Here is a 113120-nt window from a genome sequence, read left to right as displayed (position 1 = left end):
GGGCGAGCCTCCTACCCCTCATCCGCGAGGACGAGCCACTGCTCCTCGGTCTCCTCGCGTTCGGCCCGGACCGACTTCAACTCCGCGTCGAGCTCGAGCAGCTTCTCGTGGTCGGTGGCGTGCGCGGCCATCAGCTCGTGCAACTCCGCCTCGCGGCCGCCGAGCTTCTCGATGCGCCGTTCCAGCCGGTCGAGCTCCTTCTTCGCCTGCCAGGAGTTCTTCGCGGGCTTCGGCTCCGCCGCGGCCCGTACGGGCCGGGGCTCCGGCTCCGCCCGTCGCCGCCGGTCGAGGTACTCGTCGACCCCGCCGGGCAGCAGCGCCAGCCGTCCGTCACCGAGCAGCGCGACCACGTGGTCGCTGACCCGCTCCAGGAAGTACCGGTCGTGGCTGACCAGCACGAGCGACCCGGGCCACCCGTCCAGCAGGTCCTCCAGCTCGGTCAGCGTCTCGATGTCGAGGTCGTTGGTCGGCTCGTCGAGCAGGAGGACGTTCGGCTCGGCCATGAGAAGGCGCAGCAGTTGCAGGCGCCGCCGCTCGCCACCGGACAGGTCGCCCACCGGAGTCCACTGCGCGTCGCCGCGGAAACCGAACCGCTCCAGCATCTGGCTCGCCGAGAACTCCCGCTTCCCGAGGCTGATGCGGCGCTTGATCTCTTCGACCGACTCCAGGACCCGGCGCGCCGGGTCCAGCTCGCCGAGCTCCTGCGACAGGTGCGCGAGCTGCACCGTCTTGCCGCGGATCACCCGCCCGGCGGACGGCGCGACCGTCCCCTCCAGCAGCCGCAGCAGCGTCGTCTTCCCGCTGCCGTTGACGCCGACCACCCCGACCCGGTCCCCGGGCCCGAGCTGCCATGTCAGGCGCTCGAAGAGAGTACGGTCACCGACGCGCACGGTGACGTCCTCGACGTCGTACACCGTCTTGCCGAGCCGCGCCGTCGCGAACCGTACGAGCTCGACGGTGTCACGGGCCGGCGGCTCGTCGGCGATCAGGGCGTTCGCGGCGTCCACGCGGAACTTCGGCTTGGACGTCCGCGCCTGCGGCCCCCGGCGCAGCCACGCCAGCTCCTTGCGGAGGAGGTTCCGCCGCTTCTCCTCGGTGGAGGCGGCGATGCGGGCCCGCTCCGCCTTGGCGAGGACGTACGCCGAGTACCCGCCCTCGTAGCGGTGCACCTGCCCGTCGGCCACCTCCCACGTCCGGTCGGTCACCTCGTCCAGGAACCACCGGTCGTGGGTGACGACGATGAGCGTACGGTCCTTCAGGTGCCCGGCCAGCCAGGCGATCGCCTCGATGTCCAGGTGGTTGGTGGGCTCGTCCAGGACGAGCAGGTCGGTCTCCGGGACGAGCAACCGGGCAAGCGCCACACGCCGCCGCTCCCCACCCGACATGCCCCGAATCGGGGTGTCCAGGGAGACGCCGGGCAGCAGCCCCGCCAGGATGTCCCGGGCCCGGGCGTCACCCGCCCACTCGTGCTCGGCCCGATCGCCGAACACGACGGACCGCACGGTCGCCCCGTCGGGGAACTCGTCCCGCTGGGTGAGGAACCCCAGCCGCAGCCCACGGGTATGCGTCACACGCCCACTGTCGGGCTCGATACGGCCGGCGAGCAGCGAGACCAGCGTGCTCTTCCCCCCGCCGTTCCGGCCGACCACACCGATCCGGTCCCCGGCGGACACGCCGAGGGAGACATCATCGAGCAGCGGAACCGGCCCGTACGCCTTGCCCAGGCCTTCAACATTGATCAGATTCACGACCCCACCAAGGTTAGTGGCTCCCCCGCACCCCACCCGCCGCGCGTCCGCGGGTGGCCGCTCGTAGATCAGCCGGCCCCAGCACCGGCCGTGCAAACGGAATGATCACCGACCGAACCCACTCGCACACAAACTCGCTCCTTGCGCCCTCCCTTCCAGGGACAACGCGCACCAAGCATCGACTTTGTGTGCAGACGGGCGCCGCACGGGTAAGCCAGACGAGTCCTCCGGCGGTCCACCAGCCGCAGTGACCGACCTCGCCGCCCAGGTCTCAATCTCCCTTCGATACCGAACGCCGGGCAGAACGACGTTCCGCCTCGCCCGACCAAGGTGGTAATCGACATAGTCGATCAGGTGCCGTCGGCGTTGGGGGGCCTGTCACCGCGCCTTCCGCCTGAGGAAGAAGAAGATCAGCGCACCAAGGAGGCTGGCACTCGACGCAAGCCGCATAAAGGGGTGCCAAACTTCCGCAAGCATGAGCGCGATTCCCGCTACAGCCCAGAGTGCGCCGACCACCAGCCTCCAGCGCGGGGCGGGGACTGCCCTATCCGCACCCCATCGGCCCCTGACGAGGAGGATCGCCACACCGCACATGACCAACGACACGCCTACGACCGAGTAGGCGACTACGAGTAGTATCCGGCCGGTGGTCTCGCTAGAGGCAATGACCATCATTACCACCTACCCATCTTTCCGAAGGGCAGATATTTTAGTTCGCACAAAGAACCAGAAGACAAAAGCAATAAAAGCCGGGATGTAGAACTCTCTCCAGATAATCCTCAAGAAAAAGCAAGCGCCCATAGAAAGATACGCTAGAGCCGCAAGATAGCGAAGGCCGCCTATCGATTGATCGCCAGCCCTATACCTCGCCTTCAAAAAGGCCAACAAACCCAGTAGCACAAAGGGCAGTACCCACAACTACATAAAAGATAAGCATAGCGATCGCCAATCCGTCGGGCTGTCATTACTATCATCACTTCATTAACGAAGCCGACAGTATCAGTGACGACCATAGCAGTACCTGCTATAGGGCAATGGAATCAATGGCATCGTCTCGGTAGCGGACAGCGTCACCGTCCCGCTCACGACAGCCCCCGCATCTTTCAATACAGATGCCGCCCAATGGCTTCGCTCAACTCAATCGAGTACCTGCGGGTCGCTGCTTCCGCCAGGTTGTGACCTTCTAGTCGATCGCAGGCGTCGGCCATTGCCGAGAATCAGCACCTTCGTAAAAAACGGAGACCACAACATTCCGGAAGCGTACACAGACGTAGCTACCGCCAATGTCATAACTTCTTTCCGCGCCGCCGATCAGCAGCGACCACCGGGTGGGGCGACCACTCGACTTCGCCTCATCCACATATGGTTCGGCTGATGTAGTCAATGGATCACACCGCCAGATCCTGTCAGGACCTTGTTGATCCGACAGCATCATGCAGAAGTGTGCTCGTACTCCTCAGCATGCTTCTTTATTCGGGACTGCACAACAAGCAAAGGTACCGCCAACGGCGAGGCGAAGACAGCAGCCCACTTCCAGGCTACACCGACAGCGAAAACACACGAAGCTACGATCAGTAGGCCACCCATCGAACGCTTGAGATGAATCGGCGTAGTAGGTCGACCCGTGAACTTAGGCCAACGACGCACGTTAGCGATCAGCATCACACCCCCCAGAAGGGTGATCGCTGCGCCGATAACGTAAATCACATCTGCGACCAGATACAGTAGATCGAGACTGTCCACTACCACGCCCATCCGATAAGCCCGCCGACCACCGTACCGATACCATTACCGACCGCGTTACCCGTCGCCGCACCCGCGGGGACAGTCACTTCGGCGAATGGCCCACCGAGGAGACCGACTACAGCACCAACGCCAAAACCGATACCTCCCCCGACAGTGGCACCGATTCCTGCCCCGGCCGCTGCATGCGCCCACGACCCGTGCTTCGGCTGGAGATTCCTGAAACGTTTATCCAAGTCGACCAGATGGGACCCTAGAGATTTCTCCTCATTCTGCGACAGCAAGTTCTTATGATTGTTCCGATAGTTCGCTAGGCCAGCCGAGAGCAGCTTGTATTCCGACGAGAGCTTCTTGGCGGCAACTTGCCGGGCTTTCTCCGCGGCGGCCAATGCCTGACTACGACACTGGTTGAAGTCCTGGAGAAAACTTTGCACTTCTGGCATCGATGTTCCATTCGGAAACTGCATGTTTCCCGATCGATCGATAGTTACATGACCAGCAGCAACTCCTTTCTCCGCCTGCTTTTCAAGCCACGACTCAATCTTAGCGAGATTGAGCGCAAGATTGTCGACGATCTCGCCGATCGAGGTTGCACGTTGAGACAGCCAGTTTATATCGTTCAGCTCTTGGCTGAACGCGGTCTTAAATTCACTTACAGCTGACCCTGGATACACGGGATCGCCGCTCTCGCGAACCAACCGGTCGACAGCATTCCGTAGGTCAGCAACGGGCCCCGCACTGTTTTCCGCGAAGTTGAATATGACTTGAGATAGCCCCGACAGACCTTGAATATCACCACCGACCCAGCTAGAAGCAATAGTCGGCAAAGGCGACGAACTTCTAGACACCTCAGAACCTCACAGCATCAATAGCTCGGCGGCGGAGTCGCTTTGGTCAAATAGTCAAAGATATTACCTTCCGCCTCCTGATAGTTGCGTCGAGCATAATCCAGCTTGTAAGCATGAGCACTTATAGCTTGAGCAAGCACCACATGCATCTCATAGAAAGCATCGAGGGTTACACTGAGCGTTTTGTCGATCGTAGGGTTCCCGCCCGAAGGACAGACTAGCTGGGTCATTAGGTTGGCATAAGCCTGTCCTTGCCGTGAGAACTCGGCTGACGTCCTTGCCAGATCGTTGAAAACGACCTCGTAGCCGCCGCTCACGAACTTCCCCTCCTCCAGGCCGCCACTCGGTCAGCCGTCCATCTTTCAGCGCTTTCTTGGACTACCGGGTTCACCACCACGCGCACCTGGGATTGTGATACCTGAATCAAGAGCTCAAGGACCGGCATCCTCTCCCGTGGCTGCCACTCTCCGAGCTGCTCGACAAGGAATTGTTCCTCGGTGAAGACAGGCAGCACCCCGGTTCCATCGGCGAGCGCTCGCAGCTCGAACTGAACCTCCCGAGGACCGACCGCTTCAGATGGCTTGCTCGGAAGGGTGGGCACGTATACCCAGGCGACATCCTCGGTCAACTTCTTTCGGGCTTCGTAAGCGCCGCGTCCCGCTGGGTCGGTCATCGGTGAAGATCTGGGATTTGTTGTCGGGGCCGATAGTGAACTATGGTCTGGAGAACCCATCCTCACCCTTTATTTACTCCGTGTATCGAACACATTCTTATGTGGCTTCCTGTCGCCGGTAGAAGCAGCCCTAGCCACGTTGACTCGCCGGCGCCGGAGGAAACCGCCGACTACGAGCATCACGACAATGGCACCGGCTGCGGTGAGGGAGATGACGACAAGCCTCTTTCGCGCATGACCTGATTCCGCCGAAGTCCGCGTGACTGAGGATTTCGGTATCGGCCGGGCCACTGCAGCCGAATGAGATGCCTGCCACTTGTCGAACGCGTCAAAAACGGGGTTTGGCGCGTTCGGTGGAACGGGATAGCGCTGTGGGTTCATCGCAGCGGTGATCTGAAGCGCGCCATAACCCGTTTGTTCGTTCCACTTCGAAGTACCCAACGGACGAGCTGTGCCGATGAGCCGTTGCACCACAGTGCGTGCCGACATTCCCGGGTTTCGTGATCGTATCAGCGCTACCGCACCCGACGTCAGAGCCGTAGCTATACTCGTTCCCCAGCTCTTCGGATAGTAGAGCCCATCTTTCCCAATCGTGGCGCCGATACCTGGCGCAGATAGGGCGACATACGACTGCCTCTCGGTGCCGACATAGGGCTGTAGATGTTTGTCGAACGCACCGACCGCCAGCACTCCCGCGCAAGAAGCAGGCATCATTGGCGGATTCGTGCTTGCACCGAAGTTTCCCGCGCCCGCAACTACGACCACGTCATGCTGAAGCGCGTAGAACACGGCATCCTGCACGCTTTGTTCACAATGGCCGGGCAAGCGGGATGAGTCGATGGCAAGCGAAATGCTTATTACCTTAGCGCCGTGATCGACGCCGTATCTGATGCCGTCTGCATAGGCTTTGAAGAGGATGTCGATGCGGTCACCGAGTTGTTCTGCTCCGTGGATGGGAAGCACTTTCGCATCTGGGGCGATGCCGACATAACCGGTCGTCCCGCCGCCTTGGGCGGCAATAAGTGCCGCCATCGCGGTTCCGTGACCGGCATCCCAATCGAAATCCTTCCGACCATCGCTGTCATGCCCCGTTGTGTCAGCTCCCGGAAGAACTACTCCGCTCAACTCGGGCAGCTTAGCGTTGACCCCAGTATCAACGACGGCGACCGTGACACCGGCACCCGTGGTTGTCGGCCAGACATCGCTCTGAATCCCCCAGGCGGAGAACCACCATTGATCTTCAAGTGGCCGGGGCAGGGCGTTAGCGCTCGTCGCCGGCAGCACCGCAGCGACGGCGGTGACGAGACCAACGGCGATACGCCAAACAATCTTCACTGATCTTCCTCGAAATACCAAGGAGAGTCTTTTCTGACCGACTCGGCTCGTTCCTGTTCGGAACTCGTCGGGTCCTCGAGTCCCTGTTGCAAATCCTCCCCGCTATCCTCAAGGCTCAACTCGTGAAGGAGCCGATCAAGATCGTCGCTATCACTGGACAGATCGATCTGGACGATTTCCGCTGTTTCGTCGCCGGCAGGCGCTGATTCGTCTCTGGCTTCCGTGGCACCGATGAGGTGGGAGCCTGCCTCAATGCCCCCGGTCCATGTGTCCTCATCTTCGGTGAGCCACGTCGTACGCTCACGTTCGCGGTCACGGCGATCGCCTGCCGCTCCGCCCGCAGGGCTCATCACACCGGTCTGGCTCGCAGCTCTCGCCTCGGCGGTCTGAGCCTCTTCTGCCGCGCTCGCCGCGGCGCCGCTAACAGCCCTGCGGCTCCCATCTGGTCCCCAACGGTTACTCCCCGGGCTGAGGATCCCAGCTGCATCTGGCAACACCACACCGCTCACCCTGGAGCCAGGAGTTCCGAGATCTGCGCCAGTCATCCTCGCGCCACCTGAATCGCTCGGTAGGAGGCCGGTCCCACCGCCGGGCATCTGGGTCTCCAGACCGGAAGGTGGCGCTCCCGCCAGCTGCGTATCTGAATCGTTGAGCCCCGACGCTAGCTGACCATTCCCTGGAAGACGATGAGACCTTCCGGGCTCGCCGCTCTGAACCTTCGGCGCATGTCCGCCGACATGCGGTGTTCTGCCATCTACAGCAGGGCCTCCCGCAGGGTTCCCTCCACCGGAAGTTCTCCCTGTTGGCTTTCGAACTCCAGCAGGTGAAGAGTGACCGTCGACCGGAGCACCCGGCGGAAGCACGGTGCTGACGTCCGTGGGCAGCGCAGCCCACGCCTGATAGATGCGTTCATTCGCGCCGGTCATCCAACTCCGCGCTTCGGCCAGATCCTTGGATGGAGGCTTCTTGTCCTTGTACCAGGCCAGGTTCGATCCATGGTTCTCGATCGCGGACCCGAACTCTTGCGCGGTTCGATGGAGGGTCGCGGATGAGGACCAGATCTCCCGCAGCGCGGACTGTGCGACGGCGGCGTCTGTTCCGCCCCACGCCTCATGGAGTAGGTCACGGACCGTGACCATATCGCTTGTGACCTTTTCGTACGCTGAAGCGAACCTTTTATAGTTCCGGCCGGCCGCGGTGACATGGTTAGGAGCCGTCAGCTTCAGGAGCTTGTCGATGTCCGCCGGATCGTTGTATCCCCCGGGCGTTCCGGAAGGAGCGCCGGCACGCATGGGGAACGTAGAGTCGTCGGTCATCTCAGCGCCTCCCATCCGGGTTCAAGGAATTGGCCACAGGCGACTGGGAATCGGGCGGTGCGGATGTCGTGGACGGGTCATGACTGATCACGCTGCCGCCGGGCGCGACATTCAAGCGCTTGTCCAGTGCGGCGATCCGGCGCGCGAGGTTGGCCTCGTTCGCATCATGGACGTTCGCGGCTTGGTGCAGCTTGTGGATCTCGCCCAGCAGAGCGTGCAGGATGCGGCTGTGCTGCTCGGCGAGGGCGTGGTGCCCGGCTTGGACGCTCGGCTGGAACCCCAACGCGGCGTCCCATGTGCCGAAGGCCCTCAGGTCGGGGAGTTTCAGGTGCTCGCTCGCGTTGAGGAGGTCTTCGAGGTGAGCCTCGAGCCGCTTGGCGACCGCCCTGATCTTGGACGTGTCCACCCGTAGCCTGCCCGGGTCGTCGATGCCCGGCCAGTCGTTGTACGTCTTGCGCGGAGCCGAGTTCGCGTTCACCGGCGGCATCGGTCTTCGCCTCCTCGCATGCGAGCACCCCGTCCATGCACTGCTCCAGCAGAGGTATCGATGCGGCGGTCGACCGTCATCGCGCCTTCCCCTGCGTGCCCCGTTGATCCCCGAAACGTCCTAAAACTTTACGGATCCTGACAACGAAGGTCCAGGCCATCTGGCCTGCGGTTTACTGAGCCGTGACGATTCGGCATTAGGGACGGGCGTTCTCACCACCCGCCCCTGACCGAAACCGAGAACTACAGGAGGGTGACGCCGGGGACCGGGCCGGAGGCGGGGCGGACGGCGGCGAAGCGGCCTGACTCGTTGAGCGCTGCGGCGAGTTCGGCGCTGTGGGCCAGAGAGGCGGCGAGGAAGGCACACGTGGGGCCGGAGCCGGACACCAGGGCGCCGAGGGCACCCGCGGCGCGGCCGGCCCGCAGCGCGTCGCGGAGGGACGGGCGGAGGCTGAGGGCCGCGGGCTGCAGGTCGTTGTGCAGGGCCCGGCCGAGGGCCTCGGCATCGCCGGTCTTCAAGGCGGCCATCAGGTCGTCCGACACCTGAGGCCACACGCTGTCCTGCTCCCCCGCGGCACGCAGGCGGTCACATTCGGCATACACCGCGGGTGTGGACAGGCCACCGTCGGCGTACCCGAAGACCCAGTGGAACTCCCCCGTCACCTCGACCGCGGTCAGCCGCTCGCCCCGGCCCAGGCCGACGGCGGTGCCGCCGAGCAGGGCGAAGGGAACGTCGCTGCCGAGCCGGGCGGCGAGTTCGAGCAGTGTCTCGCGGTCGAGCCGGGCCTCCCACAGGACGTCGCAGGCCAGTAGGGCGGCGGCCGCGTCGGCGCTGCCGCCGGCCATGCCGCCCGCGACGGGGATGTCCTTGCGGATGTGCAGCGCGACGTCCGGGCGCCTGCCGAGGTGCTCGGCCAGCAGGGCGGCGGCGCGGGCGGCGAGGTTGTCGGGACCGGTCGGCACGGTCGCCGGGCCGTCGACCGTGACGCTGAGGGCGTCGGCGGGGGTGGCGGTCACCTCGTCGAACAGGGAGACGGCGTGGAAGACGTTGACGAGGTCGTGGTAGCCGTCGTCGCGGACGGGGCCGACGCTCAACTGGAGGTTCACCTTGGCGGGGGCGCGCACGGTCACAGTGGTCACGGTCAACCGATCGTAGGCGACGCGGGCCGGTGTTCGGCGATGCGGGTGAAGGCGGTGACGTCGAGGGACTCGCCGCGGGCCGTCGGGTCGACTCCGGCGGCCCGGAGTGCCTCCTCCGCCGCGGGGGCCGAACCGGCCCAGCCTGCCAGGGCCGCGCGGAGCGTCTTGCGGCGCTGGGCGAACGCGGCGTCGATGACGGCGAACACGTCCTCGCGCGGGACCGCGCTCGTCGGGGGCTCGCGGCGAGTGAAGGCGACGAGGCCGGAGTCGACGTTCGGCGCGGGCCAGAACACCGCGCGGCCGACGTTCCCGGCGCGGCGAGCCTTGGCGTACCAGGCCATCTTCACCGACGGCACGCCGTACACCTTGCCGCCGGGGCCGGCGGTGAGGCGGTCGGCGACCTCGGCCTGCACCATGACCATCCCGTGCCGGATGGACGGGAACGTTCCGAGCAGGTGCAGGACGACGGGTACCGCGACGTTGTAAGGGAGGTTCGCGACGAGCGCGGTCGGCGGCGGGCCGGGCAGTTCGGTGACCCGCAGGGCGTCGTCGGGCACGACGTCGAGTCGGCCGGCGAGGTCGGGGGCGCGTTCGGCGACGGTCTCGGGCAGCCGCTGTGCGAGAACCGGATCGACCTCGACGGCCACGACGCGGCTCGCGGCGGGCAGCAGGGCCAGGGTCAGCGAGCCCAGGCCGGGACCGACCTCCAGGACGACGTCGTCCGATCCGACGTCGGCGTCGCGGACGATGCGGCGCACGGTGTTGGCGTCGATGACGAAGTTCTGTCCGAGGGTCTTGGTCGGCCGCAGTCCCAGGCCGCCGGCCAGCGCGCGGACGTCCGCCGGCCCGAGAAGTCGTTCACCCACACGCACAGTCTTCCGTACGCCGACGGCAGCCCTGCCACCGTCCCGTGACCACTGACGGTCGCTGCCTTCATCCGGCAGCGCAGCGATCGCCGGCAATCAGGCGTGTAGCGCCCGCTGGGCGTCCATGACGAAGCGCCGCGCCTGGGCCATGTCCTTGCGCGCTCGCTCGAGGTCGATCACCTCGGCGCCGGGCACCGTCAGAGCCGCTCGGCGAATGAACGACGACAGGCTCAGGCCGGCCGCGTCGGCTGCCTGCTCCGATCGCCCACCGGCGTTATACGTGAAGGGAACTGCGAGCTTCCTAGACGTCGAATGTATGACCAGCGAGCGTGATCATTCAGCTACTTCCAGTAATCGCTCTCACCAAGGGCCGAAGACGCGTTCGCCGTTGGCGGCGATGGCGGTGCACAGTTCGCCCAGGTCGACGCCCTTGGTCTCGCTCAGGCAGCGGACGGTGAGGGGGACGAGGTACGGGGCGTTGGGCTTGCCGCGGTGCGGCACCGGGGTCAGGTAGGGGGCGTCGGTCTCGACGAGGATGAGGTCGAGGGGCGCGACGGCCGCCGCCTCCCGCAGGGTCGCGGCGTTCTTGAACGTGACGTTGCCCGCGAAGCTCATGTAGTAGCCGTGGTCGGCGCAGACCTTGGCCATCTCCCGGTCGCCGGAGAAGCAGTGGAAGACGACCTTGTCCGGCGGGCCCTCCTCCTCGAGGATGCGCAGCACGTCGTCGTGGGCGTCCCGGTCGTGGATGACGAGGGCCTTGCCGGTGCGCTTGGCGATGTCGATGTGGGCGCGGAACGAGCGCTGCTGGTCCTCGACCGAGGCCCAGTCGCGGTAGTAGTCCAGGCCGGTCTCGCCGACGGCCCGTACGTCCGGGAGCGCGGCGAGTTTCGCGATGTCGGCGAGGACGTCCGCGGTGGCGTCGCCCGAGTCGTTCGGGTGGATCGCCACCGCGGCGTACACGTCGTCGTACGTCCCGGCCGCGTCGGCGGCGTGCTGGGAGGAGGCGAGGTCGTAGCCCACGGTCACGGCCCGGCGGATGCCCACCGAGTGGGCGGCGGCGAGCACCTCTGTGATCGGCACCTCGAGGATGTCGAGGTGACAGTGGCTGTCGAACACCTCGACGGGCAACGGCTCGGGCAACGGCGGGAAGGCCGCGCCGCGGAACCCGTTCGACGTGTTCTCCGGTCCCTCACTCATACGCGTTCCCTGCCCGGTGTCGCGGCCGGGTGTGAGCCGGTCTCAGGACTGCTCCAGCCGGGCCAGCTCCTCGTCCACGACCGAGGTGTCGAGCTTGGCGAACAGCGGCGTCGGCGGGGCCAGTGGCGTGCCGGCGGCGATCGGGCGCGACTCCCAGCGGGCCTCGGTGTCGTAGGACCCGGTGAGGACCGGGTAGTCGGGGCCGCCGTCCTCGGAGACCTCGCGGATCTCCGGGGCGCCGCTCCACTCGCCCTGGCCACCGAGCATCCGGTGGACCTTCTCCGAGGACTGCGGCAGGAACGGCGTGAGCAGCGACTTGGCGTCGTCGACGAGCTGCAGCGCGACGTGCAGGATCGTCTTCATCCGCTCCGGGTCGTCGTTCTTGAGCTTCCAGGGCGCCTGCTCGGAGAGGTACTTGTTGGCCTCGGCGACGGTGCGCATGGCCTCGTTCGCGGCGTTCTTGAATCGCGAGCGCGACAGCTCGGCGCCGACCGCGTCGAACGCCTTGCGCGAGCGCTGCAGGATGTCCCGGTCGAGGTCGGTGAGCTCACCGGCCGCCGGGATCTCCCCGATGTTCTTGGCCGCGAAGGAGATCGAGCGGTTGACCAGGTTGCCCCAGGTGGCGACGAGCTCGTCGTTGTTACGGCGGACGAACTCGGACCAGGTGAAATCGGTGTCCTGGTTCTCCGGGCCGGCGACCGCGATGTAGTAGCGCAGCGCGTCCACGTCGTACCGCTCGAGGAAGTCGCGGACGTAGATGACGACCTGACGGGAGGAGGAGAACTTCTTGCCCTCCATCGTCAGGAACTCGGAGGAGACCACCTCGGTCGGCAGGTTCAGCCGCCCGAGGGAACCGGCCGTGCCGCCCTTGTCGCCCGCGCCGTTGTAGCCGAGCAGCATGGCCGGCCAGATTTCGGCGTGGAAGACGATGTTGTCCTTGCCCATGAAGTAGTACGTCTCGGCGTCCGGGTTCTGCCACCAGGCCCGCCAGGCGTCGGGGTCGCCGCTGCGCTTCGCCCACTCCACGGAGGCCGACAGGTAGCCGACGACCGCGTCGAACCAGACGTACAGCCGCTTGTCGGGCCGGTCGACCCAGCCGGGCAGCGGTACGGGCACGCCCCAGTCGAGGTCGCGGCTGATCGGCCGGGGCTGCATGTCGTCGAGGAGGTTGCGGGTGAACTTGTAGACGTTCGGCCGCCAGAGGCCCTCTTTGCCCTGCAGCCACGAGCCGAGGGACTCGGAGAACGCGGGCAGGTCGAGGAAGAAGTGCTCGGTCTCGATGAACTTCGGCGTCTCACCGTTGATGCGGCTCCGCGGGTTGATCAGGTCGATCGGGTCGAGCTGGTTGCCGCAATTGTCGCACTGGTCGCCGCGCGCCCCGTCGTAGCCGCAGATCGGGCAGGTGCCCTCGATGTAGCGGTCGGGGAGGGTGCGGCCCGTGGACGGGGAGATCGCGCCCATCGTCTTCTTCGTGAAGACGTAGCCGTTGTCGTACAGGCCCTTGAAGATCTCCTGGGCGACGGCGTAGTGGTTGCGCGTCGTCGTCCGGGTGAACAGGTCGTACGACATGCCGAGGCCGTGCAGGTCCTGGGCGATCACCTGGTTGTAGCGGTCGGCCAGCTCGCGGGCCGACACGCCCTCCTTGTCGGCCTGCACCTGGATGGGGGTGCCGTGCTCGTCGGTGCCGCTCACCATCAGGACCTTGTTGCCCGCCATCCGCTGGTAGCGGCTGAACATGTCGGCGGGCAGCGCGAAGCCGGAGACGTGCCCGATGTGGCGGGGCCCGTTGGCGTACGGCCAGGCGGGCGCGGTCAGGATGTGACGGCTGGACATGTGCTTAGCCTACGGGCCTCCCGCCGATGACTCATTCCGATATCACCTTTCCGGCGAGATCACCATGCCGTGTCCGGCTCTTCGTCGTCGAGTGCGTGGGTGTCATCCCCGGGATGCAGATCGGCCTCCGCGCCGAGGAGGACGGCGATGAGGTCGGCGATCGTGCACCGGATCCGCCGCCACCGTCCTTCCTTGGCCGGGAGCGGCACCGCGCTCGCTCGTACGTCAGCCACGGGCGGGGACGCCGAGGCGGTCCGTCCAGCCCGACCCGGTGAGCAGCGTGATGCTCGAGGGGGTGTGCGCCACGGCGCCGCCGACGACGTCGTACTTTTCCGAGCCCAGGATCTTCGCCGTCCTCCGGTCGATGATCACGTGGACCTCGACCTGCCGAGGTTTCCGGTCCTGGCCGATGGCCACACGCCGGGTGGCCAGGGCGACTCCGGGACGGCCGAGCCGGTCGCGGACCCCGCCGGCCACCCGGACGCCCGGCTGGGCGGCGAACAGCCGGTACGCGGCCGCGCGGGTGGCCGGTGTGACCGGGGCGTCGATGATGTTCTCCGCCATCTCACAGATGTAGGCGGACAGGGTGTTCCGCTGCGTCGCCGGCTGCGCCTTCCAGTCCTTCTCGATCAGCGCCTTCAGCCCGTTGGGTGTGGTCGGCAGTTTCGACAGGTCCTTCGCCTGCGTGCCCCTTGGCCCGAGCTCCAGGAACGGGTCATCGCGCAGGTGGGAGTCGCTCGAATACGGCTTCATGTCCGTGAGCGAGGGCGAGCCGGCCCGCTTCCACGCCGCCTCGTCGGCGGGTGACGCGAAGCTGGTCGTGAGGTCCTTGTCCACGGTGCGGGTGGTGTCCCCCTGCCGGTACGGGACCCAGTTCTCCCACGTGATGCTCACGAACGCCGTGAACGGGTAGTAGGGGCCTCGCCTCGGCATCCCGTTCGCGCTGCCGCCCTTCGGCATGCGCCCGCCACCGGGTTGTCTGGCCCGGTCGATGACCTGGGTTCGCGTGTACCAGAACCGGCCGTGGACCGGTGCCGGTTCCTTGGCGACGGTCTCGGCGGCGGTCAGCAGCACGGTCTTCGCGTCGAGCGTCCGGGGCACCGCCGTGCCGGGCTCGGCCTTATGGCCGGACTCGTGGCCGGACCGGTGGCCGGACACCGCGCCCGGTACGACCGCGGTGCCGAGCGCCACGACCGCGGCGGCGCCGGCGAGGAGGAGCACCGGGCGGCGGTTCCGGACCGGAAGCGCCCGGCGGTCGGACCGGGCGGGCTCGCGGGCGGTGGCGAGCGTGCGGGACAGGTCGGTGTCACGGCGACGCCGGTAGCCGTCCTCGGCCATCGCGTCGAGGTGCGCCCGGAGGTCGTGCGTCGGGTCGGCGGTGCGGGTCATGGCGTCTCCTGCGTTCTCACGCGTACGTTTTATCGGGTCTTCTCATTGATCAGTGCCATTCGGCCGGGAGCCGTGGGGCGGCCTCGGGCGGGCGCCGCGGCCGTGACCTTGGCCAGTCGTTTGCGCGCCCGATGCAGTCGCACGGTGAAGGTGGCGGCCGTGCAGCCGAGGACCCGGGCGGCCTGCCGGGGCGTGAGGCCGTATCCCGTCGCCAGTACCAGAGCCTCGACGTCCCTCTCGCCCAGCTCGGCCAGCAGCGCCTTCGCCGCGTCGCGTTCCACGACCTGCTCGGCGACGTCGGCGCCGGTCGGCCGGTCCGTGGAGAGCGCCGCCGACAGCCGGTCGGTGAGCACCCTCCTCCGCCGGCCGGAGTCGTACTGCTTGAGCGCCAGGTTCCGCGCGACTCCGAGCAGCCACGGCAGCGGCGGGTCGGGCAGGTCGTCGAGGCGCCGCCACGCGATCAGGAACACCTCGCTGACGAGGTCCTCGGCGGCCCCCTGTTCGGCGCGCAGCAGCGCGTAGCCCAGGACGTTCCGGTAGTACCGGTCGTACAGGGCGGTGAATCTTTCGGCGGGGTCGTTCACTCCTGCCGTCCTCCCGTCGGTTCAGGGTCGGTCGGGAGTAGTCCCTCCGGGCGGACGGCGGATTACACGCCGGGAAGCCTGTGCGGCCACGTGCGGACGTGGGAGCGCATGAGAAAGGCCCCGGCGGTCGCCGGGGCCTTTCGTCGGGGTCTGAGGTCAGGCGGTCTTGTCGGCCGTGCCCTCGGTGCTCGCGCCGGCCTCCGCCGGCACGACCTCGGCCGGCTCCGCCTCGGCCGCGTCGTCGGCGTCCGCGTTCTCCCGCGGGCCCGCTGGGGCCTCGGCGTCGCGGCTCTCGCTCCGTACCTTGTCCGCCGCGGCCTCGACCACGTCGGTGGCCTCGTCGACCACGTCGGTCACAGGCGGGTGGGAGCGGCGGCGGATCGCCAGGATGCTCACGAACAGCGACGCGAAGATCATCTGGAAGCTCATGATCAGCGCGGTGGCCGACGGCACGACGATGCGCAGCGCGTCCCGGGGGTCGAGTTCACCGAAGCTGTGCCCCTGCCAGTGCGCCAGCGAGGCGACGAGCCCGACGAGACCGGCGAGCGCGAGCAGCCCGCCGACGACCAGACCGCGTTCCAGGCTCCAGTTGTCGATGACGCGCTGCACCCGCTTGTCATGGGGAAGGAAGCCCTCCTCCATGGCGTACACCTTGGTGAGCAACGCGAAGAGCACGGCTTGGAAGCCGATCACCACCGCCGCCGAGGCTCCGACGAGGGTGTCGACGTCGAACGCGACGTCACCGACGCGGATCGGCCCGGTGGCCAGGGCGACGCCCGCGATGAGCCCGACCGCCATCATGAGCAGGCCGGGGATCAGGAACAGCCAGCGCGGGCTGTACAGGCACAGGAAGCGCAGGTGGCGCCAGCCGTCGCGCCAGGTGCTGAGGTGCGGCGGGCGCGACCGGCCGTCGGGCGACAGGGTCGTCGGGACCTCGCGGATGTCGTACCCGGCGAGGGTGGAGCGGACCACCATCTCGCTGGCGAACTCCATGCCGCCGGTCTGCAGTTCCAGCCGCAGGATCGAGTCGCGCCGGAACGCCCGCAGCCCGCAGTGGAAGTCACCGATCTTGCTGCCGAAGAACAGCCGGCCGACGAAGCTCAGCACCGGGTTGCCGAGGTACCGGTGCAGCGGCGGCATGGCGCCGGAGGCGATGCCGCCCTTGAAGCGGTTGCCCATGACGAGGTCGGCGCCGTCCCGCAGCTGTTCGAGGAACGGCAGCAGGGCGGTGAAGTCGTAGGAGTCGTCGGCGTCGCCCATCACGATGTACGTGCCGCGGGCAGCGCGGATGCCCCCCATCAGGGCATTGCCGTACCCCTTCGCAGACACCGGGACGACACGGGCGCCCGCGTCACGGGCGAGCTGCCGGCTGCCGTCCGTACTGCCGTTGTCGGCGATGATGACCTCGCCGTCGACACCGTGCTCGGCGAAGAAGCCGAGGGCCTTGCGAACACAGGTCTCGACGGTCTCAGCCTCGTTCAAGCACGGCATCACCACGGAGAGTTCCACGTCGTGTCCTCCATCACCCCATCGCACTGGCTTGGGGGCTTTTCGACTAACCTCGTCGTGTTCCGACAAGAGGCGCGTGTTATCCATGATGCCTGCCGACGAGCGACCGCGTGTTGCAAAGTCGCAACCTTTAACTCCACCTGGAGCACGGATGCGACGGCAGGCTGGGGATATCAGGATAGGGGCTGTGCGGTCCAGGAAGGTCGGTCCGGACTTGACGAACGCCGGAGAGCGGGGCGGGTCCACCGTCGTGACCAATACGCGTTCCGACGAGGAATCGCAGGTCACGACGGTTGACGAGAATGTGACGGAAAAGACGCCGGCCGCCGGTGGTTCCGGGCTGCGGGCGGTCGTGCGGCGGCACAAGATGTTCACGGTGGTGCTCGCGATCGGCGCGCTCCTCCGGCTGATCGCCGTCCTGGGGTACCGGCCGGCGTCCTGGTTCAACGACTCGTTCGACTACCTGCACGTCGCGATGGCGCCGTACCCGCACCCGATCCGCCCGGACGGCTACTCCTTCCTGCTGTGGATCCTGAAGCCCGTCCACAGCTTCATGCTGATCGCGACGATCCAGCATCTGATGGGGCTGGCGTCGGCGGTGATGATCTACGCGTTGCTGCGCAAGCGGTTCGGCCTGCCGGGATGGGGGGCGAGCCTGGCGACCTTCCCCGTCCTGTACGACGGCTACCAGATCCAGCTCGAGCACCTGATCCTGTCCGACACGATGTTCGGCTTCCTGCTCGTGTCGATCGTCACACTGCTGCTGTGGCACGGCCGGGACCTCACCTGGAAGACCGGCGCCCTCGCGGGGCTCCTCCTGGGGCTGGCCACGCTGACCCGTTCGGTCGGCACGCCGGTCCTGCTCGCGGTGATCGTCTATTTCCTGCTGCGGCGGATCAAGTGGCGTGTGATCGTGGCCACCGTCGCGGTGTGCGCGCTCCCCCTCGCCGCCTACGCCGGCTGGTTCTGGTCGTACTACGGCAAGCCGGGCATGACCATGAGCAGCGGTGTCTTCCTGTACGCCCGGGTGTCGGCCTTCGCGGACTGTAACAAGATCAAACCACCGGTGACCGAGTACGCCCTGTGCAAGAACAACAAGACCTCGCACACGCCGCTCGTCTTCTCCCAGGACGCGATCTGGAACCGCAACTCCCCGTTCCATCGCATTCCGGATCAGCGCTTCACCGACGACCAGAATCGGGTCGCGAGCGACTTCGCCAAGCGGGCGATCATGGCTCAGCCCCTCGACTATCTGCAAGTCGTCGGAAAGGACTTCCTGTTCACGTTCCGGTGGAAGCGCACCGTCTTCCCGGACCGCGCGACGTACGACATGTACCAGTTCAGTAAGAAGTCCGCCGCGCTGCCGACCTGGCGGATGAGCAGGGACCGCACGGCCGCGTCCGAGGCCCACGCGTACGAGCAGGGGAACGCCCGGACGAGGATCGTCGACCCGTGGGCCACGACGATCCGCACCTACCAGCGGTTCGCGCACCTGCCCGGCACGCTGCTGGGCGGCATCCTCATCGTCGGCCTGGCCGGGCTGATTCCGCTGTGGCGGCGGTGGGGCGGGGCGGCGCTGCTGCCGTGGATCACCGCGACCGGACTGCTCCTCGTGCCGCCGGCCACCGCCGAGTTCGACTACCGCTACGTCCTGCCGACCGTGCCGCTGGCCTGCATGGCCGCGGCGATCACCTTCTCCGGCGAGCCGCGCCGGAAGCTGGCCCGGCTGGCCCGGTCGGTGCGGCGCCGGGGCGCCGCGGCGGACGAGGAGAGCACCTCGTCGTCGTCCGGCGACGCCCTGCCGGCGTAGGGCGCGCCCCCGGGCCCGTGTGGGCCCGGAGACGCGCCCGGTGGCCGATCAGTAGGCGTGGAGCCTGCGGCACTTGAAGATCATTTCTAGCTCGGCGTGACGGTGGGGCGGGACGGCCTGGCTCCGCGGCCGGCCCGGCGGGAGGATCTTGACGTCGTACGTCCCGCAGGACGGGCAGTAGAGCTCCGCCCACGGAGAGGTGCAGCGGTGACCGTCGCGGCGGTAGTAGACGACCTCGCCGCCGTGTCCGTCGGCGCAGTGGCCGACCTCGAATTCCACGTGCCATTCGAGCAGGCAGGCCAGGCATTCGTAGGTCCACGTCTCAGGCGAGATCATGGAGTCGTGCATCGGCGTCACCCCCGGGGGAATCGGCGTACTCGCGTGGAATACGCACTCCCGTCATTTTTCCCGCCAAGTGGCGCCTTGGCAGGAGACACCGACGCAAAGTTCAGTTCAAATAAGGGTCAATGATCTGCTTTGTAGGCAATGACCGCGTCATAGAGCTCTCTTTTGGGAACTCCGTGCTCGCGCGCCACATCGCCGATCGCCTGCTTGCGCGGCGTGCCCTCCCCGACCCGGCGCTCCACCTCCACCGCGAGGTCCCCCACGTCCACCTGGCCCGCCACCTCCGGAGCCCCGGCGACGACCAGCGTGATCTCCCCCCGCACCCCACCGGCGGCCCAGCCCGCCAGCTCGCCCAGCGGGCCGCGACGCACCTCCTCGTACGTCTTGGTCAGCTCGCGGCAGACGGCGGCCCGGCGGTCGGCCCCCAGCGCCGCCGCCATCGCCTCCAGGGTCGCCGCCAGCCGGTGCGGCGCCTCGAAGAACACCATCGTGCGCGGCTCCCCGGCGAGGGCGCGCAGCCGCGCGGCGCGCTCCCCGCCCTTACGGGGCAGGAACCCCTCGAAGCAGAACCGGTCACTGGGCAACCCGGAGATCACGAGCGCCGTCGTCACCGCCGACGGGCCCGGCAGCACGGTCACCGGCACCTCCGCCTCCACCGCCGCCGTCACCAGGCGGTACCCGGGGTCGGAGACCCCCGGCAGGCCCGCGTCCGTGATCACCAGCACGTCGCGGCCCGCGCGCAGCTCGTCGAGGAGCTCGGCCGCCCTGGCCCGCTCGTTCGCGTCGTAGTACGAGACGACCCGCGCGGACGGGGAGACGCCCAGGTCGGCGGCCAGCCGCCGCAGGCGCCGCGTGTCCTCCGCGGCGATGATGTCCGCCTCGACCAGCGCCGTGCGCAACCGCGCCGACGCGTCCTCGACCCGTCCGATCGGTGCGGCGGCCAGTGTCAGCGTTCCCGTGTTCTCCACGCCTCCATCTTCGACGGTCCCGGGCGTCGTTGGCCCCGGCGGGCCGCTCGCCGGCGCCGAATACGTCGCCTCGGAACGTTTCTGACGGTGAAGTGCACGAGCGTCTCGGCTTCCGCCCGTACGATGTCGGAGTGGTGGCGATGACAGGAATCGAACCCGAGACCCGGCCCGACCAGGGAAGAAGACCACCGTCGTTGCGTCAGTGGCTCACACCGGGCATCCCCGGCAGCAGACTCATGGGGTGGGTCGGCCCCCTGCTCGTGACCCTGTTCGCCGGCGTCCTGCGCTTCTGGCACCTGAGCAGGCCCAGAGCCATCATCTTCGACGAGACGTACTACGCCAAGGACTCGTACGCGCTGTTGAAGTTCGGTTACGAGCACAACACCGTCAAGGACGCCGACAAGCTCCTGCTCCAGCATCCGCAGAATCTCCACATCTGGGCGGACGGCGGGAGTTTCATCGCGCACCCGCCCGCCGGGAAGTGGCTGATCGCCATCGGCGAGTCGCTCTTCGGCATGACGCCGTTCGGCTGGCGTTTCTCGGCCGCCCTGGTCGGCACCCTGTCGGTGCTGATCCTGGCGCGCGTCGCGCGGCGGATGACCCGGTCGAACCTCCTCGGCACGGCGGCCGGTCTCCTGCTCGCGCTGGACGGCATGCACCTGGTCACCAGCCGGACCGCGATCCTCGACGTCTTCGTGATGTTCTGGGTCCTGGCCGGGTTCGCCTGCATCGTCATCGACCGGGACGTCTCACGCGCCAGGCTCGCCCGCAAGATCGCCGAACGCGGCGACGACGACGGCCTCGGCCCGTTCGTCATGCACTGGTGGCTCATCCCGGCCGGCCTCTGCCTGGGCACGGCCACCGCCACGAAGTGGACGGGTCTGTACTACATCGCGGCCTTCGGGGTCCTGGTCCTCCTCTGGTCGATGGGCGCCCGGCGGGCCGCCGGGGTGCGCCGCCCGTACGCCGGCGCGTTCGCCTTCGAGGCCCTGCCGGCCTTCCTGTCCATGGTGGTCCTCAGCGTGGTCACCTACGTCGCCTGGTGGAGCGGCTGGATCTTCAACTCCGGCGGCTGGGGCCGCGGCCGCGTCGCCGCGAATCCGGTGACCGCGTTCTTCCAGGCGATGCCCCGGCTGTGGGACTACCACCGGCAGATGTTCCACTTCCACACCACGCTCTCGGCCCACCACCCGTACCAGTCCTGGCCGTGGAACTGGCTCGTCCTCAAGCGGCCGGTCTCGTTCTTCTACACCCAGCCGTCCGGCTGTGGCGCCGCCACCTGCTCGCGCGAGGTCCTCGACATCGGCACCCCCGCCATCTGGTGGGTCTCCATCCTCACGATGCTGATCGTGGCCGCCTGGTGGCTGGTGCAGCGTGACTGGCGCGCGGGCGTCACCGTCCTGGGCTTTCTCGCCGGCTGGGTGCCGTGGTTCTACTACGGGCTGAACCACCGCACGATGTTCCTGTTCTACGCCACGCCGATGCTGCCGTTCATGGTGCTGTCCATCGTCCTGGCGCTCGGCCTGCTCATCGGCCCGGCGACCGCGCCCCCGGCCCGCCGGGTGTTCGGCTCGGCGATCGCCGGAGCGTACGTCCTGACCGTGCTGGCCAACTTCTACTACTTCTATCCGGTGCTGACCGGGCACGTCATGTCATACGACTCCTGGCACGCCCGCATGTGGCTGGTCTCATGGATCTGAAGCCCCGGACGCGGGTCTGGCGCGATGGCCGGCTGGAGAAGGAGAACTTCCCCGCCGATCAGATCAGCGACTACCTCGCCGAACCCGACACCGTCGTCTGGCTCGACCTGTGCGCCCCCGACAGCGACGGCCTGGCCCTCATCAGCGACGAGCTGGGCCTGTCGCCGCTCGCGGTCGAGGACGCCGTCAGCGGTCACGAACGCCCCAAGCTCGACCGGTACGACGGCCACCTGTTCCTCAACGCCTACTCCGTGCGCCTCAGCGACGACGGCACCCAGGTGGACAAGCACGAGATCTCGGCGTTCATCACCGACCGGGCCCTCGTCACCGTGCGCATGGACGAGGGCTTCGACCTCGACGGGCTGCTCAAACGCTGGGACGGCTCCCCCGACCTCGCCGAGTACGGCGTCGCCTACCTCCTGCACGGCCTGCTCGACCTGATCGTCGACGGGCACTTCGAGGCGGTCCAGGCCCTCGACGACAAGATCGACGACCTGGAGGAGGACCTGTTCGCGGACCACCTCCCCGCCACCCAGCAGCGGATGTACCGCCTGCGCAAGAGCCTGGCCCTGCTGCGCCGGGTCGTGCTCCCGATGCGGGAGGTCGTCAACACGCTCCTGCGCCGCGACCTCAAGGTCGTCCCGGCCCCCATGGGCCCGTACTTCCAGGACGTCTACGACCACGTGCTGCGCGCCACCGAATGGACCGACAGCCTGCGGGACACCGTGACGAGCCTCCAGGAGACGCGCATCGCCCTCCAGGGCAACCACCTGAACCTCGTGATGAAGAAGCTCACCGGCTGGGCCGCCGTCATCGCCGTGCCCACCGCCATCACCGGCTTCTACGGCGAGAACGTCCCGTACCCGGGCTTCGGCAAGCACTGGGGCTTCGTGTCGAGCATCGTCGTGCTCCTCGTCACCGGCGTCGCCCTCTACGCCGTCTTCCGCAAACGCGACTGGCTCTGAGCCCCTCAGAGCCGGTCGATCTCCGTGAGGTCGATGTCGATGTCGAAGGGGACGGTCAGCTTCAGCCGATCGTGGTAGATCCCCGTCAGCGCGTATGCCATCGTCGCCACGTCCAGCTCGTACACGCAGACGGTCGACCGTCCCTCGCTGTCCTCCACACGCCAGAAATGCGGGATCCCCGCCTCCGCGTACAACTGCGGCTTGCGCTTGCGGTCGCGTGCTTCGGAGTCGGGAGACACCACCTCGACGGCCAGGATGATGTCGGCAGGCCGGAAGTCGGTCTGCCGACGACCTTCGATGGCCTCTGCGCGAACCACCAGCACATCCGGCTCGGGGCGCTGCCTCGGGTCGAGAGTCACCGTCATCTCGCGACGCACCCGAACACTCGAGGGCGCGGTTCGACGAAGTCCGTTCACGAGGACACCCATCGTTAGCTCGTGGAAGCTGGCCTGGGGGGACACGAAGACCAGACTGCCATCGATCAACTCTGTGTGAGGAGGCAACTCCGGAATGCGATCGAGATCCTCTGCTCGGAAGCCTCCCTCCGGAGGGATGTACCACGGACGCTTCTGCGGCGTGTCAGGCATGTCGGTCATCGGCGCCACCGTCATCTGATGTCCTCCGCAGAGACTGCCTCCAAGAAAGCCTGCCAATGACCACGCTACCAAGATTCACTCTGCGGTGACCAAGGTTCGACGCTGTGTGAGGCCGGATGGGTCGGTGTTGGCGCCGCAGCAGATGAGGGCGAGGCGCTCGCCGGGCTCGGGGCGGTAGGCGCCGGTGAGCAGGGCGGCGTACGCGGCGGCGGTGCCGTGCTCCAGGACCAGGTGGTAACGCCGCCACAGCTCACGCCGGGCGGTGACGATGTCCTCGTCGGCCACCAGGACGGATCTCACGCCGGTGCGGCGGGCGACACCGAAGGCGATGTCGCCGGCCCGGCGGGCGCCGAGGGAGTCTGCCGCCACCCCGGAGACCCCCACGTCGACCGGCTCACCGGCCGCGAGGGCGTCGTGCAGGGCCGGGCAGCCGTACGGCTCGACGGCGACGACACGGGACCGGCCCTCCAGCGCGGCGGCGATGCCGGCCATCAGCCCGCCGCCGCCGACCGCGACCAGCACGGTGTCGACCCCGCCGGTCTGCTCCTCGAGTTCGAGTGCCAGGGTGCCCTGGCCCGCGCAGATCTCGGGCTGGTCGTACGCGTGGCAGAACAGCGCCCCGGTGTCGGCCACGCGCTTGATCGCACTCTCGTACGCCTCGGCGTACTCGCGGCCCACCTGAACGACGGAGGCGCCCAGGGCCTTCAACCCGGCCACCTTGACGGCGGGCGCGGTCTCCGGGACGTGGACCTCCGCGGGGACGCCCAGCTCCCGGGCCGCGTACGCGACGGCGAGCCCGGCGTTGCCGCCCGACGCCGCCACCACGCCCGCGTCGGGCAGGCCGTCCTGCTCGGCGGCCGCGAGAATCCGGTTGAACGCCCCACGCGCCTTGAACGATCCGGTGTGCTGCAGCTGCTCCAGCTTGAACCACCGCTCACCGTCGTCGAACACCGGAGTCGTACGGACCCGGGAGCCGATGCGGGCCCGGGCCGCTGCCACGTCGCTGCGAGAGATCACGCATCCACCGTACGGCCTTCTCCTGGAGAGACTTCCGGGCCGCCCACCTTGTCGCGGGGAACGGCCGGTGTGCGTCGCGGCGGTTGCGGGAAGGGGATGGAAACGGTGAATCGATTGATAACGATTGAGGCGCGAGCCCTTATGAGAAAGGCCGCAACACGGGATCCTGGGGCCGTGACGGGCCCTCCGAAGAGCCGGAGCACAGCCGAACGAGTGGCCGCACAATTGGCGACCTGGCCCGGGCTGGCCACCGATCGCCCGTCGTGCGGCGTCGGCCGCGGTTTCGCGTTCCGTGGCACCCAGATCCTTCATCTGCACACCGGGGACGAGGCCGATCTGCGACTCACCCGGTCGTTCATCGACCGGCTCGACCAGGTGCTTGCCGAGTCCGGGCAGATCGTCGTCCGTCCGGGCGACGACTGGGTGACCGTTCGCCTGGACACCGACACCGCGGGCTCGTTGCTCATCAGCCTGACGAGCCTGGCCATCCAGGCCGCGCACCACGGGACCTCCCCTGGTCTCCCCTGTACCCGGGAGGGCGAGCGCCCCGTGGACACGGAGCGTTCCGCCGACCCCGGGCCGGTCGAACGCGGCGAGGGGACATTAGCGGTTGAGGCGTCGGAACGTTCCCTGCCCCGGACGCTGCGCCTGGTGCGACCACTCCGCCAGCGGTAGACGACGGCCGTGATCGGGCGGGCGGAACAGGCACTTCCCCGCTCCGGGCGGCGATCGTTCGGGAAGGGTCCCTAGGATCGGCTTGTGACGCGGGAACGCATCCTGGTGGTGGAGGACGATGCCATCATCGGGTCCGAATTGCTGAAGGCACTGTCCGCCAGTGGATACGAAGCGGGCCTGGCGACGACCGGGGCGGACGCGCTGGCCGACGTAGGCGCGCATCCACCGGACCTCATCCTGCTGGATCTCGGTCTGCCGGACATCGAGGGCGTCGAGCTGTGCCGGCGGCTGCGGGCGGAGCTCCCCCTGACCGTCGTCGTCGTGCTCACCGCCCGGACCGAGGAGTTCGAGGTGGTCGTCGCGCTCGACGCGGGCGCGGACGACTACCTGACCAAGCCGTTCCGGCTGACCGAACTCGTCGCGCGGATCCGTGCCCACCTGCGTCGTCGTGCCGCCGAGCCGGGCGACCGCGTGATCAGCGTGGGGCCGCTTCGGCTGGATCTGCCGGCGCGGCGCGTCCACGTCGCCGGCAGCGAGGTGGTGCTGCGGCCGAAGGAGTTCGATCTGCTGGCGGCGCTGGTGACGCGGGCCGGTGAGGTCGTGACCCGGGAGCAGCTGATGGACGAGGTCTGGGACGAGAACTGGTTCGGGCCGACGAAGACGCTCGACGTGCATGTCTCGACGCTGCGCCGCAAGCTCGGGCCGCACGGGCGGATCACCACGCTGCGCGGGCGCGGCTACCGGTACGAACGCGAGGCGGCCGCGGAGGCGTGAGGGGCCGCGTGGCGTCGACCGGCGCCACGGGTCCGTACGGCTCACCTCTGAGCGACGCCGCGGGTCCGTACGGCTCCGGGCGGCGGCGTTCGCCCGGATCGCTCGTCAGTCGGCGGCGCGGTAGTCGCTCGTGGGCAGGAGCAGGCTGAAGACCGGGGGTGAGGGCCGCCGCAGGACCAGGCGGCCCCCCTCGGCCTCGGCGAGGGAGCGCGCGAGGGCGAGACCGATCCCGTGCCCGTCCGCGGGGCCGCGGAAGACGTCGGCACCGTCGGGGATCCCCGGGCCCTCGTCGCTCACCTCGATGGCCAGGCCCTGACCGACGTCGATCGCGGAGACGGTGATGGGCGCCTTGCCGTGGGTGACGGCGTTGTCGACGAGAACGTTGACGATCTGGCGTACGGCCGAGAGCGAGGCGCGTACCTCGGGCAGGCCCGGCTCGATGCGCACCGTGACGTCCGTGCGGGTGCGGATCTCCCTGAGCAGCGCGGAGACGTTGAGCACTCCGCGGTCGGCCGGGCTGCCGCGCGAGAGGCGTACGAGATCGTCGATGATCTCTTGGAGGTGCTCGCCGCGCTCGATCGCCGTACGGATGACCGCTCGCGGGTCCTCCCCCGCCAGGCCCGACTCCAGGCCCAGGAGCAGCCCGGTCAGCGGCGTGCGCAGTTGGTGGGAGACGTGAGCGCTGAACGCGCGCTCGCGTTCGAGCAGGTCGCCGAGGCGCCGGGCCGTCGCCTCCAGGGCCCGGCTCGCGGCGTCCGCCTCGCGGACGCCGACGGACCGTGCGCGGATGCTGAAGTCGCCGCTGCCGAGCGCCTGGGCGTCCCGCGTCAGGCCTTCGAGCGGTGCGGCCAGCCGGCCCGCCTGGCGCCGCGCCACCACGGCGGCGAGCCCGACGACGAGGACGGCGAGCGCGACCATGAGCAGCCAGGCGCGTTCGGTACGGCCGCTGATGTGCTTGTAAGGGGTCGCGACCCGGACGACGGCGACGATGTTCTCGTCGGAGGGCACCGGCGCGGACACGGCCAGCAGGCCGTTCTCCACCGCCTCGTGGACCCGGCCGTCGCCGGCGGCCCCCGCGACGGGCGAGTTGCGCGGGCCGCGACCGGTGACACGGTCGCCGTCGAGGTCGTAGATGCCCACGCTGAGGTGCCGGGACATGCCGGTGGGCAACGTCACCGGCTTGGGACGCCGCGCGATCGTGTCGGGCACCGCGGCCGAGATCCGGGTCGCGTCGCGTTCGAGCGACTTGATCGCCTCGTCCCGGTACAGCCGCTGGAGCGCGATCGCCAGTGGGATCGCGAACAGCACGACCGCGAGGGCGGCCACGCCGACGATCGCCACGAGCACGCGCCTGCGCAGCGGGGGGATGCGGGTCATTCGCTCATTGTGCATCGCGAACCCTGATGACCTGGCCGTCCTGGCCGGGCGCCGGGACGGGGCCTCAGCCGCAGGCGTTCTTGAGGGAGACCGAGCCGTTCGAGGCCGTCGACTTCGTCTTCCGGCGCTTCTTGGCGGTCGTGGTCGGGCTGGGTTCGGCCTTCGACGGGTTCACACTCGCGGCGATGGCCTTGTTCGTCACCCGGCGCATCACCTGGATGATGGTCGCGTCCGCCCGCCGGTCGGTGTGGAAGCCGGCGATCTTGTAGGGGCTGAACGTCAGGCTGGTGATGTCCGCGCCGTGCTTGACGGTGCCGGACAGCTTCACCAGGGCGGGGAGCAACGCGGACGGGATGTTCGTCGAGATCGTGTTCGTCGCGGCCTGGGCCAGCTTCTCGAAGTGGGTGACGACCTTCTGCGGGTTGGCCTGTTCGGCGATGTCCTTGAGCAGGCACTTCTGCCGGTCCATGCGGTGGAAGTCGTCGTCGGCGTGCCGGGTGCGGCCGTACCACAACGCCTGCTCCCCGTTGAGGTGATGCTTGCCGGGGTAGAGGTAGCCGGTCGGCGGCTTGAGGACCCGGCCGTCGGGGGTGATCTCTCCGCCGATCGGCAGACCGGGCAACTTCGGGTTCGCCGGCTTCTCGACGCGCACGTCGACGCCGCCCATGGCGTTGACGATGTCCTTGAACCCGGCCAGGTTGACCATCACGTAATAGTCGATCTTGAGGCCCAGGAGGTTCCCGATCACCTCTTCGAGCAGGTGGGGTCCGCGCTGGCCCTTCTTGTAACGCGGCTCCAGCTCGGGGTGGTGCTCGCCATAGAGGTAGAGCTCGTTGAGGAGTCCGCGGTCCCGGCCCACCACCCCGGGACCGGGCTCTCCCTGGTAGCCGTTCGGGAAGCGCGACTGCATCCGGGGCGGCATGTCCATCCCGTACAGGCCCCGCGGGATGCTCAGCATGACGGTGTTGCCGGTCTTGGTGTCGATGCTGGCGACCGTCATGCTGTCGGTACGGATGCCCTTGCGGTCCCTGCCACCGTCACCGCCTAGCAGCAGCACGTTGACCCGCGGCATGTTCTTCCAGGGATCCGCCGCGTTGACCTTCGGGCCGGAGTGGTCGTCGCCGGGAAAGATCTTCGACAGAGTGTCACGAAGCACATAGGTGGCGTTCGCCGCGTACACGAACGGCGTGCAGATCAGCAGCGACAGCACCACGACCAGGGTCGTCGACGCCACCCGCATCGCCGCCGGCAGCCCCGCCGGCCGCACCACCTGGTACGACCGGATCACCACCGAGGCCCACACCAGCGCGAGCGCCAGCAGGACGGCGATGAAGACGTTCAACCAGGTGCCCTGCACGACCAGCTGTTTCAGTCTGTCCTGGAACACCAGCCCCAGCGTCGCCGCGCCGCCCACCAGCAGCACGAGGACGCCCATGAGGGTGAACCCGGCCCCGCGGCGACCGGCCGCCACGTGGGCCGCCCCCCATACGAACGTGGAGGCCAGCGTCAGTCCCAACGCCCGCCACAGGCCGCCGACCGGAACGGACCGGTGCCCTCTCCCCTGACCCGGCGCCATGCGTCTCCTGCCTTCGTCGCGGACGCCGCTCCGCGCCGCCCGGCCGGGCCTCCGCCGAGCAGCGGCGGCACCCGGTGTCGGATGCGACGGCGGTCACGAGCCGACCCGAGGTCGGTGACGCACCTCAGGGCTCGGCTCGCCGGATCAGCCGCAGACGTTCTTCAGGGAGACCGCACCCGAGCCGGAGGACGTGGCCGTCGCACTGGGTGAGACGCGCGAAGTCTTCCTTTTGTTCGTTTTGGCGGTGGCGCTGACCGTCGCCGTGGGCTTGCTCTGCTGCGGGTTGTCGCTCTGCGCGATGGCCCTGGCCGCCGCCCTCCGCATGATCAGGACGTTCGGCTCGTAGACGTGGAAGCCGGGGATCTTGGCCGGGTTGTACGGGAGGCTGTGGATGTCGGCGCCGTTCTTCACGGTGCCGGACAGCTTCACGAGCGCCGGGAGCAGCGCCGACGGGATGTTCGTGTAGATCGTGTTGGTCGCCGCCTTGGCGAGCTTCTCGAAGTGGGTGACGACCTTCTGCGGGTCGGCCTGCTGAGCGATGTCTCTCATGAGGCACTTCTGCCGGTCCATGCGGTGGAAGTCGTCGTCCGCGTGCCGGCTGCGGCCGTACCACAGGGCCTGCTCGCCGGTCAGGTGGCGGGTGCCCGGCATGAGGTAGCCGGACGGCGGGATGCCGCGCTCCGGCTCACCGCCGATCGGCAGCTTCTTCTCGATGTGGACCGTTACCCCGCCCATGGCGTTCACGATGTCCTTGAACCCGGACAGGTTCACGAGCACGTAGTAGTGGATCTTTATGTTGAGGAGGTAGCCGATGACCTCTTCGAGCAGGTGCGGGCCGCGCTGGGACGCCTTCTTGTACTTCGGCAGCAGCTCGGGGTGCCGCTGTGCCTCGATGTAGAGCTCGTTGAGCAGCCCCTGGTCGCCCGGGTCCCCGGTGTAGCCCTGCGGCCACCTCGACCGCAGGCGCGGCGGCAGCTGGAACTTCTGCAGCTGCCGGGGCAGGCTCAGCAGGACCGTGTCGCCGGTCTTGGTGTTGATGCTGGCGACCGTCATGCTGTCGGTACGGATGCCGGTGCGGTCCTTGCCACCGTCACCGCCCAGCAGCAGCACGTTGACCCGCGGCATGCCCTTCCAGGGGTCGGAGGCGTTCACCTTCTGGCCGGAGGTGTCGTCACCGGGGAAGATCTTCGCCAGGGTGTCACGCAGCACATAGGTGGTGTTCGCCGCGTACACGAACGGCGTGCAGATCAGCAGCGACAGCACCACGACCAGGGTCGTCGACGCCACCCGCATCGCCGTCGGCAGCCCCGCCGGCCGCACCACCTGGTACGACCGGATGATGATCGCCGCCCAGGCCAGCGCCAGCACCAGGATCGCCACGGTGATGACGTTCAGCCACGTGCCCTGCACCGCGATCTGCTTCAGCTTCTCCTGAAACGCCAGTCCCAGCGTCGCCGCGCCGCCCAACAGCAGCGCGAGGACGCCCATGAGGGTGAACCCGGCCGCGCGGCGACCGGCCGCCACGTGGGCCACCCCCCACACGACCGCGGAGGCCAGCGTCAAGCCCAACGCCCGCCACAGACCGGCGACGGGAACCGGCTCACGCCCCCCAACCTGCCGTGCCATGAAGTCTCCTGATCCTCTGCTCGCGAGCGCAGCCCCGCTCCGGGCGCGCATCCCCGATGGGGACGTGCGGCCGCGCCGACCGGTTTGCAAAGTGATGGTTCAGATGCGGTCAGTAACCATTGGCATTGACTGCTGGATCGTACCCGACCTGTGACCCTACCTGGCCCGATAGCACGGTAAAGCACACTGGCCCCAATTATCCCGCATTTGGGGAAAGCTCACGAAACACCACGTGAATGGCGTATATCCGTTACGAGCTAGCCACCGCAGGCGGCCGTCAGCGAGATGGCCTTGTCCTTGGCCCGTGCCTTGGGGGAAGCGCCACCGGACGCGTCCGCACCGGCGCTCGGGGCCGCCGAGTCACCAGGAGACGCCCCCGCGCTCGCCCCACCCGAGGCTCCCGCGGACCCCGCCGGATCCGGGCTGTCCATCCCGGCCGGCGACGCCGCGGGAGCGGGCGTACCGGAGGGCTGCGCGGAGGCGCTCACGCCACCGGACGCCTCCGGCGTGGGCGACGCGCTCGCCGAGCGCTCCTCACTGGCCTCGATCGCGGCGGCGGCGGCGCGCCGCATCACCTGCAGGTCCGGCCGGTAGACGTGGAACTGCGGCGGAACGAACATCAGGCTGCTGATCTGCGCGCCGTGCTTCATCGTCTCGGAGAGCGTGATGAGGGCGGGCAGCAACTCGGCCGGGATGTTGGTGGAGATCGTCTTCTTCGCCGCGCGCGCGAGCTGCTGGAACCGGGTCAGCACCCGCTGCGGGTCGGCCTGCTCGGCGATCGCCTTCATCAGGCACTTCTGCCGCCCCATCCGGGTGAAGTCGTCACTCGCCGTCCGCGACCGCCCGTACCAGAGCGCCTCCTTGCCGCTCAGCTCCCGGTCACCGGCCTTGAGCACCCCGGTCGGCGCGCTGCCGTCCTCCGGGCCGCCGAACGGGATGTCACCGGCGATGTGCACCTTGACCCCGCCCATCGCGTCGACAATGTCCGCGAAACCGAACAGGTTGACGAGGATGTAATAGTCGATGGGCTGGCCGATGAGGTACGAGATCTCCTCACGGACCAGCTCCGGCCCGCGCCGGCCCTTGTCGAAGCCCGGCACGAGCGAATGGTCGTCCTCCGCGTCCTGGAACAGCTCGTTCAGCAGGCCCTGATCACCCGGCGCGCCCACACCGGTGAAGCCGTCCGGCCACCGGGACCGCAGCCGGGGGACGACCGGGAAGTGCTGGAGGTTCCGGGGCAGGCTGATCAGCACCGTGTCCCCGGTGTGCGTGTCGACGCTCGCCACCGTCATGCTGTCCGTACGGACGCCGATCCGGTCACCGGCCCCGTCCCCGCCCAGCAGGAGGATGTTGACCCGCGGCTTGTCCTTCCACGGGTCCTCCACGTTCACCGGCTGCGGCCGCGCCTGGTCGCCGTGGAAGATCGTGCCGATCGTGTCCCGCAGGGTGTAGGTGCTGCGCGCGGCCCAGACGAGCGGCGAGCACACTCCGACGGCGAGCACGAGGACCATCCCGCCCGCGAGGATCCGCGCGGTCCGGGCCATCCCGGTGGGGCGGACCACCTGATAGGAGCGGACCACCACACCGGCCCACAGGAGCGCGAGGGCCAGGATGCCGCCGGTGATGCCCGCGAGCCAGTCGCGCTGCACCGCGATCTGCTTGAGGTCATGCTGGTACCGCAGGGCCACGAACACTCCCCCGCCGACCAGGATCGCGAACAATGCCATCAGCAGGATCCCGGCGACGCGGCGCCCGGCCCACAGGTGCGCGATGCCCCAGACCACCGCGGACGCGACCGTCAGCCCGAGCGCGTGCAGAAGATTGCGCCCGGACCTGCCGCCCACCTCACGCGAAGCGTTCTCGCCTCCGGAGTCCGCCTCGGCACCGCCGTCGCCGTCCCCGTCGCCGTCCCCGGCATCGGCATCGGCATCGGCATCGGCATCGGCATCGGCAGGAGCCTTATCACCGGACGCGTCGTCAGAGACGTCCGCGTCCTCCGCGTCGGCCACGCCGTCCGTCGTCCCGGCGTCACCGTCCTGACCGGCGTCCGCGTCGGGGTCGGACGGCGCACCGGCGGGACCGACGGTGGCGGCGGTATCGGATGCCGGCTCGGCGCCCTCAGGCCCGGCACCCTCAGGCTCGGCGTCGCCGGTCACGGGGGCGTCCGCGTCGGACGCGGCGGTGCCGTCCGTGGCGTCATCCGCCGCGGTTCCGGTCACCGCGCCGGGCGTCGCGGCGCCTCGCCGGGGGGCGGCCGCGGCCTGGACTACGGAGACGCCGTCGCCGGCCAGCGCGCCGCGCCGGCCGTCCTTCCCAACCGCGGGGCTCTTCTCTTGGGTACGCCCTCCGGCGTCGCCCTCGCCGTCCTGGGCCGGGGAGTCGCCCCCCGTTTCACCGTCGGCGGCTTCGTCGCGGCCGTCGGAGACGCCGTCCACCGCGCCTTGTCCCATATGCACTCCTGTGTTCCGGCCGCCAGCCTAGATCATTGGGCGGACACTCAGTCGGCCCGCCGTACGGCCGGTGGAACACGGACAGCCGTACGACCAGGGTGCGAACGATCACCTTTTCGGCAACGAACGACACCAGCAAAGAATCCCTTAATGCCCGAAATGGACCGAATGAAGCCGTTATAGCCCCATGGCGACTTCGTCCGGACTTGTAGATCACCGGCGAGAGCCCAAGGATCCCAGTGCCGGAGGCATCCGGCGAGCGCCGCCGGACGGCGGTGGGTCAGTGTCCCGCCAAGGCTTCCCCCCTCACCGTGCCCGGGCAGGGCGGGAAAACGTCACGGCTGTTCGTACGGCGACGGCATCGAGCGAGCGCGACCAGGCACGCATGCCCGCGAGGAGGCCGGTTCCCGGAGTCACCGGGAACCGGCGGATCGCCTCAGGAGTTCCACGCCTTGGCGAACTCCGCCAGGTTGATGCGCCCGTCGCCGTCATCGTCGGCGTGGGCGAAGATCGAGTTGATCTCATCGCCGCTGACGGCCTCGTGGCGGCGGGTCATGGCGAGTTTGAACTCCATCGCCGTGATGTACCCGTCGCCGTCGTAGTCGATCTCCTTGAACGTCCGCACGACCTCGTCGTCCACCAGTGCCTCCTGTCGGCCCGTACGTCTCCGGCAGCGGTCACCGTAAGGCCCGGACCCCGCCCCGCGCGACATCCTTGCCCGGACCGGCTCGCCCGGGGACCGGCCACCGGCGGACGGCCGCGTGGGCCGGCACCGGCTCGGCGAGTTCGACGCCGGCGCGGCTCGGCGGGTCCATCTCCGCCCCGCGAGGGACATTTTGCCTGCTCACAGCGCCGATCATCCGATTTGTTGGATATTATCCGCTTTCTGCCGTTGTACGTAACTTTGTCACGATCTTTGGACGATGTGGCGGGACGGAGATACCGATGTCCTTGACCGAGGCCCTACGGACGGGTGCTCCGCAGGCGTTCGGCGCGCTCTATGACGAGTACGCCGAGCCGCTCTACGCCTACTGCTACGTCATGGTCGGCGTCGAAGCGGGCGACGCCCTGCACGATGTCTTCCTCACCGTCGCCCGCGACCCGGACGCCGTTCCCGATGACGACGCGCGGCTCCCCGTGTGGCTGCACTCGCTCGCCCGAGCCCAGTGCGTACGGCGCGGCGCCCTCCTCCGCGGCGTCGCGACGACCACCTCGACCGACCCGCTGCGCCGCGCGCTGGCCCTCCTGAGCCCCGGGCACCGCGAGATCCTCGCGCTGACGAACGCTCTCGACCCCGAGCAGACCGCCCAGGTCCTCGGTGTGACGCGGGACGCCGCCGAGACACTGGCGTGGGACGCGCGGCAGCGCCTGGAAGAGGCCGCCGCCGTCGTACGGGGCGAGGAGACGCCGAACTCCGCCATGCTCGCCCCGCTCAGTGGAGAGGCGCTGCACCGGCTGGTGACGCTCGGCTACGAGCCTCCATCAGGGCAACGCGACCGGATACTGGCCTCATGCGCTGCGGCCGCGCCGCCGGCGACAGGGTTCACTGCCGCCGCAGCACCCCCGCTCGATGGCTCCCCTGAGTCGGCCGATGACGCCACCCGGCAGATCCCGGCGATCTCCCCGGACCAGACGGCCACCACCCCCCTGGTTCGGCCCGGCGGAACCTCCGCGAACACGCGACCGGACCAGTCCGTGCCCGGCGAGCCCGCGCCTGCCGAATCCGGGCTTCCAGCGGCCGAACTCGCCGGCTCGGGCGCGGCGGCCTGGGAGGCCATCGACGCGGCGTGGGCCGAGGACGCGAGCACCGGTGAGCAGCCGCCCGGGCGCGGTTCGCACGCCAAGCCGAAGAGGTCATCGAGCGGCCGGCTCCTCCCGGTCGTGGCCCTGGTGGCCTGCGTCGCCGCGGCGACGGGCACGGCGTTCGCGCTGACCGGCTCCCACCACACGCACGACACCAGCGCCGTCGTTCACCAGAGCGCCCGGCCGACCCCTCCGGCCCCGTCACCTTCCTCGACGGACCCGGCGTCCCCCTCACCGACGGCGGCCACGTCGCACGCGAGCCCGTCGCCCACACCGGCCCGTACCGCGCCCACGACCGCGAAACCTCGACGGACCACCGCCCCGGCGCGCGGCTCGACGTCATCGACCCCGGCGTCACCCACCAAGACGACCCCGACGGCCCGACCCACCTCACCGCCCACGTCGACCGCACCGGCTGAATCGTCCCCGGCCGCGACGCCGACCCCGTCCGCCGAGCCGAGCTCACCCGCTCGACCGACCCCGACCGCCGAGCCGAGCTCACCCGCTCGACCGACCCCGACCGCCGAGCCGAGCAAGACGCCCAAGCCCAGCAAGACGGCCAAGCCGAGCGGAACGGCCGCGCCCAGCAAGACCGTCCGGTCGCCCCATACGCCAAAGGCCACTCGCACTGCCGAATCGCCTCACAGACCGAAAGCGACCCACACCGTCAGGCCCACGAGGCCGGCCACGTCCGCGGACCGGCCGACACACAGGCCGAAACCGCATCGCACCACTACGTCAGGGGACGGGTCCACGGGCGGTCGCGGGAGTGACAGCCGTCGAGGGGCTGATCAGACATGCCACGGTGTCTCCGATTGTTCACAGCCCTTCCCCTGGCACATCGGAAACGCTCAGCCCAAGCATCTCCCCCAGCACCCGGAGGGCTCCGGTTCCGGTCGGGGTGGCCGGGGTCAGGGCGGTCAAAGCCTCCCCCGATCCCCCTACGGTCCCGGTTCCGGTTTCGCGCAAGGTGACCGCAGCTTCCCCCAGCGCTCCAACGGTCTCGATCCTGGTTTCGGTCAGAGGGGCCAGGGCGGTTCCCAGGGGTTCAGCGGTCCTCCGTTCGCTCAGCGTCCCCGAGGGTGAGAACGGCCGCGGGGCGGAGCGAAGAAGCCGTTAACTGGATATCCACTCGAGAAGTGCCTGTCGGGCCAGTCGTTCAGCCCCTTCTACGAGCACTTCCCCCGGGCCTGGCGGGAGCGAATGCGCGCGCGATTCTTCCTCTGGCCTTGCCGTACGGCCGATCGTGCGGACGGCGATCTCAGGTAGGAGCGGAGAGGCGGGCGAGACGGGCCGGATCGGGCCAGCGGACGTCGTACACCCAGCCGAACCGCTCGAACATCCAGATGACACGAGCCGAGATGTCGATCTGGCCGGGCCGTACGCCGTGCCGGGCGCACGTCGGGTCGGCATGGTGCAGGTTGTGCCACGACTCGCCCATGCTGAGGATCGCCAGCGGCCAGACGTTGGCCGACCGGTCCCGGGCCGTGAACGGGCGTTCCCCGATCATGTGGCAAATCGAGTTGATCGACCAGGTGACGTGGTGCAGGAACGCCATGCGGACCAGCCCGGCCCAGAAGAACGCCGTCAGCGCCCCCCACCATGACCAGGTGATCAGGCCGCCGAGGAGCGCCGGTCCCGCGAGCGTCACCAGCGTGCAGAGCCCGAACAGGCGATTCACGACGCGCATGTCGCGGTCGGCGAGGAGATCGGGCACGAACCGCTCCTGGTTGGTCAGGTCACGTTCGAAGAGCCAGCCCATGTGCGCGTGCCAGAAACCCCGCACGATCGCGACCGGTGAGGTGCCGAAGAGCCAGGGTGAGTGCGGGTCGCCCTCGCGGTCGGAGAACGCGTGATGCCTCCGGTGATCAGCGACCCAGTGCAGGACCGGCCCCTGTACCGCCATGCTGCCGACGACCGCGAGGACGATCCGCATCGTGCGACCGGCCTTGAACGATCCGTGCGTGAGATAGCGGTGGTAACCCACTGTGACGCCCAGACAGGTGACCACGTACCACGCCGCCGCGAGTACGAGGTCGACCACGCTCAGCCCCCACCCCCACGCGGCGGCGACGGCGCCGGCCAGCGCGAACATGGGCAGGATCACGAACGCGTACACCGAGATGTGCGCGGAGAGCCGGCGCCTGCCGGCGAGCAGGGGTTTCGGGCCTCGCGGTGGAAGCGGCGGGGCAGGTCGATCGCTGATGCTGGACACGGGACACCTCCGATTAAGGGAAATGCCCGCTCCCCCGGCGATAATTACGGATATCCCGCTGATCCGCGGCGGCAACCCGGTACCGGGCGTTGAGGGGAAGGGGTCGTCCGCGCCAGGTGGCCGCGCTGACGCGGGTTCGCACAGCGAGGATCCTCGGACGCCATGCGTAACGGTCTCAAGAGGCGCAAGAAGCGGCCTGTTTCGCACAGGTTGCTGTACTTCGCTGCCGTCCGAGATTGAAGAAGGCCGGTTCCGTGATCGGAACCGGCCTTCAACCTGGGTGGAGCTGAGGGGATTTGAACCCCTGACCCCCTCGATGCGAACGAGGTGCGCTACCGGACTGCGCTACAGCCCCAAGGACGCTGTAAGGCTAGCAAACATTCGGCACTTCTCGCGCATCGGTTGCCCGGTGTTCCGGGTCACAGCAGGTCAGGCACGGTACGAGCAGCATCGTCGTCGCCGAACCGGGGCCCGCCGGCCGGCAGAAGGTCAGGCTGGTGGACGTGGGCCCGGCGTGGCGTGGCGGAACCGGTGGAAAGGGCGTCAGTCGCCGACGGCGCGTTGGTCGGTGTACTGGTCGTACACCTGCTCCTCCGGCCGCTCCGGCATCGAGATGATCTCGGCGGACCGCTGGGCGGCCTCGCGGGCGAGGCGGGCCTCCTCTTCCGCGCGGGCGCGGCGGTCCGCCTCGATGGCGCGCATCCGGGCGAGGTGGCGGGCGCGGCGTTCGGCGTCCATCCTGACGGCGGAGCGCAGCAGCGTGAGGTGGCCGACGAGCAGCACGGCCGGGGGCGCGGTGAACCACCACGGCGTGACGCCGGCGACGACGACGGCGACGGCCGTCAACTGGAGGAGGATGAGGCCGACGGTGCGGCGGCGGCGCCGGGCGATCACGGCGGCACGGCTCGCGCGCCGGTGGGCGGCGCGGCGCGCCGCCTGGGCCGGGACGACGGCCGCGGGGACCACGTCGTCCTCGAGCGGGCCGTCCTCGGCGTCCTCCAGGCTCTCGGACTCCAGGTTCTCGGACGGGGTCTCGATGACCGTGTCGGCGTCCTCGTCGAGGCGGCGGTTGCGGGTCCGGGATCCGTCGCGGCGGAGCCACATGGGGACCAGGACGATGCCCCAGACGACCACGATGGCGAGATAGAGGAGTGCGCTGCTCATCAGCCCTCCTCGTAGGCGCGTCCAGGCCGCAGGCTGACCTGGCAGACGCGCTCGCTCACGTCCCGCACGCTAAGACCCACCGTCAGTGGTTGACGAGCATTAGGGGCGGTGTGTCGCGAGATCGGATCCTTCCTGAAACTTTGCTGACCGAGATTTTCCAGGCACCATGATCACGACGTACGGCACCCGCAACTCTCGGTTATCCGAAGCAGCGTTTCGCAAACATCACATTTAGGCATCATTCATACCATCGACGACTCCGCCGGGCGGGCCCCGGCATCGCCGGAACGCTCGCCCATGCCGAGGCTTCAGGGGCCCGGTGACGCGACGGTGAATTCCGGTCAGCGGGGGAACGTCTGGCGGGTGCTGGCGCGCCAGCGGCTCAGCAGGCCGCCGGGGACATCCTCGGTGGTCAGCGCATAACAGATGTGGTCACGCCAGGCGCCGTCGATGTGCAAGTGCCGCCGCCGGACGCCTTCTTCGCGGAAGCCGAGTTTGTCCACGACGCGGCGGCTGGCGGTGTTCTCCGGGCGGATGTTCGCCTCGACGCGGTGCAGGCCGACGTTGAAGAAGGCGTGGTCGACGGCCAGCGCGACCGCGGTGGGCATGACCCCGCGGCCGGCGACGGCCTTGTCGACCCAGTAGCCGATCTGCGCCGACCGGGCGGAGCCCCAGACGATGGCCCCGATCGTGAGCTGGCCGACGAACTCCCCCTCGTACGTCACGACCCACGGGAGGGCCAGGCCGTGCCGGGCCTCGCGGCGCATGGTCTGCACCATGCTGAGGTAGGGGCCGAGGCCGCTGCGGAACAGGGGCGTCTCGGGATTGGTGGGCTCCCAGGGGCGCAGCCATTCGGCGTTGCGGATCCGCACCTCGCGCCAGGTCCGCGCGTCACGCAGCCGCAAGGGCCGCAGCCCGACCGGCCCCTCGTTCAGGTTGGCCGGCCAACCCCGCATGCTTGCCACACTCCCATGATTCCCCTGTGACGGGTCCTACGCCATCCTCGTCACGGGGTGCGTGGATGATCGCCGCCGCCGATCTGGTCGACGGCGTGCCGCAGCACCTCGCCGAGCACGGCCATCCCGTCGCGTACCCCGCCGGTGGAGCCGGGCAGGTTGACGATGAGGGTACGGCCGGCGACGCCCGCCAGGCCGCGGGACAGGATCGCGGCCGGGACCTTCTCCCGGCCGGCGAGCCGGATGGCCTCGGCGATTCCGGGAATCTCGCGCTCGATGACGCGCCGGGTCATCTCCGGGGTCCGGTCGGTCGGGGTGAGCCCGGTGCCGCCGCTGGTGATGACGGCGTCGTAGCCCTGGGCGACGGCCTCGCGCAGGACCTCCTCGACCGGGTCGCCGTCGGGGACGACGACCGGGCCGTCGACCTCGCAGCCCAGGTCCTGGAGGAGCCGGACGAGGATCGGCCCGGAGGTGTCCTCGTAGACGCCCGCGGACGCGCGGTTGGACACGGTGACCGCCATGGCCCTGATCGCCGTCACGGACGCCGCCAGACGCCGGTCTTGCCGCCGGTCTTCTCCTCGACCCGCACGTCCGTGATCACGGCGGCCGGGTCGACCGCCTTGACCATGTCGATGAGGGCGAGCCCGGCGACGGACACGCAGGTCAGCGCCTCCATCTCGACGCCCGTCCGGTCGGCGGTGCGCACCTGCGCGCTGATGGCGACGCCCTCGTCCCGTACGGTCAGGTCGACGGTGACGCCGTGGATGGCGATGGGGTGGCACAGCGGGACGAGGTCGGGGGTGCGCTTGGCCGCCTGGATCCCCGCGATGCGGGCGACGGCGAGCGCGTCGCCCTTGGGGACGTTCCCGGCGCGCAGGGCCGCGACGCACTCCGCGGACAGCCGTACGAAGCCGGTGGCGGTGGCCGTACGGGCGGAGACCTCCTTGGCGGAGACGTCCACCATCCGGGCCGCTCCGGACTCGTCGAGGTGGGAGAACCCGGTCACGCGCCCTCCCTTGCCGGCGGAGTGGCCGGACACACTGTGGTCATGGCAGCTCCAGGACGTCGACGGTGTCGCCGGTCCGCAGGTCGGTGACGTCCTCGGGGACGACGATCAGGGCGTTCGAGGACGACAGCGCGAACACCTGGTGGGAGCCCTGCGCCTCCGCCGGGGCCACGTGGTGCTCCCCCTCCGCCGGTGACAGGACGGCGCGCAGGTAGTGCCGCAGTCCTCCCGGCGAGGTGACCGGCGCGGTGAGGCGGGCCCGTACGGTGCGCGGCGGCTCGGGTGGCAGGCCCTGCAGCGCGCGCAGCGCCGGGCGGACGAACACCTGGAAGGAGACGTACGCGCTGACCGGGTTGCCGGGCAGGGTGAAGACGGGCACGCGGTCGTCGAGCAGGCCGAAGCCCTGGGGCTTGCCTGGCCGCATCGCGACCTTCTCGAACCGCATGGTGCCGAGCCCGGACAGCACCTCCTTGACGACGTCGTAGGCGCCCATGCTCACGCCGCCCGACGTGATGATCACGTCGGCGGACGCGAGCCGCTCCTCGATCGTGGCCAGGACCTCGCGCGGGTCGTCGCCGACCGAGCCCGCCCGGAACCCCACGCCGCCCGCCTCGGTGACGGCGGCGGTCAGCGCGAAGCTGTTGGAGTCCCAGATCTGGCCGGGCCCCACCGGCTCGCCGGGCTCGACGAGCTCGGTGCCGGTGGACAGCACGGCGACGCGGGGCCGGGGACGCACGAGGACGCGGGCCCGGCCGACCGCGGCGAGCATGCCGATCTGGGCGGCGCCGAGCCGGGTGCCGGCCGGCAGGACGGTCGTCCCGGCGGTGACGTCCTCCCCCGCGCGCCGGATGTAGTGCCCGGGCGTGGCGGACCGGCGGATCGTCACCTCGGCGGTGCCGCCGTCGGTCCACTCGACCGGGACGATGGCGTCCGCTCCGGCGGGCAGCGGCGCGCCCGTCATGATGCGGGCGCACCGCCCCGGGTCGATGTCGTACGCGCCCTGGTCGCCGGCGGCGATGTCGCCGGCGACCGCCAGGGTCACGGGTGATGTCTCGGACGCGGCCGCGACGTCCGCGGCCAGCACCGCGTAGCCGTCCATGGCGGAGTTGTCGAACGGCGGCAGGTCGACGGGCGCGGTGACGGGCTCGGCGAGGACGCCGCCGTATGACTCCGGCAGGGCCAGCTCCAGGGGCGGAAGTTGCCGTATCGCCCCCAGGATGTCCGCCAGATGCTCATCTACCCGCTTCATCGTGCTTCGCCACGAACTCTCGGAGCCACGGCAGGAACTCGTCGGCCAGTTCGGGCCGGTCGGCCGCGAACTGCACGACCGTGCGCAGGTAGTCCAGCTTGTTGCCGGTGTCGTAGCGGCGGCCGCGGAACAGCACGCCGTGCACCGGGCCGCCCTCCGAGCGATCCCGCTTGGCCAGCGTGAGCAGCGCGTCGGTGAGCTGGATCTCGCCGCCCCGGCCTGGCGGGGTCTTCTCCAGGACGTCGAACACGGCGGGGTCGCAGACGTACCGGCCGATGATGATCCACCGGCTCGGGGCCTCACCGGGCACGGGCTTCTCGACGAGGTCGGTGACGCGGACGACGTCGTCCTCGTCGGTCGGCTCGATCGCGGCGCAGCCGTACAGCGACACCTGCTCGGGCTCGACCTCCATCAGCGCCACGACACTGCCGCCGTAGGTCTCGCGGACCTCGAGCATGCGTTGCAGCAGCGCGTCGCGCTCGTCGATCAGGTCATCGCCCAGCAGCACGGCGAACGGCTCGTCGCCCACGTGCCGGCGGGCGCAGTACACGGCGTGCCCGAGGCCCTTCGGCTCGCCCTGCCGCACGTAGTGGACGTCGGCGAGCTCCGCGGACTCCCGGACCGAGCCCAGCCGCTCGGGGTCCTCCTTGGCGCGGAGCGCCTCCTCCAGCTCGTACGCGCGGTCGAAGTGATCCTCGATCGGACGCTTGCCCCGGCCGGTGATCAGCAGGATGTCGTCGAGCCCGGCCGAGACGGCCTCCTCGACGACGTACTGGATCGCCGGCTTGTCGACGATGGGGAGCATTTCCTTGGGGGTCGCCTTGGTCGCGGGCAGGAATCGCGTGCCAAGGCCGGCAGCGGGAACGACCGCCTTGGTGACGGGTACGTGGTCGGCCATGACAAGACCCTAGCCGCCGATCGCGATGGTTCTGCGGACGGTCCCCCTCCCAGTGGGCGTCCGCCGAGAAATGTCACGTGATTTTCACGCGACAATGGACGGGTGCGTGACATCACCGGTGAGAAGACGGCCCTGCGTTCGGACCTGCTGGCGGCCCGCGCCCGCCTCACCCCGGACGAACGCACCGCCGCCGGGCGGCTGTTGCGCGACACCGTGCTGACGCTGCCGGAGGCGGAGATGGCCGGCACCGTCGCCGCGTACGTCTCGGTCGGCTCCGAGCCGGCCACCCAGAGCCTGCTGTTCGCCCTGTGGAAGCGCGGCACGTACGTCCTCGTCCCCCGGCTGCTACCGGACCGGGACCTCGACTGGGCGTCCTACGAGGGGCCCGACTCGCTGCGCCCCGGACCGTACGGCCTGCTGGAGCCGACCGAGCCGGCGCGCGGCCCGGAGGCGATCCGCAGCGCCGACCTCGTGATCGTCCCCGCGCTGGCGGTGTCGGCCGGCGGCGTGCGCCTCGGACGCGGCGGCGGCTCGTACGACCGCGCGCTGACCCGCGTCTCCCCGGAGATCCTCACGATCGCGCCGGTGTACGACACCGAGCTGGTCGCGTCCCTGCCCGCCGAGCCGCACGACCTTCCCGTACGGGCGGCGGTCACCCCGTCGGGCGGCCTGGTCAGGTTCGCCGGGGCCGCGACGTGAACGTGAACGGGGGCCGCTGGCGGCTGCTCGCGCTGCCGCCGCTCGGCGCGGACCTGATCCACCAGGTGTTCGACCCGCTCGGCGCCGAGGTGGTCGTGCCCGCCGAGCGGAGCCGCAGCGCCCTGCACGCGGCGCTGGCGGACGCGGAGCTGGTCGTCGGCGACTTCACCGGTGAGCTGTCCCTCGACGCCGCCGCCGTCGCGGCGGCGCCGCGCCTGACGTTCGTGCAGATGCCGCAGGTCGGGGTGGACAGCCTCGACCTGGACGCGCTGACCGCCGCCGGCGTGGCGGTGGCCAACACCGCCGGCGCGAACGCCCGGTCGGTGGCCGAGTGGGCCCTGGCCGCCGCGCTGAACCTGTCCCGGCAGCTGTCGTGGGCCGACCGGCGCATGCGGGAGGGTGGCTGGCCGCAGCTCGAGACCGCCGCCCGCGGTGCGGACGAGCTGGCGAACCGCCGCGTCGGCGTGCTCGGCATGGGCGCGATCGGCACGGAGGTCATGCGGCTGTTCGAGGCGCTGGGCTGCCGCGTCGCGTACTGGTCGCGGCGGCGCCGGGACACGGGCGTCCGCCTGGAGCTGGACGACCTGCTGGCGGTCTCCGACGTCCTCGTCGTCTGCCTGCCGCGCACGCCGGAGACCATCGGGCTGCTGGACTCCCGGCGGCTGGCGCTGCTGCCGGACGGCGCGTTCCTCATCAACGTCGCGCGCGGCGGCATCGCGCCGGACGACGCCGTGCTCGCCGCGCTGGACGGCGGCCGGCTGGCCGGGGCGGCGCTCGACGTGTTCGAGGACGAGCCCCTGCCCGCCGGCCACCCGCTCCGGGCGCACGAGAACGTCCTGCTGTCCCCGCACGCGGCCGGCGCGACCCGGCAGTCCCAGCTCAACATCCTCACCGCCGTCGTGGACAACATCCGCGCGGCGGTCGAGGGCCGTCCGGTGGCGCACGTCGTCAACGGCCTCGACCCGCTGATCCGTCACCGCTGATCCACCACCGCCGGCACGCCGCGCGGGCGCGTCGCGTCCGCGCGGCCGGCCGGCTCCTCCCGTCCCGCGTGGCGGTGCTCCGCCACCCTCGGTGACGGATTGTGAGAAAGTCCTGTTCAAGGGGGTGTGGGTGAAACTCGACCTGTGGCTGCTGCTCGGCTCGATCGTGGTCATCACGGCGATCGTGGCGGTCCGCCTGGCCCACCGCAGCGGGCTGCCCAGCCTGCTCCTGTACCTCGCGCTCGGTCTCATCCTGGGTGAGTCGGGATTCGGCATCCGTTTCGACGACATGCTGGTCGCCGAGACCCTGGGGCTGGCGGCGCTGGTCCTCATCCTGGCCGAAGGCGGGCTCACCACCCGCTGGGCGGGCGTACGGGACGCCATCCCGGCCGCGCTCTCGCTGGCCATCGCCGGCACGGCGGTCAGCATCGTGGTCGTCGCGGCGGTGGCGCACTGGCTCGTCGGCATCGAGTGGCGCCCGGCCCTGCTCCTGGGCGCGGTGCTCGCTCCGACGGACGCGGCCGCCGTGTTCTCGGTGCTGCGCCGGCTGCCGCTGCCCGCCGGCATGACCGGCATCCTGGAGGCCGAGTCCGGCTTCAACGACGCGCCGGTGGTCATCCTCGTCGTCGCGCTCAGCGCGAAGCACGTCGAGTCGCCGCTGCTGATGGCGGGCGAGCTGGTCTACGAACTGGCCGCCGGGGCGGCGCTCGGCCTCCTGGTCGGCTGGCTCGGCGCGCACGGGCTGCGGAGGGCGGCGCTGCCCGCGTCCGGCCTGTACCCCATCGCGGTGCTGTCGCTCGCCGTCGGCGCGTACGGCCTGGCGTCCGTCGCGCACGCCAGCGGGTTCCTGGCGACCTATCTGACGGCGCTCTTCCTGGGCAACAGCCCGCTGCCGCACCGTCCGGCCACCCGCGGGTTCGCCGAGGGGCTGGCCACGCTGGCCCAGATCGGGCTGTTCATCATGCTCGGGCTGCTGGCGTCGCCGCGGGAACTGCCGGCACAGATCGGCACGGCGCTGATCTGCGGGTTCGCACTGGTCCTGGTGGCGCGTCCGCTGTCGGTGCTGGCGTCGACGCCGTTCTTCGGGCTCGACCTGCGCACGAAGGCGTTCCTGTCATGGGCCGGGCTGCGGGGCGCGGTGCCGATCGTGCTGGCCACGATCCCCGTGACGGCGGGGCTGCCGGGAGCCCAGGCGCTGTTCGCCCAGGTGTTCATCATCGTGGTGGTGTTCACGCTGCTGCAGGGCCCGACGTTGTCCGCGTTCGCGCGCCTGCTGAAGGTGACCGTTCCCGACCGCGCCCGGGACATCGACGTCGAGGCGGCGCCGCTGGAGGAGCTGCACGCCGACCTGCTGGACATCCGGATCCCGCCGGACTCCCGGCTCGACAACGTGGAGATCTTCGAGCTGCGGCTCCCCGAGGGGGCGGTGATCACCCTGATCGTTCGGGAGGGCCGCAGCTTCGTGCCGGGCCCCGACACCGCCCTGCTGGCGGGCGACGAGCTCCTGGTCGTGGCGACCAGCGCCGCCCGCCCCGCCGCCGAACGCCGCCTGCGCGCCGTCAGCCGGCGCGGGAAGCTGGCCGGCTGGTACGGCGAGCACGGCGATCGGTGAACGCAGGCGGCGGGAATCAATCCGAGCCCGGTAGCATTAGCAGTCATTGAGTGAGAGTGCCAGCCCCCGAGGCTGTGTACAGCTAGGAGGAACTCGTGCCGACGTATCAGTACGCGTGCACCGAATGCGGTGAGCCTCTGGAGGTCGTGCAGAAGTTCAGCGACGATCCGCTGACCGAGTGCCCCGCCTGCGGCGGGCGTCTGCGCAAGGTGTTCTCCGCGGCCGCGATCGTGTTCAAGGGATCGGGCTTCTACCGCACCGACAGCCGCAGCGGGTCGACCACCTCGTCGAGCAGCTCCGTCAAGAAGAGCGAGCCCGCCAAGACCGAGGCGAAGAAGGGGTCCTCCTCATCCTCGTCCTCGTCCGACTCCTCTTCCGGTTCTTCCGGCTCCTCCGGGTCCTCCGAGAAGGTCGCCTGACCGTCGCTTACGACGGATCGATTCGTCGAGCGCCCGGTCCTCAGCCGCTCGTGGGCGGGCTCCCCGCCCGGCCGGGGAGCCCGCCCTCGCTGTGATCAGCGCACGGTCTGCGGCATCGGCCGGTCGTCCGGCCTGAGGTCCCGGTCCCCGGCGAGGCGGCCCGGCAGCCAGACCCGCCCTCCGATGTCGTACGTCAGCGCCGGGACGAGCAGCGACCGGATCAGCAGGCTGTCGAGCAGCACGCCGAACGCCACCGCGAACGCCATCTCCACCGTGCCCGTCACCGGCAAGGTCGCCAGCCCCGCGAACGTCGCGGCCAGCACGACCCCGGCCGACGTGATCACGCCGCCGGTGACGGTGAGCCCGCGCAGCACGCCGGGTCGCGTGCCGATCCGCTGCGACTCCTCCCGCACCCGCGTCATGAGGAAGATGTTGTAGTCGACGCCGAGCGCGACCAGGAAGATGAAGATCTCCAGCGGGAAGCCGGAGTCGGCGCCCTCGAACCCGAACACGTGGGTGAACACCAGCCCGCAGACCCCGAGCGACGCGGCGAACGACAGCACCACCGTGGCCATCAGCAGCAGCGGCGCGACCAGGGCCCGCAGCAGCAGGACCAGGATGACGAACACGACCCCCAGCACGATCGGGATGATCACCTTGTTGTCGTGCGCGGCGGCACGCTGGGTGTCGAGGTTGACGGCGGTGGTCCCGCCGACCTTCGCGCCCAGGGGATGCACGGCCGTGCGCAGCCGGTCGACCGTGTCACGGGCGGCCCGGGTGTCCGCCGCGCTGGACAGGGTCGCCTCGTACTGCTCGTAGCCGCCCACGACGACCGGATCGCTCACGCCGGACACGCCGGGCGTACGGGCGATCGTGGCGCGCAGGCCGGGCTCGTGCGGGCCGATGACGACCGCCGGGCTGCCGGTGCCGGCCGGGAAGTGCCGTGCCAGGGCGCGCTCCCCCACGACCGAGTCGGGCGTGCCGACGAACTGCCCGGCGTTGGAGATCGGCCCGGTCCGCAGCGACAGGATTCCGCACGCGAGGGCGGCCAGCATCAGCACGCCGCCGACGGAGATGATCCGTGGCCGGGCGCTGACGAACCGCGCGACGCGGGTCCAGACGCCGTGCTCCTTCTCCAGCGCGTCGGGCTCGTCGGCGTACCGCGCGTCGAACCGCGGTACGACCGGCCAGAAGACGCCGCGCGGCAGCGCCACGAGCAGGGCGGGCAGGAGCGTCGTCATGGCGGCCAGCGCGCAGACGATGCCGACCGCCGCGACCGGGCCGAGGCCGCTGGTGGAGTTGAGCTCGGCGACGAGCAGGCACAGCAGCGCGATCGTCACCGTCGCGCCGCTGGCGAGGACGGCGGGCCCCGCCCGGCGCAGCGCGATCCGCATGGCCTCGTGCCTGTCCTCGTGCCGGTGCAGTTCCTCCCGGTAGCGGGCGATCAGCAGCAGCGCGTAGTCCGTGCCCGCGCCGAACACCAGGACCGCGAGGATCGCGGTGCTCTGGCTGTTGACCGTGAGGCCCGCCTTCGCCAGCAGGTACACCAGGCCCTGCGACAGCATGTACGCCGAGCCGGCCGACACGAGCGGCACGATCCACAGGAACGGGCTGCGGTACGTCAGCAGCAGCATGACGACCACGACGGCCAGGGTGACGAGCAGCAGCGTGCCGTCGACCTTCATGAAGACCCCGATCAGGTCGGACATCGTGCCGCCCGGCCCGGTCACGCGGACGTCGAGGCCGGCCGGCGGTCCGCGTTCAACGACCTCGCGGAGGTCGTCGATCGTCTTGAGGACGATGTCCCCGTCACCGCTGACCGGGACGACCAGCTGCATCGCCCGGCCGTCCTGGGACGTGATGGGCCCCGCCACGGAGGCCACGTGCGAGAGGCCCTTCAGCTGCGCGGCCGCCGATCGCGCGAACGCCAGGTCCTGCGGTGTGACGCCGCCGCGCCGCTCGTACGACACGAGCGTGACGGTCCCGTCCTCGTGGTGCAGCTCCTTCTGCAGCTTGATGACCTTGGTCGCCTCGGCCGCGCCGGGCAGGTAGGCGTCGGCGCTGTTCTTCGTGACGCCCTGCAGTCTCCCTCCGAGGGCACCGCCGACCATGAGCAGGATCAGCCAGGCGACGAGGACGACCCACTTGGTACGGCGGCCGGCGGGGACACCGGCCAGTCGGCTGGGCATGGTTCACCTTCCCGAAAACGCGACATGTCTTCTCTATGAGCGAGAAGATATTACGCGTGACTCCACCTGACAAGACATATCGCGAGTCCGGTATCGGTCGCGCGGCCGCGGGTTCTCCACAGGCTGGGGAGGCGGCCTCGCGGGCCGTCCCGGTCGCCGACTAGGGTCCGGCTCATGCATGCAGAGATCGGTGTGATCGGCGGTTCCGGCTTCTACTCCCTCCTCGACGACGTCGAGGAGATCGAGGTGGCCACCCCCTACGGCCCGCCCAGCGACACCATCGCCCTGACCACGGTGGCCGGCCGCCGCGTCGCGTTCCTGCCCCGGCACGGCCGCGACCACCGCTACCCGCCGCACCAGATCCCCTACCGGGCGAACCTCTGGGCCCTGCGCTCCCTCGGAGTGCGGCAGGTCGTCGCGCCGAGCGCCGTCGGCTCGCTCGTCGCCGACCGCGGCCCCGGCACGCTCGCCATCCCCGACCAGCTCGTCGACCGCACCAGCGGCCGCGCCCAGACCTACTACGACGACGGCGCCGTGCACCTCTCCTTCGCCGACCCCTACTGCCCGCGCGGCCGCCGCACCGCGCTGGAGGCCGCCCGCGCCGCGGACTGGCGGCCGGTCGACGGCGGCACGCTCGTCGTCATCGAGGGGCCGCGCTTCTCCACCCGCGCCGAGTCCCGCTGGTACGCCGCCCAGGGCTGGACCCTCGTCGGCATGACCGGGCACCCCGAGGCCGTCCTCGCCCGCGAGCTCGCCCTGTGCTACATCCCGGCCTGCCTCGTCACCGATCTCGACGCCGGCATCGAGGAGGGCGAAGGCGTCACCCACGAGGAGGTGCTCAGCGTCTTCGCGCAGAACGTCGACCGGCTGCGCGACCTCGTCATCGACATCATCGGCACGCTGCCCGCCGAGCGCGACTGCCCCTGCCCGCACGCCCTGGACGGGCTCGACCTCCCGATCGAGCTCCCGTGACCGCCCCGGCGCCGCCCGCGCTCCCCGCACGGGCCCGCGGCCCTCATCACGATCCCATGAGCGTCGCCGCCTCGCCGCGGACGCGACGATGAGAGCGACGCTGAGCCGGCACCGCCGCCTGCTCGCGGCCGTGCTGGCCGCCGCGGCGGCGGCGCTCGGCCTCGCCGCCACACGGCCCCACCCGCGCCGGGTGCCGGTTCTCGTCGCCGCCCGCGACCTGCCCGGCGGCACGGCCCTGCGCGCCACCGACGTCGCGGTCCGCGCCCTGCCCGCCCGCGCCGTGCCCGAGGGCACCGTCCGCCGGGCCGCCGGGCGCACGCTGGCCGGGCCGGTGCGCCGGGGTGAGCCGCTGACCGACGTGCGGCTGCGCGGCGGCACGCTGCTCGACGGCGCGGACCCGGGCGCGGTGGCGACGCCGGTGCGCCTCGCCGACGCCGCCGTCGTGCGGCTCCTGCACGCCGGCGACCGTGTCGATCTCCTGGCCGCCCGCGCCGAGGGCCCCCTGCCGGCGCGCACGGTCGCGGCCGCGGTGCCGGTCCTCGCGGTGCCCCGGCCCGGCCCTGGCACCGGCACCGGCGATGGAGCGCTCGTCGTGCTGCGCACGGACCGCGCCCAGGCGGCGGCCATCGCCCGCGCCGCCGTCGACTCCCGCCTGTCGGTCGCGATCGTCGGTTAGGCCCTGTCTCAACGTCCCCGTCCGTTGCGCCGAGGGGCGTGGGTCAGTCGCTGGCGTCCGGGGTGTTCTCCTTGGTGTACTCCCAGTGCCACGGCTCGAAGGGGCTGCTGTAGGCCCACGCCGGGTGGAAGAACTCGTACCTCTTCGAATTCGCCTGCAGCCAGTTGAACTGCGCCGAGCCCTGGCTCTGGACTCCGCCGCACAGGTCGACGGCGGTGCCCCATCCGTGGTTGCTGTGCCCTGGCACGGCCGCCATGCCGGGCCGGTCGGCGTAGATCCGCTGCTGCTCGGCGAGGGGCCGGTAGGAGTCGGTGAGGCACATCTGGACGCCGAAGTGCGCCTTGTAGGCGGCGTTCAGCTTGTAGAAGGCCAGGGCCGCGTCGGCGCGGAGCTGCCGACCGGGCTGCGGCAGCGGGCAGAGATAGCGGGCGGGGATGAGCCCGTTGGGGAACTTCCGCGCCTCGGTGACCAGGCTCTTCTGGCAGGTGAGCTGCAACCGGGTGTTCGGGTCGAGCTTCTTCAGGGCGGCCGTCAGCTGCGCGGTGAGACGGGACGCGCGTTCTTTCAGCGCGCTCATCTCCTGCTTCAGCTTCGCCTCCTCGACCGCGTTGTTCGACTGCAGCTCCTGCGCCGACGCGGCCAGCTGCTCGCGTTGCCGCTGCAGGCGGTCGGCCCTGTCGATGAGGGCCTTCTGGTCGTTGGTCAGCATCGTCAGGTCGGTGGCGGCGGCCAGCGCCCGGCCGGGGTCACTGTCCCCGATCAGGGCCGGGATGCCCATGGCCCCCGGCTCCTTGTACGCGCTGGCGGCCAGCTGGGCCAGCGGCTCGCGGATCTTGGTGAGCTCGGCGTTGGCCGTGCCGAGGTCGGCGAGGGTGGACTTGAGCTTGTCCTCGGAGGCGGTGAGCTGCTTCTTGCGCGCCTCCCAGGCCTTGGTGGCCTGAGACAGCTCGTTCTTGGCCTTGTCGGCCTGCTTGCGAAGGGTCTTGACGCTGTCGGCCGACGGCGACGCGGCGGCGGGCGACTCATTCTCGGCGCTGGACGTCAGCAGGAGCACGACCGCCGTGATCGCCGCGATCAGCGCCGCTGACCGAGTGCTTGGCACGCGGAGATCCTCCGGGGGACTGGCGAAGATGTGCGGCGGGTTGACGGTACTACAGGTGACACTGTGGTTCGTGCTCTGTCCGTGACCTCATCGGTTCGGGTGGCCGCCGCGGCGGCGTTGGCACAGCTCCCACATCCACGGCCACTTCTTCAGCTCCGCCGGGCATTTGGTGCTGAGAGAGGGGGACGGGCGCGTGGTGCGGGTCGGCCGGGAGCGTCGGGTCGGGGTGGGGGTCCCCATGGACGACGCGGAGGACGTCCCGGGAGACTTCGGCGCGGGGCGGACGCTGCGGGAGGCGACGATCTCGCCGATGGCCCGCTCGGTCCGTGCGGCCGTTGCCGAGTCGTCGTGGTCCCGTGCGGACGGCGTCGCGGCGGCCGCCTGGGACCGCGAGGGGTCGCCGTGCCCGCCGCCGCGGACGGCGAACAGCCCCCCGATGAGGAAGGCCGGCACGATGATGAGGACGGCGAGGAGCGTCACACCGCGACGGAACGGCAACAGCTCGAACCAGCCCAGCAGGCGGCTCGCCACGGTAACGCGCGGCTTGTCCGTTGCGTCCTCAAATAGGCCATTCACGGGAGCAGAGTAGCGACAAGGAGCGCTCCGAGTAGTCGGAACCGAGCGACACGTGGTCTCCGAGTCCGGTTCCGGCCCCTGGCAGACTTACCGGCGTGGGCGATCGCATGACTTATCCCGATCCTGACCGCATGCTGGGCTGTCTACTGGGCGGCGCCATCGGTGACGCGCTCGGCGCGCCGATCGAGGGCCGGCCGATCGCGGAGATCCGGGAGAAGCACGGCCCGGCGGGGCTCACCGAGTACAGCGACGCGCGGGTGCGGGTGGGCGCCGTCACCGACGACACCCAGATGACGCTGTTCACCGCCGATGCGCTGATCCAGGCGTCCATCCGCGAGCGGGGCAAGGGCATCGGCGGAGCCGCGCCCGGCCTGCTGCAGGCCGCGTACCTGCAGTGGCTGCGCACGCAGGGCGAGGAGTTCCCCGAACAGGACATCGGCGGCGGCTGGCTGTTCGGCCGGCCGGAGATGCACGAGCGGCGCGGTCCCGGCCGGACCTGCCTGAGCGCCCTGCACGCCGTCGCCGCGCGGCGGCGCCCATACGTCCCGCTGGGGACCATCGAGGAGCCCATCAACGACTCGAAGGGCTGCGGCGGGGTCATGCGGGCCGCCCCGGCGGGGTTCCCCTTCTCTCCGCGCGTCCCGGAGGGCGCCGCCGACTGCCGTCGCGCGGCGTTCGCGATGGGGGCCACGTCCGCCGCCCTGACCCACGGCCACCCGAGCGGGTACCTGTCGGCCGGGGTGCTGGCCGCGACGGTCTGGGGTCTGCTGCGCGGCGCGGACCTGTCCGACGCGCTCGACGCCGCCCGTACGGTGCTGGAGTCGTACTCCGGCCATGAGGAGACCTCCGCGTCGCTCGACGCGGCGGTGGCGCTGGCCCGGGAGGGCGACGCGCTCACGCCCGAGCGGCTGGAGACGCTCGGCGGCGGCTGGACCGGCGAGGAGGCCCTGGCCATCGGGGTGTGCGCCGCGCTGGCGGTACGGGACGGCGCGCCCGCCGACGTCATGCGGCGGGCGTTGCGGCTCGCGGTGAACCACTCCGGGGACAGCGACTCCACCGGCTCGATCTGCGGCAACCTGCTGGGCGCGCGGTACGGCACGGCGGCGCTGCCCGGCCACTGGCTGGCGGCCGTCGAACTGCGGCGCGTCATCGTCCAGCTCGCCGCCGACGCCGCCCTGGAGTTCGGCCCGAACCCGCCGGCCGATCCAGAGACGGGCGACGTGCCGATGAGCTGGCACACCCGCTCCTGACCGGCGGGGCCGCACCCCAGGACGCCCGCCGAAGATCGGCGGGGCCGCACCTCAGGACGCCCGCTCCTGACCGGCAGGGCCGCCGAGACGCCCGCCGAAGACCGGCGGGGCCGGGTCTCGGCGCGCTCGGCGGGAACGGGAACCTGTCACCCGGTCCGGTGCGGCGAACGACGGGCCGCCCCGCGAGGGGGCGGCCGCCGGTTCACATCGGCGTCCTCGCCGGGGCCGGGGAGAACTTCACCGGCAGCGCGTTCAACGCGCGCACTCGGAACGCCGGCCGCCATTCGAGCTCGTTCGGCGGCACGGCCAGCCGTACGTCCGGCAGGCGGTCCAGGAGCACCTCGACGGCGGTCTCCGCGATGACCTCGCCGAGCTCCGGGGCCGGGAAGGGGCAGCCGTGGTCGCCGTGGCCGAAGGAGAAGTGGGCGTGGTTGCCCCGCGACCCGGCGTCGGGCACCGCCCGGACCAGCGGATCGGAGTTCGCGCCGGCGAGGCAGATGACGACGGCGTCGCCGGCCCGGATGTGCCGTCCGCCCAGCCGGGTGTCGCGGGTGGCCCAGCGGAAGGTGTTCTGGGCGGGCGACTCCTCCCAGAGCACCTCGTTCATCGCCTGCCCGACGCTGCGCCGCCCGCCCGCGAGGGTCAGGGAGAACCGGTCGTCGATCAGCATCAGCCGCAGCGTGTTGCCGATCCAGTTGGCCGTCGGGTCCTGTCCGGCGATCATCATGATGAGGAGGTCCTGGGTGAGCTCCTCGGCCGTGAGCTCCGCGGGGTGGTGCAGCATCCGGGAGGCGACGTCCGGGCCCGGCTCGGCGCGCTTGGCCTCCAGCAGGCGCCCCATCGCGCCCGCGAACCGCTGGTACGCCTCGAGCGCGCCCTCGCCGCCGTCCAGGACGGCCATCACGTCCTCCGCGATGCTCCACGCCTCGGAGTCGGGCAGGCCGAACATCTCGGCGAGTGCCAGCGCCGGGATCCGGTTGGCGTATTGGACCATGAGCTCGGCCCCGTCGCTGCCGCAGAACTCGTCGATGAGCTCGTCGGCGACCCGCTCGCATCGGGCCCTCAGCTCGAACCGGTCGACCTGCTCCATGGCGTCGGTCATCGCCTGGGCCCGCCGCTGGTGGGCGGCGCCCTCGCTGAAGAGGATCGATCCGGGCTGGTATCCGACGAGCGCCATGAGGGGCCAGTCCGGGGGGATGTTCTCCCACTGGTTCCAGCGGCGCGAGTCCCGGGCGAACAGCGTCGAGTCGCTGAGCACCTGGTGGACCTCGCGGTAGCCGAGGGTCAGCCAGGCCGGCACGTCCCCTTCCAGCAGGACGGGCAGCACCGCCCCGTGCCGGTTCCTCAGTTCCCCGTACAGCCGGGCTGGATTCTCCTTGTCGTAGCGCGGACCGTACAGGGGCACGGAGTCGGGCGGGATCGGCGACGGTGGGCCGAGGGGCCGGATCGTCGGCTCGGGCTCGGTCATGTTCCTCTTCCTGCGAGGCGGTTGACGGTCGACCGCGTCCGGTGGGGCTCGTCTCCGGTGCGGTGTTGAGCTCCTGATCGCGCGCGGCGATCAGACCCCGGCAGCGGCATGCGCCGGGGACGACTTCACGGGGGTCGTCCGTGTTCCCCCTGCGCGGGCCGCCGGGTCCGGATCGCCCGTCGGCCGCCCGGTCACCGCGCGCTTTCCTGGGCGGTGGACAGGGCGTACAGGTGGTTGACGAGAGTGATCAGCACCTTCTTGGACGACTCGCGCTCGCGGGCGTCGCAGTCGATCAGGGGCACGTCGTCGGAGAGGTCCAGCGCCTTCCGGATGTCCTCGAGCCGGTAGGCGGGGCCGCCGAAGTCGTTGCGGGCGACGATGAAGGGCATGCCGTGGTGTTCGAGACGGTCGATGGCGTACCAGGAATCCTCGACGCGCCGGGTGTCGACCAGCACGACCGCCCCGAGCGTGCCGGAGAACAGCCGGTCCCACAGGAACCAGAAGCGCTGCTGGCCCGGGGCGCCGAACAGGTACAGCACCATCTGGTCGTTCAGGCTGATCCGCCCGAAGTCGAACGCCACCGTCGTGGTCGTCTTGTCCCGTACGCCGGCCGTCTCGTCGATGCCGACGCCCGCCCGGGTCATGACCTCTTCGGTGCTGAGCGGGCGGATCTCGCTGACCGACCGGACCATGGTCGTCTTGCCGACGCCGAAGCCGCCGACGATGACGATCTTCAATCCGTTGCTGGCGGTGCTCCGCAGCGGCGCGGTGACCCGGTCAGAGGTTTTCAAGTCCAAGGAGCACCTGCTTCAGGATGTCGGGTTCGGGGAGTTTGGTCTTGGCGGGTGCCATCGTCGGATGACGCGCGGTGATCCGGCCCGTGTCGAGCAGGTCGCACAGGAGGATCTTCACCACGCTGACCGGTAGCCCGAGCTCTGCGGCGATCTCCACGACCGCCATCGGGTTCGTGCACATGCGCAGGATCTTCACGTGCTCGGACTGCATGCCCGGCGTGGGATCGCACTCGCTGACGATCAGAGAGACGATGTCGATCGAGTCCTCGTCCACCCGGCTACGGCCGCCGGTGACGATGTACAGCCGGTCCGGGTCCTCTCTGTCGACTGACCGGGACGTCATCGGGTCGCGCTGCCCTGCTGCGGCCGTCGCGGCTGGGCGACCAGGTACTCGCCGAGTTGTTCGACCAGCTCGTGCATGTTGTGCCCGATCACGCCCACGTCGGCCTCCTCGCCGGCGATGAGGGCCAGGTGGGCGCCCTCTCCGGCCTCGACGATGAACAGCAGCCCGCCGTGGAACTCGGTCATGGACTGGCGGAGGCCGCCGGTACCGTCGCCGAACTCCGCCGAGGCGCCGTAGGACAGGCTCTGGATGCCCGAGGCGATGGCGGCGAGCTGGTCGGCCTGGTCGGTGCTCAGTCCGTACGTGTGGCAGAGCTTCAGCCCGTCCTTGGAGAGGACGATGGCGTGCCGGCTCTCGGGGGTCCGCTCGAGGAGGTTCTCCAGCAGCCAGTCGAGGTCGCGGTCTGTGGTCTTCATGGGTGGTGCGGGGCGGTGATCCGGGCGTGGGCACCGGAGACTCGTCCCCTGCCTCCAATCTCTGTCTTGTCGTTCGGGCCTGGCAGGGTGAGCCGAGCGGTCAGCTCTGATCCGTCTCTGGTGGAGGCGTGTCGCCGTTCTTGCGCCTGCGGCGGCCGGCCTCACGGAAGGCGCTGAACCTCGCGCCGGGGTCGGTCGTCGGCTTGTCGACGCGGGGTTTCGGCGCATCGGCCGCCTTGGCCGACGCGGCGGCCGCCGCGAGTGTCTGGCCCCTGCGGCGCCGGGGCAGCCCGGCGATCGTGTCGCCGGTGTCGGGGATGGTCTCGTCCGCGGTCTCGGGGATCTCCAGTGGCCCGGTGGGCGGGTCGCCGGGTCCCCCGGTGGCGGGTTCGCCGGTGACCGCCTCGTCGGCGGGCGTCGCGGTCGTGGCGTCCGCCGACGCGGCGGGAACGCGCCGCTCGAGCGGCGTGACGGGCGTGGCGGCGGCTCCGATCGCCACCCCGGCCCGGGCGTCCTCGGCACGGCGGGCGCCGAGACCCACGACGCGGGACGCGCTGGGCTCGGTGCCCGGCGCGGGCTGCGTGATCAGCGACCTCGGGATCAGGACCACGACTCCGGTGCCGCCGCGCGAGGAGGGCCGGAAGGAGACGGTGAGGCCGTGTTTGCGGGCGAGGCAGCCCACCACCGCGAGACCCAGCCGGGTTCCGGAGAGCGTGGTCAGGTCCAGCGTCTCGGACGAGACGGCGCGTTCCGCTCGCTCCAGCGCGGCGGCGCTCATGGCGAGGCCGCCGTCCTCGATCGTGACCACGACGCCCGCGTGCACCTCTTCGACGTAGACGTGCACCTCTTCCGAGGGCGGGGAGAAGCTCGTCGCGTTGTCCATCAGCTCGGCCAGGGCGTGCATGACGCCTTCGGCGGCGTAGCCCGCGACCGCGACGGTGCTGGTGGAGTGCACCCGGACGCGCTGGTAGGCGCTGATCCGGCCCACCGCGCCGCGCAGGATGCTCTCCATCACGATCGGTTTCGTCCAGCGCCGTCCGGACCGGGCGCCGGTGAGCACGGCGATGCTGTCGGCGAGGCGGCCGGCCTGCGCCGTCGTGTGGTCGAGCTTGAGCAGGTCGCCGAGGACCGCCTCGTCGTGGCGGTTCTCCATCTCGCGCAGGTCGGCGAGCATGCTGGTGGCGAGGGCCTGGACGCGGCCGGCGGCGTTCGCGCAGACCGACATCGCGGCGGCGCGCATGCGCTCTCCCCGGGCGACCTCGTCGACGATGGTGCGCAGGATCCGCCGGTGCGCGGCGGCGGCGGGCTGTTCGATGGAGGACATGGCCGTGGCGCCGGACGCGCCGTCGCGGAGCCGTTTCACGACGGCCGGCAGGGTCTCGTCGGCGAGCCGGGCGAGTTCCGACTCCATCGTCGCGAGACGGTCGCGCATGACGCGCGCGGTCTGGAACCCGTACGCCGCGAACGACAGTGCGGCGCACAGGGCGAGCGCCGCGATTCCAGTGCAGGCGGCGACCAGCCCGCGGTCCGCGGCGGGGACCGCGGCCGTCACCACCAGGCAGACGCCGCCGGTGACGACCACCGCGACCAGCAGGACGAGCAGGGCCCGGTCCATCGGCGGGCGCTCGGCCCGCTGGTGGGTTGGAACGTGTGCTGACATCAATCAGGTCCTCGTCGGCGGTGGGAGCAGAAGAACGGAGTCGTCCGGAGCCGTGGGCGGGCCGTCACGCGAGGGGCGCGCGCCGCGCGGGGGGAATGGCCGATAAGTCGGTGTGCGGGGGACACTCGGCGCGGTGGGCGGCGGGGTTCCCGACCCAAAGCCGCAGGACGGACCACGAAGAACGGCAGGAAGTGACTGGGATTCGCCTCCACCGATCCGCGCGATCGTACGTCTCTATCTCGATCCCTCGCCTCAGCCGAGATGTCCACCCTGGCCCCGACAGGAACCAGGCCGCGTATGGGACGGAAATAGTAGTGGTTCGGTAGTTGCCACGGAACGGTTTGTCGCTTTTGCCGTTCACGGCGAGGAGGCCGCCGAACCGGCGGCCTCCTCCGAATCCCCCGTGCGTACGAGGAATTCGACTCCTCTTCGCGTCGTCTCCGAACAGCGCGACGGCCCCCGGGCGGCATGCCCGGGGGCCGTCGTGTCGTGGCCTTCGTCAGCCGGTCACGGGCAGGTCGCTGGGCACCGGCTCGGGCTTCGGCGCCTGGCCGGGCGGCTGCGTGGGCGGCTGCGTGGGCGGCTGGGTGGGCGGCTTTTCGCCGGTGGTGGAGCAGGTGGCGGAGGAGACGCTGAGGGTCTGGGTCCGGCCGGCTCCGAGGGGGAGGGTGACCTGGATGGCGGTGACGGTGAGGGAGCCGTCGGCGTTGCGGGTCTGTTTGTTGAGGACGACGGACGCGGTGCCGAGTCCCTGGACGGGGATGCTGAGGGCGCTGTTGGGCGCGGCGTCGGCGGCGAGGCGGTGCCCGGCGAGGCTCGCCTTGACGAGGTGGGATCTGGCCGTCCCGTTGTCGCAGGTGGCGGTGACCAGGTGGGCGGTGAGGGCGGCCTTGGCGACGCGCAGGTCGGTGACGCTGGCCCGGGCGAAGGCGGGTTTGGTGGTGACGTGCAGGACCTTGACGTCGATGAGGGGGTTGGCCGGCAGGTGCAGCAGGCTCTTGTCGGCGGTGCCGGCGACGGCCGGGGTGGCGGGGATGGCGACCAGGCCGCCGGCGGCCAGGCCGTAGGCCGACCCGGTCCCGGTGGTGGCCGAGGCCGTACCGGCCAGGGCGAGGGGCGCGGCCAGCGCGGCGGCGGCCGCCGTGCAGACGGTCAGGCGTATCGAACGCATTGCGACTCCTAGAAAGTGGATGAAGACATGGACGGCTCCCACGGGGAGCCGGGGAGTGCTCGCCTCAGGCCGTGACGACGACCGGGGTGCCGAGCGGCACTTCGGACAGCTTCTTCAGCGCGTCGGCGGGCACACGGACGCAGCCGTGCGTGACCGCCTTGCCGAAGACCGACGCGCTCGGCCAGCCGTGGAACGCGACCGTGCCGGGACCGCCGCCGAACGTGTCGAGCGTCTCGGAGTGCGCGCCCACCGGCAGGATGAGCGGGCTGTAGGTCTTCTTGGCCGGAGCCAGGGAGGCCAGCAGGAAGGTCCGCCCGACGGGGGTCGGCGTCTTCGCCGCCCCGACCGCGACCGTCCAGGTGCCGAGCTTGTGGCCGGACCTGGTGAGCGTGAGCCTGCGCGCCGAGGTGTCCACCGCGATCTGGTACGGACTGCGGGCGGTGTCGAGGCCGGTCTTGCCCGTGGGGATCCAGCCGGCCGAGCGGTTCGGCCGGCTGGGCAGCAGGACGCGGTCCCACCCCGGCTTCATCTCCACGACCGGCACCCAGGTCGGGCTGCCGAGCTGGGTGCTGGGCAGCACGGCCACCGCGGGTCCCCCGGCCGTGGCGGAGACGGGCACGGCCGCCTTCGGGTGCACGACCGTGCCGTCGGCCATCGCGTCGGAGGCGTCCTGCCCGAGGCCCTTCAGCGTCGTGTACGTCGTGGCCTGCGGCAGCTTCCCGGTGGACGTCGCGGACGTGCCGCCGGGCGCCGGGGCCGGCGCATGGCTCTTGCCGCCGCAGCCGGTCACCGGCAGTGCGATGGCCACCGCGGCCGCGGCGAACGCCGTCAGACTGCGCGTGCGCACCGGCGCGTGCGCCGTCGCCGCACGGCCACGACCAACGCGGTTGGAACGATCGGTCACGAATACTCCCGAAGATCGTGTTTCAGGGGGGAGGCGAGCGAGCATCTCGCGAGACCGTGATCTCGGAGGGAAGCCACATAATTACCACAGGTAACCATGGCCGTGTCAGTCACTCTGGGAGTTCAGTTGACAACAGATGCCGACGTGCAGAGATAACGCTGGATATCGGCACCGTCACCGTACGGTGACAAAAGCCTCACCCCCGGCGGGCCGACCCGGAATCCTCGTTCCCGGCGCGGTATCCGCCACGCGCCGTACGGGCCGCCCGGCGGCGGGCGTGCCCGGCGCGGCCACCGCCCCTCCCCCAGGCCGGCGCGGGCTGGAATGATTCGCCCCATGAGCATGCCGATCCTGATGACGGTCGACGACGACCCGTCGGTGTCCCGCGCCGTCGCCCGCGACCTGCGGCGGCGGTACGGCAACGACTACCGCGTCGTGCGGGCCGACTCAGGCGCCGACGCCCTCGACGCGCTGCGCGAGATCAAGCTGCGCGGTGACGCGGTCGCCGCGATCCTGGCCGACTACCGGATGCCGAACATGAACGGCATCGCCTTCCTCGAGCAGGCGATGGACCTGTTCCCGCACGCCCGGCGCGCGCTGCTGACCGCGTACGCCGACACGGACGCCGCGATCCAGGCGATCAACGTGGTCGACGTCGACCACTACCTGCTCAAGCCCTGGGACCCGCCGGAGGAGAAGCTCTATCCGGTGGTGGACGCGCTGGTCGAGACCTGGCGCGCCGTCGGCGACCGGCCGGTCGAGGAGACCAGGCTCATCGGGCACCGCTGGTCACGCCCGTCGTTCGAACTCCGTCAGTTCCTGGCCCGCAACTCGGTGCCGTACCGCTGGTACTCCGTGGACGAGCCCGAGGCCGCCCGCCTGCTGGAGGCGGCGGGCGCGACCCCGGACGAGATCCCGGTGCTCATCACCCCGGACGGCAAGGCGCTGCGGACGCCGACCGGCTCGGAGATCGCCTCCGCGGTCGGGTTGTCGACCGAGCCGGCCGCCGCGTTCTACGACCTCGTCGTGATCGGCGGCGGGCCGGCGGGGCTCGGCGCCGCGGTGTACGGCGCGTCGGAGGGCCTGCACACCGTCCTGGTGGAGAAGAAGGCCACCGGCGGCCAGGCCGGGCAGAGCTCCCGGATCGAGAACTACCTCGGCTTCCCCGACGGCGTCTCCGGCGCGCAGCTCACCGACCGGGCGCGCCGCCAGGCCGCGAAGTTCGGCGCCGAGGTGCTCACCACACGGGACGTCGTGGGGCTGACCGCCCGCGGCCCGGCCCGGGTGATCACGTTCGGCGACGGCACGGAGATCGCCGCGCGCGCGGTCGTGCTGGCCACCGGGGTCTACTACCGCGCCCTGGACGCCGAGGGCGCGGAGCGACTCACCGGGCGGGGCGTCTACTACGGCTCGGCGTCCACCGAGGCCCCGGCCTGTCAGGACAAGGACGTCTACATCGTCGGCGGCGCGAACTCCGCGGGCCAGGCGGCGGTGTTCTTCTCCCACCACGCCCGTTCGGTCACCCTTCTCGTACGCGGGCCGAACCTGGAGCGCTCGATGTCGCACTACCTGATCGAGCAGCTGCGGGACCTCCCCAACGTCCGCGTCCGGGTGCGCACGACCGTCGAGGCGGTCGACGGTGACGAGCACCTGGAGCGGGTGACGCTCCGCGACGCCGACACCGGGCGGACGGAGACGATGGCGACGAACCACCTGTTCGTGTTCATCGGTGCGGCGCCGCGTACGGAGTGGCTCGGGGAGACGATCGCCCGGGACGCGCACGGCTTCGTGTGCACCGGCCCCGACCTGCTGAGCGAGGGACGCCGCCCGGCGGGCTGGACCCTCGATCGCGATCCGCTGTACCTCGAGTCGTCCGTTCCGGGGGTCTTCGTCGCCGGTGACGTACGCTCGCAGTCGGTCAAGCGGGTCGCCTCGGCCGTCGGCGAGGGCGCGATGGCGGTCGCGCTCGTCCACCGGTACCTGGAGGAGCGTTGAGCACCGAAACCCTCACCCCCGACGAACTCCGCACCCTGTTCCTGTTCGAGGGACTCTCCGGCGAGCAGCTCGCCTGGGTGGCCGAGCACGCCGGCGTCGAGCACCACCCCGCGCAGGAACGGGTCATCGCCGAGGGCGACCCCGCCACCTGCTTCTACGTGCTGCTGTCCGGCACGCTGCGCATGTGCCGTATGGTGCACGGCGACGAGGTGGAGCTGATCCGCACCGAGCAGCGCGGCGTGTACTGCGGCGCGACCGAGTTCCTCGTGGGCCGGCGGGGCGACCAGCGCTACTCCGCGTCGGTGTACGCCGTCACCGACCTGAGCCTCCTCACTCTGCCGGCGGCGGAGCTGGGTGAGCGCTTCGTCGCGTGGTTCCCCATGGCCGCGCACCTGCTGGAGGGGATGTTCCTCGGCCGGCGCAACACCGACGCGATCGTGGGCCGCCGCGAGCGGCTGGTCGCGCTCGGCCAGCTGTCGGCCGGGCTGACCCACGAGCTGAACAACCCGGCCGCCGCCGCGGTGCGGGCGACGTCCGCGCTGCGTGAGCGCGTCGCCGGGATGCGGCAGAAGCTGGCGCTGCTGGCCCGCAACGACATCGACCCCGACCTGCTCGAACGCCTCATCGACATCCAGGAGCTCCTGGTCAAGCAGGTCGGTGACGCGCCACGGCTGTCCGCGATGCAGACCGCGGACCGCGAGGACGAGCTGGCCGACTGGTTCGACGAGCACGACGTCGCGGACGGCTGGAACCTCGCCGCGGTGTTCGTGCCGGCGGGCATCACGGTCGAGCGCCTGGAGGAGGTGCGCGCCGCCGTCGGCTCCGATGACCTGGCCACCGCGCTGCGCTGGCTCGGCTACGCCGTGGAGACCGAGGCGCTGATGGGCGAGATCGAGGACGCCACGACCCGGATCTCCGCCCTCGTCGGCAAGGCCAAGCAGTATTCCCAGATGGACCGGGCGCCGTTCCAGTGGATCGACGTGCACGACGGCCTGACGTCCACGCTGGTCATGCTGTCCGGGCGGATCGGGACCGGCGTCCGGGTCGTCAAGGAGTTCGACGGGGCGCTTCCGGAGATCCCGGCGTACGCCGGTGAGCTCAACCAGGTCTGGACCAACCTGATCGAGAACGCCCTCGGCGCGATGGGCGGCCAGGGCACGCTGACGATCCGCACCCGCCGGGACAACGACCGGGTGCTGGTGGAGATCTGCGACACCGGGCCGGGCGTACCGGCCGACCTGCGGGAGCGGATCTTCGAGCCGTTCTTCACGACCAAGCCGGTCGGCGAGGGCACCGGGCTGGGGCTGGACATCTCGTGGCGGATCGTCGTGAACCGGCATCACGGTGACCTGCGGGTCACGTCGGAACCGGGCGACACCCGCTTCCAGGTGTTCCTGCCGCTCACCGAGCAGCCCGAGACCTGACACGTTTCAACCCGTCGGAGCTGGACAATCACCGGTAATCACCTCATAAGCTCCTCTGAGCCTGTGGTGGAACGGTCCAGGCGCGTTAGCGACAGGAGGGGTAGATGGCGGACAAGAGCCTCCAGAAGGGGCTGAAGAATCGTCACGTCGGCATGATCGCCATCGGTGGCGTCATCGGGGCGGGACTGTTCGTCGGGTCGGGAGCCGGCATCCATACCACCGGGCCGGCGATCCTCGTGTCGTACGCCATCGCCGGTCTGCTCGTCGTCCTCGTCATGCGGATGCTCGGCGAGATGTCCGCCGCCTCCCCCGACACCGGCTCCTTCTCGGCCTACGCCGACCGCGCGATCGGCCGCTGGGCCGGCTTCACGATCGGCTGGTTGTACTGGTGGTTCTGGGCGGTCGTCCTGGCCGTCGAGGCGACGGCCGGCGCCAAGATCGTGCACGGCTGGATCCCGTCCCTGCCCCAGTGGCTCCTGGCCCTCATCCTGATGGCCCTGCTCACCGCCACCAACCTGTTCTCGGTCGGCTCGTACGGCGAGTTCGAGTTCTGGTTCAGCTGCATCAAGGTCGTCGCGATCGCGGTGTTCATCGTGCTCGGCGTCCTCGCCGTCTTCGGGCTGCTCCCCGGCACGCACGCCGTCGGCATGAGCAACCTGACCGGGCACGGCGGCTTCTTCCCGCACGGGTACGGCGCGGTCATCACCGGCCTGCTCACCGTCGTCTTCGCGTTCATGGGCAGTGAGATCGTCACGATCGCGGCGGGCGAGTCCCAGGACCCGGGCCGCGCCGTGACCCGCGCCGTGAACAGCGTGATCTGGCGGATCCTGGTCTTCTACCTCGGCTCCATCGCCGTCGTCATCACCCTGCTGCCCTGGAACGCGAGCAACGTCGCCAAGAGCCCCTACGTCGCGGTCCTCGACCGGATCGGCATCTCCGGCGCCGGCACGATCATGGACGTCATCGTCCTCACCGCCGTGCTGTCCTGCCTGAACTCCGGTCTCTACACGGCCTCGCGCATGGCCTTCTCGCTGGCCGAGCGCGGCGACGCGCCCAAGGTGTTCGGGGCCACCACCGCCCGCGGTGTCCCGCACGTGGCGATCTGGGTGTCGGTGGCCTTCGGGTTCGTCGCGGTCATCTTCAACTACACCAGCCCCGACACCGTCTTCCTGTTCCTGCTGAACGGCTCCGGCGCGGTCGCGCTGTTCGTGTGGAGCGTGATCGCCGTGTCCCAGCTGCGGATGCGCCGCCGCCTGGAGCGGGAGGCGCCCGACCGCCTGCTGGTCCGCATGTGGCTGTTCCCGTACCTCACCATCGCGACGATCGCCGGGATCGCCGCGATCCTCGTGACGATGCTGTTCGACGACAGCGGCCGGCCGCAGGTGCTGTGGTCGGTGGTGGTCGCCGCCGTCGTCCTCATCGCCGCGTTCATCCGCCACGGCCGGTCTCGTGCCGCCGAGACCGGTGCCGCCGAGACCGGCGGGACCGCGGCGGTGACCGCGAAGCACTGACCCGTGCGCGCATAGCTCACGTCAGGCGGGAATACACCGGTCCGTGATGAGTGGTTCCCGTAAATCGGCCGCCGGCACCCGCGAGACCGACACCCCCGAGACCGACACCCCCGAGACCGAAACCCCCGATAACGAAGCCCCCGAGAAGGAGGCGCCCGAGCCCACCGACCTCGGCATCCGCTGGTGGTGGGCGGCGCTGCGCCGGACCGTCGGCGAGGTGCAGCGCGACGAGCTCGTCGACCGGGCGGCGTCCCTGACCTATTACGGCGTCCTGTCGGTGTTCCCGGCGCTGCTCGTGCTGATCTCGCTGCTCGGCCTGGCCGGCAAGGACACGTTGCAGCAGCTCATCAACGAGCTCGGCAAGGCCGCCCCCGGGCCCGTCCGCCAGCTGGCGATCAACGCGCTCACCGAACTGCAGCACGGCGCCGGCATCGCCGGGGTCGCCGGGCTGCTCGGCCTCCTGGTGGCACTCTGGTCGTCCTCCGGGTACGTCGCCGCCTTCATGCGGGCCTCGAACGTCGTCTACGACGTGCCCGAGGGCAGGCCGCTGTGGAAGACCCTGCCGATCCGCCTCGGCATCACGATCGTGATGCTCGTCTGCCTGACCGTCACGGCGGTGACCGTGGTGGTCACCGGCGGCATCGCGCGCCGCGCCGGCGACCTGATCGGCGCCCAGTCCGTGGCCGTCACCGTCTGGGACATCGCCAAGTGGCCCGTGCTGCTGCTGGTTGTGAGCTTCATGTTCGCGCTGCTGTACTGGGCCTCCCCCAACGCCAAGCAGGGCTTCCGGTGGGTCAGCCCCGGCGGCCTCCTCGCCGTGTTCCTCTGGCTGATCGTCTCGGTCGGGTTCGCCCTCTACGTCGCGAACTTCGGGTCGTACAACAAGACGTACGGCAGCCTGGCGGGCGTGGTCGTGGCGCTGATCTGGCTGTGGATCTCCAATCTCGCCATCCTGCTCGGCGCGGAGTTCAACGCCGAACTCGAACGCAGCCGGGCCATCAAGGCCGGGCATCCCGCGAGCGAGGAACCGTACGTCGAGCTGCGCGACACCCAGAACATCAAGGACGACGGCCTCTCCTGAGCCGCGCGAACTACCCTGGAACGGTGCCTCCGGGCTTCGTCTCCGGCCTGCCGGCCGGCCAGGGATGGGCGCAGATCGGCGAACTGGCGCTCGCCCTGGTGCTGTCGGCCGCGATCGGGCTCGAACGCGAGATCCGGCACAAGAGCGCCGGACTGCGCACCCATACCCTGGTCGGCTTCGCCGCCGCCTTGATCATCCTCGTGTCGAAGTACGGCTTCGGCGACGTCCTGGGGCCGCACGTCAGGCTGGACCCCTCCCGGGTCGCCGCCGGGATCGTCTCCGGCATCGGCTTCATCGGCGGCGGCCTGATCTTCGTGCGGCGCGACATGGTCCGCGGGCTGACCACCGCCGCGATCGTCTGGCTGACCGCCGCCGTGGGCATGGCGGCGGGCGCGGGGCTCTGGCTGCTCGCCGTCCTGGTCACCGCGGGCCACTTCCTCGTGGTGTTCGGGCTGACGCCGCTGGCCGCCCGGCTGCCGCGGTCGAAGTACGCGCCGTCGCGCCTGCGCCTCGCCTACCGCAGCGGGCGCGGCGCGCTGCGTGAGGCCCTCGCCCGGTGCACCAGCCGCGGCTTCACCGTCAGCGAGCTCTCGGTCGAGGACCGGGGCGACCACGACGATCCCCGCGTCGTCTCGGTCTGGCTGTCGGTGCACGGCACCGGGCCGGTCAACGAACTGGCCGCCCTGCTCTCAGAGATCGAGGGCGTCGTCGCGGTCTCTTCCGACGACGCCAACGTCCCACGGGAGTGACGCCCGCCCGGACCGGGTCACTCCTGCGACGTGGACGTACGGTCGCCGCCGTGCGGGTGCTGCTCGAGCGCGTCGCGGACCGTCGGCTTGATCGGGATGGTCTGGTCGACGCCCGACATCTGCAGGAGCCGCGCTATGCGGTCAGGCACCGCCGCCAGCGTGAGCGACCCGCCGGCCTCACCCGCCCAGCGGTGCAGCATGATCAGGGCGCTGAGCCCGCTGGAGTCGCAGAAGGGGACCCCGGCCAGGTCCAGGATCAGGTGCGGATGACCGTCGCCGCACGCGCCGCGCACGGCGGTGCGGAAGCCACCGCTGGTGTAGAGGTTCAGCTCGCCCGTCACGGTGACGACGGCGATGGGCCCGCTGACGTCGGTGACCTCGACGTCCAGATCCTTCACCATCCGGCACCTCTTCCCTGGGCGATGTTCCTGCCGATGATAGGCCAGGGGCTTCCCCTGAGGGGCCGCCCTACACTCTGACGGCCGCGGCCGACGGGACCCGCCACAGAAATCTCGGGGACCGGGAACAAGGACGCCGCGTACCCCGTTACACCCACCGTGGCCGATGTGCCTGGTGTCCCCGGGCCTCATCTATCGCCTTCGCGGAATACCGTTCGGCTGGAGCCGCGTTGTGCTTTTCGCCGAGAGGCGACCCGCACATCGGTACACATGCTTGGGCGCCCCTGCCGGATTTCCGGCAGGGGCGCTGTGCGTTCATCGGCGGCGGGCGGCCAGGGCGCCCGCCGCCAGCACGACGGGCAGGAGCAGGTAGGCGCCGCACGACAGCAGCACCAGGCCGGTGAAGGCGGTGGCCACCGCGGCGAGCGTCCGGCCACGGCGGTCCGCGCGGGGCAGGAGTCGGAAGGCCGCGGCCATGCCGACGACCGTGACGGCGGCCAGGCAGGCGGAGGTGGCCCGCATCAGGGTGTCCAGCCCCAGCCCGTACGGAACGGCGACCGCGGTGACCAGGCCGGTGAGCACCGCCAGCAGTCCCAGGCTGCGGTGCGGCACCCGCCCCGGCCCCTCCCCTTTGGCGAGGGCTGCGGGCAGGGCCCCGTCACGGGCGAGGGCGGCGCCGAGCCTGGCCCCGCCGGCGATGTAGGTGTTGACGGCGATGAAGCTGAGGATGACGGCGGCGACCCCGGTGGCCGCCCGCGCCCCGCTCCCGATGCCCTCCTGCAGGAGCAGGGCGAGCGGGACCGGTGAGGTGGCGGCCCGTCCGCCGAGGACACCGAGCACGGTGACCACGAGCCCGAGGTACAGCACGCCCACGATGAGCAGGGTCAGCGTGGTCGCGCGGAGCATCGACCGGCGCGGGTCGGCGAACTCCCCGGACAGGTGGCTGGCCGCCTCCCAGCCCGCGAACGCGAAGAACAGCACCCCGGCCGCGTGCACCACGCCGAGCGCGCCGTGCGGGGCGAACGGCGTGAAGTTCGCCGACGACACTCGCGGTCCGGCCGTGACGATGGCGGTGGCCAGCAGGACGGCCAGCCCGCACACCAGGACCAGCTGCACCCGGCCGGACATGCGCAGCCCACCGTGGTTGGTCGCGAACGCGGCCGCCAGCAGCCCGACCGCCACCACCACCGCCCAGGCGTGATCGAGACCGACGGCGGACGTCACGTAGTCCCCGCCGATGAGCGCCCCGGCCAGCGTGCCCACCGGAACGATGCCGTAGAACCACCAGCCGACGATCGCCGCGGCCCGCGGCCCGAACGCCCGCCCGGCGAACGTCGCGACCCCGCCTCCGTCGGGATACCGGGCGCCGAGCGCCGCGAACGTCAGCGCCACCGGCGCGCTCAGGGCGAGCAGGGCAGCCCAGGCCAGGATCGAGGCGGGCCCGGCCGCCGCCGCGGCCAGGTGCGGCAGCGCCAGCACGCCGGGCCCCAGCACCGCCCCGACGAACAGCGCCGTGCCCTGGGCGGTGCCCAGCCGGTGCTCGCGTGCCGGGGCGATCGGCCCCGCCGGCGCGTCCCGTGTCGACAGCGTCACGCCTTCTCCCCCTTGATCGAACGAACCGCCTCGACGCTAGCCATTCGACCGGCATAAACGGGGGTCAACCGAACGTTCGTTTGGAATCAGGGCCAAGATTGCGGTCATGGACGAACTGGACGTTGAAATCGTGCGCCTCCTCCAAACGGATGCGCGGCAGTCCAACCGCGAACTGGCCCGCCGGCTCGGCATCGCCCCCTCGACCTGCCTGGAGCGGGTACGCGCGCTGACCCGCCGCGGGGTCATCCGCGGCTACCACGCCGACATCAGCCTGGCCGCGCTCAACCGGGGCGTACAGGCCCACGTGTCCGTGAAGCTGCGTGTGTCCAGCCGACCCTTCATCGACGCCTTCCAGGAGTTCGCGTCCCGGCTGCCCGAGGTGCTGAGCGTGTTCGTCATCTCCGGCGACGACGACTTCCTCCTGCACGTGGCGGTGCAGGACCTGGACCGCCTGCACGCGTTCCTCATCGACCGGCTGAGCAAGCGCCGGGAGGTCGCCGGATTCCGTACCTCGGTGATCTTCCAGCAGGTCCGCAACCCCGTCCTCGACCGCCTCGACGACCCTCCCCCGGCCCCCTGAGGCGCTACCGGCGGCCGTCCTCCGGTACGGCGTCGAGGTCGGCGCAGTGACGGACGATCCGCTCCACCACCTCGACGCGGTCGTACGGCGAGTGGCGCACGACGCCGAGACCGGGCGCGCGGTAGGAGATCGACCCTTCGCGCACCCAGACGTGCATCCCCGCGCGAACGCAGATCACGGCCATGCCGTAGCCGATGGCCAATTGCAGCGGGCCGAGTCCCCGCGCGGCGAGCAGGGCGTGGATCTCCTCCGCCGCCCGCCGCGCCGTGCACGCGCACGGCGTGACCAGCCCGGCCGGTACGGGCACGGTGAAGTACACCGCCTTCCCCGGAACCGGCCCGGCGCCCAGCCGCGACCGCGTCCGGTACATGCCCCACTCGCCGCCGTATTCCGCGGTCAGCGCGTCCACCACCTCGAAGCCGCGCCCGCCCTCGGCGTACGGCGGCGGCCGCAGCCGCCCGTCCGGCACCGGCCCGTGCCACGGCGCCGAGTCGTAGACGGCGAAGACCACCTCCGGCCGTACCCGCCACCGCACGTACGCCCACAGCTCCGGCAGCCCGGCGATCGGCGGGCACGCCGGGACCACCCCGCCGTACGCGTGCACGTGGACGTTGGTCGCCAGCTCGGAGAGCGCGACGGCCGCGTCGTACGCGACGACGGCGGGCATCCGCAGCTCACCGAACACCGCCCTCAGCACACCCCGCGCGAAGCGGGCCCCTGTCGGGCCCGGAGGAAGGGGCCAGGCCGCGCACCCGCCGGCCGGGACGACCTTCGGATCGATGCCGCCGATCGCTGTCACCATGCTCACCTCGCCGTCCGCCTGCCGAAATTCCTTTCCACAGCCTCGCCAACGGACCTCACTTTGAGTAAGGACTCGCTCTACACTCCGTTACATCTCGGCCAACCGGCCCTCGCCGGTTGCGAACACCAGCCAACGGAGGTAGCCCCCGATGCCGCGCCGCCCGAATCCCCTCGACCCGTCCTCGTCCCCGCTCGCCCTCTTCGGCGCGGAGCTGCGCCTCCTGCGCGAGCGCGCCGGCCTGACCCAGGACCAGGCCGGGACGAAGGCCAACTACAGCGGCACCCACATCGGCGCGGTCGAGCGCGCCGAGGACATGCCACTCCGGAATTTCGCCGAGCGGATGGACGACGTCCTCGACGGCGGCGGCGTCCTGCTCCGCCTCTGGGACGGCCTCCTCAAGCGCAGCGTCCACCCACCCTGGTTCGACTGGCCCGTCCACGAGTCCGCCGCCGGCCTGCTGCGCAGCTTTGAGCTGGCCGTGGTGTACGGCCTCCTCCAGACCGAGGCGTACGCGCGAACGCTGCTGCACGGCGACGAGCAGAAGGTCCGCGCCCGGCTGGCGCGCCAGGAGGTCCTCCGCCGCGCCGAGCCGGATCCGCCCTACCTCGCCTGCGTGCTAGACGAGGCCGTGCTCTGGCGTGACGTCGGCGGCCCGGAGGTGATGCGCGAGCAGCTCCAGCACCTGGTCGCGGTCGTCTCCGAGAGGATCAGCGTGCAGATCCTCCCCTGCGGGGCGCACCGCGGCGTCGCCGGATCGTTCGTGCTCGCGACCGTCGACGACCGGCGGGACGTGGCGTACGTTGAAACGGCGGCGCGCGGGATCACGACGGGCGAGCCGGCGGACCTGGCGGAGCTGACCGAGCGGTTCGAGTCGATCCGGTCGCGGGCGCTGCCGGTCGACCAGTCCCTCGACCTGATCACGAGGACGGTGAAGGAACGATGGAGCTGACCACCACCCCCGAATGGCGCACGTCCACCCGCAGCGGCGACAACGGCGGTAACTGCGTCCAGGCCGCCATCTGGCGCAAGGCGAGCCGCAGCGCCGACAACGGCGGTAACTGCGTCGAGGTCGCCGTGCTGCCGGTGGCCGCCGGAGACGCGACCCGCGTCGACCGGGCTTAGCGCGATACCCGCGAACCTTCACGGGATTGGGGTGACGTATCGGCCGCTGTCTCGGGTTCCTGGGAGCGGGCGGGGACGAGCGAGCGGCCGGCCGTACCTTTCCACAGCCGGGGGTGGAGTCTTCATCGGCCGACCTCCTTGTCCGTCCCCGCCGCTACCTCGAGCCGCACCTCACCGCCCTGCTCGGCTTCTACCGAAACGCGGCCGAGCTGGGCCTGGCCGTCGTCCTGTGGTGGGACTGACCCGCCCAGCGGGACGAAGGGCGACATCCGAGCCGATCGGCACCGAACCTCGCCGTCGTTGTTGCCGCGGCGAACCCGGCTTTCCGGACACCCGACCGTCAAAGCCGACGGCAATGTGGCAACAGGGGCGGCGAAGCGCCCGCGGCGAACGCCGGTGGGTGGAGCGCGAATCATCAGAATTCGCCGCTTCGAGCAACTTCGTTGGCCTGGCGAGCATCTCCTCTCATGATCATGGGTTTTCACCGCACGCAGTCGAACCCGGGGAGAGACCGATGCAGAGCAAGAGCCGACGAAAGTCGCGGGTGCGGATCGTCGCGGTGGGCTGCGTAGGAGGTGCCGTCGCCATCGGGGCCGCACTCGCGCCATCCAGTTCGGCGCCGGCCGCCACGGTCGACGCCGCCGCCCGGGTGACCGCGAACGCGTCGACCACCGCCGGCGTCCCCACGCCATCCCCATTCCCGGCGACCGCTGCGCCGCGGCCGTCCGCCGCTGACGCGCGGCGCTGCGCCGCGGAGCACGGGAAGTACCACGGCACGGTGCTGGGGAGGTTCCCCGTCGCCGGTGACATGGGGGCGCCGAAGGGCGAACGAGGGGGCACCCTCGTCATCAGCCGGTCCGCCGCGTGCGGCACCGCCTGGGCCGAGGTACAGAAGGAGGGCAGGTACCAGGGGGCGTACGGGACCACCGTCTGGGTCGCCACCTATGCCGACACGCCCACCGACCACTGGAAGGTGGCCGAGAACGAGGTGGACGCCGTTGCCGGCGGTGTTCTGCCCACGAAGGCGGTGCCCGCACTCGCCCACGGGCGGATCGAGGCGGAAGCCGGCTGGGCGGGGAGTCGGTTCAGTTTCAACAGCCCGGTCCCCAGCGTCCGGTACTGAGGCCGCCGCCCACCGCCCGGACGGCCCTGTCACGCTCGGGCATGGCCCGCCCACAGGGGGCGGGGCGTCGCTTCCAGGCCCGTCTACCTACACGAGAATCTTCTTTCCTCTGTAGAGACCCCTCGAAGACAGCAGGCCACCCCGAGAGGCGTTCTGCCGCATTCGCCCGTTTCCTGTCGCCGAGGTAGGGCCATAGCCGTGCCGGGACGCTGCCGCACCCGGTTATGAAACCGTAAAAATCGGCGTTCCTGAGAACTTCGGTGACTCTTCGAGCATCATCACTGTCAAGCGAACGATCAAGAGCGCTCGGTGCGCTTCGTATTCGGGGAGAGAGCCGGTGAGGACCAAGAACCGCCGCAGGTTGCCGATGCTGATCGCAGCGATGGGCGTTGTGGGCGTCGCCGTGGCCATCGCGACCGCGTTCGCCCCCGCGCGGCCGACGCCCGCCTCCGCGGCGAAGGCCGCCGTGACGGGCTCACACCGCGTGGGCATGCGACCAGCGGTCCACCCCGCCCAGTGGCTGCACCGCCGCTGACCCGGCGGGCCGGCACGGCCTCACATCTCGACGGGGAGCAGGTCGCGTTCGGCGAAGACCTTCTTCGCGACGAACGTCGCGTTCAGGGCGCGCGGGAAGCCGCAGTAGCCGGCCGAGTGGAGCAGGGCCTCGACGATCTCCTGCGGGGTCAGGCCGACGTTGAGCGCGGCGTTGATGTGCACCTCGAGCTGGGGTTCCGCTCCTCCGAGGGCGGTCAGCATGCCGAGCGTCACCAGTTGCCGGTCGCGCGGGGCCAGGCCGGGGCGGGCGTAGATCTCGCCGAATCCCCAGGCGACGATCTGGTGGGCGAGTTCGGGCGAGATGTCGGCCAGGGAGTCGACGACCCTCTGCCCGGCCTCGCCGTCGACCTGCCGCAGGACGTCCAGGCCGTGCTCGTACTTCTCTTCGCGGGTCATGGGGACTCCCTGGTCCTTCGTCGCGGGCGGCCGGTTCCGCCCGGCATGTCCAGGACGGTAGGCGTTCGAGCGCGCTCTAACGCAAATCCGGCGCGGTGAGTTCGCGGACGACGTCGACGAAGCCGAGAGTCAGGGGGTCGTCCGCTCGGTCCGGCCAGGCCAGCGCGACGCGGAGCGGTTCCACGTCGCTGAGCGGCACCCAGGCCAGGTCGGGGCGCGCGTAGTACCGCGTCATGCTCGTGGGCGCGAAGCAGATCGCCGCGCCCTCGGCGACCTGTTCCAGCATCTCCTCGACGTTGTCGTTGGTCGGGCCCCAGCGGGGGGCCGAGCCGTCCGGCCGCGGATTGACCGCCCACCAGTCGACCCACGCGCGGGGTGCGCGTTCGGTCCACATGAGAGGCTCGTCCTTGACGTCGAGGATCGACAGGTCCGCGCGGTCGGCGAGCGGGTGGGCCGCGGGCAGGCCGACGAGCCTCGGCTCGGTGTGCACGAGTTCGCTGCGCATTCCCGTCAGGTCGGCGGGCAGCCACACGAAGGCGACGTCGACCCGGCCGTCGCGCACGGCGGCCGCCTCCTCGCCCCAGTCGAACCGCTTCGGCTCGACCCGTACGCCCGGGTGACGGCGGGCGAACTCGGCGCGGGCGCGCGTGGTCAGCTCACCCGCGCCGCTGGCCTCGAATCCGACCCGCAGCACGCCCGTGGCGTTGCGGCGGTGGCGTTCGGCGGCGGCGGTGACGCGGTCGGCCTGCTGGAGCGTACGCCGGGCCTCGGCGAGGACGTCGCGTCCGGCGGCGGTCGCCGTGACGCCTCCGGCGTGCCGGTCGAACAGCCGCACACCGAACTCCGCCTCCAGATTTTTGAGGGCGTACGAGAGCGCGGGCTGGCTGACGTACAGCCGCTCGGCGGCCCGGCCGAGGTTGCCCTCGTCGTCGATCGCGATCAGGTACCGCAACTGCCGCAGCTCCACGCTGCGATCATAAGCCGTCTTTATCGCTTGAGTGATCTTCTGTCTTGGACGCCGCACCGCACCCGCTGCATGAATGAGGCATTCCCTTTCGACAGGAGTTCGTGAGATGAGCGTTGAGAGCACGCGTACGGCGAGCGGCCGGGTGTGGCTGATCACGGGGGCGTCCTCCGGGTTCGGCCGGGCGATCGCGGAGGCGGCACTGGCCGCCGGTGACACCGTGGTGGCCGCGGCCCGTAAGCCGGAGTCGCTCGACGACCTGGTCGCGGCGCATCCGGACCGGGTGAGCGCCGTCCGGCTGGACGTCACCGACACGGGGCGCATCGCCGCCGTGGTCGCCGAGGTGATGCTCTGGTACGGCCGGATCGACGTCCTGGTGAACAACGCCGGGCGCAGTCAGATCGGTGCGGTCGAGGAGACGACCGACCGGGAGTTCCGTGACCTGATGGAGGTGCATTTCTTCGGGCCGGCGGCGCTGGTCCGCGCGGTGCTGCCGCACATGCGGGAGCGGCGTTCCGGCGCGATCGTGCAGATGAGCTCGATGGGCGGGCAGTTGTCGTTCGCCGGCTTCGGCGCGTACTCGGCGACGAAGTTCGCACTGGAGGGCATGTCCGAGGCCCTGGCCGAGGAGGTCGCCCCGTACGGCGTCAAGGTGCTGATCGTCGAGCCGGGCGCGTTCCGTACGAGCCTGTTCGGCGGCGCGCTGTACCGGTCGGCCGCGATGGACGCCTACGCCGAGACGGTGGGCCCGACCCGCACCATGGCGGAAGGGGCCAACGGTAATCAGCCCGGTGACCCGGCCAAGGCCGCCGCCGCCATCCTGACGGCGCTGGACGCGGAGAACACCCCGCTGCGGCTGCCGCTGGGCAACGACGCCGTGGACGCGCTCGTCGCGCACGCCGACGCCGTCCGGCGGGAGCTCCAGGAGTGGGAGCCGGTCTCGCGCGGCACCGACTTCGACGCCTGACCTCCCCTGCCTGGCGCGGGTGTCACGCCGGACGGCCGCCGGACCCGTCGGCCGCGATTTCGTCGGTGGCCGCCGTTACGGTGAGCGGCGGTCACCGGGAGGGGAAGGCATGGCGCACAGCACCGCATCGCAGGTCGTGATCGAGCCGTGGGGCGAGGGGGACCTCGACCTGCTCCGGCGCGTCAACGCGCCGGAGATGACGGAGCACCTCGGCGGGCCGGAGAGCGAGGAGAAGGTGCTCGACCGGCACCGGCGCTACCTCGCCCTCGACGAGCCCGGCTCCGGGGCGATGTTCCGCGTCGTCGCACTGCCCGAGGGGGAGGCGGTCGGCACCATCGGCTACTGGGAGCGCGAGTGGCGCGGCGAGACCGTGTACGAGACGGGGTGGAGCATCCTGCCGGAGTTCGGCGGCCGGGGGCTGGCGACCGCCGCGGGCCGGCTCGTCATCGAGCGGGCCCGCGCGCAGCGGCGGCATCGGTTCCTGCACGCGTACCCGTCCGTCGACCACCCCGCGTCCAACGCGATCTGCCGCAGGCTCGGCTTCACACTGCTGGGGGCGTGTGACTTCGAGTACCCGCCGGGGCGTCCGATGCGCTGCAACGACTGGCGGCTGGAGCTCTGAGCCCGGCGATCCCGGCCGGGCACATGATCGAACATGCGTTTGAAGGCGATGCGTACACTGCGGATATGACCAGCGCTTTCCAGGCGTCGCTGCTCGACTCCGACGACGAGATCGAGCTGCGCCCGCTCGGCCCGTCGGTGCGCCGGACGCCGCTCGACCACGGTGCCTGGATCGACCTGCGCCGCGGCTGGGTCACCGGAGCCGACACGCTCTTCGAACGGCTCCGGGACACCGTCCCGTGGCATGCCGAGCGACGGCACATGTACGACCGGGTGGTCGACGTGCCCCGGCTGCTGAAGTTCTATGACGAGGGCGAGACGCTGCCCGATCCGGCGCTCGACACGGCGAGGCGGGTGCTCGACGCGCACTACGCCGCCGAGCTCGGGGAGCCGTTCCGCACGGCCGGGCTGTGCTTCTACCGCGACGGCCGTGACAGCGTCGCCTGGCACGGCGACACCATCGGGCGGGGCAGCACGCAGGACACGATGGTGGCGATCGTCTCGGTCGGCGCGCCGCGCGCGCTGACGCTGCGGCCGCGCGGCGGCGGGGGCCGGACCCTGCGGTTCGAGCTCGGTCACGGCGACCTGATCGTGATGGGCGGCAGTTGCCAGCGGACCTGGGAGCACGCCGTGCCCAAGACCGCCCGGCCCTGTGGCCCGCGCATCAGCATCCAGTTCCGTCCGCGAGGGGTCCGCTGAGGCCCGTACGACGTCTTACTCCCGTACGACACCCGCCGAGCATCACGTGCCCGCGGCCCGAATAGGCGGGCGAAAGCGGGAGATACTCGCTGGTGTCCCCGATCCCTCGGAGGAGAAATGGCCTGGCTCGGCGCCCTCATCCTGTTCGCCGGCGCGATTCTGACCTTCGCCGTCGGCGGTGACATCGGGGCCCTCGACATCCGTACGCTCGGCGTCGCCGGGATGATCGTCGGTGGTGTCCTGCTCATCGCCGGGATCCTGCGGCTCCGCCGCCGTCCCCGGGCCGCCGGGCGGAGCACGCCCGCCCGCGTCGTCCGGGGCGGCGTGCAGGCGCGGGTGCAGGACCGGGTGTACCGGACGAGCAAGGGCAAGATCGTCGCGATGGTCGCCGTCGTCGTCTACATCCTCTCCCCCGTCGACCTGGTCCCGGACGTGCTCCTGCCGGTCGGCATCATCGACGACGCGACGGCGTTCACCTGGCTGCTGTTCGCGATCGGCCAGGAGGTCTCCCGCAAGCGCCGGAGCACCCTCAGCTCGTGAGGCCCGGGCGGGCGTCCCCGGCCTCCTCGCCGGGGGCGTCGACGACGACGCGGTAGTGCGTCGTCAGGCGTCCCTCGTCATCCAGGACGTGGAAGGCGAACGCCGGCGGGATCTCGTGATCGACGAGGCCGTCCGTGCCGTCCGTGCCCGTCTCCCAGGGCAGCCGGATCGTCGAGACGACTCCCGGCGCGACGAGCAGCGGCCGGCCCGCGAACGTCGTCGCCGCGGCGGTGTGGGCGTGGCCGCAGACGAGGGCGGCGATGTTCGGGTGGCGGGCGACGATTCCCGCGAGCCGGTCCTCACCGAACTGCCGGATCCCGTCGACGTACGGGCTGTGCAGCACGACGGGCGGGTGGTGGAAGGCGACCAGGACCGGCGTGGTGGGCGGCGTCTCGGCGAGCACGCCCTCCAGCCAGGCCAGGGTCTCCTCGTCGAGCCGGCCGTCGCCCCGGCCCGGGATCGAGGAGTCGCACAGCGCGAACACGGCGCCCGGTGTGCGGTGCACCCGGTTGACCGGCCCGTCGCCGCCCGCCTCGCCGAGCAGCACCGTACGGAACGGCGCGCGTACGTCGTGGTTGCCCGGGCAGACGAACACCGGGTGACGGGAGGCCAGGAGTTCCCGCGCCTCCTCGTACTCGGCGGGCAGCCCGTGGTCGGTGATGTCCCCGGTGACCAGCACGGCGTCCAGGTCGTACGGCAGCCGGTCGAGATGGGCGAGGACGGCGCGCGTTCGCGCGGCGGCGCGCGGACCGCCGTCCAGGTGCGTGTCGCTGAGATGGGCGAAAACGATCACATCGCGACCGTACGGGCCGGAATCGGGATGGTCCAGGCCCACTTCGGCTCCGGCCGCGGGCGTCCAGTCGCCGCCCGGAGCAATGGCCGGACGGCCGGACATCGCGGTTCTTACGGAATGCGGACGGCCCGCCGCCGTCCCGGCCCGATCCGCCCGGCCGCGGTTAGCGTGCGGGCATGCGCGTACTCGTGACCGGCTCGGCCGGGTTCATCGGATCTCACATCGTCGAGTTGTTCCGGGAGCACGGCCACGAGGTCAGCCTGCTCGACCTGCGGTCGGGCGAGGACGTCCGCGACGCCGCCACGGTCGCGCGGTGCCTCATCGGCGTGGACGCGGTCTGCCACCAGGCCGCCAAGGTGGGGCTGGGCGTCGACGTGTCCGACCTGCCCGCCTACGCCGCGACGAACGTCCTGGGCACGGCCGTCCTGCTCGCCGGGATGGCGGGGGCCGGTGTACGGCGGCTCGTGCTCGCGTCCTCGATGGTCGTGTACGGCGAGGGCGCCTACGACTGCCCGGAGCACGGCCGGGTACGGCCCGGCCCGCGCGCCGAGGAAGACCTGGCGGCCGGGTGGTTCGAACCGCGCTGCCCGCTGTGCGCGGAGGTCCTGACGCCGGGCACCGTCGGCGAGGACGCGCCCGTCGATCCCCGGAACGCCTACGCCGACTCCAAGCTCGCCCAGGAGCACCTGGCGGCGTCGTGGGCCCGGGCGACGGGCGGGGTCGTGCTGGCGCTGCGGTACCACAACGTGTACGGGCCGCGGATGCCGCGCGACACCCCGTACGCCGGTGTCGCCGCGATCTTCCGCTCGGCCCTCGAGCGCGGAGAGGCACCGCGCGTGTTCGAGGACGGCGGGCAGCGCCGCGACTTCGTCCACGTGCGCGACGTCGCCCGCGCGAACCTCCTGGCGCTCGAGACGGCCGCGCCGCGCCCCGGCGGGTTGCGGGCGTACAACATCGCCAGCGGCGAGCCGCGTACGGTCGGGGAGATGGCGGGCGCGCTGGCCGCGGTGTACGGCGGGCCCGATCCGGTCGTCACCGGCCAGTACCGGCTCGGCGACGTGCGCCACGTCGTCGCCTCCCCGGACCGGGCCCGTACGGAGCTCGGCTTCCAGGCCACGGTCCCCTTCCAGGACGGCATGGCCGAGTTCGCCGCCCGCGTCTGAGGCCGGTCTCAGCTCACGGGAAACTCGATCTCGGCCGTCTGGCCGGCGGTCAGAAGGAAGTACCCGAGGAACGTCACGCCCTCGTCGCGGGCGTCGAAACGGGCGATCCGGGCGCCCTCGGGCTCGTAGAACACGTCGCCCGGGCCGAGCACGGATGCCGCCTCGCCGTCGATCTGATAGATCACCGACCCGGTCTCGACGCTGCCGAACACCGGGCCGTTGTGCACGTGCAGCCCCGCCGCGTGGCCGGGGGCGATGGTGATGCGCCGGACCTCGACCCGGCTCGTGGCCAGCGGCGCCGGCAGGGGCTGATCGAGCACGGTCGAGCGGGTCACCGGCGGGACGTCTTCCGCGGTCATGTCATGGTCGGTCATGCGGTGATTGTACATACCAGTAGGTACAGAGGTCGCCCGTCGTCGCAGAGCGCGGACCGCGCAGGTCAGACGCGGGTCAGACGCCGAGCGGGAGCCGGACCACGAAGCGGCAGCCGGCGCCCGCGTTCGAGACGCCGATCTCACCCGCGTGCGCCTCGACGATCCCGCGGGCGATGGCCAGGCCGAGACCGGCCCCGCCGCCGGGCGTGCGCGCGGCCTCACCACGGAACGCCACGTCGAACAGGCGCGGCAGATCCTCGTCCGGGATCCCGCCGCAGGCGTCCGACACCGCGACGTACGCCATGCCCTCCTCGGCCCCCGCCACGATCTCCACGCCACCGTCCTCCGGGGTGTGCCGGATCGCGTTGACGACGAGGTTGCGCAGGGCACGGCCGAGTTCGGCGGCGTCCACCTCGACGGGCAGAACGCCGTCTGCCTCCCCGCGCAGCCGTACGCCCTTCGCCCGGGCCAGCGGCTCCGTCCCGGCGACCGTCTCCGACACCAGGTCACTGAGCCCGACCCGCTGCCGGGACAGCCGCAGCGCTCCGGCGTGGATCCGGGACAGCTCGAACAGATCGTCCACCATCGCGGTCAGCCGGTCGGTCTCCGCCCGGATCTGCGCGTGGTACTGCCGCACGGTGACCTCGTCGGCCACGACCTCGTCCTCCAGCGCCTCCGCCATCGCCCGCAGCCCGGCCAGCGGCGTGCGCAGGTCGTGGCTGACCCAGGCGACGAGCTCACGGCGGCTGGTCTCCAGGGCGCGTTCACGTGCGCGGGCCGCGTCGAGCCGCTCGTACGCGGCGGACAGCTCCGCGCCGAGCTCGGTGAGCTCGGCGGGCAGCCGGCGCTCCGGCGGGCCGAACCGGCCGGTCTCCCCCGCCGCCCGGACCGACGTCAGCAGCGACCGGGTGCCGCCGATGAGCCGGTGGCCGAGCAGCAGCGACACTCCGAGGCCGACGAGCCCGCCGATCGCGGTCACGGTCAGCGCGACGGACCGGTCGTGGTCGCTGATCAGCATCTTCAGCGTGATCGCCGCGATGCCCGCCACGGTGGCGAGGACGGTCGCGGCCGAGACCACGGCGAGCAGTACGGTGATGGACCGCCCGCGCAGCGCGTACAGCGCCGCGACGCCGGCCGCGCCCACGAGCAGCGCGGCACCGGCGGCGTACGCCACCACCTCGGCGAACGCGGTGAAAGGAATCATGTGAGTGGCTCGAATCGGTAGCCGACACCCCAGACGGTGAGGATCCGCCGGGGCGCCGTGGGGTCTTGTTCGATCTTCTCCCGCAACCGGCGGACGTGGACGGTCACCGTCGACGAGTCGCCGAACTCCCAGCCCCAGACCCGCTGCAGCAGGTCCGCGCGGGTGAACGCCTGCCGGGGATGGCGCATCAGGAACGCCAGCAGGTCGAACTCCCGCGCCGTCAGCGAGATCTCGGCGCCGTCGAGCCGCACCTCGTGCGCGGCCGCGTCCACCGTCAGGTCGCCGTCGGTGATCGTCTCGCCGGTCGGTGCGAGCGCGCCACGCGCCCGGCGCAGCACGGACTTGACGCGCAGCGCCAGCTCACGCGGGCTGAACGGCTTCGTGACGTAGTCGTCCGCGCCCGTCTCCAGCCCGATGAGCCGGTCGGTCTCCTCGCCCAGCGCCGTGAGCATGACGATCGGCACCGGCCAGCGTTCGCGGAGCCGCCGGCACACCTCCAGACCGTCGATGCCGGGCAGCATGAGGTCCAGGACGACTAGGTCCGGAGGACGCTCCTCGGCGGCGCGCAGCGCGGCGTGCCCGTCGGCGACGCAGACGACCTCGTGCCCGTCGCGGAGAAGGTAGCGGGACACGACATCGGCGACGGTCGGGTCGTCGTCGACCACGAGCACGCGCCCGGTCTCGGACCTCACCACGGCGACCTCACCAGCGCCTCGATCGTCAGCGCGGTCACGGCCTGCGCGAGGAGCAGCGTACGGGCGGGCGGCCGGTGCACGGCGCACGCGACCGCCGCCCAGGCCGCGTACGGGATCCAGATCCGCTCGACCTCCCCGCGGGTGACGCCGGACACGTCGAGCGCGACCATCCCGATCAGCGCGGCGGCGACGAGCACGCCGAGCCGCCCACCACCGAGTCGCCCACCACCGGCCGGAGCCGCCCGGCGGACCATCGCGCGAGCGAGGGGAACCGCCCGCCCGAGCACCGTGGGAAGGGCCATCGCGGTCGCGGGGCCGATCAGCAGCGCGAGCACGGACAGGTCCCCGAGCAGGAAGTAGGCGTACGGCCGCGCGCGGGCTCCCCCACCCGCCGCCCAGGCGGCATGCGTCCCCGCCACGCCCGCGAACCAGTCGAACCCCGCGAGCGTGAAGGCGGCCGGAACGACCACGAGCCCCCCGGCCAGCGCGCCCAGGACGGCACGGCGCGGTCGCGTCAGGACGAGGACGGCGAGCGGCAGCGCGAACACCGGAAGCAGCCCGTAACTCAGGTACGGCAGCGCCCCCAGCAGCAGCCCGCCCGCGAACGCGCCGCCCACCGCCCGGAACCACCCGGCGGGCCGCGCGCCGGGCCGCTCGGCGGGCCCCGTGACGGACGGCCCGGCGAACCGCGTGGCGGGCTGCTCGGCGGGCCGCGTCGCGGCCATCGTGATGAGCGCCACGGCCCAGGCCGCGACGCCGAGGAACAGGGCGTCCACGCTCGTGGCGACCCACAGGGCCGTGGGCGCGAGAACGAGGAACGGGACCGCGCGGCGGGCCGCCTCGGCACCGGCCAGCCTCCGGACGGTGACCGCGATCGCGGCCGAGGCGGAGCCGCCCACCCCGATCACCAGGGCCGCCGCCCAGCCCGCGTCGCGCAGGCCCGCGTACCGGAGCGCCCACAGGATCAGGGTCGGCAGCGGCGGGTGGCCCTTCACATGCGTGGGGTACGCCTGCATGTTCCGCGCGAAGCCACGCAGCCAGCGCAGCGGGTCGTCACCGACGGCGGGCAGGCCGGCCAGGTACTCGGTCGGCGCGGTGAGGGGGCGGGCCAGGCCGTCCGGCAGTTGCAGCACCACCGCCCACAGCACCGAGCCGAGCCACGCGACGATGAGCAACACCGCCCAGGGCAGCCGCCGCGCCGCGACCGGCAGGACCGCGACCGCCGCGAGCGCCAGGGCCGCCGCGGGCAGCAGCGGGCCGAGCAGCAGCCGGGGCGCCGCGTGCAACGGCGGGAACCGGTCCACCGGCAGGTGCCCGGCGGAGCGGAGGACCGCACCCACCGCGAACCCGGCCAGGATGATCCCGATCCACGCCGCGAGGGCCGTCCGGGTGTGCCGTCCCGCATCCTCGCCGAGCCGCCCGGCGGCCGGGTCCGGTTCGGCGGGCGGGCCGGCCGGCCGCCTCCTCCGGCCGGGCGACCTCACCGGCGCACTGAAGCTGATCACGCTCCACACACTAGGACTGACCAGGCGGGATGCGCCGTACACGTCATCACTCCGTAAGGGTTGCCGGCGGGGGTCCCGGCGTAGCGTCGCCGACATGATCGACGTTGTACTGCCCTGCCTCGACGAGTCGGCCGCCCTGCCGTGGGTGCTGACGCGGATGCCCGAGGGCCATCGCCCGATCGTCGTCGACAACGGCTCCACGGACGGATCGGCGGAGGTCGCCGAGGCCCATGGGGCGCTCGTCGTGCGCGAGCCGCGCCGCGGCTTCGGTGCCGCCTGCCACGCCGGGCTGCTGGCCGCGACCGCCGACATCGTCTGCTTCATGGACGCCGACGCCTCCCTCGACCCGGCCGATCTGCCCAAGGTCGTCCGCCTCCTGGCGGACGCCGCCCCGGAACCGAGCCGCGCGGACGGAGCCGTCGCGGACCGGGCCCTCGTGGACGGGACGGGCGCGGACCTGGTGCTGGGGCGGCGGCGGCCGGTGTCGTTCCGCGCCTGGCCGCCGCACGCCCGGCTCGGCAACGCCGTCGTCGCGCGCCGTGCGGGTCTGGGCGACCTCGGCCCGATGCGGGCCGCCCGGCGGACCCGGCTGCTCGGCCTCGACCTGACCGACCGGCGGTCGGGGTACCCCCTGGAGATGGTGCTGCGCGCCCGCGCCCAGGGCTGGCGGATCGCCGAGACGGACGTCGCCTACCACCCGCGTACCGGGCGGTCCAAGGTCACCGGGACCGTGCGGGGCACACTCCGGGCCGTCCGCGACATGCGGCGCGTCCTGGAGACGGTGTGACCGCGCCCGCCCCGGGCGGTCCGGTGACGCTGCTCGTGATCGCCAAGGAGCCGGTGCCGGGCCGGGTCAAGACCCGGCTGACCCCGCCGTTCACGCCCGTCCAGGCGGCGGCGCTCGCGGAGGCGGCGCTGGCCGACACTCTCGCCGCCGTCGCGGCGACCCCGGCGGCGCGGCGGGTGCTCGTCCTCGCCGGGCGGCCGGGCCGGTGGCTGCCGGAGGGGTTCGAGGTGGTCCCGCAGCGCGGCGGCGGGCTGGACGAACGGCTCGCGAACGCCGTCGCCGACGCGGGCGGGCCCGCCGTCCTCGTGGGCATGGACACGCCCCAGGTCACCCCGGCGCGGCTCACGCGGGCGGCGCGAAGCCTCGGCGAGGGGGACGCGGTGTTCGGCCCGGCCGCCGACGGAGGGTTCTGGCTCCTCGGCCTGCGGCGGCCCGATCCCCGGCTGCTGCTCGGGGTGCCGATGTCACGTCCGGACACCGGGGCGTGTCAGCGGGCCCGGCTGTGCGGGCTGCGGGTCACCACCCTCGGCACGCTGACCGACGTGGACACCGCCGCCGACGCCGTACGGGTGGCGGGCCAGGCGCCCGGGACCCGGTTCGCCGCCGCGCTCGCGGCGATGGGCCGGCCCGGGGATCCCGCGCCCGTCCCCGTACGGGGAGGCGCGCGGTGATCGGCGGGCTGTACGAGGGGTCGCTGGCCGGGCTCGGGTCGGTGGAGATCGAGCACGCCGACGGGCGGCGGGAGGGCCTCCCGGTCGACCAGTGGTGCGACGGGCGGCCCGGCGACGACGCGCTGGTGGACCGCTGCGCCGGGCCGACGCTCGACGTCGGCTCCGGCCCGGGGCGGCTCACGGTCGCGCTCGCCGAGCGCGGGCTGCCCGCGCTCGGCATCGACGTCACGCCGTACGCCGTCGAGATGACGCGCGCGGCGGGCGGGCTGGCCCTGCTCCGGGACGTGTTCGGCCACGTCCCGGGCGCCGGGCGGTGGGAGACGGTGCTGCTGGCCGACGGCAACATCGGCATCGGCGGCGACCCCGCCGCGCTGCTGCGGCGCGTCGAGGCGCTGCTGCACCGGCGGGGGCGGGCGATCGCCGAGCTCGGCGCCGTGACGCGTACGGAGTGGGTGCGGCTCCGCGACGAGCGGCAGGTGAGCGGCTGGTTCCGCTGGTCGCACGTCGCCCGTGACGCGATCGGCGGGTACGCGGAGGAGGCCAGCCTGCGGGTGGCCGAGATCTGGACGGAGGCCGGGCGATGCTTCGCCGACCTGACCCCGCTCGGCTGATCACGGCGATCGGGCGGTTCTCCTCACGGGAGCGCGACGAGCGGGACGAGCGGACCGCCGCGTGGCTGGGCGTGGCGCTCGGCGTGAGTTTCACGGTCGCGTTCACGACCGGGCTGATCAGCCACTTCATGCAGCATCCGCCGGGATGGGCGGTCTGGCCGTCGCGGCCGGCCGGCCTCTATCGGCTCACGCAGGGCGTCCACGTGATCGGGGGCCTGGCCACGATCCCGCTGCTGCTGGCCAAACTGTGGACGGTCTATCCGAGGCTGTGGCGGTGGCCGCCGGTGCGGTCGGCGGGGCACGCGCTCGAACGGGCGCTGGTGTTCCCGCTCGTCGGTGGGGCGTTGTTCCAGCTCGTCACCGGGCTGTTCAACATCGCCTACTTCTATCCGTTCCCGTTCTTCTTCACGACGGCGCACTACTGGACGGCGTACATCGTGTACGGCGCGCTGGTCGTCCACGTCGCGAACGAGTGGGCCAAGGTCCGCGGCCTGCGCCCGCGGCGGGCGGGTGCGGGCGCGCGTCCGGCCGGGCCCTCGCGCCGGGGGTTCCTCGCCACCGTCGCGGGGGCGTGCGGGCTGGTCGGGCTGACGACCGTCGGGGAGACGTTCACGCCGCTCGGCGGGCTCGCGCTGCTGGCCCCGCGCCGGCCCGGTGTCGGGCCGCAGCGGCTGCCGGTGAACAAGACCGCGGCCGCCGCCGGCGTCCGCCCCGATCCGGCCTGGCGGCTCGCCGTCACCGGCGACGTGGCGCGTGAGCTGTCCCTGCCCCTGGCCGACCTGCGGGCCATGCCGCGTCACGTCGTACGGCTGCCGATCGCGTGCGTCGAGGGCTGGAGCGCCGAGGCGACCTGGGCCGGGGTACGCCTCCGCGACGTCCTCCACGCGGCGGGCGCCGGCGCGGGCGCGCGGGTCCGCGTGGAGTCGCTGGAGGCGGGCGGGCGGTACCGCGCCTCGGAGGTCGACCCGCCGCACTGGCACGACGGGCTCACGCTCCTCGCCCTGGACCTGAACGGCGAGCCGCTGTCGCCCGACCACGGGTACCCGTGCCGGCTGATCGCCCCGGACCGTCCCGGCGTGCTGCAGACCAAGTGGATCGCCCGGCTGGTGGTGCGGGGTTCATGAGGGTGCTGCGGGGTCGCCTCGTCGCGTACGGTCTCGGCGCGGCGCTGATCGGCGTCGGCGGCGCCGGGCTGCTGCGCGACGCCGCCGAGACCGACCCGGCGGGCTGGCTGGTCTGGTTCGCGGGCGCGGCGCTCGTGCACGACCTGCTGCTCGTCCCGGCCGTGCTCGGCGTGGCGCTGCTCACCGGGCGGCTGCCGGCGCCGTACCGCGGTCCGGTGCGGGTGTCGCTGGTGCTCGCGGCGTCGGTCTCGGCCGTGGCGCTGCCGATGGTCCTCGGGCTCGGCCGCCGGGCCGGGGACTCCTCACGGCTCCCCCAGGCGTACGGCGCCCACCTCGCGGTCGTCCTCGGCCTGATCGGCCTGGCGGGCGCCGTCGCCGTGACGGTCCGGGCTACAGCTCGACGGCGTCGCCCGGCGAGAACCGCTCGTACGCGGTGCCGGTGCCCGGGCCGTTGGCGCCGAGCATGCCGCTCACGACCGTCTTGCCGATGTCGCTGAGGACCTCGTCGTGCACGGAGTAGGCGCGGGCCGGCTTGACCTCCCGGACGTAGTCGATGACCTCGGCGAGCTTCTGCCAGGGGCCGCTGATCGGCACCATGAGGGTGTCGACCGGCCGCTCCGGCACGGTGAAGGCGTCGCCCGGGTGGAAGACGCTCCCGTCGATGAGGAAGCCGACGTTGCCGACGCGGGGGATGTCCGGGTGGATGACCGCGTGCCACTCGCCGTGGACCTCCACGCCGATGCCGTTCACGTCGAAGGTGTCGCCGTGGCCGACGACCGTGACCCGGGAGCCCAGGCCCTCGAGCTTGGCGGCGGTGGCGCCGTTGGTCCAGACCCGCAGCGCCGGCGACGCGTCGAGCGCGGCGCGCAGCGCGCCCTCGTCGAAGTGGTCGAAGTGCTCGTGGGTGACGAACACCGCGTCGGCGCCGTCCAGCGCTCCCGGCGGGGTCAGTCCCCCGGGGTCGACGACCAGCGTCGTGCCGTCCTTCTCGATCCTGACGCAGGCGTGTCCCAACTTGGTCAGTCGCATGGGCCGACGTCCCTTCATCTCCGAATTCATACAGCCATGCTGTATATCGATGGCGAATATACAGCATGGCTGTAGAGTTTCCCGCATGGACGAGGTGGACGAGGTGGACGTCAACGAGGTCGCCCATGAGCTGCGGCTGGTCGTCGGGCGGCTGGTGCGCCGGGCCCGCCGCCCGGAGGACCTGCCCACCCCCCAGGCCGCCGTGCTCGGCCACCTCGACCGGGAGGGCCCGATGACCACCGCCGAGCTGGCCGAGCGGCAGCACGTGCGACACCAGTCGATGGCCCGTACGGTCGGGCGGCTCACCGATCTCGGCCTGATCACCGCCGGGCCGCACCCGAGCGACGCCCGCAAGACCCTGCTCACCGTCACCGACGCGGGCCGCGCCGAGCTGCGGAGCCAGCGGACCCGGCGGGCCGGCTGGCTGGCCGAGGCGATAGCGAGCGAGCTCGACCCCAGGGAACGGCGCGACCTGGTCCGCGCGGTCGCCCTCCTCGCCCGGCTGGCCGACCACTGAACGCCGGACGGGCCCGGGACATGTGTCCCGGGCCCGTCCTCACTCGTCCTCGGCGGTTCGGCCGGGGAAGCGGGACAGGAACCGTTCGGCCGCCTCGCGCACGCCCGGGTCGGGGTCGTCCAGCAGCTCGGCCACGTGGGTCACGCACCCCTCGGCCGCCGAACGGACGTGCCCGGCCCACGGCTCGGGCGGCTCCCCCTCGGCCGCGGGCCCGGGGGCCGGCCGTACGAGGTCCGCCGCCAGGGCCAGCGCGGAACGCCGGACGCGGGTGTCCGGATCGGCGGCCAGCATGATGAGGAAGGGAACGGCCGGCACGGTCGCCGGGAAGACCCTCTCCCCGTCGATCAGGACCGCCCGCAGGTCGGTCAGCGCCTCCTCGGCGGCCTCGGCGTCGTCGGACGCCGCCGTGAGGATCCGGTCGGGGAACCCGCCGACCGGGCCGCCCGCCCCCTCGAGCCTGTCCCAGTCGAACCGGTTCAGGGAGCGGTGCAGCTCCCGCTTCGGCCAGAGGCGGTCGAGGTCGAGGCGTACGGTGGCGGTCCCCGTCGGGCCGCCGACGGTCAGGACGCCCTCCGGGTCCAGGAGGAACGCCTCGATGCCCGGGCCGAGGTCGATGATCGCGTCGAGGCCCGACCCGTGGTCCCACAGCCAGACGGACCCCGTGCTCCAGGCGGCGACCATCGCCGGCCCCGTCTCCAGATACTCGAGGCCGAGCGCGACCACCGTGCCGCACCGGCCGAGCCCGAGCGGCACCGGGTCACCGCCGCCGGGCGTCCACACGTTCACCTGCCCGGCCGAGTCCCCGCTCAGCACCGCGCCGCCCGCTTCGCCGAAGTCCCGGCAGGCGATCGCGGTCACCGGCGCGTCGTGCGCCGTACGGCTGAGCGGAGCCACCGGCGCGTCCGCGCCCGCTGGGGCGGGAGGCCACACGTGCAGGCCGCCGACCTGATCGCCGGCGACGACGCCGATCTCCGGGTCGGTGGCCCAGACCGTGAGACCGGCCGGCCGGTCCGCGCCGGCCGGCAGCGCCGGAGGCTCGGGATCCGGCGGGGAGAGCGGCCGGTCGGAGACGGCCTCGACGATCCACCGCCCGCCGGAGTCCGCCTGGCCGGCCCGCAGGGACAGCGGCTCGGGATCCGCCGGCTCCGCCGCGTCCTCCGGGTCCGGCCGGTCGGCCGACGGGGGCTGGATCTCGTCGGCCCAGTCGACGCCGAGCGTACGGGCCAGGTCCTCGATGGCGGTACGGGTCCGGGCGTGCACCACGAGGGGGAAGTCGACGACGCCCCCGTCGTCGAGGTAGATGATCGCGTCGGGTGCGCCGTAGGTGACGGTGTTCGCGCTGAGTTCGCGCCAGGGCAGCAGGCCGAGCTCGGGGAACTCGCGCCGGATCCGGTCCACCAGGCCGGGCGCCGGGTCGTACAGCCGTATGCTCCAGCCGAAGTGGGCGGGCAGCCGATCCACGGCCAGCTGCAGGAAGAACTCCGAGATCGATCGCGCCTGCACGACCCAGCCGTCATCGACACTGACCAGCACTTTCGGGTCGGGCAGCGCGGCCTCGGCGGCGAGGTAACCCCACTCGTTGCAGTACTGGTACTCCGCCTTGAACACGCAGACCCGGTGGTCGTCGTCCGGCCCGACGAACGGGTTGCCCGGCGGCAGCCCTCTCGAGGAGCCGTATCCGGTGGGGTCCGGGCGCACCGTCGGCGGCCACTCGGGATTGGTCCAGTAAAGGCGGGGCCGGTAGGTGAAGGAGTTGAACGGCAGGTCCCACCATTCGTCCAGGGCCGCCGGGATGGGCAGTGCCGGGTCGACACCGGCGAACTCGTCGTCCTCTTCCCCGGTCCACTCGGCCTCGAGGCGGCGGACGTACGCGCGATGCTCGGACTCCGACCAGCGCGGCCAGCGGGGTTCGCCCCCGGGCGGTTCGTATCCCCACTCCTCCTGGAAGGCGCGCAGCAGTTCCCAGCGCGGTCCCGTGTCCGCCAGGTGTTCGGCGAACTCGGCGGGCGACATGCGGCCGCGGTCGTCCCACCGCGGCATCACCCGCCGCAGCCGCTCGGCGAACCGCCCGTAATCGATCACTTCCGGCACAACGGTCAGCGTAGGGACATGCTCCGCCGATCGCACTTCGTGGGACTTTCGGCCCTAGTGACCCGGTCTCCGCTCGGCGAGCATGCTCTTAGTCCGGCGGAGATCGAGCCGTGAGACGGCCGTTCGGCGCCCGCCCGGGGGAGGCGGGGCGCGCCACACTCCGCCGATTTCGCAGGCGGGGGAAATCCATGGCGGGCAGGCTGCTCACGAGTACGTCCATTCCAAAACGGAACGCACCGGTACGGGAGGTCCGGGAGAGTCTCGGACCAATCCTGGAGGCGAGCACACGGGTGCGCCGGGGAACGGTGCCGATCGTGTCGCTACGCGGCGAACTCGACATCGCGGGCGCGGACGCCTTCGGGGACCTGGTCCTCGAGGTGCTGTTCCGCCATGGGCCCGACGTGGTGATCGACGCGTCCGGGTTGGTGTTCTGCGACGCGCGGGGACTCGGCGCCCTCGTGCGGTGCGCCAACGAAGCCGACCAAGCGGGCGGGCGGTTGACACTGGTCCGCCCGGGTCGCCAGGTTTACCGCCTCATCAGGCTGGTCGGCCTCGACCGGCTGCTGTCCGCGACCGCGGTTCCGTCACCTCGCCGGTCCAGGGGATCTTGTTCGACAATGTCGACAGATCCGTGTTGACGTCCAGTTATACCCCGCATAGCGTCGTTCATGCGTCAAGGGAAGAAACCGGCGGAATCCGTCGGCCGCCCGCCTGACGCCCACCCGCGAACGTAGAGGGATCTTCCAGATCCGGACCGGGTCCGTGCCCGGCACGGTCGCGGCCCGCGCCTGTCCCCTTCCCCCTTTACGGGCGGGGTGCTCCCCCGCACCCCGCCCGTATGCCACCTCTCAGCTGAACAGGTAGTGGCCGCAGTTCGGCCACTGACCCTGCCAGCGGCCGTTCACCCGGTTGTAGAGAAGCTGCGCGCGGTAGGTCTGCTCGGCCGGCGACGCCGCGCTCGGCAGCCCCGATCCGCCGACCGTCGCCCAGGACTGCCGGTTGAACTGGTACAGCCCGTAGTAGCCCGCCGGGTTCACCGCCCGCGGGTTGCCGCCCGACTCGCACTTGGCCAGCGCCGCCCAGTTGAGGCGGGCGGCCGAGCCGACACCGCCCGGCTGCGGGCCGAGGGCGATGATCCGCGACACCGGCTTGCGCTTGACCTCCTGGTCGAGGACGGCCTTGACCTTCTTACCGTGCCGCCGGACGTACGCGGTCGTGACCATCTTGTAGCCGGAGCGGCCCGCGCGGGTCACCTTCCGGCTGAAGGCGGGCAGCTTGCGGTCCTTCTTCTCGATCGTCGGCGGCGGGATCACGACCTTGGTCGTCTTAGGCGCGGACAGCAGCCGCAGCACCTTGATCGTCGCCGCCGGAGCGGCGTCCGCCGCCGGCGTGACCAGGTCGTACCTGCCCAGTTGAATGCCCACCTGGGTGAGCACGTCGCGGACGGTCGGCGCCGTCGTCATCGTCTCGGCGCGCTTCTTGCGGTCGACGAGGACCACCACCTTGACCGGTGTCGCCGTCGGGCGCACCGCCGCGTCGCGCGGCGCGACCGCCGCCGTGTTCTTCTTCGCGTCACCGGACTTGCCTCCGCAGGCCGAGGCGGTGATCGCCAGGATCGTCAGACCGGTGACCAACAGGGAACGGCGCACATTTCCTCCGCGTCGGGGGGATCCCGGTACCGGGCAGACCATAGCGGAGCGTACGACAGCATTCGTCACAAGCGACGAATTTCATACCGATTGGTACCGCCTGGCGCCGCCGCCCCGCGAAGCGCGCGGGGCGGCGGCGCCAGGGGTCACACGACGAGCGAAAGCAGGAGGACGAAGGCGAAGGCGATGACGGAGATGATCGTCTCCATCAGCGACCAGGTCGCGACGGTCTGGCCGACCTTCAGCCCGAAGTACTCCTTGACCAGCCAGAAGCCGGCGTCGTTGACATGACTGAAGAACAGCGAGCCCGCGCCGATCGCCAGCACCAGCAGCGCGACGTGCGAGCCCGACATCCCGGCCGTCAGCGGGGCGACCAGGCCGGCCGCCGACACCGTGGCGACGGTCGCCGAACCGGTGGCGAGCCGGATGGCCACCGCGATCAACCACCCGAGGACCAGCGCCGGGATCGACCAGTGCTTCGAGAGATCGACGATCATCTGCCCCACACCGACGTCGATCAGCGTCTGCTTGAAACCACCGCCCGCGCCGACGATCAGGAACACGCCCGCGATCGGCGCGAGCGAACCCTCCACGACGGACGAGAGGCGCTCCCGCGTGAATCCGGCGGGACGGCCCAGCGTGAACAGCCCCAGGATGACGGCGGCCAGCAGCGCGATCATCGGCGTGCCGATCACGTCGGCGACCCGCTGCGTCATGTCCTTCGGGTCGTCGATCACGATGTCGACCAGCGCCTTGATCAGCATGAGCACGACCGGCAGCAGCACCGTGACCATCGTCGCGCCGAAACCGGGGCGCCGCTCGATCTCCTCGGCGCTGGACTGCGGCACCATCCGGTCGGGAGCGGGAACGTCGACCCACCGCGCCGCGTACCGGGAGAAGACCGGGCCCGCGATGATCACTGTGGGGACCGCGACGAGGAGGCCGAGCGCGAGCGTGACGCCCAGGTCGGCGTGGACCGCGCCGATCGCGGCGAGCGGCCCGGGATGCGGCGGGACCAGACCGTGCATGACCGACAGGCCCGCGAGGGCCGGGATCCCGATGCGCATCAGCGAGTGGTTCCCGCGCTTGGCGACGAGCAGCACCACCGGGATCAGCAGAACGATGCCGACCTCGAAGAACAGCGGCAGCCCGACGACGCCCGCGATCAGGACCATCGCCCACGGCATGGCCCGGCCGCTCGCCCTGGCCAGGATGGTGTCGACGATCTGGTCGGCGCCGCCCGAGTCGGCCAGCATCTTGCCGAGGATGGAGCCGAGGGCGATGAGCACGCCGACGCCGGCGACGGTGCTGCCGAGACCCTTCGTGAAGCTGTCGACCACCTTGTCCAGAGGAGCCCCCGCGACCGCGCCGAGGGCCAGCGAGCCGAGGGTCAGGGAGAGGAAGGCGTGCAGCTTGAACACCGTGATGAGCACGACGATCACCGCGATGCCCACCAGGACGGCGATCAGCAGATGCGCGTGTCCCGCCGCGGTGATCGGCGGTGGCGGCGCGTCTGCGAGGGGGGTGAGGGGGGACAAGACCTGACCTCCAGGGGGATTGTGCAGGCCGGCGGCGCCGGCGGGGGTCGTACCCCTTAATACCCCTGTGGCCGGAGGTATAGGAGATCCTGACCGCGCGACTCTCGCCAACGATCACGATCTGTGACAGAGTGACTACGTTCATCGTTCCCCCAGGGAGAGCGCATGCGCGGACTGCCTCTCGCCGCACGGGCCTACGCCGGCGGCGTCATCGCACTGGCCATCGGCGTCATCGCGACGTCCTCGTTAACGGGCCTGTGCTGGCCGAGACTCGCCGTCCTCGCCGCCCTGTTCGTGGTCACCGAGTCGTCGGCGGCGACCCTCACGATCAAACGCGCCCGGGTGTCCATGAGCTTCGCGGCCGGCCTCGCCGCCGTCGTCCTCGCCGGCCCGGTCGGGGCGACCCTGATCGGCGTGACGGCGATCCTCACCGGCCGGCGCGACCTCGCCCTGATCAAACGCCTCTTCAACGCCGCGCAGTACGCCCTGAGCGGATACGCCGCGGGCGCGGTCTTCCAGGCGCTCGGCGGCCACCCGTACCGCTGGGGCGACGCCAACTGGACCGGTCACGTCATCGGCCCCTTCGTCGGCGCCCTCGTCACCTTCGTCACCGTCAACCTCGCGCTGATGGCCACCGTCCTGCTCGTCAGCCGGCAGGCGACCTGGCGAGAGGTCCTGGCGACCGGGCGCCTGGTGGCCCCCGGCTGCCTCGGCTTCGGAATGATCGGGCTGCTCATCGCCGGCATCTGGCCGGCGGCCGGCCCCCTGTCCGCCGTGCTGGTGCTGATGCCGGTGTTCATCGCCCGCTGGGCGTTCACCCAGATCCTCGCCCAGCAGCGCGCGCACGCGGCCACCGTCGCCGCCCTGTGCCAGGCCGTCGAGACCAAGGACTACTACACCCGCGGCCACAGCGAACGCGTCGCGTACGGCTCGGTCATGATCGCCCGGCAGATCGGCATGCGCGCCGACCGGATCAACCGGATACGTTACGCCGGAATGCTCCACGACGTCGGCAAGCTCGGCGTGCCGACGAAGGTCCTGCAGAAGCCCGGCCGCCCCACCGAGGAGGAGTTCGCCGCGATCCAACTGCACCCCATGCGCGGTGAGGAGATCGTGCGGGACATCGAATTCCTCGACGAGGCACTCGGCGGCATCATGCACCACCACGAGCGATTGGACGGCAAGGGCTACCCGATGGGCCTGGCCGGCGAGGAGATCCCCGAGTTCGCCCGCATCATCGCGGTCGCCGACACCTTCGACGCGATGACCTCCACCCGGTCCTACCGTCCCGGCCTGCCCGCCGAGACCGCCATCGAGGAGATCCGGCGCAACGCCGGCACGCAGTTCGACCCCGTGCTGGTCGACGCCTTCATCACCGCGCTGCGCCGCGATGGCTGGGTGGACGCCGAGCCGGTCCCGCCGCCGGAGAGCGAGGACGTGGAGACCACCCAGCAGGACCACGACGACCCGTCCATGCCGATCGGCGTCGCCGGCGCCCAGTGAGACCGCCCGCATGCGGCGCCGCCACACGAGGGGTCGCCCGCGCACCGGCACCGCCGCGCGACGGCACCGCCACACGCGGTGCCGTCGCGCGGGGAGCCGCCCGCGCGGTGGCCGGCCGTGCCACGTGGGCCACGACCCCGCGTCCGGGGGGTGGCCGCCGCGTGATACCCAGGAAGATGTGCGCATTCAGCCGCACCTCGGGGAGCTCCGCCGGGAGGCCCAGCGGGGCCACGTCCTGGTGGCCGTCCCGCTCGCGCTCATCGTGATCATCACGGTCGTCGACGTCCTGACGCCCGCGAACATCCATCTGAGGCCGCTCCTCGTGGTCGCCCCCGCGCTCACGGCCTCGTTCGCCGGTCCGCGCTGGACCGCGGCGATCGGGACGCTGGCCCTGCTCGCCGGCGTCGCGGAGGGGCTCGAACAGCGCGACCTGACCCGCCCCGAGCAGTGGCTCGAGGTGCTCGCGCTTCTGACCGTGTCGGCCTTCGTGGTGGTGTTCTGCGCGGTCCGGGAACGGCACAAGGCCGTCCTGCATCGGGTCCGTTCGGTGTCCGAGATCACCCAGCGGGTCCTGCTCCGGCCCCTGCCCCGCGAGGCCGGCCCCCTGCGCATGGCCTCGATGTACCTCGCCGCCGCCGCGGAGGCGAGGATCGGCGGCGACCTGTACGGGGCCACCCGCACGGCCGACGGCACCCGTCTGCTCATCGGCGACGTGCGAGGGAAGGGGCTGGCGTCGATCAGTGAGGCCGCCGCGGTGCTCTGCGCCTTCCGTGAGGCGTCACACCACCCCATGGACCTGCGTGAACTCGTATCGCGGCTGGAGGAGGGCGTCTGCCGGGACGCCGAGGAGTTCGTCGTGGCCGACCCGGACGCGTCGGAGTGCTTCGTCACCGCGTGCGTCCTCGATCTTCCCGACGCCGAGCCGAAGGCGGAGGTGGCCTCCTGCGGGCATCCGCCGCCGCTCCTCCTGCGCGGGGACCGGGTACTGGCCCTGCAGCCGGACCAGATCGCGCCTCCGCTGGGTCTGGGCCTGCCGGCCGCCGGTGGGGCCCAGCCGGCGGCCTTCTCCTTCGAGCCCGGTGACGTCCTCCTGCTGTACACCGACGGCGTGATCGAGGCCCGGGACCGTACCGGCGCGTTCTTCGACCTGCCGGCGCACCTGAGCCGGCGGGCCGGAGAGGACGTCGACACGCTCATCGAGCGGCTGCGCCGGGACCTGTTCGACCACGTCGGCGGCCGGCTGGGCGACGACGCGGCGATGATCGCGATCGCCCGTTCGCCGCTGCCCGCCCCTCCGTGACCCGCCCCGGGCCGCCGGACGAGCCCGTCCGTGACCCCCGGGCCGCCGGACGAGCCCGTCCGTGACCCCCGGGCCGCCGGACGAGACCGTACGGGACTCGCTTCGCCCGCCGGACGAGCCTGGACCGGCTCGCACCGCGGATGCGGGACAAAGCGCGAGTAATCATCTCCACCAGTACCGCGCAGACGGGCGGTCCGCGGGCGGTCACCGGGTATCGGTCCTCCGAGGAGGCCGCGGCGGTCCTCCGAGAGAGGAGCCTTCGGATGAGACGAATCGGGCACGGCCGCCTCTTCGCGGTCTTCGGCCTCGCGGTCTGCGGGGTGATCGCGTCGTCGCTGGACGCCCCAGCGCAGGCCGCGCCAACCTTCCGGGAGTCCCCGGCCTACGACCACAACCGGGTCGGCAACGGCAGGACGAACGTCAACACGACATCGATCCGGAGTCCCGTCAACATCTCCGGTGTGCAGATCGTCGCGGACGCCAACACGGTGGCACGGGTCAGCAGGAACAACGCCATCTGCAAGCGGCACCGTCACTGCCGGATCCGGCAGTACACCCGCGTCGGGTACTGACTCCCGGCTCAGGCGGTCTCCGCCTGCGTCTGGACGATGGGGGACTGGCTGAGCCGGAGGGTGCCGTAGAAGATCAGCGCGAAACCCGCCGCTTCGGCGACCACCCAGGCCCCCGACCGGACGCTCTCTCCGAACAGCATGATCCCGTACAGGACGCTGGCCACCGGATCGGAGATCGTCAGCGCCGGCTGGGCGGCGACCAGAGTGCCGCTCTGCAGGGCGTTCTGCAGGAGGAACAGGCTGCCGAAGCCGGCCGCGATCATCGCGTACGGCTCCCAGGACGTCAGCAGGACGGGCATGCCCTTGTCCGCCAGGTTGGTGGTCGCCTTCATGAACGTCGCGGTGAAGGCAAACCCGATTCCGGCGGTCACGCCCAGCAGCGCCGCCCGGCCCGCGCCCGAGGTCGACCTCGACAGCACGGCGATCCCGACGATGGTGCCGACCGTCACGATCGCGGCGATCACCCAGATCAGCACGCTCGGGGAACGCCGCCCCGGCGCCGGTGACGCCGCGCCGAGGAACGCGGCCAGACCCGCCGTCATCGCGCCGACCGCGAGCCAGGTGCGCCGGTCGAGGTGGACCCGTGACAGACAGGCGAGGAAGATCATGGTCAGCGGCAGCTCCGCGACCAGGAGCGGCTGGACGAGGGCCAGCCCGCCGTTCGACAGTGCCAGGGCCTGCAGGAGGAATCCCGCGATGAGGGCCCCGATGCCGCCGAGCCACACCGGGCGGCGGATCAGCGCCCACAGCAGGGCCGGGCGGAAGGCGAACTCATCAGGGGCCGAGCGCGCGGCGCGGCGCTGCAGTACCGACGCCAGGGCGTTGCTCGCCGCGGCGAGCAGTGCGCACACGACGGCGATCACGGCAGTCTCGCCTCCGCGCACCCGGCGACGTCGTCCTCCCGTTTGGCGAGGTACGGCGAGCGCCCGAGGATGATGATCCCGGCGACCATCATGGCCAGCCCGAGGATCTCTCCGACCAGCGGCCCGGCCCCCAGCCGCAGCCGCTCGGTGAACACCACGACCCCGAGCAGGATCCCCGTGATCGGCTCCGCCGCGGTCGCCGCGGGCAGGGAGACGCGGAGCGGCGCGGCGTCGAAGGCGGACTGGGCCAGCAGGAGGCCGCAGATCGCGACGACGACCAGGGCGTACGGCTGCCAGCTCGCGAGGATCGCTCCGAGCCCGTGACCGATCCTGATCAGCAGTCCCCGGGTCACGGCGTCCTGCAGGCCGAAGAGGATGCCGGCCGCGGCGGCCAGCAGCATCGCCCGGGTCTGGAGCGGGGAGCGCCGTCCGATCCATACGAGGATCAGCACGACGAACACGATCCCAACGGCGGCCAGCCAACGGCCGGACTCCGGGCCGGTGGGGTGCTCGCCCCGGGGGCTGCCGAGCACCAGGAACAGCGCGATACCTCCCGATGCCATGAGGCCGCCGAGCCATTCGTTCCAGTGCAGGTTCTCCTTGCAGACGACGCGCCCGATGACGAGGGCGAACACGAGGTTGGTCGCCAGCAGCGGCTCGACCCTGGACACGTCCGCTCCGGACAGTGCGACCGCTCCGAGGATCTGGCCGCCCACCATCGCGGCGAGGCCGGCGAGCCAGAGCGGTTTGTGGATGAGGTCCAGCAGAAGGGACGGGTGCAGCATGCGGCCGAGCGGCTCTCGGTACGCCGCGTGCTGCTGGGCCACGAAGCCGAGCCCCAGAAGACCGGCCGCGGCCAGCCCGATGATGAAGATCATTGAGCCCCCTGTAGGGAACGTGCCGTCACCCCGCCGACGGCCGCCTCGCGCGCCACGGCCGGTCTTCCCCTCGCCGGCCCGCGCGCGCCTCGCACAGCCGGGCCCGCCGCGGTAGCGCTCGAATCTGCCCCGTTAAGTGGCCCTTTCCCCCGATCGAAGCCGCGATACCACCATCTGTCCGATCCGCTCCGGATGAGCGCCGCCGAGCGAACGCGGGTGGGTTCGAGCCGTCGCCGGCCACGGACGGCGACGAGGCTGATCGATATACTGGAATCGATCATTGTCTAATGCAATGGTCATCCGGTGTGCCCGATGCCGGACACGCCGGTCCAGCATGGAGGTGGAGACGCATCGCCGAGGACGCCGGGACCGGAAGAGCCGACCCGATCGCGCGATGCCTGCCGTTCGCGATGATGGGCGCGGTCGCGATCGTCGACCTGGCCGCGGGCCCGGAGTTCGGCTACCTTCCCCTGCTCGCGCTGGGGCCGGCGTTCGCGGCCCTGCACTACGGAGCACGCCGGATCGTCCTGATCGGCCTCATCGCGTTCGTCCTCTGCATCGTGCTGGCGGCCTACGACAATGTCCTCGGGCACCGACAGGACAACCTCACGCTCGCCTCGATCATCGGCGTGACCTCGGCCAGCGCGCTGGCCGGCGCACGACGGCAGCAGCGCGAGCGCGAGCTGGCCACCGTGCGCACGGTGGCGGAGGTCGCCCAGCGGGTGCTGCCGCGCCCGGTCCCGCGGTCGGCCGGGCCACTGCTCATCGCCGTCAACTACACCTCGGCCGCCGCCGAGGCTCGGATCGGCGGCGACCTGTACGAGGTCGTCATCACCCCGTTCGGAGTCCGCATCCTGATCGGCGACGTCCAGGGCAAGGGGCTGGGGGCGGTCGAGACGGCCGCCGGCGTGCTCGGCGCCTTCCGGGAGGCGGCGTACGACGAGGCCGACCTTCCGGGTGTCGTCAACCGGCTGGAGAAGTCGCTGAGCCGCACCTTGTCCGGCGAGAAGTTCGTCACCGCCGCTCTCGCCCAGTTCGGCGACGACCACGTGACCCTCGTCGACTGCGGCCACCCTCCGCCGTTGATCCTCGGCCGCGACGGCGACCTCCGCCTCGTCGAGCCGGAGGAGCCGTCCCCGCCGCTCGGCATGACCGATCTGGCCGACGCGCCGCCGCGGCCGTACCAGGTGCCCTTCTCCCCCGGCGACCAGATGCTGTTCTACACCGACGGCGTCATCGAGGCCCGCGATGACGCCGGGACGTTCTATCCGCTCCTCGACCGCGCCGGCGTTCTCCGAAGCTCCGAGGCCGAACAGGCGTTGCGGGATCTGGAGGCGGACCTCGTCCGCCACACGGGCGGGCCGATCGCCGACGACGCCGCGATGCTCCTGGTCCGGCGTCGCTGACCACCGGTTCACCGTACGAACCATTCCGATTACCGTTGCATATTGCAATAGTGTCTGACGCTAACCTACTTCCCCGGGCCGGAGGATCGGACGACTTCCTCCTTGCCCAGCGGGGCCGGGGTGGCGCGCTCACGGCCCTCCGGGAGGCCCCGTGGGGCCTCATGGCCCTCTCCCTCCTCGTCGGCGCCGGCGCGGGCAGGTGATCGTCCACTGGGCCAGTGTGCGCCTCTCGCCGACGCGCAGCGTGAACAGCGCGATCCCGTACATGAGCGCGGCCCTTACCCGCCACGGCGCCCAGCCGCGTCCCGTCTCCGATGAGCCACGACATGCCGGGTCTCATCCCGCGTCATGGCCCGGCTCATCGCCGTGGCCCGGCGAGGCGCCGGGCCACGGCGGCGTCGAGGTCGGCCGGGGCGGTGACGCCCACCGCGCGGACGACACCGCGCTCGTCGACGAGCACATTCGTCGGGACCCCGCGGACGCCGAGCCGGGCGGCGTACGCGCCGGTCTCGTCGAGCAGGATCGTCCCCCGGACGTCCCATACCTCCGCGAAGTGGCGGGCCTCACGGGCGGCGTCCCGGCTCTCCCACACGTTGATCGATATGATCTCCAGCCCCGACCGGGCGGTACGGCGGCGCAGTGCCTCCAGGACCGGCGCCTCCGCGTTACAGGGGCCTCACCAGCTGGCGAAGAAATTGATCACGTACTTCTTCTCCGCCCACTCCCGGGTCGTGCGGATCCGCCCGGTGCGCAGGTCCGGCAGCGCGAAGCCGGGCAGGAGCCGCCCGACGGCCGGGTGCCCCGCCGGCGCCTCCGGCCCGGGCAGCCACGGCCGGTCCACGATCGTGAGCGTGCCGCTGCCCGCGTTCGACACGAGCAGGCGGCCCGTCGCGGGATCGATGACACAGTCCCCCGGTCCGTACCCGACCCGGATCCGGTGGCTCTCGGCGCCGGCGCGCACGTCGAGCACACTGACGGTGCCGGCCCCCCGGTTGCACACGTACACGTGACGGCCGTCCCGGGAGACCGCCAGGCCCACCGGAGCACGTTCCACCGGGAACGACCCGCCGACCCGCCCGTCGGCGAGCGAGAGCCACAGGACCGTGTTCTCCAGGGAGTTCGCGACGTACAGCCGGTCGGCCACCGGGTCGGCGACGACCTTGCACGGCCCGCGCCCCACCGGAATCCGGTCCAGCGGGCGCAGCGTCACCGGGTCGAAGACGGTGAGGGACGCGGCCATGAAGTTCGCGCAGTACCCGCGGTCGCGCCGCCGGTCGATCGCGATGCTGCCGGCGCCGAGCCCGGCGGGAATGACCCCGATCGGTGCGAGGCGGTCGGCGTCGACCACGGTGATCGTGGCCGCGGCCGTGTCACCGCTGAAGATCCGCCGGAGCCGCGGGTGGTACCCCAGGCCCGCCGGATAGGCACCCACGGCGATCCGCGCGAGCGGTTCCCCCGTGCCCGCGTCCAGGACGCTGACGATGTCGGACCGTGCGTCCGCGGTGAACAACCGCCCGGTCGGGGCGTCGAAGACGATCGGTATGGGCTCCCGCCCGACGCCCGCCCGCCAGACGGGCGTCATCCGGACGAGGTCGACGGCGGTCACGGCGTCGCTGCGTGAGCACGCCACGAACGCCCGCCGGCGCCGCACGTCGACCGCGACCGCCTCGGGCCCCATGCCGACGCGTGGCTGCGCCAGGACACGGTGGACACGATCGAGCCCGCCGGCCCCGTCCTCCGCCGCCGCCGACTCTACCGGGCCCATAGGGCTACGCCTTGCCGCCCGATCACCAGCGGAAACGGGACCGTACGCAAAGAAGGGGGATGATCACCGGTTCACTGCCGGAGCCGCCTTTCCCCGGAGATGACGGCCCGCATGACGGCCCGAGAGACGACCCGGGGTACGTAGCGCGACGAAGCCGAGTCACGCCTGGAGCCGGCGGGCCGGCCGGACGGTGAGGCGGGAGTACGCGGATGTGCCTGGGGATCCCTGGAGAACTCGTCGCGTTCGGCGACGACCCTCCGGACCTGGCGACGGTGGACGTGAGCGGAGTCCGGCGGCGGATCAACATCGGCCTGCTCGAAGGAGAGGACCTGCGGCCCGGGGACTGGGTCCTCGTCCACGTGGGCTTCGCGCTCTCCAAGATCTCCGAGTCGGAGGCCCAGGCCCTCCTGCAGTTCCTCGAGGACATGGGGCAGGCGTACGACGACGAGATCGCCGCCTTCCGAGAGTCGAGCCCGTAGGAGGGATCCGATGCGCTTCGTCGATGAGTTCCGCGACGCGGGCAAGGCGCGGGCGCTGGCCGCCCGCATCGCCGCGCTGTGCGAGCCCGGGCGGTCGTACCGCTTCATGGAGGTCTGCGGCGGTCACACCCACACGATCTACAAGCACGGCATCGAGGACTTCCTGCCCGAGGCGGTCCGGCTCGTCCACGGACCGGGCTGCCCCGTCTGCGTCATCCCGATGGGCCGGGTCGACGACGCGATCGCGATCGCCCGGCAGCCCGACGTGATCATGACGTCGTTCGGTGACATGATGCGCGTCCCCGGCGGGCAGGGGTCGTTCTTCGACGCGAAGGCGGCCGGTGCGGACATCCGGATGGTCTACTCCCCGCTCGACGCCCTGAAGATCGCGCGTGCGGAGCCCGGCAAGCGGGTGGTGTTCATGGCGATCGGCTTCGAGACGACCGCGCCGTCCACCGCGATGACCGTGCTGCGCGCCGCCGCGGACGGCGTGGACAACTTCGCGGTCTTCTGCAACCACGTCATGATCATCCCGGCGATCAAGGCGATCCTCGACTCCCCCGACCTGCGCCTCGACGGCTTCCTCGGCCCCGGGCACGTCTCGGCGGTGATCGGCTGCCGGCCGTACGAGTTCATCGCCCGCGACCACGGCAGGCCGCTCGTGTGCGCCGGGTTCGAACCGCTGGACATCCTCCAGTCGGTCCACCTGCTCCTGCGCCAGCTCGCCGAGGGCCGGGCGCAGGTCGAGAACCAGTACTCGCGGGTCGTGCCGTGGGACGGCAACCCGAAGGCCCTGCGCGTCATCGGCGAGGTGATGGAGCCCCGCCCGTACTTCGAGTGGCGCGGCCTCGGGTTCATCTCCCACTCCGCGCTCCGGATAAAGGAGGCGTACGCCCGGTTCGACGCCGAACGGATCTTCGACCTGCCGGGCGTCCGCGTCGCCGACCCGAAGGCCTGCCAGTGCGGCGAGGTGCTGAAGGGCGTGCTGCGGCCATGGGAGTGCAAGGTGTTCGGCACCGCCTGCACACCGGAGACCCCCATCGGCACCTGCATGGTCTCCTCCGAGGGCGCGTGCGCGGCGTACTACGCCTTCGGCCGGTTCAGCCGGGAGCGCGTACGGGAGGCGAGCCGCACGTGAGGAAGCGCGTACGGGAGACGAGCCGGCCATGAGCCTCGAAGAGAGCAGGGAACGACAGGTCCTGGACCGCATCGAGCGGGTACGGCGGCGCAGGCCCCGGCTCCGGGAGGAACGCGTCACACTGGCGCACGGCGCGGGCGGCAAGGCGACGAACACGCTGGTCGACGCGGTGTTCCTGGAGGCGTTCCGCAATCCGCTCCTCGAGGCCATGACGGACGGCGCGACCGTGACCGCCGGCGGCGCCCGCCTGGTCTTCACCACCGACTCGTTCGTGGTCTCCCCGCTCTTCTTCCCCGGCGGCGACATCGGCGACCTCGCGGTGAACGGCACGGTGAACGACCTGGCGGTCTGCGGCGCGCGGCCCCTGTACCTGTCCGCCGGCTTCGTCCTGGAAGAGGGCATGCCCGTCGACGACCTCCGCCGCGTCGTCGACTCGATGGCCCGGGCCGCGGCCCGGGCCGGCGTCCAGGTGGTGGCCGGCGACACGAAGGTCGTGCAGCGGGGACGAGCCGACGGCTGCTACATCACCACGGCCGGCCTCGGGGTCCTCACCGCCGACGTCGAGCTGTCCCCAGAGAACGTACGCCCCGGGGACGCGGTCCTGGTGTCCGGACCGATCGGTGACCACGGCATCACCGTGATGCTCGCCCGCGGCGAACTCGACATCGACGCGGACCTGGCCTCCGACACCGCCCCCCTGCACGAACTCTGCGCACTCCTGCTGAAGGCGGCCCCCGGCACCCGCGTGATGCGGGACGCGACCCGCGGCGGTGTCGCGACGGTACTGGCCGAGATCGCCACGGCGTCCGAGGTGGCCATCGTCGTCGACGAGGCGGCCCTGCCGGTCCGGCCGGAGGTCGCCGGCGCGGGCGAGCTCCTCGGCATCGACCCGCTGTACGTCGCCTGCGAGGGACGCATGGTCGCGATCGTGGACGGCACCGACGCCGACGCCGCACTCGCGGCGCTGCGCGCTCACCCCCTCGGTGCCGGCGCGGCGCTGATCGGAAGGGTCGCCGCGGACCCCGAGGGCCTCGTGCTGCTCAACACGGCGTTCGGCGGCACCCGGATCATCGACCTCCTCGTCGGCGACCCACTCCCCCGGATCTGCTGAGACACCCTTACCCGCGAAGCCTCGTCACCGCGCCCGCCGCCCGTGCTCCGCCGGCACCGAGCCCACCGCGTTCCTTCCCGCCTCGGCCGGCGCCGCCTCAACCGCCCCCGAGACCGCCGCGTGCCGCCCCAGGTAGTAGTCGAGGAGCGAGCGGGTCTCGGCGAGCACGCCGGCCCAGACGCCGAGGAGCTCCTCCCCGCACTCGGTGAGGTGGTACGTACGCCGCCGCGGTCCCGCCTCCGACGGCTCCCAGCGCGAACACAGCATCCCCTGGCGTTCGAGGGCGCGCAGCCTGCGGTAGAGGGTCCCCGGGTCGCCCTCCGCGAGACCGAAGGGCTTCAGCCGCTCGAACAGCTCATAGCCGTGCGCGGGCCGTTCCCGCAGCAGCAGGAGCAGGCAGCACTGCAGGAAGTTACGCGGCTCGCCGACGGACCGCGAACCGAGGGGATCCGGCCGTGAAACCGCCATGCCGCACCTCCGCTCACCCTCATCGCCGCAGGTGACGACGCACACTCTCACCTCGTGTACCCATGCGATCACCACCGCACCCCTGCCGCCATCGACCCAGGTGAAGGACGCCGCCGTTATGGCCTGACGCGGCAGCGCATCGTCACCTCGAGCCCTAACGGACCACGCCACCTAGAGGAGTCGGTCACTTACCGAACGTGGCGATCGTGGCCTATACCGGTAAGGCCCGCCTTCCGGCGGGGAAGGTCCGGGCTCGCGCTCCGGCGCAGGAGGGATAGCGATCATGGCAGCTGAGCCGGTCACCACCGGCACCGCCTTCGATCGGGCCCTGGCGGTCGCCGACGCGATCCTCTACGAGGGCTATCTGCTGTACCCGTACCGCCGCTCGTCGGCGAAGAACCAGGTCCGCTGGCAGTTCGGCGTGCTGACGCCGCGGGCCTGGACCGAGGCGCGCGGCGCGGACGACGAGGGCCTGGCCGGGTCCGCCGAGGGCTGGTGGCAGCGGACCGTGTGCCTGCTGCAGGCGGGCGAGGAGTCCGTCGTGCAGTGCCGCCTTCGGTTCCTGCAGCTGCTGCGCCGGTCCGTCGAAGAACGCGCCACGGACAACGCCCGCCGCCCCGCCGACACGATCAGCTCGGCGACCGGCTCCGGGATCGGCTCTGCGGACCGTTCCCGAACCAGCTCCGAGAGCGGGACCGGGGGCGAGAGCGGGAGCGGGAGCGGGTTCGATCAGGCGATTCCTCGGGAGTTCGACCTGCGGTTCGTTCTCGGGGAGGCGCTGGCCGGTGAACGGCGGTTCGCGTTCCGGGCGCCCGGTGGCTCGGACGTCGAGACGCTCCGGGACGAGGACGGACGTCCGGTGGGGCGGGTAACGGTCCGGTTCTGGCCGGTGGAGGCGTCGGTGACGGTCTCCGCCGCCCGCTGCCCCGGCCGGTCCCGGCTCATCCGGCTGCGCGTCCGCGTCGAGAACGCCGACCGTACGACCCCCGTGGGCGTGCCCCGCGCCGAGGCGCTGCGGCGATCTCTGATCGCCGTCCATACGATCTACGCGGGGCGGGACGCGTCGTTCGTCTCACTGCTCGACCCGCCGCAGTGGGCCGAGGCGGAGGCGAAGGCGTGCGCGAACGTGCGCACCTTTCCCGTGCTCGCGGGTCCGCACGGCACCCGGGATCTGCTCCTGTCCTCGCCGATCATCCTCTACGACCACCCTCGGGTCGCTCCGGAGAGTCCCGGCGACCTGAACGACGCCACCGAGATCGACGAGATCCTCTCGCTGCGGACGCTCACGCTCACGGACGCCGAAAAACGGGAGGCCCGCGCGACCGATCCCCGCGCCGCCGCCATCATCGACCGGGTCGACGCGATGCCGCCGGAGGTGCTGTCCCGCCTGCACGGCGCCATCCGCTCACTCAAGCCACTTCCTTCGGCGACGGTCGCGGGCGACCCGCGGCCGTCCCGGTGGACGCCGCCGGACGACGCGGAACTGCCGCCCGGCAGCGACGCCGTCACGGTCGCCGGCCGCCGCGTCGCCAAGGGTTCGCGGGTCCGTCTGCTGCCGCGCGAGGGCGGTGACCCGCAGGACATGTTCCTGGCGGGCCGGACCGGCCGGGTGGAGGCCGTACTCCTGGACGTCGACGGCTCCCAGCACCTGGCCGTCACGCTGGAGGGTGATCCCGGGGCGGGGCTCGACCGCTGGTACGGGCGGTTCCGGTACTTCTCCCCCGCCGAGGTCGAGCCGCTCGACGACAACGCCGGGGACCCCGGCGGCTCCGAAGCTTTCGGGGTCTCCGGGGCTTCCGGGAGTTCCGAGGCTTCCGGGGGCTCCGGCGGCCCCGAGGGTCCCGGCGGTCCCGGGGGTCCTGGGAACTCCGGGGACGGCGGGGAGGGGCGGTGAGCGGGCCGTGCCGCCGGGTGCTCGTGGCGGGCATCGGCAATGTCTTCCTCGGCGATGACGGTTTCGGTGTCGAGGTGGTCCGCCGCGTCGATCCGGCCGCGCTCCCGCCGACGGTGGACGTGGCCGACTACGGGATCCGGGGCGTTCACCTCGCGTACGAGCTGCTCGACGGCCGCCACGAGACCTTGATCATGGTCGATGCCGTACCGCTCGACGGGCCCCCGGGAACGCTCGCCGTCCTGGAGGTCGATCCGAGGCCGGAGCCGGCGGCCCCGCCGGCGCTCGACGGGCACGGCATGAACCCGGAGGCCGTACTGGCGCTGCTCCGGAATCTCGGCGGGCGGATCGACCGTGTCCTCGTCGTGGGCTGCCGTCCGGCGGTCGTCGACGAGCGGATGGAGCTGTCCGGGCCGGTGCGCGCCGCGCTGGACGACGCGGTGTCCCTGGTGACCACGCTGGCCCGTGACGAGGCCGCGAAGACCTGGCAGACGGAGAGGCGGCCCGCCGATGCATGAGATGGGACTGTGCGACGCGATCGTCGAGGCGGCCGTACGCCGCGCCGGTGGGCATCGCGTGACGAGTATGCGGGTCCGGGTCACCGGGCACCCGGTCGACGCGGGCGTGATCGACCAGGGTCTGCGGCTGGCCGCGGCCGGGACGGTCGTCGAGGGGGCGAACGTCGAGGTGGTCGCCCGGCCGCCGTCGGTGCGGTGCCGCGACTGCGGCGCGCGTTCCGACGCCGCCGACCCGCGCCTGCTGGTCGCGTGCCCGCGGTGCGGTGGCGTCGACGTCGACGCGACCGGCGCCGAGGAGGTCGTGCTGGAGGCCATCGCGTTCGACACGGCGCGGGAAGGGAGCTCGTGATGATGGACGGGACCGAACTGCTCGAGCACGATCACCGGATCGTGGAGCAGATGTTCCGCGACTACGAGACGGCGGCCTCGGCCGTACAGCGGCGGGGGGTCGTGGAGATCCTCATCCGCGAGCTGTCGAAGCACGCGTCGCTGGAGGAGCTGCTCGTCTACCCGCTGGCCAAGAAGGTGATCCCCGAGATGGCCGGCGAGGTCGACGAACACCTGAGCGAGCACATGGGGCTGAAGAGGATCCTCGCGAGTCTGGACCGGCTGTCGGCCGGTGACCGGCTGGAGGGCGACCTGGTCGCCGAGCTGCGGCGCGAGGTCGAGCACCACGTGCAGGAGGAGGAGGGCGAGTTCTTCCCGCGGCTACGGGAGGCCCTCGGCCCGGAGGCGCTCGGCGACCTCGGCGAGCAGCTGAGGAAGGGCAAGCGCGCGGCGCCCACCCGGCCGCACCCGCACGCGCCGAACGAACCGCCCGCGCTGGCGATGGCCGCACCGGTCGCCGCGGTGTACGACCGGGTCCGCGACCGGCTGCAGAGGAGGCCCCGCACATGAGCGTCGAGACCGGATTCCCGCACGCCGCCGAGCAGCCCACGACCGGTCAGGAGCGGAAGGGCTTCGAGCACATCGACATCCTGTGGATCTCCGAGGGCATGAGCTGCGACGGCGACACGGTCGCGATGACCGCCGCCGGGCAGCCGCCGATCGAGGATGTGGTGCTCGGTCTCATTCCCGGGCTGCCGCGGGTCACCCTGCACAACAAGGTGCTGTCGCCCGCGCAGGGCGGCGAGCAGTTCCTGGCGCCGTTCCGCGCGGCGGCCGCCGGGGAGCTGGAGCCCTTCATCCTCGTGATCGAGGGTTCCATCCCCAACCAGAACATCATCGAGGGCGACGGGTACTGGACGTCCTTCGGCAACGACCCGGAGACCGGTGAGCCGCTGACGCTGAACTGGTGGCTGGACCGTCTCGCGCCGAAGGCGTGGGCGGTGGTCGCGGCGGGGACCTGCGCGACGTACGGCGGGATCCACGCGATGGCCGGCAACCCGACGGGCTGCATGGGCCTGGCCGACTACCTCGGCTGGGACTTCCGGTCGACCGCCGGGCTGCCGATCGTGAACGTCCCCGGCTGCCCGATCCAGCCCGACAACTTCATGGAGACGCTGACCTGGGTGCTGTACCACGCCGCCGGGGGCGCGCCGCCGCCTCCGCTGGACGAGCTGCTGCGCCCGCAGTGGCTGTTCGGCAAGACCGTCCATGAGGGCTGTGACCGGGCCGGGTACTACGAGCAGGCGGACTTCGCCAAGGACTACAACTCGCCGAAGTGCCAGGTGAAGATCGGCTGCTGGGGGCCGGTCGTCAACTGCGACGTGCCCAAGCGCGGCTGGATGGGCGGCGTCGGCGGCTGCCCGAACGTCGGGGGCATCTGCATCGGCTGCACGATGCCCGGCTTCCCGGACAAGTTCATGCCGTTCATGGACGAGCCACCGGGCGGGTCGCTGTCGTCGGCGCTGGCCAAGCCGTACGGGATGTTCATCCGCCGGATGCGGGGCTTCACGAACCAGGCGCTCAACACCGAGCCGAAGTGGCACCACAACAGACCCGAACTGACCAGCGGCTACAACCCGCGCTGGCGTCCCTGACCCCGGACGGGCCCAGACCGGCCCACCGGCCCGGAGGCCTACGCCGGCCCGGACCTCGAAGGAGACCGACGACCATGGCAGTGACCGAACGGACGCGGGAGAAACGCGGCGCCGGTGAGCAGCTCGTCGAGATGGCCTGGGATCCGATCACGCGGATCATCGGCAATCTCGGCATCTACACGAAGATCGATTTCGCGAACCGGCGGGTGGCGGAGTGCCATGCCACGTCGTCGCTGTTCCGCGGCTACTCGGTGTTCATGAAGGGCAAGGACCCGCGGGACGCGGGCTTCATCACGAGCCGGATCTGCGGCATCTGCGGGGACAACCACACGACCTGCTCGGTGTACGCGCAGAACATGGCGTACGGCATCAAGACGCCGCCGCTCGGTGAGGACATCATCAATCTCGGCGAGGCGGCCGAGTACATGTTCGACCACACGATCTACCAGGACAATCTCTGCTTCGTCGACTTCTGCGAGGCGATGGTCAAGGCCACGAACCCGAGCGTGCTGCAGCGGGCGCGGCGGACCGACGCGCCGCACGCGGAGATCCACGGGTACCGCACGATCGCCGACATCATGGAGGCGTACAACCCGTTCGAGGGCGAGGTGTACAAGAACGCCCTGCGGGTCAGCCGGGTCACGCGGGAGATGTTCTGCAAGATGGAGGGGCGGCACGTCCACCCCTCGACGCTGTATCCGGGCGGTGTCGGGACGATGCCCGAGCCGACCCTGTTCACCGACTACCTGAGCCGGCTCGTCTCGATCCTCGACTTCGTGAAGAAGGCCGTCGCGATGAACGACGACGTCTTCGACTTCTTCTACGAGGCGCTGCCCGGCTACGAGGAGGTCGGGCGCAGGCGTGTCCTCCTCGGCTGCTGGGGCGCCTGGCAGAACCCGGACGTCTGCGACTACCGGTACGAGAACATGAGCCGCTGGGGCCGCGCGATGCACGTCACCCCGGGCGTCGTCGTGGACGGTGAGCTGGTCACGACGGACCTCGTCGACATCAATCTCGGTATCCGCATCCTGCTCGGCAGCTCCTACTACGAGGACTGGGTGAACGAGGAGCCGTTCGTCACCCACGACCCGCTGGGCAACCCGGTCGACATCCGGCACCCGTGGAACCAGACGACGATCCCGGTGCCGCAGAAACGCGACTTCGAGGACAAGTACAGCTGGGTGATGAGCCCTCGCTGGTTCGACAAGCGCACCGGCGAGCTCCTGGCCCTCGACACCGGTGGCGGGCCGTTCGCCCGCCTGTACGCCACGGCGCTCGCCGGGCTGGTCGACACCCCGTACGTCAAGGCGACCGGGTCGAGCGTGCGGATAAGCCTGCCGCGCAGCGAGAAGCTCCCGGAGACGACGCTGGAGTGGCGGATCCCGAAGTGGTCCAACGCGATCGAACGGGACCGCGCCCGCGCGTACTTCATCGCCTACTCCGCGGCGATGTCGCTGTACTTCCTCGAACGCGCGATGGGGCGGATGCGCGCCGGGGACATGAAGGTGTTCCAGGACTTCGAGGTCCCGGACGAGGGCATCGGCTGCGGGTTCCACGAGGCGGTGCGCGGCGTGCTGTCCCACCACCTCGTCATCAAGGACAAGAAGATCGCGAACTACCATCCGTACCCGCCGACGCCGTGGAACGCCAGTCCCCGCGACGTCCACGGCGTCCCCGGCCCGTACGAGGACGCCGTCCAGGACATGCCGATCTTCGAGGAGAACGGCCCGGACGACTTCAAGGGCGTGGACATCATGCGGGCGGTCCGCAGCTTCGACCCGTGCCTGCCGTGCGGGGTCCACATGTACCTCGGCAAGGGCAACGTGCTGAAGAAGCTGCACTCGCCGACGTTCGGGGCGTCCCATGGCTGACCGGCCGGCCGACCGGCCCGCCGCCGGCCTGCCGGAGGAGGAGGTCCAGGACCGGCTCATGCGCCTCGACGTGCTCCTGGAACGCCTCGAACGGGCCACCGGGGACGACGCCGAGACCGCGCGCCACGCGGTCGAGGCCCTCACCGAGGTGTACGGCACCGCCCTCGCCCGCCTGATGGCCCTGGTCGGCGGGGTGCCGGAGCTGTCCACGGCACCGGCGCGGGACGAACTGCTGCACCACCTGCTCGTCCTGCACGGCCTGCACCCGCAGCCGGTCGAGGAGCGCGTGGCGCGGGCCCTCGACGACGTACGGGAGGCGCTCCGGCCCCGCGGTGAGACGGTCGAGCTGACCGGGATCGCGGACGGCGTCGCCCGCCTGCGCTGGTCGGGTGGCGGTGGCTGCGCGTCGTCGGCCGCCTCGGTCGAGCGCGCGCTCGCCGAGTCGGTGCTCACGATGGCGCCCGAGCTGCGCCGGGTCGAGGTCAGCCCCGCCCCGGCCGCGCGGCCGGCCCCGGCGGTGATCCCGGTCGAGTCGCTGCTGCGCCGGCCGGCCGCGTCCGCCCGCCCCGGGAGCCGGACGCCATGACGGGCCCGGAGGCGGACGCCATGACGGGCCCGGAGGCGGACGCCATGACGGGCCCGGAGGCGGACGCCATGACGGGCCCGGAGGCGGACGACGTGACGGGCCCGGAGGCGAAGAGACCGCGGGGAGCCTCGGGCGCCCTGCGGCGCGTCATCCACCGGGCGACGGCGGACGGGCGTTCCCAGGCGCTGTGCGAGCTGTGCGCGCACTCGGCCCCGCAGGAGCACCGCCACCTGCTGGACCTGCGGACGCGGGAGCCGCGGTGCGTCTGCCGCGCCTGCTCGGTCCTGTTCGAGCGCGACGAGGCCGCGGAGGGGCGCTACCGGCTGATCCCCGACCGGCGGGTCCGCCTCCCGGCGTTCTCCCCGGCGTCACTGGGCGTTCCCGTCGGGCTGGCGTTCTTCGTACGGCGGTCGGACGGACGCGTCGACGCGCACTACCCGAGCCCGGCGGGCGCCACCCGGTGGGAGGTCGACCCGGCGGCGTGGGAGTCGGCCGTACGGGACACCGCCGGGCTGGCGGACCTGAAGGCTGAGGTGGAGGCGCTGCTCGTCAACACCGCCCGGGGGCGTTCGGAGGCGTGGCTCGTCCCCGTCGACGACTGCCACCGGCTCGTCGCGATCGTCTGCCGCCACTGGCGCGGGATGTCGGGCGGCGAGGTCGTGTGGACCGAGATCGAGCGATTCTTCGACGAACTGAGGAGGCGCCATGGGCCGCATCCGGGTCGGTAAGCCGCACGTGAAGATCGACACTCCCTCCCACGTACGGGGCATCCGCGAGGGCAACGCCAAGCGGTCGATGAGCCGGCAGATCGGCCACCACAAGGACCACACCGCCGACGCCCGCCGTTCGACGGGGATCCGGCCGAAGAAGCACGACGCGATCCTCAAGATCATGCCGAACCTGCCGCCGGGCTGACGAGGGAAGGAGAGGACACATGGCCAAGAAGGTGCTGATCGGCGTGGCCGTCGCCGGTGTCGTGACGGTGGTCGTCCGGGAACTCCCGGCGCTCCGAAGGGAGATCAAGATCTGGCGCATGTGACCGTACCGCCCCCGATGCGGCAAGACTCCGTCAATACCCCGCTGACCGGCGTTTTTCCGTACCGGGTCCGGGTAGGAGCATCGCGTCGTGGCGGGTAGGAGCACTCTGATCTTCCGGGCGGAACGCGCCGTCGACGAAAGGGTCGGCAGCTCGTCGTTCCTGCGGCGCAACGTCCGGAAGGTCTTCCCCGAGCAGTGGTCGTTCCTGCTCGGCGAGATCGCGCTCTACTCGTTCGTCACGCTCGTCCTGACTGGCGTCTTCCTCACGATGTTCTTCAAGCCGTCGGAGCACGAGGTCGTCTACACCGGGAACTACCCGCAACTGCGCGGGACCTCGATGAGCGAGGCGTACGCCTCGACGGTGCACCTGTCCTTCGACATCCGCGGCGGCCTGCTCGTCCGGCAGATCCACCACTGGGCCGCGCTGCTGTTCGTCGCCGCGATCTGCGTGCACCTCATGCGGATCTTCTTCACCGGCGCCTTCCGCAAGCCCCGGGAGATCAACTGGGTGATCGGGACGACGCTGTTCGCGCTGGCCGTCGCGGAGGGGTTCGGCGGCTACTCGCTGCCGGACGACCTGCTGTCCGGGACCGGTCTGCGCATCTTCGAGGGCATCCTGCTGTCCATCCCGGTGGTGGGGACGTACCTCACCTTCTTCGTCTTCGGCGGGGAGTTCCCCGGTGATCAGTTCATCCCGCGCTTGTTCACCGTCCACGTCCTGCTGATCCCCGGCATCCTGATCGCGCTCATCGGCGCGCACCTGATGCTCATCTGGCACCAGAAGCACACCCAGTGGCCGGGGCCGAAGAGGACCGAGCGCAACGTCGTCGGGTCCCCGACCTTCCCGCAGTTCCTCACGCACACGCTCGCGTTCTTCCTGTACGTCCTGGGCGCGCTGGCGCTCCTCGGCGCGTGGGCGCAGATCAACCCGATCTGGCTGTACGGCCCGTACCGGCCCGACGTGGTCTCCTCGGGTTCCCAGCCAGACTGGTACGTCGGCTTCCTCGAGGGCTCGTTGCGGATCATGCCGCGGCTCGCGTTCAGCTTCGCCGGGCACAGCGTCGCCCTGAACGTCCTGGTGCCCGCGGTGATCCTGCCGCTGGTGTTCTTCACCCTCATCGGGCTGTACCCCTTCTTCGAGCGGTGGGTGACCGGGGACGACCGCCCCCACCACCTGTGCGACCGCCCGCGCAACGTCCCCACCCGTACGGCCCTCGGCGTCGCGGCCATCGTCTGGTACGGGAACCTGTGGGCGGCCGGCGGGAACGACGTCATCGCGGAGGTGTTCAAGGTCCGGCTGGAGTACACGACCTGGTTCTTCCGCGTGGGCTTCTTCGTCCTTCCCGTGGTCGCGTTCGTCGTCACGCGGCGGCTGTGCCTGTGGCTGCAGCGTTCCGACGCCGAAGCGCTCCACGAGGGCGTCGAGAGCGGAACTCTCAAGCGCCTGCCCAGCGGCGAGTACGTCGAGGTCCACGACCGCCCGCAACCGGAGAAGGCCCTGGTCACGCGGACCGTGCACCCCGGCGAGCTCGTACGGCCGATCCCCGACCACGTCATCCCGCTGCCGACGCCGGGCCGGGTCCTGGCGCAGGTCCGCGCCCGCCTCAACCACGCCTACGTGCACTACACCGCCGAGATGCCCACCCCGGACGAGCGCCGGGAGCTGGAGGATCGGTGACTACTCGATCCCCTTGACCTCCTCCTGGCCTTCGTGGCCGAGGAACGGATAGTGCAGGTCGACGGCCGGCCGGTCAGAGCGGATCTTGGCGATGGCGCGGAAGTTGTGGCGGGGCGGCGGGCAGGAGGTCG

Annotated in this window: 113 protein-coding genes, 1 tRNA gene and 1 pseudogene; 53 read left to right on the top strand and 62 right to left on the bottom strand. The window is 71.2% G+C overall.

Going from position 1 to position 113120, the window contains the following annotated elements:
- Positions 1-11: 11 nt before the first annotated feature.
- From NE235_RS12175 to NE235_RS12110, 14 genes are all read right to left on the bottom strand, one after another.
- Positions 12-1748, bottom strand: a complete 1737-nt coding sequence (locus tag NE235_RS12175) for an ABC-F family ATP-binding cassette domain-containing protein (protein WP_252801989.1) — start codon at positions 1746-1748, stop codon at positions 12-14.
- 1742 nt (positions 1749-3490) lie between these two features.
- On the bottom strand, positions 3491-4339 hold the full coding sequence (locus NE235_RS12170; RefSeq protein WP_252801987.1) for a hypothetical protein: 849 nt from the start codon (positions 4337-4339) through the stop codon (positions 3491-3493).
- Between the two features lie 17 nt (positions 4340-4356).
- The gene (locus tag NE235_RS12165; RefSeq protein ID WP_252801985.1) at positions 4357-4656 is read right to left on the bottom strand and encodes a DUF6317 family protein; all 300 of its coding nucleotides are present in this window, start codon (positions 4654-4656) and stop codon (positions 4357-4359) included.
- 425 nt (positions 4657-5081) lie between these two features.
- Entirely contained in the window at positions 5082-6347 is a 1266-nt protein-coding gene (locus NE235_RS12160) for a S8 family serine peptidase (protein ID WP_252801983.1), read from the bottom strand.
- Complete coding sequence (locus NE235_RS12155; protein ID WP_252801981.1) at positions 6344-7663, bottom strand: hypothetical protein; 1320 nt, start codon at positions 7661-7663, stop codon at positions 6344-6346. Before NE235_RS12155 ends, NE235_RS12160 begins: the two co-directional genes overlap by 4 nt.
- A 1-nt stretch (position 7664) precedes the next feature.
- Complete coding sequence (locus NE235_RS12150) at positions 7665-8150, bottom strand: WXG100 family type VII secretion target (RefSeq protein ID WP_252801979.1); 486 nt, start codon at positions 8148-8150, stop codon at positions 7665-7667.
- 242 nt (positions 8151-8392) lie between these two features.
- Positions 8393-9280, bottom strand: a complete 888-nt coding sequence (locus NE235_RS12145; RefSeq protein WP_252802417.1) for a 4-(cytidine 5'-diphospho)-2-C-methyl-D-erythritol kinase — start codon at positions 9278-9280, stop codon at positions 8393-8395.
- Between the two features lie 11 nt (positions 9281-9291).
- A complete protein-coding gene (gene rsmA, locus NE235_RS12140; protein ID WP_252801977.1) occupies positions 9292-10155 on the bottom strand; it encodes a 16S rRNA (adenine(1518)-N(6)/adenine(1519)-N(6))-dimethyltransferase RsmA in 864 nt (287 codons plus the stop codon).
- A gap of 360 nt (positions 10156-10515) precedes the next feature.
- The gene (locus NE235_RS12135) at positions 10516-11352 is read right to left on the bottom strand and encodes a TatD family hydrolase (RefSeq protein ID WP_252801976.1); all 837 of its coding nucleotides are present in this window, start codon (positions 11350-11352) and stop codon (positions 10516-10518) included.
- Between the two features lie 42 nt (positions 11353-11394).
- On the bottom strand, positions 11395-13185 hold the full coding sequence (gene metG, locus NE235_RS12130) for a methionine--tRNA ligase (protein WP_252801973.1): 1791 nt from the start codon (positions 13183-13185) through the stop codon (positions 11395-11397).
- Positions 13186-13244: 59 nt separating this feature from the next.
- A complete protein-coding gene (locus NE235_RS12125; protein ID WP_252801971.1) occupies positions 13245-13418 on the bottom strand; it encodes a hypothetical protein in 174 nt (57 codons plus the stop codon).
- Entirely contained in the window at positions 13411-14574 is a 1164-nt protein-coding gene (locus NE235_RS12120; protein WP_252801969.1) for a CU044_5270 family protein, read from the bottom strand. Before NE235_RS12120 ends, NE235_RS12125 begins: the two co-directional genes overlap by 8 nt.
- 29 nt (positions 14575-14603) lie before the next feature.
- Positions 14604-15158 (bottom strand): RNA polymerase sigma factor, encoded by a 555-nt coding sequence (locus tag NE235_RS12115; RefSeq protein ID WP_252801967.1) that lies wholly within the window; start codon positions 15156-15158, stop codon positions 14604-14606.
- A gap of 156 nt (positions 15159-15314) precedes the next feature.
- Positions 15315-16649, bottom strand: a complete 1335-nt coding sequence (locus NE235_RS12110; RefSeq protein WP_252802415.1) for a glycosyltransferase family 2 protein — start codon at positions 16647-16649, stop codon at positions 15315-15317.
- Between the two features lie 322 nt (positions 16650-16971).
- On the opposite strand from NE235_RS12110, the gene NE235_RS12105 reads away from it, so the two are divergent.
- Positions 16972-18477, top strand: coding sequence for a hypothetical protein (locus NE235_RS12105; RefSeq protein WP_252801965.1), 1506 nt, complete (start codon positions 16972-16974; stop codon positions 18475-18477).
- A 48-nt stretch (positions 18478-18525) separates the two neighbouring features.
- Here NE235_RS12105 and NE235_RS12100 read toward each other — a convergent pair whose 3' ends face one another.
- Together NE235_RS12100 and rsmI are read right to left on the bottom strand one after the other, a co-directional pair.
- Positions 18526-18825 carry a hypothetical protein gene (locus NE235_RS12100; RefSeq protein WP_252801964.1) on the bottom strand — a complete coding sequence of 100 codons (300 nt, stop codon included), beginning with the start codon at positions 18823-18825 and terminating at the stop codon, positions 18526-18528.
- Positions 18826-18941: 116 nt separating this feature from the next.
- A complete protein-coding gene (gene rsmI, locus NE235_RS12095) occupies positions 18942-19790 on the bottom strand; it encodes a 16S rRNA (cytidine(1402)-2'-O)-methyltransferase (RefSeq protein WP_252801962.1) in 849 nt (282 codons plus the stop codon).
- 140 nt (positions 19791-19930) lie between these two features.
- On the opposite strand from rsmI, the gene NE235_RS12090 reads away from it, so the two are divergent.
- Together NE235_RS12090 and NE235_RS12085 are read left to right on the top strand one after the other, a co-directional pair.
- On the top strand, positions 19931-21490 hold the full coding sequence (locus tag NE235_RS12090) for a dolichyl-phosphate-mannose--protein mannosyltransferase (RefSeq protein WP_252802414.1): 1560 nt from the start codon (positions 19931-19933) through the stop codon (positions 21488-21490).
- The gene (locus NE235_RS12085) at positions 21481-22455 is read left to right on the top strand and encodes a magnesium transporter CorA family protein (RefSeq protein ID WP_252801960.1); all 975 of its coding nucleotides are present in this window, start codon (positions 21481-21483) and stop codon (positions 22453-22455) included. The genes NE235_RS12090 and NE235_RS12085 overlap by 10 nt, the downstream gene beginning before the upstream one ends.
- A 5-nt stretch (positions 22456-22460) precedes the next feature.
- On the opposite strand, the gene NE235_RS12080 is transcribed toward NE235_RS12085, so the two are convergent.
- On the bottom strand, positions 22461-23066 hold the full coding sequence (locus NE235_RS12080) for a Uma2 family endonuclease (protein ID WP_252801958.1): 606 nt from the start codon (positions 23064-23066) through the stop codon (positions 22461-22463).
- A 60-nt stretch (positions 23067-23126) separates the two neighbouring features.
- Positions 23127-24068: a threonine/serine dehydratase gene (locus NE235_RS12075; RefSeq protein WP_252801956.1), complete on the bottom strand. Its 942-nt coding sequence runs from the start codon at positions 24066-24068 to the stop codon at positions 23127-23129.
- A gap of 213 nt (positions 24069-24281) precedes the next feature.
- Here NE235_RS12075 and NE235_RS12070 point away from each other — a divergent pair, with 213 nt between their 5' ends.
- Both NE235_RS12070 and NE235_RS12065 read left to right on the top strand, forming a co-directional pair.
- The gene (locus NE235_RS12070) at positions 24282-24743 is read left to right on the top strand and encodes a luciferase domain-containing protein (RefSeq protein WP_252801954.1); all 462 of its coding nucleotides are present in this window, start codon (positions 24282-24284) and stop codon (positions 24741-24743) included.
- A gap of 84 nt (positions 24744-24827) precedes the next feature.
- Positions 24828-25517: a response regulator transcription factor gene (locus NE235_RS12065; RefSeq protein WP_252801952.1), complete on the top strand. Its 690-nt coding sequence runs from the start codon at positions 24828-24830 to the stop codon at positions 25515-25517.
- 105 nt (positions 25518-25622) lie between these two features.
- Here NE235_RS12065 and NE235_RS12060 read toward each other — a convergent pair whose 3' ends face one another.
- The 15 genes from NE235_RS12060 to galU all read right to left on the bottom strand — a co-directional run bounded on the left by NE235_RS12060 (position 25623) and on the right by galU (position 41837).
- Complete coding sequence (locus NE235_RS12060) at positions 25623-26894, bottom strand: sensor histidine kinase (protein ID WP_252801950.1); 1272 nt, start codon at positions 26892-26894, stop codon at positions 25623-25625.
- A gap of 64 nt (positions 26895-26958) precedes the next feature.
- On the bottom strand, positions 26959-28470 hold the full coding sequence (locus NE235_RS12055) for an LCP family protein (protein ID WP_252801948.1): 1512 nt from the start codon (positions 28468-28470) through the stop codon (positions 26959-26961).
- Positions 28471-28614: 144 nt separating this feature from the next.
- Positions 28615-30096: an LCP family glycopolymer transferase gene (locus tag NE235_RS12050; RefSeq protein ID WP_252801946.1), complete on the bottom strand. Its 1482-nt coding sequence runs from the start codon at positions 30094-30096 to the stop codon at positions 28615-28617.
- A gap of 257 nt (positions 30097-30353) precedes the next feature.
- The gene (locus tag NE235_RS12045) at positions 30354-32546 is read right to left on the bottom strand and encodes an LCP family protein (protein WP_252801944.1); all 2193 of its coding nucleotides are present in this window, start codon (positions 32544-32546) and stop codon (positions 30354-30356) included.
- A 436-nt stretch (positions 32547-32982) separates the two neighbouring features.
- Entirely contained in the window at positions 32983-33186 is a 204-nt protein-coding gene (locus NE235_RS12040) for an EF-hand domain-containing protein (RefSeq protein ID WP_252801942.1), read from the bottom strand.
- Positions 33187-33509: 323 nt separating this feature from the next.
- Positions 33510-33998: a hypothetical protein gene (locus NE235_RS12035; protein ID WP_252801940.1), complete on the bottom strand. Its 489-nt coding sequence runs from the start codon at positions 33996-33998 to the stop codon at positions 33510-33512.
- A gap of 518 nt (positions 33999-34516) precedes the next feature.
- Positions 34517-34903 (bottom strand): hypothetical protein, encoded by a 387-nt coding sequence (locus NE235_RS12030; protein ID WP_252801938.1) that lies wholly within the window; start codon positions 34901-34903, stop codon positions 34517-34519.
- A gap of 707 nt (positions 34904-35610) precedes the next feature.
- The gene (locus tag NE235_RS12025) at positions 35611-36555 is read right to left on the bottom strand and encodes an acyl-CoA desaturase (protein WP_406567572.1); all 945 of its coding nucleotides are present in this window, start codon (positions 36553-36555) and stop codon (positions 35611-35613) included.
- Between the two features lie 290 nt (positions 36556-36845).
- Positions 36846-36919 (bottom strand) — tRNA-Ala (locus NE235_RS12020).
- A 188-nt stretch (positions 36920-37107) separates the two neighbouring features.
- A complete protein-coding gene (gene sepX, locus NE235_RS12015) occupies positions 37108-37728 on the bottom strand; it encodes a divisome protein SepX/GlpR (RefSeq protein WP_252801936.1) in 621 nt (206 codons plus the stop codon).
- Positions 37729-38069: 341 nt separating this feature from the next.
- The gene (locus NE235_RS12010) at positions 38070-38684 is read right to left on the bottom strand and encodes a GNAT family N-acetyltransferase (RefSeq protein ID WP_252801934.1); all 615 of its coding nucleotides are present in this window, start codon (positions 38682-38684) and stop codon (positions 38070-38072) included.
- Positions 38685-38734: 50 nt separating this feature from the next.
- Complete coding sequence (locus NE235_RS12005) at positions 38735-39205, bottom strand: MogA/MoaB family molybdenum cofactor biosynthesis protein (RefSeq protein WP_252802406.1); 471 nt, start codon at positions 39203-39205, stop codon at positions 38735-38737.
- Positions 39206-39219: 14 nt separating this feature from the next.
- On the bottom strand, positions 39220-39690 hold the full coding sequence (moaC, locus tag NE235_RS12000) for a cyclic pyranopterin monophosphate synthase MoaC (RefSeq protein WP_308206060.1): 471 nt from the start codon (positions 39688-39690) through the stop codon (positions 39220-39222).
- A 40-nt stretch (positions 39691-39730) separates the two neighbouring features.
- Positions 39731-40939, bottom strand: coding sequence for a molybdotransferase-like divisome protein Glp (glp, locus tag NE235_RS11995; protein WP_252801932.1), 1209 nt, complete (start codon positions 40937-40939; stop codon positions 39731-39733).
- Complete coding sequence (galU, locus tag NE235_RS11990; protein WP_252801929.1) at positions 40923-41837, bottom strand: UTP--glucose-1-phosphate uridylyltransferase GalU; 915 nt, start codon at positions 41835-41837, stop codon at positions 40923-40925. The genes glp and galU overlap by 17 nt, the downstream gene beginning before the upstream one ends.
- Before the next feature lie 102 nt (positions 41838-41939).
- On the opposite strand from galU, the gene NE235_RS11985 reads away from it, so the two are divergent.
- From NE235_RS11985 to NE235_RS11970, 4 genes are all read left to right on the top strand, one after another.
- Complete coding sequence (locus tag NE235_RS11985; RefSeq protein WP_252801927.1) at positions 41940-42536, top strand: 5-formyltetrahydrofolate cyclo-ligase; 597 nt, start codon at positions 41940-41942, stop codon at positions 42534-42536.
- A complete protein-coding gene (locus NE235_RS11980; RefSeq protein ID WP_252801925.1) occupies positions 42533-43519 on the top strand; it encodes an NAD(P)-dependent oxidoreductase in 987 nt (328 codons plus the stop codon). The genes NE235_RS11985 and NE235_RS11980 overlap by 4 nt, the downstream gene beginning before the upstream one ends.
- A 130-nt stretch (positions 43520-43649) precedes the next feature.
- Positions 43650-45131: a potassium/proton antiporter gene (locus NE235_RS11975; protein WP_252801922.1), complete on the top strand. Its 1482-nt coding sequence runs from the start codon at positions 43650-43652 to the stop codon at positions 45129-45131.
- 95 nt (positions 45132-45226) lie between these two features.
- Positions 45227-45550: an FmdB family zinc ribbon protein gene (locus NE235_RS11970; protein WP_252801920.1), complete on the top strand. Its 324-nt coding sequence runs from the start codon at positions 45227-45229 to the stop codon at positions 45548-45550.
- Between the two features lie 95 nt (positions 45551-45645).
- Here NE235_RS11970 and NE235_RS11965 read toward each other — a convergent pair whose 3' ends face one another.
- Positions 45646-47739: an MMPL family transporter gene (locus tag NE235_RS11965; protein WP_252801919.1), complete on the bottom strand. Its 2094-nt coding sequence runs from the start codon at positions 47737-47739 to the stop codon at positions 45646-45648.
- A 174-nt stretch (positions 47740-47913) separates the two neighbouring features.
- On the opposite strand from NE235_RS11965, the gene NE235_RS11960 reads away from it, so the two are divergent.
- Positions 47914-48711, top strand: coding sequence for an S-methyl-5'-thioadenosine phosphorylase (locus tag NE235_RS11960; RefSeq protein WP_252801916.1), 798 nt, complete (start codon positions 47914-47916; stop codon positions 48709-48711).
- Positions 48712-48799: 88 nt separating this feature from the next.
- Positions 48800-49387, top strand: a complete 588-nt coding sequence (locus tag NE235_RS11955; RefSeq protein WP_252801915.1) for an SAF domain-containing protein — start codon at positions 48800-48802, stop codon at positions 49385-49387.
- 43 nt (positions 49388-49430) lie between these two features.
- On the opposite strand, the gene NE235_RS11950 is transcribed toward NE235_RS11955, so the two are convergent.
- Both NE235_RS11950 and NE235_RS11945 read right to left on the bottom strand, forming a co-directional pair.
- A complete protein-coding gene (locus NE235_RS11950; protein WP_252801913.1) occupies positions 49431-50489 on the bottom strand; it encodes a D-alanyl-D-alanine carboxypeptidase family protein in 1059 nt (352 codons plus the stop codon).
- Between the two features lie 87 nt (positions 50490-50576).
- The gene (locus NE235_RS11945) at positions 50577-51065 is read right to left on the bottom strand and encodes a hypothetical protein (RefSeq protein WP_252801911.1); all 489 of its coding nucleotides are present in this window, start codon (positions 51063-51065) and stop codon (positions 50577-50579) included.
- A 131-nt stretch (positions 51066-51196) separates the two neighbouring features.
- Between NE235_RS11945 and NE235_RS11940 the strand changes: the two genes are divergently transcribed.
- The gene (locus NE235_RS11940; protein ID WP_252801909.1) at positions 51197-52315 is read left to right on the top strand and encodes an ADP-ribosylglycohydrolase family protein; all 1119 of its coding nucleotides are present in this window, start codon (positions 51197-51199) and stop codon (positions 52313-52315) included.
- 202 nt (positions 52316-52517) lie between these two features.
- Here NE235_RS11940 and NE235_RS11935 read toward each other — a convergent pair whose 3' ends face one another.
- The 7 genes from NE235_RS11935 to NE235_RS11905 all read right to left on the bottom strand — a co-directional run bounded on the left by NE235_RS11935 (position 52518) and on the right by NE235_RS11905 (position 59071).
- Complete coding sequence (locus NE235_RS11935; protein ID WP_252801907.1) at positions 52518-53783, bottom strand: cytochrome P450; 1266 nt, start codon at positions 53781-53783, stop codon at positions 52518-52520.
- Positions 53784-53974: 191 nt separating this feature from the next.
- Positions 53975-54580, bottom strand: a complete 606-nt coding sequence (locus tag NE235_RS11930) for a GTP-binding protein (RefSeq protein WP_252801905.1) — start codon at positions 54578-54580, stop codon at positions 53975-53977.
- The gene (locus NE235_RS11925; protein ID WP_252801903.1) at positions 54561-54920 is read right to left on the bottom strand and encodes a DUF742 domain-containing protein; all 360 of its coding nucleotides are present in this window, start codon (positions 54918-54920) and stop codon (positions 54561-54563) included. The genes NE235_RS11930 and NE235_RS11925 overlap by 20 nt, the downstream gene beginning before the upstream one ends.
- Positions 54917-55336 carry a roadblock/LC7 domain-containing protein gene (locus NE235_RS11920; RefSeq protein WP_252801901.1) on the bottom strand — a complete coding sequence of 140 codons (420 nt, stop codon included), beginning with the start codon at positions 55334-55336 and terminating at the stop codon, positions 54917-54919. Before NE235_RS11920 ends, NE235_RS11925 begins: the two co-directional genes overlap by 4 nt.
- Positions 55337-55436: 100 nt before the next feature.
- A complete protein-coding gene (locus tag NE235_RS11915) occupies positions 55437-56996 on the bottom strand; it encodes an ATP-binding protein (protein WP_252801900.1) in 1560 nt (519 codons plus the stop codon).
- A gap of 499 nt (positions 56997-57495) precedes the next feature.
- Positions 57496-58167, bottom strand: coding sequence for a choice-of-anchor P family protein (locus NE235_RS11910; RefSeq protein ID WP_252801898.1), 672 nt, complete (start codon positions 58165-58167; stop codon positions 57496-57498).
- 64 nt (positions 58168-58231) lie between these two features.
- The gene (locus tag NE235_RS11905; RefSeq protein WP_252801896.1) at positions 58232-59071 is read right to left on the bottom strand and encodes a L,D-transpeptidase; all 840 of its coding nucleotides are present in this window, start codon (positions 59069-59071) and stop codon (positions 58232-58234) included.
- A 336-nt stretch (positions 59072-59407) separates the two neighbouring features.
- Between NE235_RS11905 and NE235_RS11900 the strand changes: the two genes are divergently transcribed.
- The 5 genes from NE235_RS11900 (at position 59408) to NE235_RS11880 (ending at position 65831) form a co-directional block, all read left to right on the top strand.
- Positions 59408-61066 (top strand): FAD-dependent oxidoreductase, encoded by a 1659-nt coding sequence (locus NE235_RS11900; RefSeq protein WP_252801894.1) that lies wholly within the window; start codon positions 59408-59410, stop codon positions 61064-61066.
- A complete protein-coding gene (locus NE235_RS11895) occupies positions 61063-62490 on the top strand; it encodes an ATP-binding protein (RefSeq protein ID WP_252801892.1) in 1428 nt (475 codons plus the stop codon). The genes NE235_RS11900 and NE235_RS11895 overlap by 4 nt, the downstream gene beginning before the upstream one ends.
- A 104-nt stretch (positions 62491-62594) precedes the next feature.
- Positions 62595-64001: an amino acid permease gene (locus tag NE235_RS11890; protein WP_252801890.1), complete on the top strand. Its 1407-nt coding sequence runs from the start codon at positions 62595-62597 to the stop codon at positions 63999-64001.
- 46 nt (positions 64002-64047) lie between these two features.
- On the top strand, positions 64048-65082 hold the full coding sequence (locus tag NE235_RS11885) for a YihY/virulence factor BrkB family protein (protein ID WP_252801888.1): 1035 nt from the start codon (positions 64048-64050) through the stop codon (positions 65080-65082).
- A gap of 23 nt (positions 65083-65105) precedes the next feature.
- Positions 65106-65831: an MgtC/SapB family protein gene (locus tag NE235_RS11880; protein ID WP_252801886.1), complete on the top strand. Its 726-nt coding sequence runs from the start codon at positions 65106-65108 to the stop codon at positions 65829-65831.
- A 17-nt stretch (positions 65832-65848) separates the two neighbouring features.
- On the opposite strand, the gene NE235_RS11875 is transcribed toward NE235_RS11880, so the two are convergent.
- Entirely contained in the window at positions 65849-66232 is a 384-nt protein-coding gene (locus tag NE235_RS11875) for an STAS domain-containing protein (protein WP_252801884.1), read from the bottom strand.
- Between the two features lie 312 nt (positions 66233-66544).
- Entirely contained in the window at positions 66545-67822 is a 1278-nt protein-coding gene (locus NE235_RS11870; RefSeq protein WP_252801881.1) for an APC family permease, read from the bottom strand.
- Between the two features lie 106 nt (positions 67823-67928).
- Between NE235_RS11870 and NE235_RS11865 the strand changes: the two genes are divergently transcribed.
- The gene (locus NE235_RS11865; protein WP_252801879.1) at positions 67929-68402 is read left to right on the top strand and encodes an Lrp/AsnC family transcriptional regulator; all 474 of its coding nucleotides are present in this window, start codon (positions 67929-67931) and stop codon (positions 68400-68402) included.
- A 4-nt stretch (positions 68403-68406) separates the two neighbouring features.
- Here NE235_RS11865 and NE235_RS11860 read toward each other — a convergent pair whose 3' ends face one another.
- Positions 68407-69204: an ATP-binding protein gene (locus NE235_RS11860; RefSeq protein ID WP_252801877.1), complete on the bottom strand. Its 798-nt coding sequence runs from the start codon at positions 69202-69204 to the stop codon at positions 68407-68409.
- A gap of 148 nt (positions 69205-69352) precedes the next feature.
- On the opposite strand from NE235_RS11860, the gene NE235_RS11855 reads away from it, so the two are divergent.
- The 5 genes from NE235_RS11855 (at position 69353) to NE235_RS11840 (ending at position 71984) form a co-directional block, all read left to right on the top strand.
- A complete protein-coding gene (locus NE235_RS11855; protein WP_252801875.1) occupies positions 69353-70153 on the top strand; it encodes a helix-turn-helix domain-containing protein in 801 nt (266 codons plus the stop codon).
- Positions 70144-70326: a DUF397 domain-containing protein gene (locus tag NE235_RS11850; RefSeq protein WP_252801874.1), complete on the top strand. Its 183-nt coding sequence runs from the start codon at positions 70144-70146 to the stop codon at positions 70324-70326. The genes NE235_RS11855 and NE235_RS11850 overlap by 10 nt, the downstream gene beginning before the upstream one ends.
- Positions 70327-70439: 113 nt before the next feature.
- A complete protein-coding gene (locus NE235_RS37310; protein WP_289848516.1) occupies positions 70440-70568 on the top strand; it encodes a hypothetical protein in 129 nt (42 codons plus the stop codon).
- A gap of 272 nt (positions 70569-70840) precedes the next feature.
- On the top strand, positions 70841-71449 hold the full coding sequence (locus NE235_RS11845; protein ID WP_252801872.1) for a hypothetical protein: 609 nt from the start codon (positions 70841-70843) through the stop codon (positions 71447-71449).
- Positions 71450-71786: 337 nt separating this feature from the next.
- Positions 71787-71984 (top strand): hypothetical protein, encoded by a 198-nt coding sequence (locus tag NE235_RS11840; RefSeq protein WP_252801870.1) that lies wholly within the window; start codon positions 71787-71789, stop codon positions 71982-71984.
- Between the two features lie 20 nt (positions 71985-72004).
- Here NE235_RS11840 and NE235_RS11835 read toward each other — a convergent pair whose 3' ends face one another.
- The gene (locus tag NE235_RS11835) at positions 72005-72400 is read right to left on the bottom strand and encodes a carboxymuconolactone decarboxylase family protein (protein ID WP_252801869.1); all 396 of its coding nucleotides are present in this window, start codon (positions 72398-72400) and stop codon (positions 72005-72007) included.
- 76 nt (positions 72401-72476) lie between these two features.
- Complete coding sequence (locus NE235_RS11830; RefSeq protein ID WP_252801866.1) at positions 72477-73367, bottom strand: LysR family transcriptional regulator; 891 nt, start codon at positions 73365-73367, stop codon at positions 72477-72479.
- A 106-nt stretch (positions 73368-73473) separates the two neighbouring features.
- On the opposite strand from NE235_RS11830, the gene NE235_RS11825 reads away from it, so the two are divergent.
- From NE235_RS11825 to NE235_RS11810, 4 genes are all read left to right on the top strand, one after another.
- Positions 73474-74331 carry an oxidoreductase gene (locus NE235_RS11825; RefSeq protein WP_252801851.1) on the top strand — a complete coding sequence of 286 codons (858 nt, stop codon included), beginning with the start codon at positions 73474-73476 and terminating at the stop codon, positions 74329-74331.
- Positions 74332-74440: 109 nt separating this feature from the next.
- The gene (locus tag NE235_RS11820) at positions 74441-74953 is read left to right on the top strand and encodes a GNAT family N-acetyltransferase (protein ID WP_252801849.1); all 513 of its coding nucleotides are present in this window, start codon (positions 74441-74443) and stop codon (positions 74951-74953) included.
- Between the two features lie 65 nt (positions 74954-75018).
- Positions 75019-75651 carry an alpha-ketoglutarate-dependent dioxygenase AlkB gene (locus NE235_RS11815; protein WP_252801847.1) on the top strand — a complete coding sequence of 211 codons (633 nt, stop codon included), beginning with the start codon at positions 75019-75021 and terminating at the stop codon, positions 75649-75651.
- Positions 75652-75768: 117 nt separating this feature from the next.
- A complete protein-coding gene (locus NE235_RS11810; RefSeq protein WP_252801845.1) occupies positions 75769-76191 on the top strand; it encodes a YkvA family protein in 423 nt (140 codons plus the stop codon).
- On the opposite strand, the gene NE235_RS11805 is transcribed toward NE235_RS11810, so the two are convergent.
- Entirely contained in the window at positions 76181-76984 is an 804-nt protein-coding gene (locus tag NE235_RS11805) for a metallophosphoesterase (protein WP_252801844.1), read from the bottom strand. The genes NE235_RS11810 and NE235_RS11805 overlap by 11 nt on opposite strands.
- Before the next feature lie 176 nt (positions 76985-77160).
- Here NE235_RS11805 and NE235_RS11800 point away from each other — a divergent pair, with 176 nt between their 5' ends.
- Positions 77161-78147 carry an NAD-dependent epimerase/dehydratase family protein gene (locus NE235_RS11800; protein WP_252801842.1) on the top strand — a complete coding sequence of 329 codons (987 nt, stop codon included), beginning with the start codon at positions 77161-77163 and terminating at the stop codon, positions 78145-78147.
- 8 nt (positions 78148-78155) lie between these two features.
- On the opposite strand, the gene NE235_RS11795 is transcribed toward NE235_RS11800, so the two are convergent.
- The 4 genes from NE235_RS11795 to NE235_RS11780 all read right to left on the bottom strand — a co-directional run bounded on the left by NE235_RS11795 (position 78156) and on the right by NE235_RS11780 (position 81925).
- Entirely contained in the window at positions 78156-78521 is a 366-nt protein-coding gene (locus tag NE235_RS11795; RefSeq protein ID WP_252801840.1) for a cupin domain-containing protein, read from the bottom strand.
- Between the two features lie 76 nt (positions 78522-78597).
- A complete protein-coding gene (locus NE235_RS11790) occupies positions 78598-79725 on the bottom strand; it encodes a sensor histidine kinase (RefSeq protein WP_252801838.1) in 1128 nt (375 codons plus the stop codon).
- Entirely contained in the window at positions 79722-80417 is a 696-nt protein-coding gene (locus NE235_RS11785) for a response regulator (RefSeq protein WP_252801837.1), read from the bottom strand. Before NE235_RS11785 ends, NE235_RS11790 begins: the two co-directional genes overlap by 4 nt.
- Positions 80414-81925, bottom strand: a complete 1512-nt coding sequence (locus tag NE235_RS11780; protein WP_252801835.1) for a hypothetical protein — start codon at positions 81923-81925, stop codon at positions 80414-80416. Before NE235_RS11780 ends, NE235_RS11785 begins: the two co-directional genes overlap by 4 nt.
- A 94-nt stretch (positions 81926-82019) precedes the next feature.
- Here NE235_RS11780 and NE235_RS11775 point away from each other — a divergent pair, with 94 nt between their 5' ends.
- The 5 genes from NE235_RS11775 to NE235_RS11755 are packed head-to-tail and all read left to right on the top strand — an operon-like array spanning position 82020 to position 85615.
- Positions 82020-82712 carry a glycosyltransferase family 2 protein gene (locus tag NE235_RS11775; protein WP_252801834.1) on the top strand — a complete coding sequence of 231 codons (693 nt, stop codon included), beginning with the start codon at positions 82020-82022 and terminating at the stop codon, positions 82710-82712.
- Entirely contained in the window at positions 82709-83383 is a 675-nt protein-coding gene (locus NE235_RS11770) for a TIGR04282 family arsenosugar biosynthesis glycosyltransferase (RefSeq protein WP_252801832.1), read from the top strand. Before NE235_RS11775 ends, NE235_RS11770 begins: the two co-directional genes overlap by 4 nt.
- Complete coding sequence (locus tag NE235_RS11765) at positions 83380-83994, top strand: methyltransferase domain-containing protein (RefSeq protein WP_252801822.1); 615 nt, start codon at positions 83380-83382, stop codon at positions 83992-83994. Before NE235_RS11770 ends, NE235_RS11765 begins: the two co-directional genes overlap by 4 nt.
- On the top strand, positions 83964-85118 hold the full coding sequence (locus tag NE235_RS11760) for a molybdopterin-dependent oxidoreductase (RefSeq protein WP_252801820.1): 1155 nt from the start codon (positions 83964-83966) through the stop codon (positions 85116-85118). The genes NE235_RS11765 and NE235_RS11760 overlap by 31 nt, the downstream gene beginning before the upstream one ends.
- On the top strand, positions 85115-85615 hold the full coding sequence (locus NE235_RS11755; RefSeq protein ID WP_252801818.1) for a hypothetical protein: 501 nt from the start codon (positions 85115-85117) through the stop codon (positions 85613-85615). The genes NE235_RS11760 and NE235_RS11755 overlap by 4 nt, the downstream gene beginning before the upstream one ends.
- Here the strand turns inward: NE235_RS11755 and NE235_RS11750 are convergent.
- Positions 85509-86147, bottom strand: coding sequence for an MBL fold metallo-hydrolase (locus NE235_RS11750; protein ID WP_252801815.1), 639 nt, complete (start codon positions 86145-86147; stop codon positions 85509-85511). The two genes, NE235_RS11755 and NE235_RS11750, sit on opposite strands and share 107 nt — an antisense overlap.
- A gap of 85 nt (positions 86148-86232) precedes the next feature.
- Here NE235_RS11750 and NE235_RS11745 point away from each other — a divergent pair, with 85 nt between their 5' ends.
- A complete protein-coding gene (locus tag NE235_RS11745; protein WP_252801813.1) occupies positions 86233-86664 on the top strand; it encodes a MarR family winged helix-turn-helix transcriptional regulator in 432 nt (143 codons plus the stop codon).
- Positions 86665-86703: 39 nt separating this feature from the next.
- Here the strand turns inward: NE235_RS11745 and NE235_RS11740 are convergent, their stop codons facing one another.
- Entirely contained in the window at positions 86704-88755 is a 2052-nt protein-coding gene (locus NE235_RS11740; protein ID WP_252801803.1) for a hypothetical protein, read from the bottom strand.
- A 188-nt stretch (positions 88756-88943) separates the two neighbouring features.
- Here NE235_RS11740 and NE235_RS11735 point away from each other — a divergent pair, with 188 nt between their 5' ends.
- Positions 88944-89393, top strand: a complete 450-nt coding sequence (locus NE235_RS11735; protein ID WP_289848515.1) for an STAS domain-containing protein — start codon at positions 88944-88946, stop codon at positions 89391-89393.
- A 210-nt stretch (positions 89394-89603) separates the two neighbouring features.
- Here NE235_RS11735 and NE235_RS11730 read toward each other — a convergent pair whose 3' ends face one another.
- A complete protein-coding gene (locus tag NE235_RS11730) occupies positions 89604-90404 on the bottom strand; it encodes a transglycosylase family protein (RefSeq protein ID WP_252801799.1) in 801 nt (266 codons plus the stop codon).
- A gap of 146 nt (positions 90405-90550) precedes the next feature.
- Positions 90551-91942, bottom strand: coding sequence for a GntP family permease (locus NE235_RS11725; RefSeq protein ID WP_252801796.1), 1392 nt, complete (start codon positions 91940-91942; stop codon positions 90551-90553).
- A 165-nt stretch (positions 91943-92107) separates the two neighbouring features.
- Here NE235_RS11725 and NE235_RS11720 point away from each other — a divergent pair, with 165 nt between their 5' ends.
- The 3 genes from NE235_RS11720 (at position 92108) to NE235_RS11710 (ending at position 95317) form a co-directional block, all read left to right on the top strand.
- On the top strand, positions 92108-93445 hold the full coding sequence (locus NE235_RS11720; protein ID WP_252801794.1) for an HD-GYP domain-containing protein: 1338 nt from the start codon (positions 92108-92110) through the stop codon (positions 93443-93445).
- Positions 93446-93623: 178 nt separating this feature from the next.
- On the top strand, positions 93624-94745 hold the full coding sequence (locus NE235_RS38135) for a PP2C family protein-serine/threonine phosphatase (protein WP_252801791.1): 1122 nt from the start codon (positions 93624-93626) through the stop codon (positions 94743-94745).
- Between the two features lie 263 nt (positions 94746-95008).
- Positions 95009-95317, top strand: a complete 309-nt coding sequence (locus NE235_RS11710) for a hypothetical protein (RefSeq protein ID WP_252801789.1) — start codon at positions 95009-95011, stop codon at positions 95315-95317.
- Between the two features lie 8 nt (positions 95318-95325).
- On the opposite strand, the gene NE235_RS11705 is transcribed toward NE235_RS11710, so the two are convergent.
- A complete protein-coding gene (locus NE235_RS11705) occupies positions 95326-96180 on the bottom strand; it encodes a DMT family transporter (RefSeq protein ID WP_252801787.1) in 855 nt (284 codons plus the stop codon).
- Positions 96177-97058, bottom strand: a complete 882-nt coding sequence (locus NE235_RS11700) for a DMT family transporter (protein WP_252801780.1) — start codon at positions 97056-97058, stop codon at positions 96177-96179. The genes NE235_RS11705 and NE235_RS11700 overlap by 4 nt, the downstream gene beginning before the upstream one ends.
- Before the next feature lie 305 nt (positions 97059-97363).
- On the opposite strand from NE235_RS11700, the gene NE235_RS11695 reads away from it, so the two are divergent.
- Positions 97364-98464: a PP2C family protein-serine/threonine phosphatase gene (locus tag NE235_RS11695; RefSeq protein WP_252801778.1), complete on the top strand. Its 1101-nt coding sequence runs from the start codon at positions 97364-97366 to the stop codon at positions 98462-98464.
- Positions 98465-98822: 358 nt separating this feature from the next.
- On the opposite strand, the pseudogene NE235_RS11690 reads toward NE235_RS11695, so the two are convergent.
- Positions 98823-99128: pseudogene (locus NE235_RS11690) on the bottom strand (TlpA family protein disulfide reductase); the annotation flags it as partial.
- A gap of 12 nt (positions 99129-99140) precedes the next feature.
- Positions 99141-100229 carry a YncE family protein gene (locus NE235_RS11685; RefSeq protein WP_252801776.1) on the bottom strand — a complete coding sequence of 363 codons (1089 nt, stop codon included), beginning with the start codon at positions 100227-100229 and terminating at the stop codon, positions 99141-99143.
- Between the two features lie 209 nt (positions 100230-100438).
- Between NE235_RS11685 and NE235_RS11680 the strand changes: the two genes are divergently transcribed.
- The 3 genes from NE235_RS11680 to hypE are packed head-to-tail and all read left to right on the top strand — an operon-like array spanning position 100439 to position 102957.
- Positions 100439-100708: a HypC/HybG/HupF family hydrogenase formation chaperone gene (locus tag NE235_RS11680; RefSeq protein WP_252801774.1), complete on the top strand. Its 270-nt coding sequence runs from the start codon at positions 100439-100441 to the stop codon at positions 100706-100708.
- Positions 100709-100718: 10 nt separating this feature from the next.
- Positions 100719-101846 (top strand): hydrogenase formation protein HypD, encoded by a 1128-nt coding sequence (hypD, locus tag NE235_RS11675; RefSeq protein ID WP_252801772.1) that lies wholly within the window; start codon positions 100719-100721, stop codon positions 101844-101846.
- 28 nt (positions 101847-101874) lie between these two features.
- A complete protein-coding gene (gene hypE, locus NE235_RS11670) occupies positions 101875-102957 on the top strand; it encodes a hydrogenase expression/formation protein HypE (protein ID WP_252801770.1) in 1083 nt (360 codons plus the stop codon).
- Between the two features lie 24 nt (positions 102958-102981).
- Here the strand turns inward: hypE and NE235_RS11665 are convergent, their stop codons facing one another.
- Entirely contained in the window at positions 102982-103425 is a 444-nt protein-coding gene (locus NE235_RS11665) for a PadR family transcriptional regulator (RefSeq protein WP_252801768.1), read from the bottom strand.
- 283 nt (positions 103426-103708) lie between these two features.
- Between NE235_RS11665 and NE235_RS11660 the strand changes: the two genes are divergently transcribed.
- The 11 genes from NE235_RS11660 to qcrB all read left to right on the top strand — a co-directional run bounded on the left by NE235_RS11660 (position 103709) and on the right by qcrB (position 112989).
- The gene (locus NE235_RS11660) at positions 103709-105319 is read left to right on the top strand and encodes a hypothetical protein (RefSeq protein WP_252801765.1); all 1611 of its coding nucleotides are present in this window, start codon (positions 103709-103711) and stop codon (positions 105317-105319) included.
- The gene (locus NE235_RS11655) at positions 105316-105834 is read left to right on the top strand and encodes a hydrogenase maturation protease (RefSeq protein WP_252801763.1); all 519 of its coding nucleotides are present in this window, start codon (positions 105316-105318) and stop codon (positions 105832-105834) included. Before NE235_RS11660 ends, NE235_RS11655 begins: the two co-directional genes overlap by 4 nt.
- A complete protein-coding gene (locus NE235_RS11650) occupies positions 105827-106183 on the top strand; it encodes a hydrogenase maturation nickel metallochaperone HypA/HybF (protein ID WP_252801761.1) in 357 nt (118 codons plus the stop codon). The genes NE235_RS11655 and NE235_RS11650 overlap by 8 nt, the downstream gene beginning before the upstream one ends.
- Positions 106183-106731: a hemerythrin domain-containing protein gene (locus NE235_RS11645; protein ID WP_252801759.1), complete on the top strand. Its 549-nt coding sequence runs from the start codon at positions 106183-106185 to the stop codon at positions 106729-106731. The genes NE235_RS11650 and NE235_RS11645 overlap by 1 nt, the downstream gene beginning before the upstream one ends.
- The gene (locus tag NE235_RS11640; protein ID WP_252801757.1) at positions 106728-107816 is read left to right on the top strand and encodes an NADH-quinone oxidoreductase subunit B family protein; all 1089 of its coding nucleotides are present in this window, start codon (positions 106728-106730) and stop codon (positions 107814-107816) included. The genes NE235_RS11645 and NE235_RS11640 overlap by 4 nt, the downstream gene beginning before the upstream one ends.
- 74 nt (positions 107817-107890) lie before the next feature.
- A complete protein-coding gene (locus NE235_RS11635) occupies positions 107891-109687 on the top strand; it encodes a nickel-dependent hydrogenase large subunit (protein WP_252801755.1) in 1797 nt (598 codons plus the stop codon).
- A complete protein-coding gene (locus tag NE235_RS11630; protein ID WP_252801753.1) occupies positions 109680-110273 on the top strand; it encodes a NifU family protein in 594 nt (197 codons plus the stop codon). Before NE235_RS11635 ends, NE235_RS11630 begins: the two co-directional genes overlap by 8 nt.
- Complete coding sequence (locus NE235_RS11625) at positions 110270-111001, top strand: DUF5947 family protein (protein WP_252801751.1); 732 nt, start codon at positions 110270-110272, stop codon at positions 110999-111001. The genes NE235_RS11630 and NE235_RS11625 overlap by 4 nt, the downstream gene beginning before the upstream one ends.
- The gene (locus NE235_RS11620; RefSeq protein WP_252801749.1) at positions 110979-111188 is read left to right on the top strand and encodes a hypothetical protein; all 210 of its coding nucleotides are present in this window, start codon (positions 110979-110981) and stop codon (positions 111186-111188) included. The genes NE235_RS11625 and NE235_RS11620 overlap by 23 nt, the downstream gene beginning before the upstream one ends.
- Before the next feature lie 19 nt (positions 111189-111207).
- The gene (locus tag NE235_RS38650) at positions 111208-111312 is read left to right on the top strand and encodes a DUF6893 family small protein (protein ID WP_406567565.1); all 105 of its coding nucleotides are present in this window, start codon (positions 111208-111210) and stop codon (positions 111310-111312) included.
- A gap of 87 nt (positions 111313-111399) precedes the next feature.
- Positions 111400-112989 (top strand): cytochrome bc1 complex cytochrome b subunit, encoded by a 1590-nt coding sequence (gene qcrB, locus NE235_RS11615; protein ID WP_252801747.1) that lies wholly within the window; start codon positions 111400-111402, stop codon positions 112987-112989.
- Positions 112990-113120: the final 131 nt, after the last annotated feature.

It is taken from the genome of Actinoallomurus spadix (assembly GCF_024055725.1).
Classification (GTDB): Bacteria; Actinomycetota; Actinomycetes; order Streptosporangiales; family Streptosporangiaceae; genus Actinoallomurus; species Actinoallomurus spadix.
Note: the sequence above shows the minus strand (reverse complement) of the source record. Positions and strands in the feature narration are given on the sequence as shown.

Bases quoted from the DNA above. Each gene is read 5' to 3' on its own strand.
- NE235_RS11810 (WP_252801845.1), top strand. From the start codon at position 75,769: ATGGCCTGGCTCGGCGCCCTCATCCTGTTCGCCGGCGCGATTCTGACC.
- sepX (WP_252801936.1), bottom strand. From the start codon at position 37,728: ATGAGCAGCGCACTCCTCTATCTCGCCATCGTGGTCGTCTGGGGCATC.
- NE235_RS11760 (WP_252801820.1), top strand. From the start codon at position 83,964: ATGCTTCGCCGACCTGACCCCGCTCGGCTGATCACGGCGATCGGGCGG.
- NE235_RS11645 (WP_252801759.1), top strand. From the start codon at position 106,183: ATGATGGACGGGACCGAACTGCTCGAGCACGATCACCGGATCGTGGAG.
- NE235_RS11865 (WP_252801879.1), top strand. From the start codon at position 67,929: ATGGACGAACTGGACGTTGAAATCGTGCGCCTCCTCCAAACGGATGCG.
- NE235_RS11625 (WP_252801751.1), top strand. From the start codon at position 110,270: ATGACGGGCCCGGAGGCGGACGCCATGACGGGCCCGGAGGCGGACGCC.
- NE235_RS11960 (WP_252801916.1), top strand. From the start codon at position 47,914: ATGCATGCAGAGATCGGTGTGATCGGCGGTTCCGGCTTCTACTCCCTC.
- NE235_RS11790 (WP_252801838.1), bottom strand. From the start codon at position 79,725: ATGATTCCTTTCACCGCGTTCGCCGAGGTGGTGGCGTACGCCGCCGGT.
- NE235_RS12150 (WP_252801979.1), bottom strand. From the start codon at position 8,150: ATGCCGCCGGTGAACGCGAACTCGGCTCCGCGCAAGACGTACAACGAC.
- NE235_RS11925 (WP_252801903.1), bottom strand. From the start codon at position 54,920: ATGACGTCCCGGTCAGTCGACAGAGAGGACCCGGACCGGCTGTACATC.
- NE235_RS11660 (WP_252801765.1), top strand. From the start codon at position 103,709: ATGGCAGCTGAGCCGGTCACCACCGGCACCGCCTTCGATCGGGCCCTG.
- NE235_RS11835 (WP_252801869.1), bottom strand. From the start codon at position 72,400: ATGACCCGCGAAGAGAAGTACGAGCACGGCCTGGACGTCCTGCGGCAG.
- NE235_RS12050 (WP_252801946.1), bottom strand. From the start codon at position 30,096: ATGGCACGGCAGGTTGGGGGGCGTGAGCCGGTTCCCGTCGCCGGTCTG.
- NE235_RS11800 (WP_252801842.1), top strand. From the start codon at position 77,161: ATGCGCGTACTCGTGACCGGCTCGGCCGGGTTCATCGGATCTCACATC.
- NE235_RS11860 (WP_252801877.1), bottom strand. From the start codon at position 69,204: ATGGTGACAGCGATCGGCGGCATCGATCCGAAGGTCGTCCCGGCCGGC.
- NE235_RS11720 (WP_252801794.1), top strand. From the start codon at position 92,108: ATGCGCGGACTGCCTCTCGCCGCACGGGCCTACGCCGGCGGCGTCATC.
- NE235_RS11875 (WP_252801884.1), bottom strand. From the start codon at position 66,232: ATGGTGAAGGATCTGGACGTCGAGGTCACCGACGTCAGCGGGCCCATC.
- NE235_RS11965 (WP_252801919.1), bottom strand. From the start codon at position 47,739: ATGCCCAGCCGACTGGCCGGTGTCCCCGCCGGCCGCCGTACCAAGTGG.
- NE235_RS11680 (WP_252801774.1), top strand. From the start codon at position 100,439: ATGTGCCTGGGGATCCCTGGAGAACTCGTCGCGTTCGGCGACGACCCT.
- galU (WP_252801929.1), bottom strand. From the start codon at position 41,837: ATGGCCGACCACGTACCCGTCACCAAGGCGGTCGTTCCCGCTGCCGGC.
- NE235_RS38650 (WP_406567565.1), top strand. From the start codon at position 111,208: ATGGCCAAGAAGGTGCTGATCGGCGTGGCCGTCGCCGGTGTCGTGACG.
- NE235_RS11620 (WP_252801749.1), top strand. From the start codon at position 110,979: ATGGGCCGCATCCGGGTCGGTAAGCCGCACGTGAAGATCGACACTCCC.
- NE235_RS12135 (WP_252801976.1), bottom strand. From the start codon at position 11,352: ATGAGTGAGGGACCGGAGAACACGTCGAACGGGTTCCGCGGCGCGGCC.
- NE235_RS12080 (WP_252801958.1), bottom strand. From the start codon at position 23,066: ATGACGGTGGCGCCGATGACCGACATGCCTGACACGCCGCAGAAGCGT.
- NE235_RS11955 (WP_252801915.1), top strand. From the start codon at position 48,800: ATGAGAGCGACGCTGAGCCGGCACCGCCGCCTGCTCGCGGCCGTGCTG.
- NE235_RS11915 (WP_252801900.1), bottom strand. From the start codon at position 56,996: ATGTCAGCACACGTTCCAACCCACCAGCGGGCCGAGCGCCCGCCGATG.
- NE235_RS11845 (WP_252801872.1), top strand. From the start codon at position 70,841: ATGCAGAGCAAGAGCCGACGAAAGTCGCGGGTGCGGATCGTCGCGGTG.
- NE235_RS11665 (WP_252801768.1), bottom strand. From the start codon at position 103,425: ATGGCGGTTTCACGGCCGGATCCCCTCGGTTCGCGGTCCGTCGGCGAG.
- NE235_RS11795 (WP_252801840.1), bottom strand. From the start codon at position 78,521: ATGACCGACCATGACATGACCGCGGAAGACGTCCCGCCGGTGACCCGC.
- NE235_RS11855 (WP_252801875.1), top strand. From the start codon at position 69,353: ATGCCGCGCCGCCCGAATCCCCTCGACCCGTCCTCGTCCCCGCTCGCC.
- NE235_RS11755 (WP_252801818.1), top strand. From the start codon at position 85,115: ATGAGGGTGCTGCGGGGTCGCCTCGTCGCGTACGGTCTCGGCGCGGCG.
- NE235_RS11825 (WP_252801851.1), top strand. From the start codon at position 73,474: ATGAGCGTTGAGAGCACGCGTACGGCGAGCGGCCGGGTGTGGCTGATC.
- NE235_RS12100 (WP_252801964.1), bottom strand. From the start codon at position 18,825: ATGCACGACTCCATGATCTCGCCTGAGACGTGGACCTACGAATGCCTG.
- NE235_RS11910 (WP_252801898.1), bottom strand. From the start codon at position 58,167: ATGCGTTCGATACGCCTGACCGTCTGCACGGCGGCCGCCGCCGCGCTG.
- NE235_RS11635 (WP_252801755.1), top strand. From the start codon at position 107,891: ATGGCAGTGACCGAACGGACGCGGGAGAAACGCGGCGCCGGTGAGCAG.
- NE235_RS11890 (WP_252801890.1), top strand. From the start codon at position 62,595: ATGGCGGACAAGAGCCTCCAGAAGGGGCTGAAGAATCGTCACGTCGGC.
- NE235_RS12110 (WP_252802415.1), bottom strand. From the start codon at position 16,649: ATGCCGTGCTTGAACGAGGCTGAGACCGTCGAGACCTGTGTTCGCAAG.
- NE235_RS11885 (WP_252801888.1), top strand. From the start codon at position 64,048: ATGAGTGGTTCCCGTAAATCGGCCGCCGGCACCCGCGAGACCGACACC.
- NE235_RS11820 (WP_252801849.1), top strand. From the start codon at position 74,441: ATGGCGCACAGCACCGCATCGCAGGTCGTGATCGAGCCGTGGGGCGAG.
- hypE (WP_252801770.1), top strand. From the start codon at position 101,875: ATGAGCCTCGAAGAGAGCAGGGAACGACAGGTCCTGGACCGCATCGAG.
- NE235_RS12010 (WP_252801934.1), bottom strand. From the start codon at position 38,684: ATGCGGGGTTGGCCGGCCAACCTGAACGAGGGGCCGGTCGGGCTGCGG.
- glp (WP_252801932.1), bottom strand. From the start codon at position 40,939: ATGAAGCGGGTAGATGAGCATCTGGCGGACATCCTGGGGGCGATACGG.
- NE235_RS12085 (WP_252801960.1), top strand. From the start codon at position 21,481: ATGGATCTGAAGCCCCGGACGCGGGTCTGGCGCGATGGCCGGCTGGAG.
- NE235_RS11685 (WP_252801776.1), bottom strand. From the start codon at position 100,229: ATGGGCCCGGTAGAGTCGGCGGCGGCGGAGGACGGGGCCGGCGGGCTC.
- NE235_RS11940 (WP_252801909.1), top strand. From the start codon at position 51,197: ATGCTGGGCTGTCTACTGGGCGGCGCCATCGGTGACGCGCTCGGCGCG.
- NE235_RS11745 (WP_252801813.1), top strand. From the start codon at position 86,233: ATGGACGAGGTGGACGAGGTGGACGTCAACGAGGTCGCCCATGAGCTG.
- NE235_RS12045 (WP_252801944.1), bottom strand. From the start codon at position 32,546: ATGGGACAAGGCGCGGTGGACGGCGTCTCCGACGGCCGCGACGAAGCC.
- NE235_RS11650 (WP_252801761.1), top strand. From the start codon at position 105,827: ATGCATGAGATGGGACTGTGCGACGCGATCGTCGAGGCGGCCGTACGC.
- NE235_RS12090 (WP_252802414.1), top strand. From the start codon at position 19,931: ATGACAGGAATCGAACCCGAGACCCGGCCCGACCAGGGAAGAAGACCA.
- metG (WP_252801973.1), bottom strand. From the start codon at position 13,185: ATGTCCAGCCGTCACATCCTGACCGCGCCCGCCTGGCCGTACGCCAAC.
- NE235_RS11630 (WP_252801753.1), top strand. From the start codon at position 109,680: ATGGCTGACCGGCCGGCCGACCGGCCCGCCGCCGGCCTGCCGGAGGAG.
- NE235_RS12155 (WP_252801981.1), bottom strand. From the start codon at position 7,663: ATGACCGACGACTCTACGTTCCCCATGCGTGCCGGCGCTCCTTCCGGA.
- NE235_RS11710 (WP_252801789.1), top strand. From the start codon at position 95,009: ATGAGACGAATCGGGCACGGCCGCCTCTTCGCGGTCTTCGGCCTCGCG.
- NE235_RS11815 (WP_252801847.1), top strand. From the start codon at position 75,019: ATGACCAGCGCTTTCCAGGCGTCGCTGCTCGACTCCGACGACGAGATC.
- NE235_RS11900 (WP_252801894.1), top strand. From the start codon at position 59,408: ATGAGCATGCCGATCCTGATGACGGTCGACGACGACCCGTCGGTGTCC.
- NE235_RS11750 (WP_252801815.1), bottom strand. From the start codon at position 86,147: ATGCGACTGACCAAGTTGGGACACGCCTGCGTCAGGATCGAGAAGGAC.
- NE235_RS12005 (WP_252802406.1), bottom strand. From the start codon at position 39,205: ATGGCGGTCACCGTGTCCAACCGCGCGTCCGCGGGCGTCTACGAGGAC.
- NE235_RS11700 (WP_252801780.1), bottom strand. From the start codon at position 97,058: ATGATCTTCATCATCGGGCTGGCCGCGGCCGGTCTTCTGGGGCTCGGC.
- NE235_RS11775 (WP_252801834.1), top strand. From the start codon at position 82,020: ATGATCGACGTTGTACTGCCCTGCCTCGACGAGTCGGCCGCCCTGCCG.
- hypD (WP_252801772.1), top strand. From the start codon at position 100,719: ATGCGCTTCGTCGATGAGTTCCGCGACGCGGGCAAGGCGCGGGCGCTG.
- NE235_RS12120 (WP_252801969.1), bottom strand. From the start codon at position 14,574: ATGACCCGCACCGCCGACCCGACGCACGACCTCCGGGCGCACCTCGAC.
- NE235_RS11935 (WP_252801907.1), bottom strand. From the start codon at position 53,783: ATGACCGAGCCCGAGCCGACGATCCGGCCCCTCGGCCCACCGTCGCCG.
- NE235_RS12060 (WP_252801950.1), bottom strand. From the start codon at position 26,894: ATGACCCGCATCCCCCCGCTGCGCAGGCGCGTGCTCGTGGCGATCGTC.
- NE235_RS11850 (WP_252801874.1), top strand. From the start codon at position 70,144: ATGGAGCTGACCACCACCCCCGAATGGCGCACGTCCACCCGCAGCGGC.
- NE235_RS12055 (WP_252801948.1), bottom strand. From the start codon at position 28,470: ATGGCGCCGGGTCAGGGGAGAGGGCACCGGTCCGTTCCGGTCGGCGGC.
- NE235_RS11920 (WP_252801901.1), bottom strand. From the start codon at position 55,336: ATGAAGACCACAGACCGCGACCTCGACTGGCTGCTGGAGAACCTCCTC.
- NE235_RS11640 (WP_252801757.1), top strand. From the start codon at position 106,728: ATGAGCGTCGAGACCGGATTCCCGCACGCCGCCGAGCAGCCCACGACC.
- NE235_RS11735 (WP_289848515.1), top strand. From the start codon at position 88,944: ATGGCGGGCAGGCTGCTCACGAGTACGTCCATTCCAAAACGGAACGCA.